Consider the following 115,343-nt stretch of genomic DNA (forward strand, 5'->3'; position numbering starts at 1 on the left):
CTTCCCTACTAGGGAAGCGAGGTTGTAGGTTAGATTTATTTGAGATATATACTACCGTCAGGATCGGATGACGTTAGGTTTAATAGTAATCCCTAGCCCTTCAACGCCTTTCTAAAGTTTCGACGATAAGACTGATTTGTAATAAACAAAGCTGGCCATAGCAAAGATAAACCAATGCGATTAGTCAAACTTGGATTAAAATTAGTCCGTTCAAACCCCTTCCAAAACTTCCAAGCGCCGCCTCCGTAAACTCCTATCAAGCCAATAAAAATTAAGGTACTCATTCCCATCAACTCCGCTAGTAACTGACAGAATTTAAGTTAAGTTTTAGCACACGAGGTAATCACCTCATAAGCAACACCGAGAAGGTATGACAAAACTCCCCAGGTTTTGATATCTAAGTCAGTTAAACACACATTCTCTTATTCCAGTGTAGATTAGCCTCACGCATCCCAGCTAGTTATCAGCGGTGGCAAGCTAGTCAAAGAATGCAAAAGCGTTATTTTTGAGGTGTTTTGGCGACACATTTTGCTTATATAACAATTAAGCCCTTAGTTTTTAAGACAGAACAGCGCTGTAAAATGGCTAAGAAAGCAGGATTAGTTCCTTGCTGTAGCTTTAATGAAATATGTTTTGTTAGCGATAGCCACTGGATAAAACAAGTATTTATGGCGACACATTCAAATGTAAATGCTGATCCTCTATTACAAAAAAGTCTATCCCATATTAAACTACAAAGTTCTGTGGCGCCTTATCCTTATACTTCATCTACCCAATAAAGATAATATCTTTCACTATCCACCCAGCCTCTCTGAAAATCTTTAATCGGAACAATTTTCAAATCATTGCGATTGACATTCAGTTTTTTATTTAAAATCAGCAAAACTTTCTTTCGCTCATCTTGATTTTGAAGTAGAGAATTAATCTGGCTTAATATCTCTACTTGTTGCACTTCTTGACGACCTTTTTTAAATAAAGTAAAGCTTCCCATTTTCCCCACCTCTGGATAGTAAAACTTTCGATTGAGATAACCCGATAAAGGAGCCATATTCGCATCTCGACTGGCAACAATAAACTCATTATCTAACCCAGATTTATGAATATATTGCGCTGTTTCGCGACTAGCAGAAAATGGTATAACTAAATCTCTTGAAAAACTATAAATTCCTCCTCCAAACTGGACATAAAGAATCAGCATCAAAGCGACATAATGCCATTTGTGAATAAATGTAATTGAACGGGGAAGAATATAAACTTTATTAAGTAAAAATATAGACTTTTGATAATAACTTCCCAGCCATAAAGCCGCTATTAAAACTAAATAGAAATGTCCAAAATGCCGCGGCATACCTAGAAATCTCAAGTATGTAAAGGCAAATAATATACAATTACCTATCATGTAGAAAAAGAAAATAACTGGTTTTTCAGATAATTTTATTAAAGTTAAAACTACAATAAATAAAGCAATTGTCGCACAAACAATTAAATCCAGCCATCTTTTATGTGCAGGAATAATTAATAAATAACTACCAAATACTCTGCCGACGCTTCTCAACAGATGACGGATATCTAATTCTCTTAGCCAACCATTATTTAACCCACCGTGAAGATAACTATCTGTCGGAGGAGTAATAATATAAATGGATAAAATAAAAGATAATGTGATAATTACAATACTTAAAACTAAGTCGTACTTTTGGGTTTGACTAAAATACTGCTGCCGATGTTCACGATCAAAACAAAATTCAGCCAGCAAAGTCAATAATAAAGAAAATGATACCAATAAACCATAAGCACTACTATTTGCTAGTAAACCCAATAAAATTGCCAAATAAGCATAAGTTCTTTTTCTAGATGCAAAAACTGTACAGAATGCAAAAACAAATAACATACTAAAGGCATAGTTTCGAGAAATTAAAAGATATTCGGAAAAAGGAAAGAACCCAAACGAAAATAGAAATTTTTGCTGATAGTTAAAAGGGCTATATAGACAAAAAAGTGTAACTGAAACAACAGTAATTGCCAAATGGAAAATTTGCATAATAATAGGATAATCGAGTATTTTTCTCAGAATTGCCAGAGAAAAATACCATAGAACAGGATGACCCTCATAATGAATATTTGCAATTAAATCTCCCAACGATCCACTATCTCTGACAATCAGCCAGGGATTTAGTTCATCTCGCCACATGGAATGGTTAAGAATACCTATTAAACCAAGAAAAGAAAAAATAATGATAATAAACCAAGGAGAATTAAAAGGTAATTTTGAAGTATATTTGCTAATTTTATTGCTTAACATTGTTAGTTTAGAATCCAATTTTTTTGGATCATCAAGATTGCTGTAAATGCTATCATCATCAGATATTCTTCTGATTCTTAAACTACTCAGACGGATAGGTTATGAGTTTTGAATTATTACTCATTTTTACTTATAACTTTCTGGTATACCCACTGGTGATAAACCTGCGATCGCTCGTAAGTTTTGGCAACGAATCAACTCAGTAAAATTCAAACTGGAACGCCCTTCAATTTTGGCTACCGCTTCAATTGCTGATAATAGGTGCTGGGCTGCTTCAACTTCTGAATAACCACGCCGCTGTGCTATTTTAATTGCGGCTGCATCGGCATTTAACTCTGACTCTTGAGATTTATTAGTGCGCCAGATCCGAAAAGCAGCGATCGCACTTAATCCCCCAGCGACAGCAACGCCTACTACATCTGATTGTGCTGCTTCTAAGAATCCGCCTAACAGCCCAGCCAACACCACGCCTTGATAAATATCGGGTTTAAACCACTTTACCCCCGTCAACCAGCTAACCATCTGCAACAGCAGCAAATCTCGTTGCGGCTTTGTCAGGCGACGCCACAAATCAAAATTAATATATATCGGTCGCGCTTGGTTCCAGGGTTGGGGAAAGGAAGCGTCAATTACTTTTGCTTGCTCTGGCTTACTGACGATTTTTGTCGTCATCCGACCAGAAGCAGGCATCACATCTAACAAACGGCGAATTTCAACATTTGGCTCCATAAATTTAATTATTAGCCATAATGTGCATAGTAACTAGGTGTGTAAAAAATAAAGTTTTCATGTTAACCTTTGATTTATAAGATGCTCTCACAGTCTTGAATAAATTCAGATCGAGCTATAAAAATATTTATTCAGCAGTTTGATAGTATGGCGGGATTTTATAGTATTCCTTTGCCGCCAAATTCCAAACCTGAAAGTTTTGGCTTGCCATTAAGACTATATTTGTAACTACATGGACGCTTTTGCTCCCCTCCCACCTGAATGGACGAATAAGGCAATACATGCTTATGATTTTTGCTGTCCTAAATGCCACTCAAGTAGCCTAGAAGCTGAGAAAGTTTGGCTAAATCGGCGATCGCCTGTTCTTACGGAAGACCGTCGTCGCAAATGGCAAGAGTTCTATTACTGTCACTGTGGTTCTGTGTGGTGGGCTTGGAGTAGCGATCGCCCCCCAAAAGATATATCCAATCAGCCAGATTATAATCCTACATAGCTAATTTTTCTTCCTAAACAAAACCCCACTTTTAGGTGGGGTTTTGTTTATCTAATTCTGAGCTTTGCCAATTTTAGAAGGTGAAAGTAGTACGTAGAGTACCTACGTATTCAGTGTCGTTAGCGTCGTTGTGTTCTGGATTGAAGATTACCAACAAACCAGGTGTTACCTGAATATTATCGGAAACCTTGTACTTGTAAAGACCCTCTAAGTGATAAGAAGTACTGTCGTCGAAGGTAGTATTGCCAGCGACTGTTTTGATGCTACCACCAGTAACTTTGGGTGATTGACCAAAGATCACACCTAAAACGTTGCCTTCGCCACCAAAGTCTTTCAAAGCAAGCGCTCCAGCCCAGTACCAAACATCCGCGTCTGCACCTGCATTAGCGCCAGTAAGAGCATCAGCGGTTGTATAACCTCCCCAACCACTAATAGCCAACTTAGGACTAAATTGGAAGGTAGCTTCTACACCGTAGTTGTTGGATTCGGTACGAGTGTTAGCCCCAAAAGGAGTGTTGGCAAAAATACTACCTGTACCTTGGAAAAGGTTATTGGCAGCAGTATCAGTTTGATAAGTGCGAGCGTAAGTTAGACCAATATTAAAGGCTTTGGTGGGTTGGAAAGATAACTGACCAAAGATAGCGCTATCACCATCAAACAACCCATTATTAAGGGTAGGGTCGTTAGCAGTCCTAGCTAAATAAGCACCGCTGAGGCTGATGGCGCCTTTAGGATTGAAGGTAACAGTTACACCAGCGCCACCTTGACCTTGGCGATATATGGGGCTGAAACGTCCATAGCGTGAGAGCGCACCTTTACCAGAGCTTGAAAAGTCAGAGTTGAAGTTATTGACATTTTCCCATAACTCTGCACCAGTGGCATCAACTTTGACACGCACTGCGTCAGTCAAGTTGAAAGCATAGTTGATTTTATCGATTACAACAGCGTTGCCGTTATCTCCATCAAAACCCAAGCGGCTCATGTTGGTACCAGTACCAGTACCCAATGCATCATTACCACGATTGGAGACGATATTGCCAGCATTCAGCCGGATTTGCAACTGGTCTTTACCAGTGAAACTGCTGTACAAGTTCAAACGAACCCGGTCAGAAAAAGTGGTATTGGTATTCAAGTCTTGAGTAGGATCGCCACCACGAGCTGCTCTCGTGTCACCAAAAACATCAGACACGGCGAAAATTGCTTCTCCAACCAACTTGGTGGTAGTGGAGAACTGATTAGCTTCTAATTCAGAAGTGCGGGCTTCTAGTCCATCAACACGGCCGCGCAGAGTTGCTAATTCAGCAGAATATTCTTCTTGTAAGCGCTGTAAAGTAGCTAAATCTTGTTTGCTGACCAAATCGGCAGTAGCTGTAGCAATCAGTTCGTTAACCCGATCTAAACAGGCATTCAAACCTGCGGCAAATTCATAACGAGTTAAAGCACGGTTCCCACGATAGGTACTGTTAGGATAACCTGCAATACAGCCGTAGCGCTCAACTAGAGATTGTAAAGCTTGGAACGCCCAATCTGTAGGCTGCACATCCGAAAACTGAGAAACTGATGTTACCTGACTCATGTCGTTAGACTCTTGAGCTTCAGATAACTCGCCAACATTTGTTACCTGTTCGTTAACTTCAGCAGCTAAGGCACTATTAGCAACGAAAAATGTAGCAGCTAATACAACCGGACTAACCTTAAAAAGATTCCAGAATCGTTTTGTCATGTTTTTACTTTCACTCACACCTACAATAATCCAGTCATGAAAAAATGCTTTAAACACATTTCTTTCGTGGATTTCACACACAATCACAGCGACGATTATACCTTTATTCTCTGATTATTACAAGCAAGTCAGTTAATATACTGCTGAACTATATAATATAGTTTTTGGTAGGCGCAAAATAATGCGGCGTTTGTGACGTAAAACTGTTCCTTCTTCCTCTAACTGCTGTAAGAGTCGGGTAACTGTTACTCGCGTAGTATTTAACACTTCAGCAATATCTTGATGGGTAACATTTAAATCAATTAACTTGCCCTTATCTACGTCACGTCCAAATTTTTCACTTAACCATACTAAAAACTGCCATAAGCGTAGCGAAATTGGTTTTCGATGCACAATTCTTAGTAGATCCTCAGCTTGTTGAATATGAGACAACAAAGCATTAATATCCTGATGCCACAGATGAGGTGGCACAATGCTTACTTCCACGCCCGTGAGACATTCAATCTGGTAGGGCTTGACTCTAGACAAAGGATAGCCAATCAGATCCCCTAGTCCCCAATAACCGAGAGTAATGAATGTTCCATCTTCACTCCATGTTAAGGTACGAACTGCACCGCATTCAATACGCCAAAGCACATCATTTTGAGGTGGAATTACTTCCCTACGGGTAAATATCTGCTGGGGTAATTGTCTGCTGAAAGTACAGCTATTGGACACGGCAGAAGAGTTTGAAGTAGGACTTGTAGAATACATCATTAACCGTAATTACACAATTATCAGGGAATCTCGCTATTCACAATGATTAAGAAACTCTAATAAATTGTATCAAAATTTACCTGTATATCGGAAAGTCTATTCTTCTCAATCAGAGCTAGGGACTAACTCAAAATCTTTTGATGGCAACAACTTTTGCTTAAGGTATTTATCAATGAGATAGAACCAAAATTTTTAGTTGTTTACCCGCTACTTTAATTGTGTAAGTTTAAGAATAGGTAAGCTTTTAGTAAAATATTTAGTTAACTTATTTTTAATTATTTGGTATTTTTTGAAGACTAAGTATGGAGGCGCAAATAATCTATGAAGATAGTAGGGTGGAATGGAGCTTACTAAATCGTTGGATTTAGATCCCCGACTTCTTGCAGATACCTGGAGGGTAGAAGTCGGAGATTTGGGCAGCATATCAATTAGGAGCGTTGACCGGTGACAATATATGCTACCCTTTGACCAATATTTGTCGCATGATCTGCCATGCGTTCCAGACAACGAATTGCCAGTGCCAGCAGTATAATTGGCTCGACTACACCAGGCACATCCCGTTGTTGGGCTAAAGTCTGATAAACGCGATCGTAGGCATCATCTACAGTATCATCCAGATGCTTTAAACGGCGTCCACCGGCTTCATCAAAATCTCCCAAAGCCTTTAAGCTAGTTGCTAGCATCGCCTGCGCGTGAAGGGACATAGCTTCAATGTCGGGCATTGACGTATGAGGCGCGTAAGGAAAAATTTTAATCGCAATTTCAGCTAAATCCTCAGCATAATCGCCAATGCGCTCTAAATCTCGCACCAGCTGCATAAAGGCACTCAAGCAGCGCAAATCGGGAGCCGTAGGCGCTTGTAGCGTCATAATCGCCGTACATTCTGATTCGATTTGTCTATAAAAGCGATCGATCTTTTTATCTAATCGAGGGAGTTCCTCAGCTGCTGTTAAGTTACGAGCAAATAACGCTTGGTGGCTGAGGCGAAATGATTGTTCTACCAAGGCACCCATGCGTAATACATCCCGTTCTAAGCGCCTAATGGCGCGTGCGAGTTGTGGTCTTTGAGGATTGGGAGTATAATCGACGGCTTTCACACTTGTTGTCTCAAAGGTGAAGATATTACTAACTATAGTCTTGGCTTAGGGAGTTTGCCATAACTTCAGGAAATTGGAGTTGCATCCACGCACCACCAGTTTCTGGATGGTTCATCGCTTTGATTGAACCACCGTGGGCAATTAAAATTTGCTCAACGATCGCTAAACCTAATCCATTGCCAACGATCGCTCCTATGGAGTTACTATCTTGGGGGGAATGGGTTCGCGCTTTATCTCCTCGATAAAATCGCTCAAAAACGTGGGGTAAATCTGCCTCAGAAAAGCCGACTCCAGAATCAATAAGATTTATTTCCAGGATTGAGGAAGCAGGCTCATTATCCTTTGTTGATAAGATTTTCGCTTCAACGTAAATGCTTGTACCAGCAGGACTGTACTTAATGCTGTTGTCTAGCAAGTTGAGAAAAACTTGGTAAATCCGGGCTTTATCTGCCTTAATCCACAGATTTTCGGGGCCAGAATAAGAAAAAGACAGATGTTGACGTTGTGCTAAGGGTTCTAGTGTTTCCCAAACAGATGTAATTAGCGATCGCAATTCTACAGCTTTGGCTTGCAATTGCATATTTGGGTTTGCTTCCATTTGGGTAAGGTCTAACCAACTTTGCACCAAGTTAATCAGTCGGTCAACTTCCTGCATCAAACGGTTAACCCAGCGATTTAAAGGTGGTTCCAAACGGATTTGTAAAGTTTCTACAACTAAGCGAATCGAAGTTAGCGGCGTTCTGAGTTCGTGTGCTAGATCGGAAAAAGAGCGATCGCGTATTTGATTTATATCTAATAGGGGTTGACGATTTTCTAAAAATACTCCTACTTGTCCATTGGGTAAAGGCAAGCTAGAAGCCCGCAAAGCCAGAGATTTGATTGTTCCCATCTCTGCCGTATCATCACAAGATGGATGAAATATCCATTCTCCCGTCTGTGGTTTTTGGCGATCGCGAGTTTGCTCAATTAAATGGTCAAGTTCGTAAGACCGTACCAACTCCAATAACAAGCGCACCTGTTCTGGTTGCCACCTTTGCAGATACAAAATTTCCTGCGCCTGTCGATTGCACCACAGCAGTTGATTTTCCTCATCCACCTGCAAATATCCCACTGGTGCAAAATCTAGCAGGTCTTGGTAAGTTTGCAACGACTGCTGCAAATCTTGCCGCTGCTGTTTCACCATCGCTATTTCTTGCCGCAACCCAGGAATCAACATCAGTCCCATCTTGTCAGAATGGGAGGTTAACGGTCGGAGTAATCGCCCCAGGTAGCGGTTAAGTTGAACCTGTTGCCAAATCCAAAACCCAATGCCTACCGCTAAACCCAGAAAAAATCCCAATAAAAGCATTTGAGTTGTTAGTTTTTTGGTGACTACTAAAAACTAACAACTATCGAAACTAATTATCCAAACCTATAGCCAAAACCTCTTACAGTCACAATATATTCGGGGTGACTGGGGTCTTGCTCTAATTTTTCGCGCAACCACCGAATGTGAACATCTACAGTTTTACTATCGCCGACAAAATCTGGCCCCCAAACCTGATCGAGCAATTGTTCCCGTGACCATACCCGGCGGGCGTAACTCATAAACAGTTCCAGCAAGCGGAACTCTTTTGGAGAAAGACTCACTTCTTGACCGCGAACCAACACGCGACATTCTTGAGGATTTAAGGAGACATCCTTAAATTTTAATACTGGTATTGGTGGTAAATTACTTAGGCGTTGGCGGCGGAGTAAAGCGCGACAACGAGCCACTAACTCGCGCATACTAAAGGGTTTGGTCAGGTAGTCATCTGCACCCACCTCTAACCCCAAAACACGGTCAGTTTCACTACCCTTAGCACTGAGCATTAAAATAGGTACAGGGTTGCCTTGATGACGCAGCAAACGGCAAATATCTAGCCCATTGATTTGCGGCAGCATCAAATCAAGAATGACCAGATCGAAGGGAAGTTCCCCTGAATTGGTTTCAAAACTTTTGAGATACTCTATAGCAGACCGCCCATCGGGAGCAGTTATCACCCCGTAACCTTCTTCTTCCAGAGCTACAGCTAGCATTTCCTGGATTAATTCTTCATCTTCTACTACTAGAATACGGCTGGTTTGTCCAATGTCCGTTCTGGCAGAGTATTTGGTCGATTCACTGGTATACATTGATATCACAAAAGTCTAGGACCGTGCTTGTATCAATTAGGATGATTAAGTCTATTATCTCGCCTTACTGCAACCACTCTTCTACTAGGGTTAATTCTTTTAGATTTTCTTTACAAAAAGTAACATATACCACAGCAGTCTCCTAAATCATAAATCACTGTGGCTGCAAGCTTCTAATAGTTTTTAATTAAAGACTTTGAATTTTCGATTCTGTCTTCACAAGATCCAAAGACATTATTGCATGAAGATTATCTTGACAGAGGAGATTAGGTTAGGTATATTCATCTTAGTACAAAAATACTATAAAACCTCAAAAGGAAAACTATACTGAAAAACAGAAGGACATATATGTGGAAAACTCGTACCCACTAAGTCTCAGATGTGGATCATTTCAGTATTTCCACTGCGTTAAAAATATTGATTAAAAGGCTACTCTGATGTCTGCATAGGGTAGTCATTGGTATGGCTTGCTACCCAATAAATCATTTGCCTATTGAAGGGAGTTGGAAGATGACTACAGTTGGAGTCAAAGACAGCAAACAACAACTAATGCAAGCATTTCAACAAATTATTATCCAAAGAAAAAAACTTGAATCTAAAATAGCAACCAAACAAGAGGAAGCAGAAAAGGCAAAAAGTCAAGAAATTCTGCAAGCAGCTTCTGCATATACAGTTGATAGTATTGTCAAAGGTTTAGCTGATTTACAACTGGAGTTTGGCAGTATTCTCAATGGATTATCTGAAAAACTAGCTCAGGAAAATTCTAAGTTAGATGAATTGAACCGAGCTATAGAAATTGAAACTCAACGTCTACAAGAACTGCAACAAATTAGAGTTGTAGCAGATACTTTAGACGTTTTAAGTCAAGAACACCAAGAAAAATTAAAAATTCTCGAACAAGATACTATTAGCAAAAGGGAAGCACTAGAGAAAGAAATTACAATCAGACGGAAAGAATGGCAACAAGAGCAAGCAGAGTATGAAGAAAAACTTCAAGCATATAACGATTTATTAGCCAAATCTCGCCAGCAAGAACAAGAAGAATTTCAGTATAAGTTAGAAACTACTCGCAAACTCAATACAGATAGCTACGAAGGGATAAAGCGCCAACAACAAAGGGAAATACAGGAAAATTCTCAAAAGAAAGGGAAAGATTGGGCAGAACGAGAAAAAATCTTCGCTGAACGCCAACCACTATTTGCAGATTATGAACAAAAGGTAACTACATTTCCTAGCGAACTTGAAGAAGCCGTTAAGAAGGCTAGAGAAGAAGCAATTAAAGAAACAAGCCAAAAAGCTAAAATTGAGGCTGATTTATTTGAAAGAGAATGGGAATCTAACAAACAGAGCTATGAACAAAAAATTCAATCTCTAGAAGAAACAATTAAGAAACAATCAGAGCAAATAGAAGGCATTTCTGCTCAATTGCAAACTGCATTAAAACAAGCACAAGACTTAGCTATGAGGGCTTTTGGTAGTTCTAACCCTAAATAGTTGTGAGTTCGTAGCATCTTAATCATTTTGAATTCCTGAAGAGGAGGTTTGTTGTGGTGGGGAAAAAACCGACTGATAAGAATACTAAAGTAGAAATTCTTCAGGCGTATGAGGAGTTGGCAAAAGAAAAAGCAGCACTGAAATCAGAACTCGATAAAGTTGCCCAAGAAAACCAGTCTGGAACTAAAGAACAGCCTAAGTTAGAACAAAAAACAGCTATGAATCAGCTTTCTAGTGTCCAAGAAAAAATGAACAATACAATTGAAAGCTTGGCAAAAATTCAATTAGGTTTTGGCAGTGCTGCTAATGAATTATCGGAACAGCTAACCACAAAAGCCTCTAAATTAGAAGAAATTAGGCGAACTTTAGAAGAAGAAATTCAACAATTAACACAACTGCATAATTTAGAAGTTTCTGATGATATCTTGGATACTCTCATCCAAGCCTATGAAGATAATACTAAAGCTTATCAGGAAGAATATAGCCGACGTTCGGAAGTGTTATTCCAAGAAATACTAGAGCAAAGAAATACTTGGGGAAAAGAACAAGAGGAACAGCAACGGGCGATAAAAGAACGGAATGAAAACTTGAATAAAACTCGGCAACGCGATGCAGCAGAGTACAAGTATAATCTGGAACTTCAGCGGCAACTGCAAAATGACGAATATGAGCAAGAGCAGAAAGCGCTATATAAGCAACTGGAAGAATTATTACAAGAAACAGAAAAGCAGTGGGCTGAACGGGAGAAAGCAATTTCTGAAAGAGAGAAACAATTTGAAGAGTTAAAAGCTAAGGTAGAGGCTTTTCCGAAAGATAAAGAAGCAGCTATCAAAAAAGCTACAGAAGAAGGCAAAGGCATCGCCTACTACCAAGCTAAAGTAAAATCAGATTTATATTCTAAGGAAGTGGAAGGGCAAAAGCGTTTCTATGAACAAAGACTGCAATCTCTAGAACAAACTATTACTAATCAAGAGACGCGAATTCAAAATCTTTCTAAACAACTTGAATCAGCTCTCAAACAAGTTCAGGATTTGGCAGTTAAAGCTATTGAAGGTACTTCAAATGTTAATTCATATCAGGCAATTAAAGAAATAGCTTTAGAACAGGCAAAGACTCAAGCAAAAAATAAATAAGCTGATTTATTTTTGATGAAAATTGCAGAGACTTAATTGAATTTAAGCCTCTGCAAGTAACTCTAATGCTTTTTATTCAGTTTTCTTTGGTTTTTTGATATCTGAGGGAGGTTGTACTTTCTTCTTCTTTGTTGGGCTAGCCTGCGTTTGCTTTAATGCTTTGTTGGAATTTTGTTCTTGACTAGACATAATACTAAGTTTTAATATTTATGTTACTGGTATTATTGATTACATAAGTATATCACAGGTAATTTAAGTTTTACTAAAAAAGTTAGTAAATAATGTTACCTCTGTAGCAACCTTCACTTTTAACGAGATAAAGACAAATCTTAATAGGTATCTGGTGAAAAAATTATGCTTGAGTTGAGTCTAAAGGCTCAAGTCTACCTCAACCCATACTTTAATGAATCTTTATTTTAATTACGTATTTCTTTAGTAGCATTTCCTCAAAAAATTAAATAAGCTAATAACAAGTTATTCAGAGTTTAAAAAATGGATATCATTCAAAATATTAATGAAGCATCTACCTTTGCAACAATAGGTGCAGTGCTAGGAGTGACTGTGTACCATAGTATTGGAGGTGCAGGCCTAGCAATCGGAGGAACTGCTTACGGAATAGGTTTAGTAGGATTTGCTGGGACTGGTGCAGTTGCTGGATTAGCTATTTACGGGATAAAGAAGTCAGTTTTTGGATAATTAAGTTTGCTTTCAAATTGGTTTTAAATTGAATAATCATGCAAATTAAAAGAATAAATTTAAAACCCCTGTTTTGAAAGAATTTTGGATGGAAAAGTAATGATATTAGATTTATATAGGCTTGGTAAAGAAATCGTCCAAGATGCCAGTAAATTATTCGACAACACACGCCATAGTGGTAAACATTATTTGGGAGAAACAGTTTTATGTGACAGCTATAATCGCGAGTGGAAAATAAAGGTTCGCCGCACAGGTAATCGCGGACGCTACCTTAAAATCTATTCCTATCCAGATTACAAACAAAAGCTGAGAGCATCAGCAGATAAATACAAATCGTATTTACAAATTACTTCTGATGAATGGGAGGTTTTTTATCGGACAGCAGGAGGAGTAAAGGATTCTCGCGCTAAGGCTATTTTAGACAAGTTAGTAGGAATTTAGGACTAAAAACCGGGCTTTTCAGAAAAACCCGGTTTTTAAACACGAGTGTCACAAGAACCCCACCCCCAACCCCCTCCCCGCAAGCGAGGAGGGGACTATGATGTACCTTGTATGATTAGTAAACGTTATAAACNATAGTCCCCTCCCCGCAAGCGAGGAGGGGACTATGATGTACCTTGTATGATTAGTAAACGTTATAAACACATCTTGTTTCAGACGCCGGACTTCCCGAAACTTCTAATCTACAATTACATTTCTCTTCAAAATGTAACTAACAATATTTGTATATAATAAATAAGTCACTTTGTCTATTTTCGCTTTACTGCTTCATCGTACATTTTGATTTGCTCTGGTGTTAAATCGTTTAACGTACCTGAAACTGCCTCTAAAATTAAAATACTATCTATTCTATCTATCAAATCATCATCTTTAATTTCCCTCATTTCTTCTCGTGAGAATTGTCCAAATAGTTCAACTAACATCTGGCTCATTTCCAGTTGATTTAACTTTACTTCATATAAACTATTACCTTTAAATAAATTTTCCACAATTGGCGATATGCGATTGATAAGTTCTTGATGATAGCTAGAAACTTCTTGCATAACTTCCTCCCAATATTTAACTAATACCAATTCAATTAATGATTGCAACACATCCTTGGGTAAAGACGCGATTCATCGCGTCTCTACAAATGGTCTATTTGTCGCATTCTTTTCTCAAATTGGTATAATTACCTCAATTATAAACAATCTCACTCAGCGCCTCTTTACATAAAAAAAGGCAGGCCTTTCAGCCCACCCCAAACTATTTTGAGAATATTCTGTTGCTATTAACCCAACAATTGTTTAGCCTTAGCTAACACATTATCAACGCTAAAACCAAACTTCTCTAAACAAACACCGCCTGGAGCCGAAGCACCAAAGCGATCGATACTAACGCAATCGCCTTCAGTACCCACGTATTTGTGCCAACCGAAACTAGCGGCAGCTTCTACAGACAAACGCTTGGTAACAGCTTTTGGCAGAATGGACTCTTTATAAGCCGCATCCTGTGCTTCAAACAGTTCCCATGAAGGTAGCGAAACAACACGAACTTTCTTGCCTTCAGCCTTAAGTTTTTCGGCGGCGCCAACGGCGAGGCTCAATTCTGAACCAGTACCAATCAGGATGATATCGGGTGTACCTTCGCTATCCACTACGGTGTATCCACCCTTTGCTACGCCCTCAACCGATGTACCAGCCAAGTTGGGAACGTTTTGACGGGTGAACGCCAATAGAGACGGAGCGTTTTGCTTCGCTTTTTCAATCGCTATTTTATAAGCGCCAGAGGTTTCGTTCCCGTCTGCGGGACGAAACACTAATAAATTAGGAATAGCTCGCAAGGAAGCTAGAGTTTCAATGGGTTGGTGTGTGGGGCCATCTTCACCTTGTCCAATGGAATCATGAGTCATCACCCAAATCGAGCCAGCTTGAGAAAGGGCGGATAAGCGGATTGCAGCACGCATGTAATCTGTGAAGATCAAGAAGGTAGCACCGTAGGGGATTAATCCTGAAGTGTGCAGCGCTATACCATTACAGATTGCGCCCATAGCATGTTCCCGCACACCAAAGTGGATGTTGGGGTTTTCATAGTGCCCTTTTTGGAAGTCGCCCTTGCCCTTGATTTCGGTCAAGTTGGAGTGGGTTAAGTCAGCCGAACCACCAATCAATTCAGGTAATACCGCCGCCAGTTTGTTGAGGCAGGTTTCTGAGTGTTTACGGGTGGGTAGTCCTTTGTCTTCGGGGGTGTAGGTGGGTAGTACCTTATCCCAACCGTCGGGTAGCTTGCCGCTTAGGTAACGTTCAAATTCAGCCGCTTCTTGGGCATACTTAGCTTTGTAGTCCGCAAAGGTTTTGTTCCATTCGGTTTCGTAGCCTGCACCGCGCTCAACTGCTTTGCGTGTGTGGTTGAGGGCTTCTTCGGGTATTACGAAAGGTTCGTATTCCCAACCCAAATTTTTCCGAGTCAAGGCAATTTCGTCTCCACCAAGGGCAGCGCCGTGAACGCCAGCAGTGTTTGCTTTATTGGGGGAACCGTAACCAATAATGGTTGTTACTTTGATGAAAGAAGGCTTATCGGTGACAGCTTTAGCCGCTTCAATTGCTTTAGCGATCGCTTCTAAATCGGTATTGCCATCTTCAACGTGGAGAACGTGCCAACCGTAAGCTTCAAACCGCTTGGAAACATCTTCGGTGAATGCCACATCTGTGGAACCGTCGATGGAAATGTGGTTGTCGTCGTACAGAGCGATGAGTTTGCCTAATCCCAAGTGTCCTGCAAAAGAACAAGCTTCACCAGAAATTCCTTCCATGTTGCAACCGTCACCTACAATTACGTAGGTGTAATGGTCAACAATCTTGGTATCGGGTTTGTTAAATTTTGCGGCAAGGTGCGCTTCGGCGATCGCTAAACCGACTCCATTGGCAATTCCTTGACCCAAGGGGCCAGTTGTGACTTCCACGCCTGGGGTCATGAAGTTTTCGGGGTGTCCAGGGGTTTTGGATTCCCATTGACGGAATTGCTTGATATCTTCAATGGTGACGCTATCGTAGCCTGTCAGATACAGTAGGGCGTACTGCAACATCGAGCCATGACCGGCAGATAAGACAAAGCGATCGCGGTTAAACCATTTGGGATTCTTGGGATTAAACTTCAAAAAGCGATCCCAGAGGACAAAAGCCATCGGAGCCGCGCCCATTGGTAGTCCTGGGTGTCCCGATTTTGCCTTTTCTACGGCATCAATAGCCAAGAAGCGGATCGAGTTAATAGCCAGTTCTTCGACGGACAATTCTTTGGCGGATTGGGTTGCAACAGTCATAATCTCTTGTTTTTAACGACGGGTTAGCACTCTTCGTAGCTTCTTTTGCTGGGGTTATTTTAGATTCCCCACAGTATCCTCATCATCCCACTCCCGCTTGTCGATGGACAAGCGGGATCTCCTGAGTTTCTGGTGATAAATCAAGCAGATAATTGGGTCATGCTGAACGCTTAAGTTATGTCGGAATGATATTTCTGATACTTTGGGCATCCCTTCGGCTTCGCTCAGGGCAAGTGGGCATTGGGCAAACGAGCAGAGTCGGATCAAACTACTGAATTCTGAATTCTGAATTCTGCCTCCTGCCTCCTGCCTCCTGCCTCACTTCGACTACGCTCAGTGACCACCTGCCTCCTAACTTCTTTTAAACGTATTTCTTAAACGCCAATGTGACATTATGGCCGCCAAACCCAAAGGAATTGGATATTGCCACCTCGACTTTTTGAGCGCGGCTAGAGTGAGGCACATAATCTAAGTCACACTCTGGATCGGGATTTTCCAGGTTGATTGTCGGTGGAATTTGGTCATTTGCGATCGCTAGTACTGTTGCGACTGCTTCAATACCTCCAGAACCGCCCAATAAATGACCTGTCATCGATTTGGTGGAGCTAATTGCCACCTTATAGGCGTGTTCTCCCAAGGCTTTTTTGATTGCTGAGGTTTCAGTTGAATCATTAGCCGGGGTGCTAGTGCCGTGGGCGTTAATATAGCTAATTTGTTCGGGAGTTATGCCAGCATCTTTAAGAGCTAGTTCGATCGCTCTAGCGGCTCCGAGTCCACCGGGTACGGGGGAGGTGATGTGGTAGGCATCACAGGTCATGCCATAACCGATCATTTCGGCATAAATGTGAGCGCCGCGACTTAGGGCGTGTTGCAGTTCTTCTAGAATTAAAATTCCTGAACCTTCACCCAAAACAAATCCGTTGCGATCGCGGTCAAAGGGACGGCAAGCGTGAGCCGGGTCATCATTGTTAAAAGAGAGTGCTTTGCAAGCGGCGAACCCAGCTATCGACAAGGGTGTGACAGCTGACTCCGTTCCCCCGCAAATCATCGCCTGGGCATATCCCCCTTGAATTAAGCGAAAAGCATCTCCAATGGCGTTGGAACCAGCGGCGCAGGCAGTTACAGGACAAGAGTTTGGCCCTTTAGCACCCGTATGGATTGCCGTTAATCCTGCGGCCATATTGGCGATCATCATCGGAATCATGAATGGACTACAGCGATCGGGGCCACGGTTGAGGTAGATAGTTTGCTGGTCTTCTAATACCTTAATGCCACCAACCCCAGAACCGATCATCACACCTACCTGTTCTGCATTCAGGTCATTGATCGCTAACTCCGAGTTAGTTAGAGCCTGTTTTGCTGCCGCAACCCCAAATTGGGAAAATCGATCCATGCGCTTGGCCTCTTTGCGCTCCAAGTAATCATGCGGATCGAAGTTTTTTACCTCACCAGCAATCCGGCAATCATGGCGAGACGCATCAAATAATGTGATGTAGTCAATGCCATTGCGTCCACTCAATAATCCATTCCAATATTCTGTTGCTGTATTACCTATAGGTGTAATCGCGCCAACACCAGTTACAACAACGCGTTTACGTGTATGATCTGTCATGATTCAGTTAAAAATGGCGAAAAAGCAGCAGGCAAAAAATTTGAGGTTAGCGACTAGGTACTGGTGAGCCAGCGCGGTCTTAAAGGTTTCCTTTACGAGCGACTGGCATCGGATTTGCTGACTTCAAGTGACTGTCGTTAACGTCAGCATTAGCGACATTAGCAGCGTCACGCGAAGAGTGGCTAGATATTAGAGAAAAATCTCCCCAATCCCAATCCCCAATTCCAATCCCCAGTTAAGCTGAGGCGGTAACTTTGTTATTGATGTAATCTACTGCGTCTTGAACGGATGTAATCTGCTCCGCAGCTTCATCGGGAATTTCGATATCAAATTCTTCTTCCAAAGCCATCACCAACTCAACAGTATCGAGAGAATCTGCTCCCAGGTCTTCCATAAACTTGGCTTGTGGTGTGACTTTATCTGGGGGATCAACACTCAGTTGTTCGATAACGATTTTCTTGACCTTTTCAAAAAGTTCCGCTTGGCTCATAAATAAAAGTCCTTAACCACTTGCTACGATCTGCTCTTTAGAGGAGACATTGTTTTGAGCATATACATCTTATCGTCAAGCGCGATCGCCCGCATACTTCCAAGGGTTTTTCTGTTAGAAAACCTCTCCCATTCCTAAAATAAATGGGGTAACTTTTCTGGGAACACTTGAGCAGTAGAGAGTGCTACGCCATCGCCGATACCGTGTAAATGCTTTGGTTTTCCAATTATTGCTAAAATTTTTTACAATGTCTCGACCAGTATTTACAGCCTTGCTAGCAGTTAAGAATATGTAGATGCCGCGACCCTTTAATCTAGACGCTTAAAGAGTCGCTAAACGTCAAACATCAGAACTTTAGTGCTAACAAGGGAATGATAAAACAGTTATTGTTTAGAGCGATCGCTCTAACCCAAACATACTTCTATGCTACCTCAGACACTGAAATACGCTTACTTCCCTGGTTGTGTTGCTCAAGGGGCCTGTCGAGAACTTTACCAATCAACTCAAGCGCTTACCAAAGCATTGGGCATTGAACTAGTTGAACTGAAAAAAGCTGCTTGCTGCGGTTCTGGCACATTTAAAGAAGATTCGCAACTGCTAGAAGATACAGTCAACGCCAGAAATATTGCCCTAGCAGAAGAATTAAATCTGCCCTTACTTACCCATTGCAGCACTTGTCAAGGTGTTATCGGTCACGTCAACGAACACTTGAAAGAATGTAAGACTTCTAACCCTGTTTACATTGAACAGGTTAATGGCTTGCTACATAAAGAAGGCTGTTCGCCTTATCGCGGCAGTACTGACGTTAAACATCTTCTTTACGCCTTAGTAACAGATTACGGTTTAGAGGAAATTACCAAACGTGTTACCCGAAAGTTAACTGGATTAAAATGTGCGGCTTTTTATGGCTGTTATCTCCTCCGCGCCCAAAAATCTATGCCTTATGACGACCCTTTCCAACCGGAAGCGATGGAAAATATGTTTCGGGCGGTGGGTGCAACACCAATTTATTACCGAGGGCGGACACAATGTTGTGGTTGGCCCCTTGCTAGTTATGCCACTACCCAATCTTTTAAGATGGCGGGGATGCATATTCAGGACGCTATCGCATCTGGGGCTGACTGTATAGTTACACCTTGTCCTCTGTGCCACTTAAATTTAGATTCGCGTCAGCCAGAGGTAGAAAAGGTGATTGAACAGAAGTTAGGTTTACCAGTGTTGCATTTACCCCAGTTGATTGCTTTGGCACTTGGGGTTAGTCCAAAAGAACTGGGTTTAGACCGTCACATTGTTTCTACAAAGCCAGTGTTGGAAAAATTAGGATTTTAGCTGAAACAGCAGAAGCCCCACGTCTCACTCTTAGGAGCGTGGGATGAATGCGAGGTAAAAACGAAACATTGTTTTTATTGATTTTCTGCGTAGCAGTAACGAGGTAAAACAAATGAGAACTTCATATCAGTACAAAATCAATCCGAACAAAGAACAAGCAGAAAAAATTGATAACACGCTTGAAATGCTGAGATATCAGTATAATTATCTGCTTGCTCAGAGATTTGACTGGTATGAACAGAATAGATGTCCAATAGATAGATGTCCTTTAATCTGTCACTTGCCACAACTAAAAGACAAGCCTAATTACTACAGCCAAAAAGTATCTTTAACTCAACTTAAAATAGATAAACCTTGGTACAAAAATATTCACTCTCAAGTTCTACAGGAAGTTCCAAAAAAAGTTGAGATAACTTTTGAAAGATGGTTAAAAGGTGATGTAAATGGCAAGAAATCAGGTAAACCAAGATTTAAAGGAGTTGGTCAATACAAAACATTTACGTTTCCTCAGTTCAAACGTCATCACTTCTCTGATAACATAATCACATTATCAAAAATAGGTGATGCAAAAGTAATTGTTCATCGTCAAATACCAGATGGATTTGATATTAAAACTGTATCTGTAACCAGAAAAGCAGATGGGTATTATGTCACCTTAAGTCTTAACGACAAAACAATTCCAATAATTAAACCTGACTTTGACATTGATAATATTGTTGGTATTGATGTTGGGTTGATTGATTTCTTCGTTACTTCTGATAATGAAAGAATCTCAGCACCAAAGTTTTTACGCAAAGCTGAACGTAAATTAAAATCAGCACAAAGGAAAGTTTCTAGAAGAAAGAAAGGTTCTAATCGTCGTAAAAAAGCAATTAAAAAACTAGGTAAACAACATAAAAAAGTTGCAGATACTAGAAAAGATTTTCACTTCAAAACAGCTAAATCACTTCTAGATAAATACGACGTGGTAGCTGTTGAAAAATTGAATATTAAAGGACTTGCCAAATCTAGATTGGCTAAAAGTATTAATGATGCTGGATGGGGACAGTTTGTAACCATACTTTCAAACAAAGCCGAAAATGCTGGTTTGAAGGTAATAACTGTTAATCCAAACGGTACTAGCCAAGAATGTTCTAGTTGTGGTCACAAAGTTAAAAAGCCGCTATCCCAGAGAATACACAATTGCCCTGTTTGTTATACGAGTTTGTGTAGGGATTTAAACGCGGCAATAAACATAAAGAACCGTGGGACGCACGGTCTTAAAGCTCGGTTAATGTCCTCATAGAGGAGTCACTGAGAAGCCCACACTCACCTGAAAGGGAGTGTGTGGAGTACGTCACATAACTTTCAGCTTATTCATTGCTATTTTTGAATTGACGTTGCAATTGTTTTAGCGATTGATACATATCTGGCAGACGACCATAAACAGCACATACCTTGAGATATAGTTTGTAAGGCAGGGCTGGAGTTCCGCAGACAACTTCTCCTGGTGCAACATCGCTGTGAATTCCAGTTTGAGCAGATGTCATCGACCCATCTCCCATCTTCACTTGATTGACTATTCCTGTTTGTCCAGCTAAAATAACGCGATTTCCCAGTTTAACACCTCCGGCCATGCCAACCTGACCTGCGATCGCACAGCCAGAACCGATTTGGCAACCATGACCTATTTGCACTAAGCTATCAATTACTGTATTGCGACCGACCCGTGTTTCTCCCACTGCTGGGCGGTCAATACCAGTGTTACAGCCAACTTCTACACCATCTTCTAAGACTGTATAGCCTGATTGTTCCATTTTGAACCAACCAGTACGGGTGGGAACAAAACCAAAGCCTTCTGCACCAATGACAGCACCACTGTGAATGACGCAATCTGCACCGATACGGGTGCGTTCGTGGATGGTACAGTTGGCGTGTAAGGTGGTGCGATCGCCTATTTTGGCATCTGGATAAATCACTACATTGGGATGAATGATTGCACCATTACCAATTTCTACCCCTTGTTGAATCACAGCATGGGGGCCAATATAAACATCACTACCAACTTTTGCGGTGGAGTGAATCACAGCGGTGGGATGAATTTCTGGGGTAGGGCGATATGGTTGATAAAAAAGTGCGATCGCTTTGGCAAACAATAATCGCGGATCTGGGGTTGCTAGCCAGACAATACCCTTCTCTTGTGCAAGCGCCTGTAATTTTTCGTCCTGGGGCAAAATTAAAGCACTAGCATTGGTATTGCCGACAAAAGATTTAAATTTTGCACTTTCTAGGTAAGCGATCGTACCGTTGGTAGCTTCATCAATGGCTGCTACCCCTGTAATTTCTGGGTCTTGGTCTGGGTTACTAGTCAGGCTATGATTGGTAGCCGCGTCACCAAATTGACGGAGGATTTCGCTGAATTTCATTGTTGGGTGTGTTCAAAATTGATCTACAATCGCAAGATAATTTTCCCTCTTTATGCTCCAATAGAATAATTTTGTAGATGCGTAGTGATAAAACAATCAGACTGTTCCTAGCTTCGCTTCAGGTTGGATTACTTTACTGACATTCTTCGGTTGATGGCTCTCGTGAGCTTACTTTCACTGAATCTTGTCTCAGTAGCGTCTTGAGGCGTTGATTATCTTCTGCGGCGATCGTTTCACCGTAGTGATGAAGTTGAAAAAGCTGGCAATAACGGTTTTGTTTGGCGCAAATCAAGCAGCCATAGGCATGATTACCGTTAGTACCGCATAGCCGATGTCCCATTACCGGGCCGAGAGAAATATTTTGCTCGCTAGCAACAGTGCTGAGAATTGAGCGCACTTTTGACTCGAACTCCAATGACAAGTATTGCTTACGTCCTGGTTGTGTGCGATCCCATTCGGGAACGATTAATTCCTGTTTTAACAGACTCGCTTCAATCTCTTCAGACATCACAAGCCCAGATAGAATAACGTGACGGGAAACATGAGGCAATAATGTCCGTGCTAATTGCCACATTAAGGCTTCATCAAACCACTCTTCAACCAGTGGACGCAGATACCAACAACAGGGAATGCCAAGGTTTACTAAATCTTGTAACAACTGTACCCGACTCTGAATTGAGGCTTGCTCATAGCCTGGTTTCAAGGGTGGTAGACTGACAAAAACAGTGACTCGAAGTGAATGAGGTCGCTCTAGAGTTGTTTTGAGGCGCTCTAGAAAAGATTGACCAGGATGGACTTTGGTGGTGATGTAGACTATATTGGCAGCCTTGCGGTCAATCAGTGCATCCAGAATTGATAGTACGCGTTCTCGATGGGCTGGAATAAAAGGGTCAGAGTAATCGCACAGTGAAATCGGAAAGCCCTTTTGTCCCTCCTGAGTAGCAAAAATGTGGTCTAGCAAAAGATCGAGCAGGTCAACTGGAGATGAGACATCCTGAAAGTTTTGTGGATAATGATGCCATTCACGGTCTTGATGACAGACACAATAGGCACATTCAATCGGGCAACGATTTTGGACATTTGGCAGAAATGGATTGAGGCTGAAGTATTTTACAGCCCGCTCCTCATCAGGAACACCAAGCACTGGAAAGCCATGCAGCATATACTGGCTTCCCTGCAACGTAATTTCAGACGCAGCATTTTTATCAGTATTCATATATTTTTTATGAAAAAAGTGATACACCCGCAAAAATTTGTCTTCTCTAGGGTGGCTGGTGTGAATATAGAGTGGCAAGGTGGGAAATGCTGGAGGATTAGTATTAATTTTGATAAGTAAATATAGTTAAGTAGCGATCGCTTATTCTTAAAGAACTGGTAAATGAGTTTGGGTTAACACGGAGAAAAATCTCCGCGTCTTTGTGTCACTCCAAATCCATAAATTTTGGATCGGCAGACTATTCGTGGCTAATCGCCATTGCTATCCCTGCTAAATACCCGGTTGTCCAAGCACTTTGGAAGTTAAACCCACCGGTAACGCCATCAATATCTAAGATTTCTCCGGCAAAATAAAGGCCAGGAACTAACCGACTTTCCATCGTCTTAAAGTTTACTTCTTTGAGCTTGACGCCGCCACAGGTAACAAATTCTTCTTTGAAGGCTCCTTTACCGTTGATTAAATATTGTCCCTGAGTAAGTTCTTGCACTAGTTGATTTAAGGTTTTACTAGATATTTCTGCCCAACGGTCTTCTGTGGTAATGCCTGCACGGGCAATGATATATTGCCAGAGACGATGGGGTAGATCGACGCCGCGATGCAATGCGATCGCTTTCTTTCCCCATTCATCTTTAACTGCTAAAACTTTTTCTCGCACTTGTTCTTGGTGCAAATTAGGCAGCCAATTAATCAATAATGTGGCTTGATAGTGGCTTTCGTGCAGAACTCTCGCACCCCAAGCAGAAAGCTTCAAAACAGCCGGGCCACTCAAACCCCAGTGAGTAATTAGTAATGGCCCAGTTTGTTGCAATTGGGATTTTCCGCCCGCAGATAACCGCAATTGGGCAGGATTAACGCTAACTCCAGCCAATTCCCGCAATTTTTGATCGACAATGTTGAAGGTAAATAACGAGGGTACTGGCGGTTCAATTTGATGACCTAACTCTCGAACAATTTTATAACCCGCAAGGCTGCTACCAGTTGCTAGAAGTAGGCGATCGCATTTAATTGTCTCTCCCGATTTCAGAAGAATATCAAAACTTCCATCTGCTGCGGTTCTCACCGAAGTTACGTGTGTACCGATACGGAGTTTTACCCCAGATTTCGCCACCGCTTTAATTAGACATTCCACAATGGTTTCTGAAGTATTGGTGACAGGAAACATCCGGCCATCAGCTTCCGTTTTGAGATAGACTCCACCAGCAGCAAACCAAGCTACTGTATCTTGAGGCCCAAACCGAGTCAAAGCACCCCGCAAAGCTTTTGCACCTCTGGGGTAATTTTGCACCAATTCCTCCGGTTCAAAGCAAGCGTGAGTTACGTTGCAGCGTCCGCCACCAGAAATTAGCACTTTCGCTAGGGGTTGACGACTAGCTTCGAGTAAAGTAACTTGGGCATCAGGATTGGCTTTAGCACAAGCGATCGCGCCAAAAAATCCTGCTGCCCCACCCCCAATAACTACAATTTGTAACGGTAACAATTTCAAAAATGTCTCTTTTACAGCACCTACTTTCTAGGCTAGCTGTTATTTTCACTCTTCATCAGGTTCAAAGTCGGCTTTTGTCGCACCGCAAGTTGGACATGACCAATCTTCTGGTATATCTTCAAAGGCTGTTCCCGGTGCTATGTCGCTATCTGGATCGCCTTCTGCTGGGTCATATATATAGCCACAAACAGTACATTTATACTTTGCCATGTTCCTTTTCCCTCGTAAATTGTTGGCATTGCTTCCCTATTAAATACTTTTGGCAGTGGTCAAAATAGGCAAGCTACAATTCTTAAACGAGACTACGGTATGAAAATCAAACCGTTTCGCAAAGTCATTAGTCAAATGACTAAAAACGCCACCATGTCCTTTGGGCGTAACTGATAATTCCGATCGCGATCGCCCCAAGTAGCAGTAGCCAAATAATTCCACCTGGGATAAAAGTGAGAATACCAATACCTCTCAGTACCCAGACGGCAACGCTAATGCCGAGAAGTGTACCAAAAATCTGGATTAATTTACGATTTAAAGAAGATTGACTCACCTAATTTTCCTCTCAACTCAACAGACATTACACTTGATATTGATAATTAAAATATGAAGTTACGATGAAGTTGCAGTTTCATCAGAAATAACACGTAAAAACCGAGAGATACTATCCAAACGTTAAGGTAAGCTACTTGATGTTAGATCGTGTTTGTGCCATTCTAGCTGTTAACAACCCAGTTATTCATCTACAAGTATTACTTTGAGAAAACTCACTGAAGTATTAATTATGTTAATTGTGATAAGAAACACAGTTTTTACAGTAAATTAACTGAAATGATGAGCAAAAAATCATCCTTTCCGGAAAAGATAAGTATTAAACTGGAACTAATTTAATAATGGGTTGGATCTAAATCAAGTTTTATGGCTTGTAGTTTCAACTTTATTTAGGTGGATGAGTTGAGGAGTAACTTAATCATTATGTCTGCGTCTTATATATCAGATTCAATTATTGCAGGTTCAGATATGGCTTGGAGTCAAGACAAGCAAAAGTTGCTGCTACAGGGTGAAATTTTGCTAGAAACGCGATCGCACAAGATGTCGGGTGGCGCGGTGACAGCCTGGATGTATTTGCCGATGGTGCGATCGCACGTTTGGCAGCAATTAACTGATTATCCGCGCTGGGTGCAATATTTTCCCGATATCACCAAGAGTGAGGTAGTACATAAAGGTGAAGTCAAACGTCTGTATCAAGCAGCACAAAAAGCTTTCTTCTTTTTCACAGCTCAAGTAGAAATTTACCTCAATGTTGTAGAAGTGCTGGGGCAGCAAATCCAATTTCGCATGGTAAAAGGGACTTTTGAGGACTTTAACGCCAATTTAGAACTACAAGATTGTGGTAATGGCACAATACTTGCTTATACTGTGCAAGCGACACCTCTAATTCCGATTCCATCTATTTTTATTCAACAAGCGATGAATTTAGAGTTGCCTGCAAATATGCGTAAAATGCGACAAGTTATGTGTAAGACTCAATCAAAAGTTTAGGCATTACTGATTGGATTTTCACTCACTTTACCTATAGATAATTCAAAAACCCGCTCTCTGTCAGAAAACGGGTTTTTGGGTGTGATTTATCAGATGTAATTATCCGGTAAAAACTTCAACTGGTAAACGGCTAAACGACAACCTTTCATTTTGCACATCTACAAAGATGGTGTTGCCGTCGTTGAATTCGCCGCGCAAGATGGATTTAGCAATTTGAGTTTCTAACTCTCGCTGAATCGCCCGCTTCAGTGGACGCGCCCCATATACTGGGTCGTACCCTACTTCTGCTAAAAAGTCAAGGGCAGAATCCGATAGTTTGAGAGATATTTTGCGATCGCTCAATCTTTGCCGCAATCTTTCCACTTGCAGTAGCACAATATGCCGCAATTCCTTCTTATCTAAACCGTGGAAGATGATGATTTCATCAATCCGGTTCAGGAACTCTGGACGGAAGCTATTTCGCATTGCTTCCATGACTCGGCGACGCATTTCATCGTAGTGGCTATTATCCCCAGCGATATCAAGAATGTACTGCGAACCGATGTTGCTAGTCATGATGATAATAGCGTTCTTGAAGTCCACCTTATGACCTTGGGCATCAGTGACGCGACCATCATCGAGAATTTGCAAGAAGATATTGAAGACATCGGGGTGTGCTTTCTCGATTTCGTCGAAGAGAATCACTGAGTAAGGACGGCGACGAATCGCTTCTGTAAGTTGTCCGCCTTCTTCATAACCCACGTATCCTGGAGGCGCACCGATTAAGCGAGAGACGGCGTGTTTTTCCATGTACTCAGACATATCGATTCGCACTAGCGCATCTTCGCTATCGAACATATACGCCGCCAGCGCTTTCGCCAATTCGGTTTTACCCACACCTGTCGGCCCAAGGAAAACAAAGCTAGCAATGGGACGATTAGGATCGGCTAATCCAGCGCGCGATCGCTGAATTGCATCGGCTACAGCTGTGACTGCTTCTTCTTGTCCAACTACGCGGCGGTGCAGTTCATCTTCTAAATGCAGCAGTTTTTCTTTCTCTGATTCCACCAACTTACTGATGGGAATTCCTGTCCATTTAGAAATAATTTCAGCAATATCAGCTTCTGTGACTTCTTCTCGTAATAGTGATTTACCACTCCTTTGAGCGTTTGCCAATTCAGATTCTACTGTTTCCAATTGACGATGCAAACTAGTTAAATTGCCGTATTTCAACTCAGCAGCGCGGTTAAGGTCGTAGTCGCGTTCTGCTTGCTGAATCTCTAAATTAACCCGTTCAATCTCTTTTTTCACAGACTGAATTTTGTCAATGATATCTTTTTCAGACTGCCATTGAGTATTCAGGGTTTTTTGTTCTTCTTTGAGATCGGCAATTTCTTTTTCCAGTCTTCCTAGACGTTCGCGAGAAGCGGCATCGCTTTCCTTTTGTAGCGAAAGCTTCTCCATTTCCAATTGCAGAATCTTGCGGTCAATTTCGTCGAGTTCTTCTGGTTTGGAGGTAATCTCCATTTTTAATCTCGCGGCGGCTTCGTCTACCAAGTCAATTGCCTTATCTGGTAAGAAGCGATCGCTAATATATCGACTCGACAATACGGCTGCTGCAACTAAAGCACTATCAGAAATCTTCACCCCGTGGTGGTTTTCATAACGTTCTCTCAACCCGCGTAAAATCGAAATACTATCTTCTACACTGGGTTGATCGACATAAACTTGCTGGAAGCGTCTTTCTAATGCAGCATCTTTTTCGATATATTTGCGGTATTCATCCAGGGTTGTTGCCCCAATACAGCGCAATTCGCCCCGCGCCAACATCGGTTTTAATAAGTTACCCGCATCCATCGCGCCTTGAGTTGCACCAGCGCCGACAACGGTGTGAATTTCATCAATAAATAAAACAATATTGCCGCCAGATTCAGTAACTTCCTTTAATACTGCTTTTAGGCGTTCTTCAAATTCACCCCGGAATTTTGCCCCTGCAATCAAAGCACCCATATCTAAAGCGATTAGCTTACGGTCTTTCAGGGATTGAGGTACATCACCTGCAATAATCCGCTGTGCTAATCCTTCAGCGATCGCAGTTTTACCAACACCTGGTTCACCAATTAGCACAGGATTATTCTTGGTGCGGCGAGACAGAATTTGGACAGTCCGACGAATCTCATCATCTCGCCCAATCACTGGATCGAGTTGACCTTTACGCGCGGCTTCGGTGAGGTCACGCCCGTATTTTTCCAGTGCTTCGTATTTGCCTTCTGGATTTTGATCGGTCACTTTTTGGCTCCCACGAACTTGTTTAATAATATTTTTGAGTTTGCCTTCGTCTAAAGCAAACTCTTGGAATAAAGCTTTGCCAAAGCGGTCATCTTTAGCGTAAGCCAGCAATAAGTGTTCAATTGAAATATATTCGTCTTGAAACTCTTTGCGATATCCGTCTGCTCGATCTAGAAGTGTATCTAAGCTGCGTCCCAAGTATACAGAACTGCTAGTACCAGATACTTTCGGCTGACGTTGAAAAAATTGCTCAGTGCGATCGCGCAGTTTTTGAAGGTTAACACCCGCTTTTGTGAGAATCCCAGTTGCTAGACCATCTTGTTCTAGCAGCGCTTTCATCAGGTGTTCGCTTTCAATTTGCTGTTGTTGATATTGTTTAACAATATCGGGAGTATGGGCGATCGCTTCCCAGGCTTTTTCTGTAAATTGGTTAGGATTAGTAGGTTGCATAGGCTTTTTCAGGAACGTAAAGGTGTAATGGCTTGTCGCAGGCTACCACCAGAACACCAAGTAAAGAAAATTTCTGCTCTCAATAGATATATAGATATTGTATGAACAGGATAGCGATCGCCTAGATCGGTGTTCACGTCTTGTAAAAGTCGTATTTTCCCGTAGCTCCGATTTTCCTATGTGCGATTCTTTTTCATTGCACAACAACCGGAGTAGGTCATGGAACCCACATTCTATACTTTAAGTTGAAGTGTGGAATGTGGGTTTCAATTACCTGCCTGCGGAATGTCAGTAGATGCACTCTTGTGTGCGATGGCGCAAGCGTCCACGTAGGCGATCGCATTAGTCGGGTTTATTCCAGTGAGCGTTTAGGAGTCGGTACAGAGGTTTTTGGAGTCGCCCTGGAAGCTGAATCGTGCTTACTTGACGGCGCTGAAGGAGAAAGTGTTGCGTGTGCTGAGTTGGAAACTAGCAGCTAATGTAACAAGGGAATAATGCAACAATGCTGGAAATCAATGTTCGTGCCAGTAATCCGAAAACTTTTGCGGTGCTTTGGCGATGTCTACACCCGCAGAAAAATCTAATTTTGAAAATTAAATTGCATATTTGCATATTTAATAAAAAAACTACTGAATATTCCTTTAGATAGAGGTTTTTTCAACGTCTACTTACTTAAAGAGGAAAAATAATGAATCAATTCAAATATTCCAAGAAGATTTTTGGCGTTATTGCTGTTTTATTCGTAATTTGTGCAACTTTCTTTCCTAGAATGGCAATTGCAGATTCACTGACTGCGCCTATAAAGTCAGATTGTACAGTTGTAGGTGAGCTAAGAATAATACCAGATCCAAAAGACCCCAATGAAATCGATGTTCTACCACCGACTGTGATAAGCTATTCCACATTTAAGTTGCAATAGTAATATTACCCTTATTCTTAATTTTTCTTCCCCATTTAATAATTAATTCTCCTTGATTTAACAGCTTATCAAGTAAATTTTTTAGTTCATCGACTGATTTAAATAACCTGTGGGCTACATATTCTTTAGCTGAATGCCATACCAATTCTACTAAATTCATATCTGGGCTATATGCCGGCAGAAAATATAGTTGAATGTTTGGCAACTCTTTCTCAATTGCCTCTATAATTACTTTCTTTTTATGGTAACTAGCGTTATCCAGAATAATTAAAATTACTGGGCCATTCTCGGAAAAATTAGATTCTAGATTTCCTGCTAAAACCCATTCTTTTTTCACAAATTCATTTAATTTTTTTAACTGCGCATAAAAAATTTCACCATTCCCTTTCTCAATGAAATAACACATTCTCTTGCTGTCGTGATATCTTACTCCTCCCATTATATTTACACGCCCGCGACTCCTCTGACCTGTTACTTTTTTACTCGAACCTTTTTTGCTCCAATTTTTACGTCTAATTACCCTGAGACTAAAACCACTCTCATCCCAAAACCAGACTTGTAACCTTTCAGGGCAAGACTTTGAAGCTTCTAGATATCCAAGCAGTTTTTCTTTAAAGACCTCTCTTTTTATCGGATCTTGCTTATCCTCTAGACTGTATTTTGCCCAAAGGTAAGCATACTTTTTTTGCTTTAATATTCTCCTGACTTGTTCTCCGCTTAACTTAATATCAGTTCTTTTGTCTAAATATGTAGCTAATCTTGCTGTTGTCCATCGTCCAAATTCATAGCCTAATTCACTTGGTTCTTTGTCAATAACTTCCATTAATAATTCAATATATTCATTTGTTGCTTTCTGGTAATTTCCTTTTCTCCTGCCATCTTTTAGACTTTCTAAATTGTCTGGATCACCATGAACACACCAATATGCTACACTTCTACATGAACAGCCTAAAAATTCACTTATCTCCTGATAAGTTTTTCCATCATTCATCAGAAGTAACATCAATATTCTCTGTATAAATTGAGAGCGATCGCTATCTTTTAAAGCTTTTTGTAAATTGTCTTTTTGAGATTGAGCTAGAAACCCTTTAGCAGGCATGATAACGCTATAGACACGGATATATCTATTTTACCATTTATGCAATTTAAATGTGGAACAGCTTACCACAAGCTCTGAGGGTTGAAAGAGCTATTATAAAGTTGCCTGAGGGTGTAACTGGGGTTGTTAAAAGCCTTGAGATCAGCAAAGTCGATGATGAAGGCAATAAAACAGTCATTTATGGCTGTTCTAATTTAAAAGTTAAGAATGGTACGGATTTAAATGTATCTTGCGGAGGGCCATCTTACCTACCATCGAACCAGTCCTTGCAATATAATGCAACTATTGCAGACTTTAAGCGAGGGACTAAGTTTGCCATTACGCTGGTAGCATCACAGTCTAAACAACTAGATTTGCAGTAAATATACGCCTGTTACACCAAAAAACCTATTTGGTGTAACAGGTAAAACTGCTTAGTACAAAAATGTTTGCTCCTTCCTAGCCGAAACTAAAAAAGACGGGCGTACCCCCTTAATTTTAAGCGGAGCCAACTGTATGGTATACACTGCCCGTAATTAGCTCTAATATCCCCGGTTGAACAACTGAAGCATTCCAGTCGTGGGTAGAAAACAGTTTAGTTATATGTTTTATCAAGAATCGTATACTTGATTTCGTATACGATTCTTTATTAAGTCAACACGATTAAATGACTAGCTCGCTTACTTAATTTTGATACAACTCCTATTTATTTCTGGCTAAGACTGTAGCTTTCCCCGGAACTCAGTTCTAATAAATTTGGTGTAGCAATAAACCCAAAGTAAATGGCGATCGCAGCAGTAATACCATGAAGCAAAATATCATTGAATTCACAAGCAGCCATCAAAGAAACGCTCAAAGCTTTTTCGATTAATATTGATGACATTCTAGAGATGCTTATTAAACAAAATTATTCATAAGAAATAGATTTAGAGCAGTCCAAATTATATTTAAAAGATGTGAAATGGTCAAGTAGATATTTCATAAGGTCAATTACACTTAATCGCATTGAAAACAGCTTACCCCCGAAAGCTAAAGCTTACTATTTTTTTCTTAGAATGTATGGGTAACTGTCTTAACAATATCTATAGAGACATGGTGATAAACAAAATTACTCCTTCATAAGCAGGAATCTAAATGCGTAAGTAAGCATGACGTATTAAAGTTCTTCTACCTTGCCTCCACTATTTTCCTCCTACCCCACACAGAGTTAACATAATCTCAGGTCGCATAGCGGATGCTGAAAATGATTGACCCCTACGACTTTGAAGATGATGACTTTGATTTGGAGGATGAGGATTTCTTGAAAATAAAACCCATCAGCCAAATGACTGAAGGGGAAAAGCTACAGCGATTTAAGCGGTTCTTCGACAGCAGCAGCCGTGCTATGTTGCAAGACTGTCTATTTCGCATCGTCAATTACGAAGATGGTACAGGCACGTTAGAAATTCTTTGCCCTAATGAAGTTGTAAGACAACGCCTTTCCAAGAAAAAGCGCAAAATTACCAACAACATCAACACTTGCTGGAGCCATATCAGATGGTTTTCGCTATGTGTCCAGCAAGATAATGAGTTGCATTGCCAGAAGTTTACCCGTAATGGCGATTTGGTGACATCTTAATTGGGTATTGGAAATTTGGGATAAAGAAAGTGTTTTCCCAATTACAAGTGACGAATAACAAATGACTAAAAAACAAAAATTTCCTTACCTAGTTGGTTCTAAATGGACAGCACAGCGAAAAGTTGATGGCTGGCGGCACTTCCAAGTTGTCAATCGTAAAAATCAGGCTAAGTGGGTTTACGCCGAAATGGTTGCTTCTTGCGATCCTAAAGTCCGTTTTTGGATAAATGCCAAATTATTACAAGATAACTCCCAGTGGCAAGCTGGCTGGCAAACATTACAAGAAATCCAGGAAATTGAAACTGAGGTGTCCTAATTACCTTCAATACATAGACTGAAATAAATTAGGACTTACGCACACTCTACGTTTCTTATCTTACTCTTAGCCCACGCAGGTGGGCTAAATTTGTATAGCAACAAATCCTATTCGCTCGGCTTAGACTTAGAAAATATTTGCAAAATTAATAATATTTTACAAAATCACAGTCACTCACTCTCAAGCAGCAATTAGATGGTTGTGACTACCGACTGAAAACTGACAATTTATCTGCGATACTTTTCGGTGAGCTACGCTAACGCAAATTCCAGTAGTATTTCCAGCATCAGGCTGCATATACCTCTCTTTCCCCTTGACTCTGTGCCTCAACGCCTTGAAAACACGTTGTAAAAACATCAGCTAATTCTATGAAAAGCATTCAAAAAAGCAGATTTCAGATTTTTGTATTTTGTAACTCTTTTTATAAAAATAAGTAATAAAAATTGTTTAATGGCTCTTTTGAGAGCTTTTAAGGTCTTTAAGGTTCATAAAAATCTAAATAGACATAATTAAGCTTTAATTCATCTGATAAGACCGTTTTACAGATTAGGAGCCACTTTCTTTTCTAGGTAATTTGCCCAATAATGACATCAACAGACCTCACGCATCGCCATCTCAGGAAAGGTGAAGGCAAATGTTTGAGCCACAAGTTTGACAAGAAGCTATAAGAGGGAAACAACAGTGAAACTAGCAGTCTACGGAAAAGGTGGTATCGGTAAATCCACAACTAGCTGTAATATATCCGTCGCCCTAGCTAAACGTGGCAAAAAAGTGCTGCAAATTGGTTGCGACCCTAAACATGACAGTACCTTTACCCTGACTGGGTTTTTGATTCCCACAATTATCGACACCCTCCAAGAAAAGGACTATCACTACGAAGATGTCTGGCCGGAAGATGTAATTTATAAAGGCTACGGCGGTGTGGATTGCGTAGAAGCTGGTGGCCCACCTGCGGGTGCTGGATGCGGTGGATACGTAGTCGGTGAAACCGTAAAATTACTTAAGGAACTCAACGCCTTTGATGAGTACGATGTAATTCTCTTTGACGTTCTGGGTGACGTAGTTTGCGGTGGTTTTGCAGCACCACTCAACTATGCAGATTACTGCCTGATCGTTACAGACAACGGCTTTGATGCTTTATTTGCTGCCAATCGGATCGCTGCTTCAGTCCGCGAAAAAGCAAGAACTCACCCACTGCGTTTAGCAGGGTTAATTGGCAATCGCACCTCCAAGCGCGACTTGATTGAAAAATATATAGAAGCAGTGCCCATGCCAGTTCTAGAAGTTTTACCTTTAATTGAAGATATCCGTGTTTCCCGTGTGAAAGGTAAGACTTTGTTTGAAATGGCAGAGCAAGATCCTTCCCTAGACTACGTTTGCGACTACTATCTCAACATAGCCGACCAAATTCTAGCGCGCCCTGAAGGTGTTGTACCTAATGACACACCAGATCGGGAGTTGTTCTCTTTGTTATCCGATTTTTATCTAAATCCGGGTAAACCCCAGGTTCCTAATTCAGAAGAGGAACTAGACTTGATGATTGTATAAATCACCAAGTTCTCAGGATGGGGGACAATAACATGGCATTCTTTAACAGCTTTACGGATTCAATAAAGCAAAAGTGGTTGCAATTTTTCCAGAATAATCGAGACTGGATTACCCTCCACATGGAAGTGGAATCGGTGTACACCCCTGATGGCGGGAAGCGACCACCTTCCTACCTCATCCTGGGAGTTCTTAACGCCCTAGAGCCAAAACTAGCGCAGTTAATGCTGCCCTTTGCCAAACTCAATCCTGACGCCGATACCCTAATTGAGGTGCTGGATTTGCATTTTGACCCAGATTTAGCTCTCGGTAATCGCTTCGTCATCAACCCAGATGTAGAGAAATACGTAGAAGAAGCAGCATCTGTCATTGATGAAAAGCCTGAAGATGAAACATTGACACACGCTCATACAAATGGCTTTGCAGCGGTGGCGGTAGTTGAAGAGTTCACAATGGTGGATTCTGAAGATGAAAGCCTGGGAATCAGCGAGTTGGAAGAAACGGAAAATGGCTTTGGCGATATTTCCTTAACCAACGGACACAACTCAATAGATGAGTCTTTCCAAAGCTCTAGTTTAGAAGCAGATGAGTTTGGGGAAATTGCCTTCGATACAACAGCTGCAACGGAAGTAAAGCTGGATGAAGACGAAGACGAGGGGCTTGGAGATATTCCGCTAGATGAGAATGCGTTTAAAGACGTGTTATCAGATGTCTGGGGTGATGAAACAGCTTTACAAAAGGCTGAAGAAAATAACGATTTTTTGGGGGAAGAACTGCCAGCAGGCGTTTTTGATGAATCAGAAATTGCCCGCCTCTTCCCCAACGCTTAATTATTGCCGTTCTTCGCAATTTTAAGGTTTAGATTTGGGGTTTTGGATGAGGAATTAGGGAAATTGTCGTTAGACAGCGGATACTTTTGTTGTCCCAGCCTTCAATCCAAAATTATCAATCGTTCGACTGAGCGTTCGCGTAGCGTCTCGGAGAGAAGCCGAAGTCTAAAATCTGAAATTGGTTGAACTGCCATTAAATATCAAGGGGAGAAAAAACCAAAATGACTGTCGCTCAACAACCAGAAGCTTTAAGCTTTGAATGTGAAACCGGAAATTACCATACCTTTTGCCCAATTAGCTGCGTGGCGTGGTTATACCAAAAAATTGAAGATAGCTTCTTTTTGGTGATTGGGACAAAAACTTGTGGCTACTTCCTGCAAAACGCGATGGGGGTGATGATTTTTGCTGAACCCCGCTATGCAATGGCAGAGTTGGAAGAAGGCGATATTTCGGCACAGCTGAGTGATTATGAAGAGTTAAAACGGTTGTGCTTGCAGATTAAACGCGATCGCAATCCTAGTGTAATTGTCTGGATTGGTACTTGCACAACCGAAATTATCAAAACAGATTTAGAAGGTTTGGCACCGAAGCTGGAATCTGAAATCGGGATTCCCATCGTTGTAGCGCGGGCAAATGGTCTAGATTACGCCTTCACCCAAGGGGAAGACACGGTATTGGCAGCAATGGCTAACCGTTGCCCTGACAAGTCTCCGGTGGCGGAAACAGAGAAGAGTGAACGCAATGCGATCGCTAAATTGCTAAACTTCGGTAAGAAGAAAGAAGATGTCGCCCAAGATGAATCTGAATACGTGGATCATCCACCCTTAGTTCTCTTTGGCTCCCTTCCCGACCCCGTAGTTACTCAGTTAACCTTGGAACTGAAGAAACAAGGCATCAAAGTTTCCGGCTGGCTACCCGCGAAGCGCTTCACAGAACTGCCAGTACTGGAAGAAGGGTATTATGTCGCCGGTGTCAACCCCTTCCTCAGCCGCACAGCTACCACCTTAATGCGCCGCCGCAAGTGTAAACTTATTGGCGCACCCTTCCCCATTGGCCCCGATGGCACCCGCGCTTGGATTGAGAAAATCTGCTCAGTGTTCGGTATTACTCCCAAGGGTTTGGATGAACGGGAAGCACAAATCTGGGCAGGTTTGGAAGATTACGTGAAACTGATTCGCGGTAAATCTGTATTCTTCATGGGTGATAACTTGCTGGAAGTTTCCCAAGCAAGATTCTTAATCCGTTGTGGGATGACAGTTCACGAAATCGGCATTCCCTACATGGATAAGCGCTATCAAGCTGCTGAGTTGGCATTGCTGGAGAAAACTTGCCAGGAAATGAATTCACCCCTACCAAGGATTGTGGAGAAGCCGGATAATTACAATCAACTTCAACGGATTTATGCGTTGAAACCAGATTTGGTAATTACTGGTATGGCTCACGCTAATCCGTTGGAAGCACGGGGTATTAATACAAAATGGTCTGTGGAGTTCACTTTTGCTCAAATTCACGGCTTTACGAATGCGCGTGACATGTTAGAGTTGGTGACTCGTCCGTTGCGTCGGAATAATAATTTGAAAGATTTGGGTTGGGATAAGTTGGTGAGAGAAGAAGCGAAGATTTAAGATTTGGGTTTGGATTTAGCAACAGCATAATAGTATGTTAGGGGCGAACTTTTGGGTTCGTCCTTTTTTTTTACGAACCGCAGAGGCGCAGAGAACACAGAGGAATAAAGGATGTTTTAAAAGTGGTTGGCTGTAATTTTAGGCACTTCTAGATCCCCCCTAGCCCCCCTTAAAAAGGGGGGAACCGGAATCAAAGTCCCCCTTTTTAAGGGGGATTTAGGGGGATCTAAAACGTTTTGCTACCGACGAGAGGACTTTTAAAACATCCTCTTAGAGAAAACTGGCAACTGGCAAGACAAAATAATCCCTTAGAAAAAATTCAACCATTAGAGTGAATTATGCTTAAAGACATTATAGAAATTATTCCTCACGATAACTATCAACTCTATTTGAAGTTTGAAGACGGAAAAGAAGGTATTGTTGATGTTAACCAGTTAATCGAATTTACAGGAATTTTTGCACCTTTAAAAGATTTAACCTATTTTAAAACTGTTAAAATTAACGCTGAATGGGGAACAATTCACTGGGATAATGGCGCAGATTTAGACCCAGATGTTCTTTATTCTGTGGTTACTAAGCAACCTATTCCCACATATAGAAACCTGGAAGAATATGAAAAAAGTTGGAGTTAAAACAGAAAAAATTCCAGAAGTCGGTGATTTATTAAAGCCTAGTAAATTTTTTTCCTTAACTAAATTAGATAATGTAGCAGGTTGTTTAAAATATCAAGGAAAACCTAAAACCCTTGAGGATATGGATAATGCAATTCGCCAAGGCGTAGAGGAATCGTGATTTAAAAGTAGAAAACTGGCTCAAACCTGATTAAAAAAGCTAACAAGTTTCTATTCCCTAACTCCAGAACTCAGCATGACTCAAAAAACCTATCAACTCCCCCTAACCTTCGAGCAAATTCTTAATCTTGTCCTACAACTTCCCGCACAAGAACAAGAACAACTTATTCAAGAAATAAAGAAAACCTCTTCAAATAATAAAGATGAAGATTTACTTAGTGTTTTTGACAGAATCGGCAGAAATGCTCAAGCCAAAGGATTAACCGAAGAAACTCTAGAAGAATTACTCGCCGATGAATCATAAACTAATTGTCATTGACACAAATGTTTTACTTAGTGCTGCTCTAAGTCCTAATGGAACAGCCCGTAAAGCTTTAGATAAAGTCTATAAAAAATTCAAAATTGCTCAAAGCGATGAAACTTATCAAGAATTAAACACACGAATTTATAAACGTAAGTTCGATAAATATATCTCAGATGAAGACCGACAAGATTTTTTGGATATAGTTAAAAAATACAGTCAATTTATAGAAATAAAATCTCAAATAAACACCTGTAGAGATCCAGATGAAAACAACTTTTTAGAACTTGCTAAAGATGCCAATGCAAAATTTTTAATCACAGGATATCAAGACCTTTTATCACTCAAGACCCTAGCCGAATATCAAAACCAGATTATTACTCCCAGAGACTTTCTTCACCTTGATTAATTCATCTTTAATCCTGTAATTAGTTCAGATGGAAGACTGTAACTCTAAAGGTTTGGACGGAATTATATACATTAATTCTGCACCGTCTGGTTTAATTTCTGTAGACGGAGTTAATTTAAGCCAGTCATGAAAGCTGATTCCTAATTGGGAAATTGCTTGCAATTCTGTTTGGTAAGATTTAAAACGGCAATGGGTTTCTATCATAGATTCTACCGCTTCTATAACTTTAGGAAGACGTTTATCTGCTTCCTGTTTTAAATCCTTATGATCTGGGCCGAACCAACCTCCTTGAACTTCATCACGAGTTAAAACTGCTGGTGGAAGTGAATCTACCCATTTATATGTAGAATATAACTCTTCTCCCATTTTAAATAAGTTCTCACGTTGCATATCAAAAACTGCATTTTCATCTAAATTGGGGTTACTCCACTGGTAAATTCGTGTTAGCCTACGCAAATCTATCTGACCTTTGTAACAAGGTTGTAAGTATGCTGCTGGGTTAGAAGTGAGTACAATGTCAATATATTTTTTAATACGTGAACGGAGAACTTTTGCTCCTTCTTGAAAGCGGCGAAGTGCTGTATCATGTTCTTCTAATTCTAAATAGCAACGTGCTTCAGCTAGGTAAGCTAAAGATAAAGTTAGCAGATATTCATCAATAATTTGGCTTTTTTGCTCAATTTCGATATCGGTGTATTCAGCATAAATATGCTCTGCTTCTAAAAAACGGTTAATAGCTTGTAGGGCGCTGTTTCTACGATTCTCAGTTTTGGTCATTGTAAAAGCATTATTTGCTAATTCGATTGCAGCACGAAAATTTGCATAGAAACTAAGGTCTATTTTACGATTAATGTTATTTAACACTTTTTGTGCTTGTTGTAAGCGTTGTTCTAATTCCTTAAGTCGTTGTGCTATTACAATAAAGCCTATAACTGAGACACCCAGGTTAAGTATACTGACTGCACTAGTTACCTGCACACTTCGCCCAAGTTCCCCTAACTGATTTACAGTAGAATTATTTGGTATCTGCTCCCGTAACCAGGTAACAATATGTTTGCTTCCTACTTCTCTAATTACACCTCCAACTCGTTCAAGAGTTCCATCTTTTAGTCCTTTGACAATCCAATCAGCAAGCATAAAGGTTACTGTCACTGGTAAACTCATAATCTTTTCCTAATTACTAAAATATTTACACCTTACTCAGTATTCCCACATTGATGTGTTGTCTAACAATTCAGCTAATACTGATGTGAGTTCTATTCTGTCTAATAGCGATCGCTCTTTTTAACCAGAGGATGCAGAGCGATCGCAGATACAATCATAAGTAAAAGGTAAACTTGTAGAAAATGGCTGAAATTGACCGCGCTATCACTGAACTAGCTATCGAGTCATTACCAGATGAGAAGGTTTTGGCTCTGTGCGATATGCAGATGGAAACTCAGCAGCAAGAAGTTTTCAGTGACTTGCTAGCGCGTCACCAAAAGGGACAGCTTAATGATGCAGAAGTTCATCAACTAGATGAACTCATGCAGGTCTATCGACGTGGCTTGGTAAGTAAAGCAAGAGCCTTAAAAGTCGCTGTTGAACGCGGCTTGAAACCAGCCCTTAATTAATAGCAAAATCTGTATATTTACGCACGGATGGCAACTGAAAACCTAAAACAATATCTTCTTTTTGGACACCTAATTCAACCAACTCATTAGCAATACCTACTTCTGTTCCATCTTGCTGAATCCAGATTTTCTCGTTAATAATATCTAGATGGAGAACAGGCCCATATATGCGGTCTTGCTCGCGCCAACCTACATAAACTAATTGATAATGATCGTGTTCTGTATCAAAAATTGTCTGTGCTTGAATGCGATTATCCCAAACAATACTCGCGTGTTGTTGAAGCAAGTCCTTAATATATTGTCGATATTCGTCTAGCTTTGCCATTGGTCTATCGCCTCCTGTTCAATATTATAAATTAGTAAACAGAGCTGATTACTTTGAATGACAGATTGGATAAATGGAAGTATAAAAAACTCGTTGTAAACAGTACTAGGAACCGCTAAATATAAAGTACGATTAGCTTCTTGTTTTTGTAAAGCAATTCGGTAAATGATAAATTGTCCTAATGCAGCATAAAGTTCTGTGATTTTTGACGGACTTAGAAAACTTTTAATTTCAACAGCTATTTTTTGTCCTTGTTTTTCGGCTGCAATAACTTTTTCTGCTCCTAAATCAACATATAATTCAAGGGTTCCTGCCTGGAGAGCATAAGGATCGTGAGTGATTAACCAGCCATCTTTCTCAAGTGCTGTTTTGACAACTGTATGAAAGGCATCTTTAGCAGACACAGGTTTAATTCCAATTTATGGCGGTGCTTGATTTAAGAATTTCCATTTTCTTAATACATTGACAACCTAGCGAAACTTTTTTTAACTAAATTTAATATAGTTCTGTTTCTTCTCGCCTGTCTACTTACTCCAGATGCAGAGGAGAAGAGGATTGAATGAACCGCAGATGAGAGAGCGATCGCACCATCCCCCAATAACTTAGATAAAATCACTATGGTGCTAGTTAACCCTCCCTAAATCTAATGAAAAGCGATTGCCCTTCTTCCCAACTCTCTCTTCAACGTCCTGAACTACTCGCGCCAGCAGGTAATTGGGAATGTGCTAAAGCTGCTGTGGAAAATGGGGCAGATGCGATTTACTTCGGTTTGGATCGGTTTAACGCCAGAATGCGGGCACAAAATTTTACTGAGGCGGACTTACCCCAATTGATGACATTCCTGCACCGTCGGGGCGTAAAGGGTTATGTCACAGTCAACACACTCATATTTCCCAAAGAACTAGCAGAAGCACAGCAATATCTCCGCACAATTATTGCAGCTGGTGTGGATGCAGCGATCGTTCAAGATATTGGTATATGCCGTCTCATCCGTCAACTTTCCCCCGATTTTCCCATCCATGCTTCCACGCAAATGACCATCACCAGTGCAGCTGGGGTGGAATTTGCCAAATCTCTTGGTTGTCAATTGGTGGTGCTGGCGCGTGAATGTTCTCTCAAAGAAATCAATAAAATACAGCAGCAGATTGCCCAACAAGAAACTTCGCTGCCCTTGGAAGTCTTTGTTCACGGTGCTTTGTGCGTAGCGTATTCCGGTCAGTGTTTGACTAGCGAGGCTTTAGGTGGACGTTCTGCTAACCGAGGTGAATGTGCCCAAGCTTGCCGGATGCCCTACGATTTAATCGCCGATGGGGAAGTTGTGAATTTAAAAGAGCGCAAATATTTACTCAGTCCTCAAGACTTAGCAGGGTTAGATGTTCTGCCCGATTTGGTGAAATCAGGAGTAACTTGTCTCAAGATTGAAGGTCGCCTGAAAGCTCCAGAGTATGTTGCTAATGTCACCCGTGTTTATCGGCAAGCTTTGGATAGTGTAATGACGGAATTGGAAAGACCTAACCCCTCTTTGCTTACAAGGGAAGCGGGGAAAGGTCAATCAGACCAAGAACATTACAACCTAGAAATGGCATTTTCTCGCGGACTTTACACAGGCTGGTTTGGCGGGATTAATAATCAGGAACTAGTTCACGCCCGCTTTGGTAAAAAACGTGGGGTTTATTTAGGTGAAGTCAGCCGCATCCACAACGAAGAGGTAACAGTCAAATTGGAAGCGCCTGTCAAACCAGGGGATGGAATTGTATTTGACTGCGGTCATCCAGAGGCGAAGGAAGAAGGCGGCCGAGTTTATGGGGTGGTTTCCAAAGGAAAGGAAAGCGTGCTGACCTTTGGTAGAAATGACTTGAACCTGCGCCGAGTGCATATAGGCGATCGCATTTGGAAAACCAGCGATCCAGAACTCGATAAGCAATTGCGGCAGAGTTTTGCTGGCGAGAACCCACAATTTCAACGTCCGATTGACTTGGAGGTTTATGGAGAAGTTGGTCAGGCGTTGATTGCGATCGCCCGCGATCGACTCGGTAATATTGCCCAAGTCGAGTCTGCAATTTCTCTGGTTGAAGCGCACACCAAACCCTTAGATACTGAGCGTTTACAAGAACAATTCGGTCGTCTTGGTAACACCCCTTTCTGTTTAGGAACACTAACCAACCACCTCAGCGGTGCTATTATGCTACCCGTAAGTGAGTTGAACCGGATGCGGCGGGAAATCGTGGTGCAGTTGGAAGAATTGCGAAGTCAACCCAAACGCTGGCAATTACATTCTGATGTCTCTTTCCAAAATTTACTCCCCTCATCTGCCACCCTGCGGGAAGCTAAAGCTACATCCTCTTCACTCATAGTCTTGGTACGAAATCTCAAGCAACTGCAAGCAGCACTCCAAGCGGGAATCCAAACACTTTACTGTGAATTTGAAGACCCCCGCGCCTATCGAGAAGCCGTGCAACTGGTGCGCCAACAACAGCAACCAAACAAAGCAGAGAATTCTTTACTTTTAACTCCTAACTCCCAACTCCCCACAATTTGGGTTGCACCACCCCGAATTACCAAACCTGGGGAAAATTGGATTTTGCAGCAAGTCCGTGCCTCGGAACCAGATGGCTATCTGATACGGAACTATGACCAATTGCAATTCTTTGCAGCAGACCGTTGTATCGGAGATTTTTCGCTCAACGTTGCTAATCCCTTAACAGCAGACTACTTTCAGCAACACTTTGGTTTAGAACGGCTGACGGCATCTTATGACCTGAATATTACCCAACTACAAGACCTGCTCACCAGTTGTCCACCCCAGTGGTTTGAGGTGACAATCCATCAGCATATACCGATGTTTCACATGGAGCATTGTGTTTTTTGTGCTTTTCTCTCGACGGGTACAGACTATACCAACTGTGGACGACCTTGTGAAAAGCAGGAAGTGAAATTGCGCGATCGCGTTGGTAGCGAACACGTCCTCAAAGCCGATGTAGGTTGTCGCAATACTCTATTTAACGGCACTGCTCAAACCGGAGCCGAGTACGTACAGCGCCTCATAGAACTAGGTTTAGGTAACTTCCGCATCGAATTTGTGAATGAAACACCAGAACAAGTGAGTAAAACAATACATTGCTATCGCCAACTACTGCAAGGCGAGATTACAGGTTCCCAACTATGGCGCGAGTTGAAATTGCAAAATCAATTGGGCGTAACTCGTGGCCCTATGGGAGTGTCTGCATTGCGGTCATAATTGATTTTCTGAACGCCCAGCTTGAAAAATCTGTTCGGCGGTCAAGTTTAATTCTGGGAATGTAGGGGATATGATGCGATCGCTACCTCAAAACAATTGAGGAATTCTTCAAAAGCGATCGTTTTTGGTAAGGCTTGAAACATCACACTTACTCCTGATGATGATTCAGAGTTTAGCAAATTACTTGGTATTACTCACTTTACCCTCAGCCAAAAACCTTAACCTGCGTAGGTTGGGTTGAGGAACGAAACCCAACATCCTCAAGACTTTGTTGGGTTTCGCTGTCGCTCAACCCAACCTACAATTATCCTTAACCCAAGCGTATTGACATGAAACCTTGCTAGATAACGCCAAAACCAGGAATCCAGAAGATTTGACAAAATTTTGTATCTATTTTGGTAACAATGTTAGGTCAGATTGATGAACGTTATAAACTCAACATTGGAATCACAGAAAGATTCCTTAAAGAATTCAAGCATAAATATCTAAACCCAAGTAACTGAAAGGTTATTGAGGCTTCAGCATGAAGAAGAACGCTAAATTTGAGTGTAATTTTTGCTGCTCATTTTCTCAGGTTTCTCGTTATAGTTTAACTGTATTACTGAGTGTGCTTTTTCTGTCTGATGCGGTAGGTGCAACATCGATAAGTAGATGGTTGCAGATAACACAACAGATGCAAGCTGACTTGCAAAAGTCAATTGATGCTGCGGTAGAACAAGGGTATACAGATTCGTTTTCAGAAAAAATAGGGAAAAAAGTCTCTGCTAACGTCAAAATAGCGCAGTCGCCAGATGCAAAACCACAAAATACAAACCCTGCGCCAAGTGAAGCCGAGGCTAAAATTAAGCCACTTTGGGATAAAGCACACCAACTATTAGAAGAAGGAAATCAATTACGGAATCAACCATCAGCAGCAGCAGTACGACAAGCAATTACTAAATACGAAGAAGCGTTGAAAATCTGGAGATTACCAGAAGTGCGTGCAGCAAAACCTCAAGAAGCACCTTTTATCGAGGCTGTTACACTTTCTTTGATTGGTACTATCTACAACACCCCAACAGAAAACACAAAAGCTGTGGGGTATTTGGAGCAAGCATTAGCTATTGTGCAGGAATCACAGGAATCAAAGGCTCGTGAATGGAAAGCTTTAATATTAACATCCCTTGGTGGTGTTTATCGAGATTTAGGGGAAAAGCAAAAAGCGATTGATGCTTATAACCAAGCACAGTCACTATATCATGCTGACAAACAACCCAAAAAAGAGGCTAATGTACTGTTTAGCATTGCTGTAGTTTATAAAGTATTTGACGAACCGAAAAAAGAGCATGAGTTTTTAGAAAGAGCTTTGGCAATTCAAAAGGCAAATAATGATTTACCAGGGCAAGCAAAGACGCTTGGGACTATTGCTGGAAACTACCAACTTTTAGGTGAAACAAATAAAGCCCTTGATTACTATCAGCAAGTACTGAAAATCTACAGCCAAACGAAATATTTATTTGGACAAGCAGAGACATTTATAGATATAGGTTCAGTCTACAGTTTCAAAGGCGATCGCTCTTCAGCCGAGAAATATTTTCAGCAGGGATTAGAGTTACGAAAGACAATCGCAAGACAAATACAGCAAGACCCAAAAAACCCACTTGGTCGTAGAGATTTTTTTGAGAGCCAAATCAGTATTCTCTATTCAATTGCCACTGGCTACTTCTATCTGGGTGATATACAGCAGCAGATTGTCTACTTAAATCAAGCAAGAACTATCGCTCATCAAATAGGTAGTTTCCAGCGGGAAGCAAATTTTATTTTCCTGATTGGTGATGCGTACTCTCTATTAGGTGAGACACAAAAAGCTCTTGAAAATCTCAATCAAGCCTTAAAACTTCAACGTGACATTCATGATTATCAAGGAGAAGCTGAAACACTTGTAAGCATTGCCTATCTTCATACAAAATCAAAAGAATTTCAACAAGCCCTAGATATACTCTTTAACCAAGCACTAGAAGTTTCTAAAAGACAGCAAAATCATCGTATAGAAGCAAAGACTCTCTATCAGATAGCTAATGTGTACGAAAAGTTAGGAGCTTATGACTTAAGCATTGATAAGTATAAGGAAGTTTTGAAGATATCTCAGCAAAGCAATCCGAATTTAATAGTAAATGGTTTTTATAGCATAGGCGGTGTTTATCTACAACTCTGCTTTTCTCAAAAAAAAGCAGAAGATTGCCATCAAGCATTGAAATATTTTGAGGATGCGTCAAAATCTGCCGGTGAAACATACTTGATAAAAAATTATGTTCTTTCTTCTACTAGCTTGGCTTATGAGTTCTTAAAGGAATATCCCAAAGCTATTGCTAAGGCCAAACAAGCTTTAGAACTGTCTCGAAAAAAGAATATCAAAGAAGCTGAAAGGTTAGCCCTTCGTGCTTTAAGCACCGCCTATGAAGGTGCAGGAGATTATCAAAATGCCCTTGATACAAACAAACAACATTTATTGCTATCCCAGCAGCTAGGAGATGTATCATCACAAGCTAACGCCTACCAAATCCGAGGTAAGATTTACACCTCTATGAAGCAGCCACAGCAGGCGATAGAGGCTTACAACCAAGAATTAAAGCTAGGACAGCAAATAGGCGACACATCCGAACAAACTCATCCACTTTATAAAATAGCCATCATTGAGCGCGACAGAGGAAATCTCAACCAAGCCAAGACGCACATAGAAGCAGGCATAAACATTATTGAGAATACGCGCAACAAAGTCAACAGCGATGATTTACGTACTTTCTACTTCGCCACAGTGCAAGATTATTACAAGTTCTACATTGACTTGCTGATGCGGTTGCACAAAAAAGACCCATTAAAAGGATACAACGCATTAGCACTGCACATTAGCGAACGTTCTCGTGCCAGGGTATTAGTTGAACTGTTAAAAGAAGGTAATGTCAATCTCGGTAAAGATGTTGATCCGCAACTATTAGCAGAAGAACGCCGTTTAAATTTTAAATTAAATGCCAAAGATAAGTTTTTATCAGACTTATTCAGTCGAAAGGAACCACCCACCGAACTGATCGCAAAAACCAAACAAGAAATTACAAATATTATCCAAGAATCGCAATCAATTTCTGAAAAAATCAGGGCGACTAACCCAGAACGTGCAGAATTAATTGACCCAAAAGACGTACTGGAATTGTCAGGAATTCAACAACAACTAGATCAAGATACCGTAATGTTGCAATATTCCTTGGGTGAAGAACGCAGTTATCTGTGGGTAGTCACTCCTAACTCTCTACAAAGCTACGAACTTCCCGGACAAGAAAAGATAGCGAAAGCTGCAAAGAAATTTAACAGCCTCTTAAAGCAAAAACTGATTGATAGAGGAACCCCAGAAGACAACGCCCAAACTTTTGCAAATACAGATAAAGCCGCAGACGCACTTAGTCAAATTATCCTCGCACCTGTAGCAGGAAAGTTAGGAAATAAACGTTTAGTCATCGTTGCTGATGGGATTTTGCATCAAGTGCCATTCGCAGCTTTAAACGAACCCAGAAAATCGCCAGCCAGCGCAGAATATCAACCTTTAGTTGTGAATCATGAAATTGTCAACCTCCCTTCAATATCTAGCCTCGCAACTCACAGAAAGAAACTCAAAGGACGCAAGATTGCACCCAAAACCCTAGCTGTTCTCGCTAATCCTGTGTTTGGTGTTGATGATGCGCGGTTGAAGAATGATAAACCTTCAACTGTAGAAAACAACCTCGACCGTTCAGCTTTAGAAACGTCTTTGAGAAACATCAATCAAGACAAATTAGATCCACTCCCAGGTACAAAAGACGAAGGAGAGGCGATTCTTAGCTTGGTGAATTCTCCTGGCGAAAAGCTTTCTGCCTTTGACTTTGATGCCAACTACAACTTTGCAACTAGTAAACAATTGAGCCAATATCGCCTGCTGCTGTTCGCCACTCACGGCATTTTCGACCCTGTGAACCCAGCCTTATCAGGTATCGTGCTGTCTCTCGTAGATAAACAAGGTAAACCCCAAACCAGAGGCTTCCTGCGGCTCAATGATATTTTTAACCTCGACTTACCTGTGGAGTTGATAGTGCTAAGTGCCTGTGAAAGTGGCCTAGGCGATGATGTCCAAGGTGAAGGGCTGGTGGGCTTGACAAGAGGCTTTATGTATGCAGGTGCAGCTAGAGTCACCGTGTCTCTGTGGAACGTGAACGATCAATCTACCAAGGAGTTAATGATTGGATTCTACAAACAAATATTGGCACAAAAAAAATCTCCCGCCGCCGCCCTTAATCTTGCCCAACGCCAAATGTGGCAAGGGAAGGATTTTCAAGGAAACGATTTGAAAAATCCAGAATGGAAACATCCCCGTTATTGGGCGGCTTTCACCCTCCAAGGTGAGTGGCGGTGAATACTTAATTGACTTTCTCCTAAAAGGCTACCGTGTACACACAAGTCTTTTAGAGTGGCTCCACAGACTTTTAATCCCCCCAACCTCTCTTGAAAAGCAAAGCTGTTTCATTCCCTCAAAAGCTCAAAAAAGACTTGTGTTGTAAACAAAAGTCCTTATGTTCTGAACGAAAGTCCTTATGTTCTGAACGAAAGTCCTTATGTTCTGAACAAAAGTCCTTATGTTCTGAACGAAAGTCCTTATGTTCTGAACGAAAGTCCTTATGTTCTGAACGAAAGTCCTTGTGTTCTGAACGAAAGTCCTTGTGTTCTGAACGAAAGTCCTTGTGTTCTGAACGAAAGTCCTTGTGTTCTGAACGAAAGTCCTTGTGTTCTGAACGAAAGTCTTTGTGTGTACACCGTAGCCTACAAGGAGAGAGAACTGGAAGAAAACGCAATTTAAAGCCTATCTCCTCCCAAAAGAGAGGTCTAGGGGACTTCCAAATAAAAACAATATCCCATTATTTCTTGTGGGGTGGGCGACACGAGAGCCCGTAATCAGGGGCGGGCTTTTCGGCCCACCCCACAAATAGTAGCTATTTCTTGGAAATCTCTAATCTCAAATTTTCACTTTTAATTCAGGAGTCAAATCAATGCGTAAACCGTCTATTTACAAACAACTGCTTGCTTTCTTTATCGCCGGAATTGTGGGTTTTACCGCTTTAGGTGGTTGGATATCAGTCCAAGCACAAACAGAATCACCGATATCGCCAAATACAGAACAGCTGAATTTGGTAGGAGATGGTAAACCTTTCAAACCTGATGATCTCGAACAGTCGGAAAAACCTTATGAAGGCGATCGCGGTATCGTTAGAGGTATAGATAACCGTATTCCCATGTTGAGTAGAAATTATCCTTGGTCAACTATCGGACGAGTGCAAGGCACAGCAGCCGATGCTAAAAGCTATTATTGTACAGGCACACTGGTTGCTAGTGATATAGTTTTGACAAACGCCCACTGTGTAATTGACCCTGAGACTCATCAACTCAGTAAAGAACTTCGGTTTATACCCAATGTCATTAATGGCAAACCCCAGAGTCCAGGAGATATGGGCAAAGTACAGAATATTGCAAAAAATGTGCTTTATGGTACAGACTTCAAGAATGGCGGCTTTGATAACGTCCAAAATCAAAGCAATGATTGGGCATTGATCAGAATTAATCAGCCATTGGGTCGTAAATATGGTTATTTAGGATGGCAATCTGTGTCTGCTTCCACTTTGATTAAGCAGAAGCAAGGAAAACTGTTCTTTGTTGGTTACTCTAGTGATTACCCAGACCCCAGCAAAGAAGGCTACGAATTCTTGACTGCTGGCAAAGGCTGGACAGCTGGTTATGAAGATGGTTGTAGCATTGTTGGCGATGAGTCAAACCTTTTTTATCATGATTGCTCTACCGCAAGCGGTTCTTCCGGTGGCCCAATCATTGATGTAATTGATGGTCTGCCATATATTGTTGCCCTGAATAATGGAGAAATTAAAAACCGTCGCACAGGTCAAGATATTATCAACGTTGCAGTGAAAATCGATTTTTTGGATAAATTAGCTGGTAGAAAGTAAACCAGCGATCGCTGTAATTTAATGTAGAGACTAGCAATTGCAACGTCTCTACACACCATAAAACCCTACGCTATGAATAATATTTCAACAAGCAATAATTGGGACACTTCGCTTTACGAAGATAAACACGCCTTTGTCTGGCAATATGGCGAAGACTTACTAAAATTACTTAACCCTCAGCCAGGAGAATCCATTTTGGATCTTGGCTGTGGTACTGGACAACTCACAGAAAAAATTGCCCAAGCTGGGGCTGAAGTAATGGGAGTTGATCATGCATCTGAGATGATTGAGAAGGCAAGACAAAACTATCCCCATATCCGCTTTGATGTTGCTGATGCTAGGAACTTTCAAGTAGATAAGCCATTGGATGCTGTGTTTTCCAACGCTGTATTGCATTGGGTGAAAGAAGCTGATCGGGCGATCGCTTCCATACACCAATCTCTAAAACCCGGAGGGCGTTTTGTTGCAGAATTTGGGGGTAAAGGGAATATAAAGGCGATCGCCACAGCTTTATACAGTGCTTTAGAGTCCATTGGTATCCCTCAAGCACAAGTAGAGAATCCTTGGTATTACCCCAGCATTGGTGAATACGCCAGCCTCCTAGAAAATCAAGGCTTTGATGTCATTTATGCTATCCTGTTTCCTCGCCCAACTCCCCTAGCAGAAGGAGAAGCTGGCATAGCAAACTGGATTAAAATGTTCGCCAGCCCTTTCTTAGCCGGACTTTCACCTGAGCAACAAATACAAATAATTCCCGTCGTCGAGGAATATCTGAAGCCAACACTATATCAACAAGGAACTTGGACAGCAGATTATCGAAGAATTCGTATAGTTGCCATTAAACTTTAGATTGTGCCCTAATTACGAATTATGAATTACGAATTACGAATTAGTATCAGTTATGCATATACCTAAATTGTGCGATCGCCCTACAGCCCTTTGGGCATCCTACGGCAGGCTTTGGCGCAGCCATCGCCAGACATCATTTTCATTACTACTAACTATTACCCTTACAGCTTTACTAGTCCCGCCCTCACTAGCGCAAACTCGTTCAATACCGTCACCTTCTAGTGCGCCTTTAGAACTAGACTTATTAACCAAGCCAAAAGACTATGTAATCACAGCTAACACCATTCATCCAGACCGATTAACCGTTCCCAGTTTATGGTGGGCACAACAAAACTCCGAGAAAAAACTATTGGATAATTGGATAGCATATCCAACTTCTGGCAAAGAACCTGCACGAGTAGACTTGATCGTGAATCAGCAAATTTGGAGTTTACTAGAGTATGTAGAGCGCTACGACTTCGTAAATCGCTTGGGTAGCGCTGCACGAAACTTTGGTTACAACGTCCGGGTATTTAATTATCAAAAAGAACCCTTAGCAACCTACACTTGCAACTTTAGTACAAGTCCAGCTTTATGCAGTATCCAAACCACTATTAAGAACAAGATCGGTTTACAGCGTTTTTTGTAGTGACTGGGGAAGCAGGGCAGCAGTTACAGTAAGTTTTTCCCCTCTGCCCCTCTGCACCTCCCCCTCTTCTGGCCAATGCCCAATTAAACCTTAATTTTGGCGAATAAAGACTCGTATTGTTTTATTGCTGATGGGGGTAAGGGAAGTAAAAATTCGCTTTTATTGAAAATGTTGCGTAGGCGTAGCCCGTCGTAGACATCGCTCTCTAACAAACTCCATAATGGTTCTTGGATATCGGAAGCGGCAATATTTGTAGAAATTGGCGAATTGGTTTTAGTAAGCACCGAAATTTGTTTAGCTGTGCTTGGTTGCCAACAAAAATCAATCCATTGATCTGATAAATTATTCTTAGTAATCCCTGCGGGACGTACCCATAAGTCCGCCCAGATTGCTGTTCCTGACTGGGGGATAACTGCGGCAAGCTGCGGATAACGTCCCAAAACAGGCAATACATCGCTTGACCAACCAACCGCTAGCCAAGTGTCTTCCATAATTAGAGGTTCCAAATAGTTATTGGAACTGTAAAACTTCACCTGTTGGTTTAATATCTGTAATTCCTTTTCCAAGTCTGGTACTTGGTCAAGATTGTCTGTATTATAAGATTTTCCTAGCTTTTTTAAGACCAAACCAATAACTTCTCGTGGTTGATTGAGTAGGGAAATACGCTGCTGCATTCCATCTCGCCACAAATCACTCCAATCTTTGGGCGTCCATCCCAATTTTCGCAACTTGTCACGGTTATAAACAATTACTGTACTACCCCACCTGTAAGGCGCACCCCACACCTTCCCTTGAGTATCCAAAATACCTTGATCGTTACGCGTTACCAGTTGTTTCCACCTTTCATCTAAAGTAGACCACTGCTTTAATTGGTTTCCCTGCACTTCTTGGAGTGGTTGAATCAATTTCTGTTCAATAGCTGCTTGTAGCCAGTAATCTCCCAATGTTACTAGGTCTGCGTCAGCTGCTTTTTGACCTTGCCTAAAGGGTATAAAGCGACTCCATCCCTGCTCATCGCTGGTCTTTGGCTTCTGCTGCCAATTTTGTAATTGTTGAAATAAATCCTGTATATGTTCAACTGGAGCAAACTTTAACTGCGCCGGTTGCTGCAAACTTTTGTGAAACTGATTCACCACCTGACCAGGTATAGAACCTTTTAATAACTGTACTTTTAGTTGAGTCTGCTTGTTTCCACCACAGCCAAAAAGCAGTTGTGAAAGTGCCAGTGTGCTTGTACCTAGTAAAAAAGACCGTCGATCCATTGATTTTGGATTTGAGATTTTTGATTATACCTAATATTAAGCAGAGATTCATCAGTGGCTAACTTAGCTAAAAAGGTGAAGTTGGAGATTTATCAGTATTTTTTCTTGATAATACGGATAATTTTGAAGATTTAGCTCAAATTAGCGATATTTTTGTCAAATTAGTACCTAATGATTAATTTTTCTCCATAAATTTACTTGGTGGTACTTATAGTGAAACCTTACTTGTATTTAAAAGTAATGATTTAAATGTCACATTTCCCGCAAAAATTATCAATACTTAAATAATCCATAAGTATCGTTAAGGTTGGGAGTAAATTGAATAACATAAAGAAAATGTACGGATAAAGGTATTAAATGGAGCTATTACAGCAGCAGATCCTGACTTTAAGCCAAAAGCTGGATGACCTGTGCCAAGTAATTGAGCAGCTTGATAGTAAAGTCACTCAAACTTTCTCAGAGTGTTCTTTAGCGAATACACAAGCAAAGGATAATTATCAACAAAATGGTGCAGCTGGAGGCTACCAGTTTAAAGGACGTAACAATATAAATCCAGAAATGGAACACAAGGATGTCTTGACAGATGGCATTTATCTAGACATGCATCGTCAAGCTGGAGATAATATAACACCAGAAATTCAAATACAACGACTGACAGCGCAGTTAACAGCAGCATACAATCGTATTGCTGCTTTAGAAGAACAATTACTTAGAGAGAGAATTCATTAAATAAGTCGAAAGTCGGAAGTCGGAAGTCGGAAGTACAGTTTTGTAACGGCGATTTAGACCCCGCCACAAAACTTGTCGGTTATAGAACCAGGGGACTTAAACCCATCGAATTTGTTAAATTTAACCTGAGTTAAACGAATTAAAAAAATGGCTGGAGGTAGGTAAGGCAAGCCTTTAGATTCAATGTGAAATCAGGGAGCATCTCACTTTTTTAATTCGCCAACAGTCTCATGGAATTCGCGGCTACACAGACAAAACCCGCCTACGCGGGTTTCCAATTTCTTAAGTCCGCGTAGGCGGACTTAGTTTGTATAGCCGCGATTTCTAATCGCCAGGTATATTTGCAAAACTGAGATGCTCCCTCAAATCATGGCTTTATGTCCATGAACCTATCCCACTATTCTCATAATCCCTACTTCTTTTCGTAAAATGTGCTTGAAAACCTTAATTTTTCGTTTTCAATCTCAATAAGCTTAAGCTTTATAGCGTAAATATTATTAATGGAATAGGTTTATATATTTTAAGTATAAGTAACTAATCCAGCCATAAAATTGATAAAAAACTTAAACACATTATTACATATATTTACGTAAGAGTATGATATATCTACGTTATAGATTTTAGTGAGTACCTCACTATGAAACAAAAAAAAAACCCTAAGACTGGTGTTCTTAGGGTATTGTATGGTTCAAAAACCAAGCTTTTCTTATTAATCTGCGTTTTTATCATTAGTGTTTTTGGCATCTTGTTATCAAATTGGTTGATGATGAGCCAGATAGCTTTAGCTAAGATTGACCTTTTGCAACCTGCTCCTACTCAACCGCCAGGCTATTACGACTATTTCGGCAAACTGCTGAGTCCTCAAGAAGCATCACAACTAGTTGCAAATAAGGGACTCAATCCTAATAACCCCATTTCCTATCAACGGGTGGGGGCAGTTAAAATTAATAAGGAATTAATTGCCCAAGGTGAAGATATATTCTTGAACCGGAAGATTGGCGATACATTTGGTTTGCAAGGGGTATTTGGTTTAGGGCAAGGCTTCACTAAGATATCGAATGAATTAGGTGTAGCGATCGCTAATTTGCGCGGACAATCAACGACAAACCTAAAAATTACTCTCCAGAAGGATTTAACTATAGGTAGTCGAACTTTTCCCAAAGGGACTGTTATTCCTACAGGTTTAAAAATTCCAAAGGGACAGAGTGTTGCAGTAGGAACCACACCTAATGGTGGCAACATTACCTGTGCGCTTTGTCATGCAACCCTTTCTAGTGATGGTAAAACTCTTTCAGGAGTACCTAATGGGGAACTTGCCATCCCTTTGTTCATTGCCTTATCACCAAATACAGCCGCAGGGTTTGCACGGTTAAACTTTAACCCTCTAGACTCACAATACAAAGGCAATGGCAAGACGATTATTGACAGTAAAGGTAATAAAGTAGAATTACCTGATCCTGAAAAGTTTGAAAAAGCCTTCGATGATGCTGTGCTAGATGTACCTTTCGGTCATTTTGAGAGTTCACCGGATGGTATTAGAAACACTACTCAAATCCCCAGTCTCTTCACGTTTAAAAATCATCCTTATGCAGCATCAGGAGAAGGAGCCGTTGGCCCATTTGCTGGACTAAGCGCTCTTAATAATGGTGTTCACTCTTCAGAAATCAATCTGTTGGCAGCTGCTCAACTCAGTGCAGATACTCTTGGTATTGACCCAGAGGTTTATATTGGTACATTTCTTCAAAACGCTGCCGTTAAGAGCCTACGTTTACCAGAAGGAGTGATAGTAAAACCCTCTGAATGGCTGCGGAAGATCGTACCAAATCCCACACAAGCAGAATTAGAAGACCAAATTTCTGTTCCTGGTACAGGAACTTACCCAAACCTACGACCTAGTTTGTTGACTTTTAACGGTTTGGTTTTCAGCCCCAATACTGGAAAGCCAGCTGATATGGCTAGCGGCACTTTCTTATTTGCTAGCAACGCCATGTCTGCTTTTCAAAATAGCTTAGTACCACCTGCTAACCAGACTTCGGAAAACTGGCAAGCGTTGAACAGCAATTCTGTTAAGCGTGGCGCAAAAGTATTTGAGAAAGCTAATTGTGCAACTTGCCATATTCCACCATTCTTCACTGACAACAAAATTCATCCAATTGATGAAATACGTACTAACCCAGCTCGTGCCCAATCTCGCTTGGGGCTGAGTAATTTGTTAGTACCGCCCAAGCTCTACACTTTTAACACTCCAGTTCCCATACCTGCTAAGGCTGAAGTGCTGGATGTACCAACACAGGGTATCTCCGATAGCCCCACAACTCTACCCAAAGGTATATTGCCAAAAGGCGGTTACAAAACTACCTCCTTGCGTGGTCTTTATCTAAGCGCACCATATTTGCATGATGGTGGTGTAGCAGTACGAGCAGGAAGCCTGAAAGTTGACTCAAATGCGATCGCGGTTGTTGACAAGACTGGCTTAGGGCTTTCTGGCACTCTCAGCCGAGGTATACCTGCCGATCCAGCTAGCAGCTTGCGTGCTTTGGTTGATCGTAATCTTCGTGCCTTAGTTGTGAAAGCTAACAAAGCTAACCCTAGTTTAGTGCGTAGTAACCTTGATGGCACTGGTCATTATTTCTATGTAGATAGACAGTCTGGGTTTAATTCCAATCAGCAAACAGACCTGATTAATTTCTTGCTAGCACTTGATGACAATCCTGGAAGTTTTTAATTTTAGTTACAGCTAATATCCTATGTTAATACCAAGTCGTCTAGTGATATATCATAAACGCGACTTGGTATTACTGTAAAAGTAGGATAGCAAGCACATTTTAATGCAATCTAGATCGCAGATGCACTATGAATCTAACAAATAGATATTTTTATGGGGCTTCTTCTGGGAAGCTAGTGCTTGCTTTCGCTTCGTCCACCAGCCAAAACTAAGAGCAACCAATGAACCAGTTACTGTGTAGGGTTCGGGAACAGGACGTGGTACGACACTAAAGCTGCCATAATCTACATCGCTTGAAAGCTCTGAATAACCTTCATTGAAACTACTGTAGAATACGTTAACGTTCCCATTTCCGTCTTCTCCGCTTCCAGAAACCAGGTAAGAAAAACCGTTCTGGGTTAACAGGGGCGTACTCGCATTTAAGAGATTATCATTGATTCCATATGTACCTGGTGAGAGCAACCCGATGATTGTCTCAGTAATTCCTTGGCCTTTCCTTGTGCCACTGATTCCTGTGATTGTGTAATTGTTTTTTATAGGATCTAAATCGGTGGTGGTAAGAATGCCGCTAGCGGAAATCACTGTACTATTTGGTTCATCACTGGGAAAAGAGTACTGAAAACCAAATAGCTGTACAGCTTGTGCCGCAGAAGATGCACCGACACCAGTAATACCGATAACAGCACTAGTGGTAGCAATAGCAAACTTTTTTACTAATTTCATCAGATAATTCTCCTGAAAAACAAGAAGGTAAACAAAGTTGCATAGTTCAAATTGTTAGAAAGACGCTCTTACGCACAGACAAGTCAGGAACTTCTGGCTTCCTGAGATCAAAAGTTCGGGAAACACGCAGATGCAATTTGAATAACGATTAGATTATTAACTGTTGATTTGGCTAAGTAAAGCTTTGCGTAAAATTGTAGCGTTGTTTAAACGTAGAGAGAAGTAGCATCGGAGGAAACCTCCGCCTATAACTTTGGTGGGGCGCAGAGTCTTGCCGAATTTAATTCGCTAAGAATTAATGAGATGCTGTACTTAGCCGTTCAAGTTGGGCTTCAATGGCTGCCAAAAGTTGGTGTTGCTGCCAATCTTGGCTAAGATGGGCGGCTATGCAAGCGGCTCCAGCACCCATACCTTCTTTGACAAAGCCCTGCTCATAAGCTCTTAGTTGGGGATAACGAGAGTCAGCAAAGCTTAGATGAGTTGCAAATAGGGGAGGGGTTCCTCCAGTCGGAGTTAAGCTGTTTTTTCCTAAGTTGAGGGCTAAGTCAACTGTAGCGCCAGTAGGATCTTCAGCCACCCAGCGGGTTGTGCCTACAACTACTGCTTCTGGTTGCCATGATAAGGCGTAAGCTTGAGCGATCGCACTCATCAACGCATAAACAGCCAGCATTTGCGTCCCTCCAGCCAGCATCACACCACAGCTACGGCTAGCAGCGATCGCCATCCCAGCTACCACCACTTGCATCGGATCGCCCACGGCGGCTACCAGTTGTAGGGGATCTACAGAACTTTGGATTTTAGATACTTCGACTTCTCCTAAGGGAGACGCTGCGCGAACGCTCAGTACAAGTTTTGGATTTTGGATTTGAGATTGGAAGTTTATCTCCCCCTGCTCCCCCTGCCTCCCCTGCTCCCTGTTCCCCCTCATCTTCTCCAGTCCAGCTTGCACTAGTGCCCACTTTTGCGCGTGGTTACAAACAGGGTGGCTACTGTTAACTTTTCCGGCAGCATCTATACCTAAACCAGTTAAGATTGCCAGGGCAGTTGTAGTACCTCCGACGACGCACTCACCGACAATCAGATACCCCTGTTGGATATTGGCAGCTAGGCGTTCTCCCCAAAGTAGCCCTTGTTCAAACAAGTGATGTACCGTTGTAATTTCCATAGCAGCACCTCCACTTAAACACTTAGCAGGAGCGCCACCCAAATCAATTACTGGCACAGCAGGAGGCTGGGGTAAACCAGCATTAAATAAATTAATTGGTATCTTTAGTGACTCAAATACAGCGCGAGAAATCAGCACAGGTGAAGCCCCAGCGGACAATGGTGGTAAGGGATATTGGGCTTTATGTTCTGGGCCATAATACAAAAACTCAGCATCGGCACAAGCTGTATATTTCCGATCCTCTGGAGTGCGACCAGCTGCTGAAATCCCTGGAATTAAACCAGTTTCAGTAAATCCTAAAACACAAGCAAATATGGGTAAACAACCACGATACTTCCGTAGCCATTGTTCACCCTGTTCTTTTTGAGTATAAATACTAATTTGGGAATTGGGCATGGGACATTGGTTATTAGTTAGGACTGATCGTTTAACCAATGACAAATGACAAATGACAAATGACAAATGACAAATGACAAATAACTATCCTTCATAATCCATGAGAACTTGTACCCAGTGTGGTGGGCGGGGGATCGGGTTGCCCAGACGGTCAAAAAGCAACCATGCTGCCAGATGTACCACAAAAAGGTAGATAAAGTTGTTGAGTATAATTAAAGCGATCGCTCCCACTTGAATCAAAAATACACTGGGACTCGCCAACAAACTCAAGTTAAAAAATACCCACTCAATGAACTCAGTCACCTGGGTAATCACATAAATCCATAGGTCTTCACCCGATAAAACAGACAACAACCACAGCCGAAAAAAAACTCCCAAAGTACCCAGCAGCGTACCCAAGGTAATAGAAACAATCCAGGGAAGACGACGACGACACCATGTAGCGCCCAAAAGAACGCCCATGAACCCGTAGGGCATGACAAACAGCAAACTGCGGGCTGGCCCCATCAATACCGTCAGCAGTAAGCCACAGGTGAGTGCTGCCATCCATGCCGCACGTTTGCCCCAACGCAGATAGACTAGAGCGATCGGCACTGGAAAAAATATCCGCAAAACTGGGCCCAAAGGAAAGTAAAAATTAATAAACCAAATTAAGCTAGCGGTACTGGCTAAAAATGCCGTTTCCACCATCCTCAAGGGTGCATCAGCTTTGATTTGAGGAGGCATTAACTGCTGTTCTTTATCTAACCAATGATTCTGAGGAGTTGGAGATTCAGAGGATGGATCTTCCTCCGGTTCATCTGGGAGAGAATCTAAAATACTCATATCTGAGAAGTTTTTAAACGATCATTCTTTCTAAGGCTGACAAATCGGGAATACAAATAGTGTCTTGATCCCGTTTAATCAAGCCTTTTTTTTCTAGCCTTGTCAATACTCGTGTCACCGTTTCCCGCGCCAGTCCGCTCAAACTACTCAATTCCCGATGAGGTAAATTGGGGATTTCGGTTCCGGTTTGCCCTTTTTTTCCCTGTCCTTCTGCCAAAAATAACAATGTATCTGCTACCCTTGACTGGCTATCAGATTCCCGCAACCGCAATCGGCGATTGACTTGCCGCAAACGTCGTGCCATGAGTTGCGCCAATCGAACTCCCGCCAATGGTTCTATCTGAAGTAATTTGACAAAATCCTGAGCAGGCATACTACCAATTACCGTTGGGGCCAAGGTAATCACATCCGTGGATCGAGGTGCTTCATCTAGCGCCGCCATTTCACCAAACAATTCACCTTTGCCAATAATATTCAGCGTTACCTCTTTTCCTTCCAGATTGTAGGTGCGAATTTTTACCCATCCGTCCATAATAAAATACACAGAACCACCCCAGTCATTTTCCAGTAGAATCACCTGATTGGCTGGGTGAGTGCGGGTAACGAGATGGGTGAGGGCTGATTCCACAGCAGTTTCTGGCAACCCTTGAAAAAAGGGAGCGGAGGCGATCATCCAGGAATTAGCCTGTGCTTGCAAGCTATATCGATCTTCCATTACGACATCTTTAATTCAAGCTGCTATGTACACACAAAAAACAGGAGCGCCATTTGTAGCCTAAGCTATCATTGCACAGCTCCCTTTCAAAGAAAAAACTAAACTATGCTACACAAGAAAGCGACAAGAAGTTTTTCTAAATAATCTTTACCTATAAGTTTAAACGGGGTAAAAGTTTTGCAAAAAGTAGTTTATAGCCTGCGGTTGGATTGCTTAGGGGCTAGCTGTATTGCAAACTTGATTAGTTATGAATATAGGCAAACAACATTAATGATACTAAAGGGAGTAAATTATTGCTCAGGTATTTTAGCGATTTTAAAAAATAGGCGACCAATGACCTGCAAAATTAAGCTTTTCGAGCAAAGGCTGTCTGAAGAGGACAAGGAGAGGGGGAGACAAGGAGACACGGGGATGGTAGGCAAAGGGGGAAGAGGAGTGTGGGGGGNTGTGGGGGGTAAGACTTCTTCCCCATCCTCCCACACCTCCCACACCCCTTGGATTTCTCACAAGTGAGAAATCCAGGCATAGGGGTACGGTGATTGTAAAGTAATTGTTCACATAAGTTGACATAGATTTATATATAAGGTAGAAAAGTGACTTTTAGTACAGATGAAATTCAAAAGCTGATCGCAGACATTGACAACTTACTTGCCAGTGGTGGCAAGCGCCTGTCTAGATTTCTGTCTGGTCAGGCGCAAGAGCCTAAAGAAGTTTTAGAGCGAATTCGCGACTTCTTGGTGAGGTTACAAGAAAAAGAAGCATCAGAGAGCGGCATCCCAAATCAGTCTTCTGAAGATCCGCCATCGCCTTTGTTAACAAAATTTATCGATCGTGGTAATAACCAGTATCCACTACCGCCGCTCGAACCCAGTCAGGAACAAAGTACTGTTAGCGCAGGACAATTAAATAATGAATTTTCGAGATTGATTCAGCCGTTGCGATCGGAATTAGAATTGCTCTTGCAAGAGCGAGCCACTCTCATACAAGAAATTCGGCAACTAGAACAAAGGCGTTTGCAAAACTACTCCTTAGCGCAGCAGTTGACAAACCAGGAACAAATGATTACCGAGTTTTTACAGGTACTCATGAGTCGCCTTGTGCCAACTTTAACACCACTGATTGGACAAACGAGGGAAAATTTCGCCAGTTCTTCAGGAGGAATTAATTACGCAACCTCTGCAACTCAATCTTTATTAGAATCCTCTAACGATGTGGAGCGCTTAACCCAGCTAGCTAGGGAGTTAGATCAACGCCTATTGTCACTAGATGGAACGGTGAATGTAGTCTTTGAAGCACTACAGCGTAACATTAATACTTATTACGAATCCCTGTCCCAAGCACTGGTAAGAATGCATAGCAAGGGGATGCAAGGCGAACAGCTGATGGCTAGCTTTGTCAACAATTTGACCCAGCATTTGCAACAAGAATCCCCTAGTTCGCAGTCATCTTTGCTGGGAGGAGAATCTGAGACACTAGCATCATTGACTGAACCAGCCGAGATTGCTGCTGGAGTTGCGCCCCAATCCTTGGAGCTTATACAGCCAGAAACTTCATCTCCACTCGCAATTGAGCAACAGGAAACTACCCTTACAGAGGATCTAGATGCAGTGCTGTTGCAGCTTGGCGTAGACTCATCTGAATATTCTCAAACCCCGACCGAATTACCGGAAGATATTTCTGCGGCAATTGGTGATGAAGTAGACCAACTTTACGCCAGTTTGTTTGATGCTGGTGATGTTAATAATCTCAGCCTCGATGTTCCCATCAATGACTTATCTGCTTCTACAGCCTCTCCATCACAGTTGAACATCGCACAAGTCCCACCTGTCTCTCCAATTGTGGATTCTGCGGTTGTAACACCAGATACGGGTCTTTCAATCCAAGAGACTTTAGGCGAAACCACAGATTCCTCAGAGCCACAGGAAGAACTATTTTTTGAAGAAGATACTGACCTAGATTCACCTCTTAGCTTCTCTACTCCACAAATAGACAGCTTGCCACAAATCGGCACTCAACCAGCTAGCGTTGATACAATTAATACCCTAACTGACTTATTACCTGATGCCGATAGTGAACTGCAATTGCTGGAAGTCTCATCTTCTGTGGATAATGCCACAACTACAGCAACTGACCTATTGCCTGATGACGATAGTGAACTGCAACTGCTGGAAGTCTCATCTTTTTTGGATGATGCCACTACCACAGTACCAGTGACTCCAGAAGTAGCAGAAATTTCGTTGGTAGAGCCTACTGTTCCCGAAGCGTCTGTCTACGACACGCTGCCCGATCGCAGAGAAAGTATCACCACATCGGAAGTATTAATTAACAGCGATCGCTCCGAACTGTCTTCAGATAACTACATTGCTGCTTCACCCCAAGAAAACTTACTTTCTATTGAGTCAAACCAGTCTCCAGCCGTACCAGATATTTCTTTAGATGAAGAACAGTTGCAGCAATTAGATCGAGATTTGGCTAATTTCGATCGGCAGCTAAATTCTGAGTCGCAGCCAGATAACAACTTGAGTGTTTTCTCGGAACTACTTGATAGCATTCAAGACACAATCCCCACAACTGCCCTTGAAAATCCCCAAATAGTAGAGAATACATCAGCTGCTGCTTTCTCCAGTTTGGCAGTTCCCCAGGTAGAAACTGAAAAAAAAAAGGAAGTCACAACTCCTGTTCCAGAAAGTTCTTTACCTCCAATTGCCAACTCCATAAATAATCCAGAAGTTTCACCCAATGTTTTAGAATCAGTCTGGTATTTAGGAATTGATTTAGGTACAACAGGAATTTCCGCCGCATTATTAAATCGCTCGACTTTTGTTGTACATCCTATCTACTGGTCAGCAGAAAATCCGCCGGGAACAAGTTCCTTTCAGCAATCGTTTCGTTTACCAACAGAGGTTTATCTGCCTATTGCTTCTGTACCCCACGGTGAAAACGAAACTATCGAGGCACATGAACAGACAGCACCTGCGGCTGTTGCCCAAGATAAAGCGCCCGATCGCTCGGCTACTACTCCTACAACACCAAAATCGACAGCAGATCCGACGAAAAATAATCTGTACTCGGCGCAGTTGAAGCCCTATCTACAAGTAGCCATTCCCTACAAGAGTGAACGACAGAAATGGGAACCGGTTTTGCAATTAAATGAATTTTCGGCAGGGCCTTTGATTTGGGTTGTGCGATCGCTCTCTAAATTACTGTTAACTCTCAAATCCGAAAAAACAAGTACCACCCCTAGTTTAGTGGCTGCCGCTGTTGGGATCGGCGAACAAGATTTTCCCCAGATTATCAATAATATTGCTGGTGTAATTTGTACCTGTCCATCTAGCTGGTCGGAACAATACCGCTTTAACGTGCGGGAAGCTTTACTCACTAGCAAACTTATTCAACATCCGCAGCAAGTATTTTTTGTCGAAGAAGCGATCGCTAGTCTACTCCCGGAACTTGATGCTGTTAATGGTGAGCAAGTAAAACTAAGCGATGCTCAAGGTAATCATCCAGCAAAAACTAGCGAACATCCCATTGTTGGCAACACCCTTGTGATTAACATTGGGACAACTGCCACAGAAATGTTGCTGGTAAATCTACCAGAAAGCTTGCAACAATTGACATACAGTGATTTCATGCTCCACAGTTTTGCTTATGCTGGCAAGGGTATTGAACAAGATATAATTTGTCAGCTGCTATTACCACCGAAATCTCGGCAATCACGAAGAGAAACACCAAGCGATGGCAAAACTACCACAAGTAATCCTTGGCAATGGCAACCGTCAATTCCCGGTTTAGACCAAATGCGTTGGCAGACTTTAGGGTTGGAAGAATTAGAACTACCTAGAGTCGGAGAACCAGATATCACCGCTCGAATTCGTCTCCAGCAGCGTCTAGAAAGTTCTCTACTGGGACAGGCGGTATTAGATGCGGCATTAGCCCTAAAGCTGATTTTGCAACACCAAGACTCTTTTACCCTAGAATTGGCCGATCAGCGGTGGGTTTTGCAGCGACGAGACTTAGAAAGCCAAGTATTTATTCCCTTTGTCCGCCGCCTGAACCGAGAACTTAATAAGTTATTGGTAGCTCATGGTATCCCCACAGAAGCCATTAATCAAGCGATCCTGACTGGGGGAGTGGCTTGTGTCGGGACAGTGAACCGCTGGTTACGGCAAAAACTTCCCAGCACTAAGATTATTCAAGATTTATATCTCGGCGAAAACGGCGCTCCCAATTGCAGTCGGGTGGCTTATGGTTTGGCGATGCTGCCTCTGCATCCCCAGATTTTAGATATACCCAGACAACAATACACTGATTATTTCTTGTTTACAGAATTGTTGCGATTGCTACCAGAACGTCCTTTATCTTTCGGTGAAGTTATCCAGTTATTTGAGGGTCGTGGGATCAATACTCGCATTTGTCAGCAACGGCTGCTGGCTTTTTTGGAAGGTGAACTGCCTTCCGGTTTGATACCTTCAGTCACAGAATCAACTTGGCTTACCCAGAGTTCGCAAGAAAATCCTGACTATCTGGCGATCGCCACAGCACCACTTTTTGAAAAACAAGGAAGTCTCACTTATCGTCCCAATTCTCAACAATTGTTGTCTTTGCGTCGCTATCTAGATGCAATTAAGGCTAGTAATCAGCAATCACTAGAGGAACCATATACGGTGAATTTCGCTTTAGAGGTCGATCGTTGAGACTAGCAGATCGCGCTAGAAAGAAGAATACTACTCAAAATTCCAAATGCTCATAATGTAAGCATTTGGAATTTTGCAAAGTACTATTAGTACTAATACTTCAGGACAGTGATTTTTCGGTGTGTACGATAGTAGTATCTTTGTTATTAGATGGATAAAATACCGTATTTTTACAATCTATCACTTGAATTGAAAGATTCTGTAAATTTTTGGTTTTTGGTTTTTATATCGGCTAAAATTTGTGTATATTAACACTCGGTAGTAACGACAAGAGTAGTAAAAATCGCCCAACAATCATGTCTATGTCTACACTACTAATGTAAAAATTCCTGTTATAAAACTAAGTTAGCCCTTGTGAATAATCTTTCTCTTTATTCAGTTAATTGTTTGCAACAGCCTTCACACCCGTCAACTTTAAGCGTGAGAAAACGATTAATTGACATTGTTGGAGCCATTGTCGGGCTGATTGTTACATTTATGATAGCAATTCCCGTAGCAATTGCTACTTTTATTCATGAGCCAAGTCCAATATTTTATTCCCAAATTCGCTGTGGTTTAAACGGAAAAACTTTCCGCATCTGGAAATTCCGCTCCATGATAGTCGATGCTGATAAACTCAAGCATTTGGTTGAGAACCAAGCCAAAGGTCACATTTTTAAATCTGTTGACGATCCTCGCATTACTCCTGTTGGTAAATTTTTGAGGTGTACTAGCTTGGATGAATTCCCTCAATTTTGGAATGTTTTATTAGGGGACATGAGTTTAGTTGGTACTCGTCCACCTACTCCTGATGAAGTCAGTAATTACGATCCACACCACTGGGATAGATTGCGAGTCAAACCAGGCATTACCGGAGAATGGCAAGCTAATGGGCGTTCCAGCATTACAGACTTTGAAACCATTGTGAAAATGGATATGGATTATCAACGCAAGTGGTCTGTAACTTATGACCTGAGTCTGATTATTAAAACTATCTGGGTGGTATTTAAAAAGACTGGTGCTTATTAGACCTCTTACACGAATACAAAACTAGCCCTCATCCCCCAACCCCTTCTCCCAATTTTGTGAGAAGGGGAGACAATTTCAAAGTCCCTCTCCCAAGCTTGGGAGAGGGATTTAGGGTGAAAGCTCATTGATTCATGCAAGAAGTCTATTGAATTGGGCCTCAACCCTTAACGCCGCTACCTGTTTCTGTGGGTACAATGTAACGTTGTAAAAACAAAAATAGTAATAATACTGGGGCGATCGCAATCACTGAGCCAGCAGCTACCAACCGCCAGTCAAGGGAAAATGTACCTGCTAGCTTTGCAACTCCCAAAGGAAGAGTGTATAAATTTTCGTCTTGGATGACAATTAAAGGCCACAAAAAGTCACTCCAAGCACCAATAAATACAAAAATAGCTAAAGTTACCAGTGCTGGGCGAACTGCCGGTAACATAATATGCCACCACAATCCTAACTCTGAGCTGCCATCCATCCGAGCGGCTTCTTCTATTTCTTTGGGGACACTCATGAAAGCTTGGCGCAACAGAAAAATACCAAAAGCAGAAGCTAAACTCGGAAAAATCATCCCTAAATAAGTATTTCTCAAACCCATCTGGACTGTCAAAATATAGAGGGGAATCATCACAATTTGGAAAGGAATCATAATCGTAGAGACAATCGCTACAAAAATCCAGTCTCGCCCGACAAACGACAATCTGGCCAACGGATAGGCAGCCAAGGCGCAAAACAGTAGATTTAAGCCCACAGTCAGTACTGACACCAAGGTACTGTTATACAGGTATTGTCCAAAAGGTAAAGAGTTCCACACACTAGAGAAGTTATTTAGTGTCGGTTGACTGGGTAGCAACTGTGGCGGCGACTGAAAAATATTTTCCGTAGGCGATTTCAAGGCTGTACTAATTAGCCATAGTAAAGGAAAGAGCATCAACAGTGCGATCGCTCCCAATAGCGCATACATTAGAATCTGCGATCGTGATTTTTTCCAGTTCAGCATTTGATTAATATAGGAAATTATCTTTTTTGAAAATTAAATAATGATCTGCTCAAAATAAAAAGTATTAACTGTTAAAATTTCAGCAGTGTGACATACTGAATTGAGTCAGACATAGCTTTACTTGAGAATTTGATTAACTTTATACTAACCTATCATCAAAAATCTGTTTAAAGCAATTAGCCTAATTCAGTTATTGAATTTATTCACATATCAATATAATTAAGTCTCTTCACTTTATGAACTCCCTAATCCTTCCAGAATATCAAAGAAGTCATTGATTAGTTTTTCGTCATATTCTTTTACATCACTCCATGTTTGACTATTATGAATCATGTCTTGTGCTTCATAATAAGAAATACCCAAAGCCTTCTTAAAAATTTCAATTGATTTGCTTTTTGAATAATTACTCAATCTCAAGAACTTAATGACAGATTCTTGATCTGCGGATTCAGTCAATATATTCTTCAGTTTTTCAGTTAACTCATTATCTTTATTCATAGTTTGTACCCAATTTAGAAAAGGCATTATGTTGCACAAATTAAATATTTATCATATTCTTAAGCCATTATTCTCATAAAAACCATCTATAGCAGTCTTAAAATCACGTGAGTTCGATGAACCTCTCCCTCCCAGCCTCCCTCTCCGAAACGGAAAGGGAGGAGAAACGAAAAATTAAGCTTTTTGCTCCCCTCTCCGCGTCAGAGAGGGGCTGGGGGAGAGGTCAAATAAGACTTGTCGAACTCACGTTAAAATCATTCCTTAAAAACAAGATTCCTGACTTATTTAAAAAGTCGGGAATCTTGGTATTTCAATTCTCACTAATCAGATTTAATTCGTATCAAGTCAGAGTTTTTACACACAGCTTTCAACGGTTCCTCTTGCAGTTTGAAGCCAATTCATAGTAGTTAATCTTCAACCGCTACATAAGGTTGTGGTTCCCGCGAACGTTGGGCAATTTGTTCTCGCCGGTACTTTGCAAGTTCGCTGTAAAGCCTCTTGCGAGAGAGATTCACACTTCCAACAGGCTCATGCTCTAGAAGTGTATGCCAAGGAGAAAACAATATACCCTCATCTAAACGTTTGCGTTCTTCAAAGTCAAACTTCTGACTGGGAATGCGAACAGTTGCAACTTTAATAAACGGTGAATCTGCTTCCTGCCATTCCTGAACGTGGTCTTCAATCGGCGTTTTATCATCATTTACATAAAACTGAATTAAAAAGTCAAAAGACGCTTCTCGACCTTCTTCAGTCAAATATTTTACCAGCGTTTCTCTAAGGTAATTTTCTGATTCTGGAAGTGTTTCTGGTGGTTGTTCAGGCTGTTGAGATTTGACAGATAATTTTACAATCAGCTCACCAAATTTAAACGGAACCATACTCCAATATTGAATCAAAAGTGGATTTCCTACCTTTTTGCTACCAATTTTTTGCAAGATAGCAAAGGCATAATCAAGTTCTTCCAGCCGTTCTGGGCTAAGTTGTCCACTACCTGCTTGGGAAAGATCGGCGTAATCACGAACGTCTTTAGTCAAGAAAATAGGATAATTGTTAAGTATAAAATCTTGGGTTTTTTCTTCATCATCCAGGACTTTTTGCCCCTCCACATTCATCACCTTAATGGCAATACCGCGAACATCAGGCTGGCTATCGGAGTTGAATTTACCACGCTTTTGAGGCGAACCACCGCTAGAGAACCGAATCCACGCAGGATAGGTTTGGGGCGTTTTGAATAAACCTACTCTCAGGTCTTCAGGAAGATTGGGTTCAATAATAAACTCTCCCCAAAGCAGTCCATGACTTTTGCTATGAATTTGACGGAGGTCTGGGCCGTTTTTTTGTTGAGCTTGGAGGCTCGTTGCGATAATATCGTCAATTATTGCTTCTTGCTCAGTGGTAGATGACATTGGGTTAGTCATAAAACATTTTATGAGATGTCTTCATTATCCTGAACGCTTCAACCTTTTCGAGTCAATCCGGTTTCCGTACAAATATGTTGTAATGGTTTATCCCAAAGCTCAATCGGTATTTGGGACAAATAGGCAAAATCAAAGACAATTCCGATAGTCGGCTTTGTCTGCCACTGCGGTAAACTGAGCAAGCGATCGTAATATCCGCCGCCATAACCCAAACGATATCCTTGATAGTCGCAAGCTACACTGGGTACAAGAATCAAATCTACTTTCGCAGCATCTAAGATTGGAGCGTCGGGGTGTGGTTCAATAATGCCATAAGCGCCGCTTTGGATAGAATCGTTAGGTGTCCAAATATGCCAAGACAGGGATTTATTAATGCAGCGAGAAAATCCCCAACGGTATTTGGTGTTGGCAAATAGGGGACTGAGGTCAGGTTCTTGGCGAAAGCTGAAATAAGCGAGTATTGTTTTTGCTTGGGTAAACAAAGTAGAGTTTTGTAAATGAGAGCATAAGCGATCGCTTTTTTCTCTCCATTCTCCAGAGCACATTGATTGACGTGTTTTAAGTAGAGTGCGGCGCAATTCTACTTTATTTAGTTGATGATTAACTTTGTCCATAAAAATAGTCAAAAAAATAAGCTGGGCATCACCCAGCTTGTATTACTCTACATTCACCAGAACAGAACATTGTTATCCAGCGTGTTGACGATACCACTCAATGGTATTCTTTAGCCCTTCTTCAAAGCTTACCTGAGCCGTGAAATTAAAGGCTTGCTTGGCCCGTTCAGTATCTAAACAGCGGCGGGGTTGACCATTAGGCTTGTCAGTTTGCCACACAATTTCACCCTTAAACTCCATCAATTCGCTAATTAGAGTTACTAAATCAAGGATGGAGATTTCATAACCGGTTCCCAAGTTAACTGGTTCCGATTCGTTATAGAATTGAGTCCCCATAACAATCCCCCGCGCTGCATCTTCTGAATAGAGAAACTCACGGGTAGGACTGCCATCACCCCAAACTGCAAGTTGCTTTTCTGCATTAATTTGGGCTTCGTGAACTTTGCGAACTAATGCTGGAATTACGTGGGAACTTCCAGGGTCAAAGTTATCTTCCGGGCCATATAAATTTACTGGCAGTAAATAAACCCCATTAAAACCGTACTGCTGACGGTAAGATTGCAATTGAACTAAAAGTGCTTTTTTGGCAATTCCGTAAGGGGCATTAGTTTCCTCTGGGTAGCCATTCCAAAGATCGTCTTCTTTGAATGGCACTGGAGTGAATTTGGGATAGGCGCAGATTGTGCCAACACAAACAAATTTTTCTACTCCAGCTTGATAGGCAGCATGAATTAACTGGGTTCCCATGATCAAGTTATCGTAGAATAGCTCTGCGGGTTTTTCGCGGTTCAAACCGATGCCACCAACATGAGCTGCTAGATGTATGATTATGTCTTGCTGGTCAACTGCAAGTTGGCTATTTTCCCAAACACGCAAATCTTGATCGCGCGATCGCGGTATTGTAATTTTCTCGCGATCGGCTCCTGCTTTACACAGTTGATCTATCACCTGACGGCCTAGAAACCCCGACCCACCAGTGACTAGAATGCGTTTATTTTTTAGTTCTAAGGCGGTCATATTTTATCCTCTGTAATGCCGAATCAGAAGTGCAAAGCGCCCAGTGTTTGACGAATAGTCGCAATGTCATCTGGAAATTGCGAACCTTTTCCATTGGGTGAAGTATGACCCAATGCTTGTAAGTCTGCTTCTACCATTAGGGAAACTAGTTCTTCAAAGGTTACTGATGGTGCCCAGCCCAAGTTCTGCCGTGCTTTGGTAGAATCGCCAATCAACAACTCTACCTCAGATGGACGGAGGTAACGCTCATCAAACTCTACATAATCTTGCCAATTAAGATTCACATAACTAAATGCCAATTCTAAAAACTCGCGCACCGAGTGGGTTTCACCAGTAGAAATTACATAATCGTCTGGCTGGTCTTTCTGCAACATTAACCACATTGCTTTGACGTAATCCTTTGCATAGCCCCAATCTCGCTTGGCATCTAGATTACCCATGTAAATCTTTTTCTGCTTACCAGCAACAATACCAGCCACGGCTCTAGTAATTTTGCGGGTTACAAAGGTTTCACCCCGCCGTGGTGACTCGTGGTTAAAAAGTATACCGTTACAAGCAAATAAATTATAAGATTCACGATAATTTATAGTTTGCCAGTGAGCGTAAACTTTCGCACAGGCATAGGGACTGCGGGGATAAAAGGGTGTTGTCTCAGTTTGAGGTATTGCTTGTACTAAACCGTACATTTCTGAAGAACCCGCCTGGTAAAATCGCACCTGAATTCCGGTACGATGCTGGTAGTCTCGAATTGCTTCCAACAGACGCAATGTCCCCATTCCTACTGCATCTACTGTGTATTCTGGTGAATCAAAGCTGACTCTGACGTGGGATTGAGCGCCGAGGTTGTAAATTTCTACTGGCTTTACTTCTTCTAAAATACGCCGTAACGTTGTACCATCCGTCAAGTCGCCGTAGTGAAGAAACAACCGTACTCCCTCTTTGTGGGGGTCTTCGTAGATGTGGTCGATACGGTCTGTGTTGAAGGTAGAAGTCCGGCGAATGATGCCGTGAACTTCATAACCTTGTTCCAACAAAAACTCACTTAGATATGAACCATCTTGTCCAGTAATACCAGTAATCAACGCTCGCTTCTGTTGCGTCATACTCAATTATCCCTTATTGTCTTTGATTAAAAATTTACAGCCAATCTGATACAACCTAGCAATTAATTGCTGAATTGCCTAATGGGAAACCTACGAGTTCTTGTGGTTAGGAGACTTTTTCCGTAAATAAATATACTTAACAAAAAGTAATCTAGCACGTAAGTCCAATATTTAGATAGCTCAAGATTATATTATGTATATTTTCTACCAGATAGGTCGAGATTATTTTTATGTATGTTGTTGTTTTTTGTCAAAACTTCATATATCTCTAGTTTTATGAAGACTTAATAAAATAGCCATTTTAAAATTAGACCTCTGGCAAAAGTGCCAAAGATCCACACTTACAGAAGTCTGAATATAAGTAGAAAAGCACAAATTATAGAAACAAAAATGAGCAATCCTTTAGTTTGAGGGGAGAATTGTACTTAGGGGCATTAACTGCCCCACAGAATCCACCCTAAGTAGTTACTCAGTATGCGCCGTTATTTTTGGGTAGAATTACCACATCGACAGTTTTCAAGATGATCCATAAATCAAGCCAGAAGTTTCTAAATTTGACATAATGCAGGTCTATTTGGACTCTCCGAGGGTAGGGAATGTCATTACGCCCAGATACCTGCCACAAACCAGTAATTCCTGGACGGATTGTTAAAATCTCGTCAATGTGACAACCGTATTTTGGCAGTTCCTCTGCTACCAAGGGTCGGGGACCGACTACACTCATATCCCCTTTTAAAACGTTCCAGAACTGGGGAAATTCGTCTAAGCTAGTAATTCGCAAAAATCGACCAATTTTGGTAATACGGGGGTCTTGTTTCAGCTTAAAACTGCTCTCAAATTCTTGCCGCAATTCGGGCGATGTTTCCATCATTTGCATGAGGATTTCGTCCGCATTGCTTACCATTGTTCGGAATTTAATACAACTAAACGCTTTGTAATTTTTCCCTACCCGTTCCTGGACATAAAAAATTGGCCCTTCTGAGCTAAAGGCAATCAGCAAGGTCAAAATTAAGTAGACGGGGAAGAACAAAATTAATACCGACAGCGAAAACACTATATCGAACAGTCGTTTGGCAAACTCTCCGTTTAAACCCTGAAAAGATAAACCTTTGGGCTTAACTTTTGGCGTCTTTGTTTTTTGACCGCGTTTTAAGAAACGCGTAGACGCTCTAGTGTCTTGCCTTACGCCTCGCTTGCCGGAGAGGAGTGAGCTCTGGGCAGTCATCATACTCCTTAATAATCCACACCACACATAGTCCCAATATTAAAGCCAAAATGAGATGCTTCTGGGGGAAATTGCCAAAAGCCTAAAAAAATTAGACGTTAATCAACACCATCATTCCGAAAACGGTGTTTTTCGTTGCACTTGTTTACAAAATTTAGATAACGATCTGCAAAGATTTGCGGTGAAAACAGCGCGGCGTGCGATCGCATATACTCGGAATTGAACGAACCCTCATACATTTCAAACTTTTCTACTGCCTCCACCAAAGCCGCCTCTGTTTGCGTCTTGAAAAATATACCTGTCCCTGTATCCGGATCAGAGCGGATATCTCGCACTGTTTCTAAAGCACCCCCTGCACCATAAGCAATTACTGGCGTGCCGCAGGCTTGTGCTTCCACTAGGGCAATACCAAAATCTTCACAAGCTGCATACACAAACGCCTTAGCCTTAGACATATATTTTTTTACCACATTATCGGGTTGCCAACCGAGTATTTGGATATTTGAGTTTGCCATCTCGCGAATCTTATTCATTTCATCTCCTGTACCAATGACTACTAATGGTCGTTTTAGTTGATTAAAAGCCTTGACAATCAACGATATTTGCTTGTAACTCACTAACCGAGAAACTGTCAGATAAAAGTCCTCTTTCTCAGACAGAAACGGAAATTCCGCAATATTCACTGGTGGGTAAATGACTGTTGCTTCTCGCCGATAGCAACGCCAAATCCGCCGAGCTGTATGCTGCGAGTTGGCAATGAAGTAATCAACACGATTGGCACTCAATACATCCCACTGGCGCAAACGATGTAATAAATATCGCGTCACCCATCCAGGTAAACCATTACCTAGTTTGCTGTGGCGCAGATAATCAAAGGTCAAGTCCCAGGCATAGCGCATAGGGCTGTGACAGTAGCAAATATGCATCTGTTCGGGAGTGGTAAGGATTCCTTTGGCAACAGCATGGGATGAAGACAGAATTACATCATAATGCCGCAAATCAAGTTGTTCAATTGCCAAGGGCCACAAGGGCAAGTATTTTTGTATACCGTTGCGGGCATAGGGAAAGTTCTGAAGAAACGTCTTGCCAATTTGACGCTTATATAAATAACTTTCTCTATTGCTGGATTCAAAATCTATGAGGGCATACAAATCAGCATCAATGTGATTCAGAATTTCTCGTACAACGAGTTCTGAACCACCGGTGGCTTTAGGGGTTAGCCACTCATGAACCAGAGCATATTTCAAGGGCACAGCTAAACAATTCAAAATTCAAAATTCAAAATTGAAGATAGTTTTCTTAGACTCCGACTGAAAAGTTTCTCCTTGTGATTAATTAACGGGGAGCGCCCTAGATTAGCAAATGGGACGCAATCTTTTCCCCAGAGGTTCCAGATAGATGCTGTAACCTGATAACCTCAGATTGGGCATGGGCATTGGGCATTGGGCATTGATTATTCTCATTGTCTCCCTCATCTCCCTCATCTCCCCAGTAGAGACGCGATTAATCGCGTCTCTGCCCACTCCTTAACAACAACTGATATAGAAAGGGTGAATTTATGCGAATTCTGATTATGGGTGGTACTCGGTTCATTGGTGTCTATTTGACTCAGCTACTAGTGGAACAAGGACACGAGGTGGTGCTGTTCAATCGTGGGAATCGGCCAGCACCTTCTTTAGAGGGAGTAGGACAAATTATAGGCGATCGCACTGATGCTACTCAATTAAAAGCAAAGTTATCACAAGAAAATTTTGATGTCATTTTTGACAATAACGGGCGTGAACTTACTGATACTCAACCACTAGCAGAAATTTTTCAAGACCGAGTGCAACATTTTGTGTATATGAGTTCTGCGGGAGTTTATCTCAAATCCGATCAATTACCACACATAGAAGGTGATGCTGTAGATCCCAAAAGTCGCCATAAGGGTAAACATGAAACAGAAGCTTACCTGACTCAATTGGGCTTACCCTTTACTTCTATTCGTCCTACTTATATTTACGGGCCTCGTAATTATAATGAGTTGGAAGGCTGGTTTTTTGACAGAATTGTGCGCGATCGCCCCATTCCTATCCCCGGAAATGGCTTGCATATCACGCAGCTAGGTCATGTAAAAGACTTGGCGCTGGCAATGACTCAGGTTTTGGGCAATAAACAAGCCGTAGGGCAGATTTATAATATCTCTGGCGATCGCTTTGTCACTTTTGATGGTTTAGCCCGTGCTAGTGCTGTTGCGGCTGGCAAATCACCTGATGCTGTCAAAATTGTCCACTACGACCCGAAAAAGTTTGATTTCGGCAAACGCAAAGCTTTTCCCATGCGGGTGCAGCATTTCTTTGCTTCGGTGAATAAAGCGCAAACAGAATTAAACTGGCATCCTGAATATGATTTGATTTCTGGGTTGCAAGATTCTCTGGAAAATGACTATTTGGCTAATGCAAAAGATAAAGCTGATGTTGATTTTTCTGTAGATGAGGAGATTTTACAAGCGTTGTGAGTAGCCAACAGTCTCATAGAATTCGCACGCCAGTTGCTAATGGGGGTTTCCCCCATTAGCAACTGGCTTGGCTACACAGGCAAAGTCCGCCTCTGCGGACTAAAGTCAAATTAAGGGTTTGAAACCCACGGAGGTGGGTTTTGTTTGTGTAGACGCGGTTTCTAACTGCCCGTTTCGCTTAAGTTGACTGATGCTTTTCGCGTTTTCATAACTCATCAGGGTTAACGCCTAACTCGCGCAGTTGTGCTGCTAATCTGTTAGCCCGTTGACTTTCTCGTTCTAGTTTTTCTAGCGGCGTGGGAAGCCAATTCCCGGATGCATCATACCAACGTAGCCACAATCGCTCAATTCCTTGGTAAGAACCTTGCCAAAGTCCTAAGCCCAGTTCCAAACCCGGCATCCACACTCGTGGGGTACTCAAGTCCAATTCGCTGTAACTATCTGCAACTAATTGGAATACTTGGAGTTTGTCAGTGTAGCGGTCAAACACAATGTAGTAAGGAACTCGCAAAATCCGCTCATAAACTTCCCATTTGGTCGGTGGTTGGTTAATCTCCCGCAGAGTTTGTCCTAAGTCTTCTTTTTCAGTGCCAGGAGAAAGCAATTCTACCACTACAAAAGGAGCAACCCCTTCTTGCCAAATGACATAACTCAGACGCAAGTTTTGCTGTTCGTAGAGACGCGAAACTCCCACAGCAGCAAACCAGTCTGGGCGTTTGTACCATAGTGTATGCCGCAGGTCATAGTAAAGGTTTAAGTCAGTGGCAACAAAAACCTCCTCTGCTGGATAGTTAGGTGGAGAGAAGGTTTCGCGCAGAAGTTGGGGTTGAAAAAGGTGAAATTCGTCAGGCAAACCAGAGTCCTCCGGGTATTCACTGGGAAGATCATACATGGTGGGTAGGGTTTCTTTTGCAGGGCGAGGCGGGTCTGTTTGGTACATAACGAGAATCTTGACCGACTAATTTTAAGTTAACGGATCGCGGTAAAGGTTGAGTCAAAATAAAAAATATTTTCTTCTACCTGGGGAAGACGCGATAAATTGGGTCTTTAGTCTTTACTGAAACAGGAATGAAAATTTTCTTTATTAGTCAGGCAAAGGTTTTTTAGAATTGCCTGAAGGCTACTGAAACTAGTTTCTGTAAATACTATTGTTGGTTGATAAAATGAGCCAGGTTTTACAATATCCACTCCAGAATGTATTAGAAGCCCGTGCCCGCTTGGGCGAAGGCCCCGTCTGGGATTCTACCCAAAACCTACTGTACTGGGTCGATATTTACAACCATCGCGTACATCAGTTCAATCCTGCTACGGGGAAAGACTTGTTTTTTAATGTGGGAGATGTCGTAGGTGCGATCGCAATAGCAGGGAAAGATAGATTAATTATGGCACTGCGTCATCACTTGGCATTCCTCAACACCCAAACAGGTGAAGTTACTCCCATTTTGGAAATTGAAGGAAATCTGTCAGATAACCGTCTGAATGATGGCAAATGTGACTCTCAAGGACGTTTTTGGATCGGCTCAATGTGTTCTTTGGAAAAACCCCAGGCTAGCCTCTATCGCTACGATGGTGACGGTTCATTCAATGTGATTGAAACGGGTTTGACTATCTCTAATGGTCTGGGGTGGAGTCCCGATGAAAAAACGTTTTACTTGAGTGATTCTCCTCAACAAAAAATATATGCTTACGACTTTGATTCAGTAACAGGTAGCATAACTAATCGCCGGATTTTTGTTGATTTAACTCATGAATCTTTCTACCCAGATGGTTTGACGATAGATAGTCAAGGAAATATTTGGTCAGCTATGTGGGATGGGTGGTGTGTGATTCGTTTCAACTCTAAGGGTGAAGAGATCTTGCGGATCAATTTACCTGTGCAATTGCCAACCAGTTGCACTTTTGGTGGCGAAGATTTGCAAACACTTTATATCACTACAGCTTCAGTTGGACTCAGCCAAGAGGAGATAGGAAAAAGTTTCTACTCAGGTGATTTATTTGCTCTCAAAACTGATGTTACCGGCTTACCTAGCTATGATTTTGAGAAATAAAGTAGTCCCTGTGTCAAGGTGAGGCGCTAAATTGCCTCCCATATTTGTTCAACTCGACTCTTTATGTGTTTGCGAATCCTAAAAATTCCGAGTTTTGAACTTTTGATCTTGAAGTTCCGAGTTCAAAGGTGTAACTTCCGAGTTCAAAGGTGCAGCTTACGAGTTCAGAGGCTCAACTTCCGAGTTCAAAGGTGCAGCTTCCGAGTTCAGAGGCTCAACTTTCGAGTTCAAAGGTGCAGCTTCCGAGTTCAGAGGCTCAACTTTCGAGTTCAAAGGTGCAACTTCCGAGTTCAAAGGTACAACTTCCGAGTTCAAAGGCTCAACTTCCGAGTTCAAAGGTGCAACTTTGTACTTTTTATCTTCATCAGACCACTGAATTACAATACTATATTGTCGTTTCATTAGTGCTAACTTTTTGCGGCAAAAGATAAATACCCCCAGAGATTAAAGTCAAGGCGACAGAAACCCAAAAAGCAATCAGAGAGGGACTTTGCCATACTTCAGGTAGTGGTGCAATCAGAAGTGCGATCGCAACTATTTGACTAACCGTTTTGAGTTTACCCCAAATGTTCGCCCCGGTAATTGTCGTTTGATTCACCCGCCAACCAGCGATCGCTAATTCTCGCGCTAAAATCAAAAACACTCCCCAAGCCGGCACTTTTCCTAGTTCAATAAAAACCAGCAACGGCGCAAGTACCAGAAATTTATCCACCAAGGGGTCAAGAAACTTACCCAACTCACTAATTTGGTTGAGCTTCCGCGCTAAATAGCCGTCTAACCAATCAGTTAACGCCGCAATGATAAAAATTGCCAAACATATCCACCTCGCTTGTGGTGTGGGATTGTACAAGCCATAAAGCAGAAATGGTACACCTAGAAGGCGAGAGAAGGTAATCCAGTTGGGTAAGGTCATTGAAAATTAAAAATTAACTAGTGTAAAGCAACAAACAGGCAAGCAAATATGCAAAATATATGCAGATTAGTGTATATGAGTGTGCCTGCGTGGGAAAATCTGTTTTCTGTAGCTCTCCTAAAACAATACTATGACTGAACACACAGATTCCCAATTCCGCATCGAACGCGATTCGATGGGCGATCGCCAAATTGCTAGTAGCGTTTATTACGGCATTCAAACGCTACGAGCTATCGAAAACTTTCCCATTAGCGGCATTAAGCCTTTAGCTACTTACGTAGATGCCGGATTAATCATTAAAAAAGCTACAGCAATTGTAAATGGCGAACTAAATTGCATTCCCCAAGATATTAGTCAGGCGATTGTGCAAGCAACTGATGAAATCTTAGCTGGTAAGTTCCGCGATCAATTTGTTGTGGATGTTTATCAGGCTGGTGCTGGAACATCCCACCACATGAATGTCAACGAAGTTTTAGCAAATCGCGCCTTAGAAATTCTTGGTGAAGAAAAGGGCAATTACAAACGTGTTAGTCCCAACGATCACGTTAATTATGGACAGTCTACCAATGATGTGATTCCTACCGCAATTCGGATTGGTGGATTATTGGCATTATCTAAGACATTACACCCAGCTTTAGATGGTGCGATCGCATCCTTAGAAAACAAAGCTGTAGAATTTCAAGATATTGTCAAATCTGGCAGAACCCACTTACAAGACGCTGTACCTGTGCGTTTGGGTGAGAATTTTCGGGCTTGGGCGCAAATTCTAACAGAACACCAAAACCGGATTTACACCGCCTCTGGAGATTTGATGGTACTGGGTTTAGGAGGTAGTGCAGCCGGAACGGGGTTAAATACTCATCCTCTATATCGTGCCCGTGTGGTAGAAGTTCTTTCAGAATTGATTGAAACTCCTTTAGAACCTGCACCGCATCTCATGGCAGCTATGCAAAGTATGGCTCCATTTGTGAATGTTTCCGGTGCTTTACGCAACTTAGCCCAGGATTTAGCCAAAATATCTCATGATTTACGGCTGATGGATTCGGGGCCAAAAACAGGCTTGAAAGAAATTCAACTGCCTCCAGTGCAACCCGGTTCCTCGATTATGCCAGGGAAATACAACCCAGTGATGGCAGAGATGACATCAATGGTGTGTTTTCAGGTGATGGGTTACGACAGTGCGATCGCTTTAGCCGCACAAGCCGGACAATTAGAATTAAATGTGATGATGCCGCTGATTGCCTATAACCTAATTCACAGTATTGAAATTCTCGGTAATACCATCGCCGCACTCACCGAACGCTGCATTGAGGGAATTACAGCTAATAAAGAACGTTGTTTAGCTTATGCCGAAGGCAGTTTAGCTTTAGTAACCGCACTAAATACCCACATCGGTTATTTAAATGCCGCAGCTGTCGCCAAAGAATCTTTAGAAACTGGTAAATCTCTGCGGCAAATTGTTTTAGAACGCGGGTTGATGAGTGAAACAGATTTAGCCACAGTGTTAAATCTAGAACAAATGAGTGGTATCTTACCACTCAAAACAGAATAATAGGTTATGGGGCATTGGGAATGGGAAAGAGGACACGGAGACACGAGGAAATTACTCACCGCGTCACCCCAATCCCCAATCCCCAATCCCCAGTCCCCAATCCCCAATCCCCATACCATGCAGACTCAAAAACCAGCTGTTAGTCTCATTCGGGCTACATCTTACGAACGAGAGGCTTTAAGAGAATCCTTAGTCACGCTGCTGGAACCTTTTGGAGGAATAGCAGCGTTTATAAAAAAAGGCGATCGCGTTTTACTCAAACCAAATCTACTTACAGGATCGCGTCCTGGTAAAGAGTGTATCACCCGTGCCGAACTAGTTTATGAAGTTGCCCAAATGGTAATTGAGGTTGGCGGTAAGCCATTTTTGGGCGATAGTCCTGCTTTTGGTAGTGCCAAGGGCGTAGCAATAGCAAATGGCTATCTGCCTATTCTAGAAGAACTCAATCTTCCCATCATCGATTTTCACGGTCAGCGTTACCAAACCGTCAGTGACAATTTTAACCATCTGCGACTGTCTAAAGAAGCAATGGAAGCAGATGTAGTGATTAACCTACCGAAAGTTAAATCACATGCCCAGTTGACATTAACACTGGGCGTAAAAAACCTGTTTGGTTGTGTCCCCGGCAAAATGAAAGCTTGGTGGCACATGGAAGCGGGAAAAGACGCAAATAGATTTGGTGAAATGTTAGTAGAAACTGCCAGAGCGATTAACCCTGACTTAACCATATTAGATGGCATCATCGGTCATGAAGGTAATGGCCCCAGCAACGGTGAACCTCGCCAACTGGGCATTTTAGCAGCCGCATCAGATATATTTGCCTTAGATCGGGCAATGGTGGAAATCCTCAATGTTTCTCCTGAACAAGTGCCCACAGTTGCAGCTTCTCAAAGGCTAGGAGTTTGTCCAGAACTTGCTGCCATAGAGTTTCCGCATTTAAATCCTGACTTATTAAAAATAGAAGATTGGCGGCTACCAGACAAGTTAATGCCCATTGATTTTGGTATGCCCCGCGTCATTAAGTCTACGTTTAAGCATCTTTACACCCGATTTATCAAGGAACCAATCAGTGTTTATGGAAGAGAGTGAGGAAGAAGCAGGGGAGCAGCATTTCTCTACGAGAGGCTGCGCCAACGGCTACGCTCAGTGACCGAGGAGAAGTTGCAGTAAGTCTTTCCCCTCTGCCCAATCCCCAATCCCGAATTTAGTGCAAACGTCGTTACAGCAATTTTATTTATTAGCAGAGTAATCTGTAATTACCCTCCGATTGCTTAACCAGACCGCCCTATTATATTTAGTGGCGGTTTTTTTAGCTGATTAATTTGTTATACAATTTTTCGTCTTAGATTTAATTTATCCAAAAAGTTATACGGATTTAGGATGTGGAAATTGGGATTGGGTATTTTGTTCAGATATGAGGAAAGTTTGGTAATAACCCACTAAATGTCTATGCCACCTTCTAAAACTTTTTTACTCTACCTTTATATAGATTGACAAAATTGCTGTGATATTACATAGATTACGAAATTTAAATTCTTAAATATTTGTTTAGTGATATTACTGAATCCATTCTGCCTCATACAGTTGATGTATCTGTATTTATTCGGTAGTTATCATTGGTTACAAAAATCATTCCTACCTATTTCTTCTCTGGTGTCAAATATTTTTGAGTATAACTACTATATAACAACCAAAAGCACGGAGAGATATTCAGTGCAATTGCGGTTTTGTGTCCTGTATCACAAATTAGCAATTCCAGTAAAATGACCTTATCAAAGGCTTTATAGGATGTTATAATCATGAAGTATCGGACAAATATGTTTTGCTAATTAATCTTTAATCAGCGAAAAAATGTAACTTATGATGCTGTCAAAGTTTGCTTTGCGTATGCAACCCGTTACACCATACAGGGAAACATCTGAAAATATTAATTACAAAATAAAACATGATTTGTTTACTTGTAACTTTGTATTAAGAAGTCCATGTATAAAAAGGCTATTATGACAGTTGTATAACTGGTTTAGATTGTAGAATGCTACACATTTTACAGTTTAAAAATAGCTAAAATAGCATTAATACTCTCACTCAGAGAGTAAACCTACACAGTGTTACGAAGAACTTCAATTTTGTATGAATTCAAATAGCCAGTCTGCCAATGCCGATACATATTCCCAACGTTTGGCAGACATTGTGGGAACTGCGATCGCTCTGTTGACTCTTACCCTACCCGTATTTGTCATCGCCCACTATTCTTCAACTAATGTTCAAAATAACCAGCAACCTCTGATCCAAAACATACAAGGAAATCAAGATTGATCGAGCTTCCCAGTCGCATTTCCTCATGAGGAGACCTACAAAAAAGCAGAACACTGATTTTGTAGACAATCTCTGTGGATGTGGGTGTAGTTCGTCAAGAATAAGCTAAATCTGGATTGTGTGACTCCAGATTTGAGTTGTCTTAACAAAGTTAGGACAGAAATCTTTCTAACAACAATTAAGGGCGGAGGATATCTATAATACCCTCTTGGAAAAAGCGTTGCGAAGTTTGCTCGTAACGCTTTTTCTATTTTTTGACTAATTCAAGGGATCTGGGGACAAGGTGACAAAAGTTAGAACTTAAAACAAGTTTTTCCCCTTGTCCCCAATTCTCCTTGTCCCCTTGTCCTCTTCCCCATGCCCTCGAATAAATACCTTGGGAAGAGATCCATATTGCCCTAAAATTCTACACGGGGAGCGAAGCTGACTGAGTGCCCCCATGATTCACCGTTATCAGAGGAGTTTTTTGTGGACTTATCTCGTATTCCTGCCCAACCGAAACCGGGTCTAATCAACGTTCTCATTGAAATTACTGGCGGAAGTAAAAATAAATACGAATACGACAAGGAACTAGAAGCTTTTGCTCTAGACCGAGTACTTTATTCCTCAGTACAATATCCTTATGACTATGGCTTTGTACCTAATACTTTGGCTGATGATGGCGATCCCCTAGATGGTATGGTCATAATTGACGAGCCGACCTTTCCCGGTTGTATTATTGCTGCGCGACCAATTGGCTTTTTGGAGATGATTGACGGTGGCGATCGCGATGAAAAAATCCTTTGTGTTCCTGACAAAGATCCGCGCTACACTCAAGTAAAATCCCTGAAAGACGTAGCACCACACCGCTTAGATGAAATTGCTGAATTTTTCCGTAGTTATAAAAATTTGGAAAAAAAGGTGACTGAAATTCTCGGTTGGCAAGATGTGGACAAGGTTGCAGCTTTAGTTGAAAAATCCGTCAAAGCTTATAGAGGATAATAGAGGAGTTAAGAGTTAAGAGTTAAGAGTTAGGAGTTAAGAGTTAAGAGTTATGAATTTTTATTCCTAACTCCTCACTCCTAACTCCTCACTTCACTTTGCTAACTTTCCCTTGTTACGGATTTTAAAATCTGCCACCAACCCCAAACTAGAATGCAGCGTACTCTCCTTTTGGCAAAAATTCATAACTGCACCCTTACAGGGGCGAATATCAACTACGTGGGTAGTATCAGCATTGATGAAATCCTTTTGGAAAAAGCTGGTATCTTACCCTATGAGCAGGTGCAAGTAGTTAATAGTGCCAACGGTCAACGCTTTATTACCTATGCGATCCCCGCTCTAGCTCATTCAGGAATAATTGAGCTAAATGGAGGTGCGGCACGTCTAGGCATTATTGGCGATCGCTTGATTATAATGACTTACGGGCAGTTCACTCCAGAAGAGTTAAAAAGTTACTCTCCTACGGTAGTCATTGTGGACGAAAAAAACAGGTTGTTGGAAGTGCGGCGCTACGATGACCTGCTCACTAAGGTCTAATTTCAAGGAAAATGTCAAATTTTGAGTTGTCGGATTCCCAGAGCTACATAAAAGAAAAGTCATCTACCCTGCCAAGTAGCCCAGCAGGTGAATTTATCGTGCAATTCTGGGGTGTCAGAGGTTTAATTGCCACTCCCAGTAGCAACACCAATCGTTATGGTGGTAATACCGCTTGTGTAGAAATACATGTAGCTGGGAAACGCTTGATTTTTGATGGCGGTACTGGCTTACGCATATTGGGTAAAACTTGGCAAGAACTGCAACAGCCACTAGAAGCCCATTTATTTTTTACCAACTGCCAATCAAACCGAATTCAAGGATTTCCCTTTTTTGCTCCTGCATTTATTGGGGAAAATTGCTTCCATATTTACGGCACAGCTGCCTCAAATGGAGCTTCAATCAAACAATGTCTGTACGATCAAATGCTCCAGCCGCACTTTCCTTACCCTTTACAGGTAATGCAGTCGGAATTGCAGTTTTACAATCTGACTCCAGACAGTGACGTGAAGTTAGATGATGTCACCATTACAACTGCATTAATTAATCAAACTCAGCGCTCAGTTGGCTACCGAGTTACTTGGCAAGAGTATAGTGTTGCCTACATCACGGATTTGCACCAGAATGCCGATCAATTGGAGCGAGAGCGGATTTTAGAGTTTATTAAAGGCGTTGACTTACTGATTGCCAATGCCACTTATACTCCCCCTACATCTCACAACCATGATTCTGCCGATTTACTTTGGCAAGCTGCGGTGAATGCGGGTGTTAGTGCTGGCGTTAAACAGCTAGCCATTTCTCATCATCACCCAGATGACCATGATGATTTTCTTGATCGGGTGCAAGTCGATATTAAATCTGCTTTTCCTCAAGCCATACTAGCCCATGAAGGTCTAGTATTAGCTGTTGGTAAGTGATTTAAACTTGCTCAAAATCACTGAGATGCAGTGCAGGAGATATTTGTTTGCCAAGGGCTATACGGGCTGACGTTAGGTGCTTGAGCCACTAGATGGATGTCTCCATTAGCATCGACAATCCATCCTTGAGCTTCCACAATCTGATTAGTAGATTTGGTAACAGATGTAGTAGATTTTTTATCTGTAATTTCCACAGATAAATTATCCGTTACTCTCTCTGTTGCTTGTGGGGGCAAATCTACCCAACTTGTAATCACTGCTCGTCCCCGCAGAGGCTCGTTAGGACTAAGGGGTAATCCACCGCGTCCTGTGGCGATAAAACGACTAGCGGTTTGTCCTCTTCTGGGAGTGCAACCTTGAGCGATTTGTTGGGATGCATCGACGAGGTTAGAGGGTAGTTGAATTAAGCCACGACTAGGGTCTACATCGGGTGTGTTTAGTTCTACAGTCCCAGCCACCCCACGTTCAGAACTAGCAGTGATATCACTCAGGGAAGTTGGACGTGAGCGAGATTCAATGCCAAAGAGACTTTTGACTGTAATGTCAACATTACCACCCTTACCAGTGAAAGCATTGGCGCTGATGTTGCTATCTTCGCTTGGAACAGCAATAATGAAGGGGGTATTGATAGTAATGTTACCACCATCGCCTCCTGCTTGAGCAGTGCCAGCAGTGGTAGATACTTGACTATTACGGCGTAGTAAGAGCAGGTCTTGCAGGCTGAGGTTAATATCGCCACCTTGATTGCTAGCTGTTTCTGCCGATATTAACCCTTGGTTATCTAAAGTCAAATTTTCTGCTTGAATTTGAATATTGCCACCTTTTCCGCTACCTTGGCTATTTACAGCAATTCTTGCATCGTCTTGAACAGTGACCGTTTTCGAGGCAGTGATATTTCTGGGTTGAATGAAAATATTTCCGCCATTGCCTGTAGAGCCAGGTTCAGTGTTAGCAAACAACCCACTGTCCTTTCCTGTTAAAATCAGATGGTCTTGTATCCTTAAAGAAATGTCTCCGGCTTGGCTATCACTGGAAGTAGATGTGCGTAATTGACCCCTATTGACTACTTCAAGTTTGTCTGCTGTCACCGTTAGACTACCTGCGTCTCCGTTTCCTTCGGTTTCCGCGGTTATTACAGCACCATTTGTTACAGACAGTCTCGCAGTAGTAATGTCCAGCTTACCCCCTTTACCTATACCTGTTGCATCTACTGAGCTAGCAATGAAACTGGCAGAGTTATTAATACTATCTACTCCATCTAAGGAGACTGCTTTCCTGGCTTGAATTGTTAGGTTGCCAGCATTTCCACGTCCAGAAGTAGAAGTGTTTATTTGAGCGCCACGAGTCAGCGAAAGCAATCCTGTGCTGATGTTTATATTACCTCCATCACCGACTGCACTTGGTCCCACTCCATTAGTTATTGCACTACCAAACCTATCGAATGAGATTAGCCCCGAAACCTGAATTGTCACGTTTCCTGCATTTCCCTGGCCCTGAGTGTTAGCTGAGACTCCACCACCATTTGTAAGGTAAAGTGACTCAGCGATGACCGTGACGTTTCCTCCTTGTCCTGAGCCTTGTACTAAGGTGCTGAAGGCACCACTGGGTAATTCATTACTACCTACCCCCTCTATAAACACAGATCCACGGATTTGAATCGTAACGTTGCCTGCTCTCCCTTGTCCAAAGGTACTAGTTGCCAGTTCACCACCATTTGTAAGGTAAAGTGACTCAGCGATGACTGTGACGTTTCCCCCCTGACCTACTCCTCCAGGATTGACTGTACTGAAGACACCACTGGAAAAGTTATTGCTACCTACCCCCTCTATAAACACAGGACCACGGGTTTGAATCATAACGTTGCCTGCTCTCCCCTGACCGTAAATGCTAGCGGCTAATTCGGCACCATTTCTAAGGGAAAGTGACTCAGCTACAATAGTAATATCTCCTCCCTGTCCAATAACTCCAGGTCCTATCAAGCTGCCCACCCCACTGGGAGAACCACTAAGCGGAGAACCGCTTCTGCCCACTCCATCCGCAAAGACAGAACCGCGAGCTTGAATCGATACACTGCCTGCGTCTCCTTGTCCATAGTTGCTCACATTTAGAACACCGCCGTTGGTCAAGGAAAGCAAACCAGTAGTAACTGTGATGTTTCCAGCTTTACCTACGCCTCCTTTACTTACAGAACTGAATACAGCACCTCCATTCAGGGAAACTTGATCGCGCACATTAATTACGACGTTACCCAGATTTCCACGCCCACGATTGTTTAATGCAACAATTAAGGCAGCATCATCAGTGATCGCAAGTGACTCAGCAGTAATACGAATGTTGCCACTGTTGCCAGTGGCTCCAGTCTGGACTAAGTTCTGAATGAGACTACCACTAGCAACAGTTACTGTTCCTGTAGCATTGAGGGTTATATCTCCTGCTTTGTTATCAACTCCTCCCGGTCCTGCGTTTATTCCAGATATGAGAGCACTTCCCTCCAAAATTTCTATATTCCGCGCATTAACTATAATGCTGCCCTCTTTGTCAGCAGGAACAACAACTCCACCACGAGTCAGGGAGACATCTGCCCGTGTTGCTTTTTCTGGAAAGCTTAGACTCAGATTATTGCCATCTACCTGAAGCCCAATTGTTCCTGCTCCTGCTAATCCTCCTAACTCTACTCGCCCACCAAAGGCATACAAACCTGCGCCATTGATTTTAATGTTGCCACCGACGAGTAATAAACTTCGACCATTGGGAACACTCAGACCAAAAACTGATGGGTTTGCTGCTGGTGCGATTGAATTGTTTTGAATCGGCGCAGCAACAATTTGATTAAATAGCAAAGCTGAAGGCTTGACCGTCAACAGTGGAGGAGTATTCGGATTTGAAGCGCTAAAAAAACCTTGATTACCAAACCCAATAGCATTTGCGGTAGTTGCTACAAATGAACCTCCGATATTTAAGCTGGCATTTGGCCCAAAAATTATCCCATTGGGATTCATCAGAAACAAGTTAGCTGTACCATTGGCGCTGATTAATCCATCAATATTCGATACTGATTTACCTGTTACTCGACTAATAATATTCTGAATATTTGAAGCGTTATTAAAGTAAGCCACACTCTTCGTGGGCACAGAAAACTCTTCAAAACTATGGAATAAGTTACTTCCTGCTTGGGTGCCACCTTCAATGATTCTAATGTTGTCCTGCAATGTGACACGAGAATTATTAAGTAGAGTGCTATCGGGGATAATTTGGGCAGAACCACAATTTGCCCAAAAAGCGATCACAATACCCATCCCCACACAAACAGCAGTTGTTGAATCAAGGTTAGTTTGCATAGTGATTGTGGTGATGGGTATTTTAAGCTGTGTCATCGCTTTGGCGTAAGCGTTGCTCGCCGTTCGCGTAGCGTCTCGCAGAGAAGGCATCGCTTCAATGCTTTTGCCTGATTTTATTCTGTTAAGAGTAGTGAAAAGAAATAACTTTTCTTAAGAAATACTTAGATCAAGTCGATATCCAACTATTTCTTGTGGGATGGGCGTCTCGCCACCGGTGTCAGCTTCACGTGAAAGTTACTAAGGGAGAATGCTTTGAGATCATTACCTCGAAAAGAAGTCTCTGACTCTTCATGCCCCTCATTGAGGCTCCACCTCCCTTACTCGAAAAAGAGCCGCAATGACAAGCATTTCCAACCAGAGGCTCTTAACGAGGTTTTAAAAGGGTTTTGGCTTAAGTTGACACCTATGAGCTTTTTATGTGCCCCTACTATTCCACAGAATTAAAATTGGCTATTGCCCCTACGAAGCATTTTGTAACTCAGCTGTGCGTATTGAAAGCTGCTGTGTCTGATTACCTCGTTGCACTTTCACCTGTAATACTTGACCAAGGCGACTGTCTTCCACAACATTCTGCAATTGTTCAGCACTGGTAATTGCTTTACCATCAACTTGCAGAATTACATCCCCGCGCCGGATACCCGCAGATGCGGCTGGAGAATTGGGGACAACTCGCATGACAAAAACACCATTAATTTCTGGTATCTGAATCGGAGAGTTGGGATCGGTGTTATTTTGCTTGGCGAGATCGGGTGTCAAAGTTAGCATTTGCACACCTAAATAGGGGTGAGCAACTTTGCCATCACGTTGCAGTTGCGCGGCGATCGCTTTAGCTTTATCAATAGGAATGGCAAATCCAATTCCCATTGCATCAGGGCGAATGGCTGTGTTAATACCAATTACTTCACCTTGACCATTTAACAGGGGCCCGCCAGAGTTACCAGGGTTAATGGCGGCGTCTGTCTGAATAAAGTCCAAACGTTTGTCACTAATACCGACTTGGGCGCTGGAACGTTTGAGGGTACTGACAATTCCCAAGGTAACGGTGTTATCAAATCCCAAAGGATTACCAACTGCGATCGCCCAGTCTCCTACTTGTACATTAGTGGAAGAACCCAAAGGTGCTACTGGTAAATCATTACCAGCATTAATCTTGACTACTGCCAAATCTGTGACTTCATCAATACCTTGAACTTTCCCTTCAAAGGTGCGGCCATCTTTGAGTCGGACTGTTACTTTATCAGCCTTATCGACCACATGAGCATTAGTCAAAACTAACCCGCTCTTGTCAATAATAAAACCTGAGCCTAAACCGCGTAACTGCTCAGACGGCGGCATTTGTTGGGAGAAACCATCACCAAAAAACCGACGGAAAAAAGGATCTTCCATAAATGGATCGACGCGACGAGTAATTGTTCGCTCAGTATCAATGCGGACAACTGCTGAACCAACACGATTCACTGCTGCTGTGACGAAGCTGGTGGTACCGATCGCAGGGGTGGCTGGTGATTGCTGTTGAGCAATTAGATTTGAAGGATCTCCAGCAGTTATTGTGGGTGCTGGTTCGGCTTGGGACGGTAACACCTGCAATGTGCTAACCGCTAGCACAACTCCTAGCGCGATCGCTAAAACATGAGTAGTGAGTTGACGTAGAGACCGAGATATTTTGGGAAATCGCATAATCACAACCTAATTTATAAGCCTAATTGTTGCTTAGTCGTGACAAATCTATTTACAGTTATTTTTATTTCAGGTTTCGCCTGCTCTTTCCAATACTAGGGTTAGGGCATTTTGCGAACTACCTGTAATCAACTTAATAGAAAATTTAACCCAAAAGCTATTATGGACATTTACCCTTTACAAGTTCGGTTTTTACCCATCAATAAAACTTTTGGATTGCTAACAACACTAGTCCACTCTCTGTTCTAACTCTAGACTATGGATGAACTAACTTTTGTATAAGATTTCATTTCGACTAGCTGCGCCTAGCTGGGGTAAAGTGTTGATGACTGAGTGGGGAGTCAGGGCAATAGGAACAGTGGGAGGTTGTTGTAATTGTTTAACAACATTTTGCAATAGTTGGTCTTGTCCAGTCCGCAAACCCCAAACATTTGTCCCACGGTTGATAATCGCAAACCAAACCAAACCGCGATCGCGTGTGGGCATCACTCCCGCTAAGGCGCTCACATCCCGGAGAGTACCAGTTTTGATCACAGTCGCCAGGGGAATGTGTCTAGTGTGTAGTGTCCCCCGATGATCGAATCCAGACATGGGAAACAAGTCAGCCAGATTCAGTTGATGGGCAGATGCCTCAGCTTGAATAGCCATAAACATGGCACAAACAGCCCTGGGGGAAATGCGATTTTCCGGGCCCAGTCCAGAACCATTGATTAACTGGATTTCCGCTTGTGGCACCCTCGCCAGGTTAGCAGCAGTTGATTGGACTACAGTTGCTCCCCCTACTGAATCTGCCAGCATCTCTGCCATATCGTTGTTACTATAAACGTTCATTTCCTTGAGTAGTTGCTTCAAAGGCAATGAGCGATGACGCAGTAACAAAGTTTGTTGAGGGTTTGGTTGCGCCTCAACTTTCACCCCGCCTGCAATAACAACTTGAGGCTTGGGCGTTCCCTTGGGCATGATTGAGTGTGTATAAATCGCAGGGCGTCCCCAAGTTGCACGATTTAGCGTTTGCTTGAGCATCAGACCGGCTAGCATTGGCTGACGTTGAAAATTCATGGCAAAACTGCCAGTAATAATCAAATTCCCCTTTACTTGCTTGATGCCCATTTTATTGAGAGTATTACCAAGAGCGATCGCTTCTTCCCAAACAAACAAAGGATCGCCACGGCCTGTAACCACTAAATCACCCTGCACAACTCCATTTACCACTGGGCCAGTGACACTCACCAAAGTATCAAATTGGTAATCTGGCCCCCAAGTTTTCAAAGCAACTAGTGAAGTGGCAATTTTAGTTAGAGAAGCAGCCGGCAGAGGCGTCGTACCTTGGTGATTTGCCATCAGCATTGGCCCCGACTGCATCCAAATTCCCTGACTCTCAGCCAAATTTTGCGCTACCACCTTTGAGGTGATGAGCTTTTTCAGATATTCCTGCACCGTAGTCGCACCAGCTGGATTTGGATCGGGTGCAAGAACAAAGCCAGGGCTACTTTGCCAAGTTAGTGCATCTAAGGCATCTAGAGGTTTGATTTGTACCCCAGCCATTTCCAGCCAAAGCGACACCAAACCTGAACCCAATAATTCCAGCATTTTTTATTCCTCTGTTAGGATCTCAAGCGTTGTTTACTGTGCTAATATACAAGCTTTTTTACAATAATCAGTATTGAGTCATAATAACTGGTGTTTTTCTCATCTGTAAGTAGGGTGAATTATATTGTTTTCGTGGCTTGCTTGGACAATGCCAAAATGCCCATTGCTCATGAAGATAGCCGTATGAATATAAAAATATTTTTAATCTGTGGAGATACTACGCCGTTAGCGATATCGACGACGGATTTTGACGCTTGTATTCCTACGGGGAAGACAAGCTTGCGGTAGCGTCTTTGACAGGAGAAGACTCTCTCTAAGCGATCGCATAATCCCAATACGGTTCGGTTAAGGTTTTTTGATGAAAATTCTAGATCGCTAAAGATGCGATAAATCATCACAAAGACGCGATAAATCGCCGTCTCTACAATAATCAGTTTTTTGTAGAGACGGCGATTCATCGCGTCTCTTGCATTAACCGAACCGTATTGCGCGTACTCCTGCAAAGAAGCAAGCTACACGCAGCGTGTCGCAGACAGCCTGATAATAAAAGGCTTTACGCTGCGCGATCGCTCTTGGTAATTCTATAACCTTGAAACAAAAAAAGGGAAAGTATTCAAAATTCCCCCCCTTTTTTCCCTTAATAAACTAATCAACACTCAAGTTGCATAATCAGGGCGGATAAGATGTCCACTCCACAAGATATTGAGAAAATTTTAATATGCAAATTAGGTGTGTTTTAGCTTACCTACTTTCTTTCTGGATGCGCTGCATCCTCTGGTGAAGGAGTACCCATCCGGTTAATTGTGGCAATCATCTGATACAAGCGTCCCAAGTCGCGTTGATTGAAGTACAAAATGAGGCGAGGTAGTCCAACAGTTTCATCTTGTGCTTCTTGAGGTAATGCCTGACTTTTTTCAATTCTTCCTTGAATAATAATGTCGCTAAAATCAGCATTTAGTTGTTCTAACAGAGCGTCTGATATATCTGTCTTCAGGCGGATGACTAACTTCTCGCTTACATAGCGGCTGGAATGATAAACCTGGTAAAAACGGGTGATAGCATCACAAGCCACATCCAGGTTATCTGTCACCGTGTAAAGGCTGGGGTCTTCAGGATTGACAAGACCATTTTGCACTAATTGCTTATCAATATATTCGCTCCAAGAGCGCCAGTAATCACCACCAGGGCGATCGATTAAAACTAAAGGTACTGGCCCAAATTTACCAGTTTGGCTTAATGTCATACATTCAAAAGCTTCATCTTGAGTACCAAAGCCTCCCGGAAATAAGGCTACAGCATCACTTTCTTTGAGGAGAAACAGCTTGCGGGTGAAGAAATATTTGAAGTTAATTAGCTTGGGATCGCCCTCTATAAAAGGGTTTGCTTGCTGTTCAAAGGGTAACTGAATGTTTAATCCAAAGGAATTTTCTCGCCCAGCACCTTCATGACCCGCTTGCATAATTCCACCACCACCACCAGTCATCACCATAAATCCTAATTGAGAAATAGCACGAGCAAACTCAAGAGCCATTTGGTATTCTGGTCTATCTGGCGCTAGACGGGCAGAACCAAAGATGGTGACTTTGCGAACGTGTCGGTAATCATAAAAAAGCTGGAAACCGCGCTCCATATCTGCTAATGCAGCGGATAATATTTTCCAATCGAGACGCTCAATTTCGTTATCAGCTAGACGAACAATAGTAGTAAGTGCTTGCTGAATAAATTGCCGATTTTTTAATGTCGGTAAACGAACGATCAATTCAGCGATATCCGCCTGTAAAGACTCTAATGTGTCAAACGACGCAGATGAGGTCATGAGAACTGCTGCAACAATGGCATTATATTTTACGTGAACTACTCACACTCTAGCAAGCGGGAATAGCCCTTTGATGTGCATTTAGCAAATTAATTCAGAACTGGCAGAACTGGTTTTGAAGCTAAAAATTATAAAATTTTTTTTGATAAGGCTTGTTGTGATACTTCAACTTTTGAAAACCATAGCAAGTTCTCTCGGTCGATCAATTGACATAACTCCCTCACTTAGGTTAATCGTCGTCACAATATACAGCAGATTTCAAGTTGGTGAGGTACACAAGCTAAGTCTGTTGCCCAAATATAAAGCGTCTTTTACTCCTGTTAGCGCAGCGGGGCGTAGCCCATTCGGAATTCTGTATTTTTAATTTTGTAATCTGCTGTATATCAGGGTTTGTGTAAAATGTTATGACTTACATCTATAGCGTATATCAAAAGAAAATTTTGTATCTTATTGCCAGATTTTTTGGGAATTAATGCCCATAATAAAAGCACTCTAACCCTAATCTAAGAAAGTAAAAAAGCTCTCTAGACCACAATACCGTTCAGTTCAACCTAAAATCCTTGGTAGAGGCGCGAAATTGGACTGGGCAACTCTTGGAGACGCGATCGCGAACCTCCTGCCATGCTAACATCCCGCTGCGCTAACGCGTCTTTACAAGTCAAAAATCAGTACCAAAAATCCTTAACCAATGCGTATTGCTCTAAAGGATTGTTGATCGAAAACTGTCTCAATTACACTTCGACACATTAATGCATAATGTGAGCTATTTGTATAGTGCCTAAATCCTAGTAGAATATTTTCGCAAATCTAAGTAGGAAGATAGATGGAAGTTTCTGGACGCATCAATTACCCACTGAATCCTCCTCCCCCTCTTGAAGATTTTCCCGTCCTTCAAACTGAAAAATATACCCTACGGCTGGCTTCAACTGAAGAAGAATTAGAATCAATTTTTCGGTTGCGCTTTGAAGTTTTTAATCTTGAACTAGGCTTAGGATTTTCTGCTTCTAACTTTACCCAGATGGATATAGATAAGTTTGATGCGGTTTGCCATCATTTAATTTTAATCTCCAAACATACAGGTAAAACCATTGGAACTTATCGGATGCAGACCTATATAATGGCTTCTCAAAGACTAGGCTTTGATGCTACCGATATATTTAATCTTAATGGAATTCCAAATTCTGTGCTTCAGGTATCGGTAGAAGTTGGGCGTGCATGTATAGCTAAAGAATATCGCAATAGTCAGACACTTTTATTACTCTGGGAAGGGTTGGCAAACTATCTCATCTGGAGTAAAAACCAATATTTCTTTGGTTGTGCATCATTACTCACACAATGTCCTGTGCAAGCTAGTTGCGCTTATGATTATTTTCGGCAGAATAACTTGATGCATCCAAGTATTTTGGTTTACCCAAATTCACAATTTTGCCTAGAACTGACTCAAAATTGTCCAGATTCATCTAATGTTGAGATTCCGAAAATTTTGCAGGCATACTTGAATATTGGAGCTAAAATATGCAGCCTTCCTGCTATTGATCGGCAGTTTAAAACTATTGATTTTTTAACTATATCTAATATTGCAGACTTTGCCAAATGGCGTTATCCAAATCCTCTCAAAAAAACCTTACCACTGAGGATTTTTCATGATTAATGCTACTGCTGCCAGCTTATTTAAGGGACGCGAGAAAAAATATCCTTGTCCTTAAATGCGGCTACACTTAGTATATTTTACACTCCATTTATATCTCGGTTTCAAAACCGAATCCAGTTTTGCGGGATTTGATACAACCTTGCCCATGTCTTTTTGTAGTTAATAAAGGAGAGGTGTTGATTGCCAATCTTACTAATCAAATTAAAGTCCGGTTGGCGATGTCTACGACGGGCGTCGCTGCGGCACCTCATCCAGCCCACTTAACTAGATGATTTGAGAAAACTTTTTAGGAAACCCACTTATGCACCATCTCAAATTTGCTCCGAGTTGGTTGCGATTTTTAACTATCTTCTTATTGACGATGGGTATATTGTTTCGCTTTTCTAATCTTGATGGTAAAGTTTTCTGGCAAGATGAAGTTTATGCCTCATTGCGAATTTCTGGTTACACAATTAATGAAGCTAAACAGCAACTTTTTAATAATCGTGTGATTGGCAAAGAAAGTTTTGCTCAGTTTCAAGGTGCAAATCCAGACAAAAGCTTAAATGACACAATTATGTCTTTGGCAAAACAAGATTCTCAGCATCCACCGTTGTATTACATAATAGCCAGATTGTGGATGGAAATTTTTGGTAATTCGGTGACGGCGATTAGAAGTTTATCAGCCTGCATCAGTTTGCTGGTTTTCCCTTGTGTTTATTGGCTATGCCGAGAATTATTTAATGTGCCATTATCAGTTCCTGGTGTTGCGATGCCTGCGGCGGGCGTAGCCATCGCACTCATGGCTATCTCTCCAATTCACCTAGTATACGCCCAAGAAGCACAAGAATATATTCTTTGGTTAGTCACCATTTTACTATCCAGTGCGTCTCTGCTGCGAGCCATACGGCTAGAAGATGAGCTAGCAAAGGAACGACAAAAACCCGATTTATTCGCTATCTGGAGCATTTATGCAGTCACTTTAGCGATGAGTCTTTATACATTTATTTGGAGTGCATTTGTCGCAGTTGCTCATGGAATTTATGTGATGATAACTGCCAAATTTAAGTTTACTGAAACTGTGAGAACTTATCTGCTAGCATCACTAGTCGGTTTTTTAGCTTTCATGCCTTGGATAACAGTTGTAATTGGTGAATTTTTTCAATTTTTGATTTCAGCAGATAAAACAACAGCGCAGTCAGATTTAATACCTATCTTTCCATTTTTATTGATGCAGTTAAGCCGGATTTTTTTTGATATAGACCTTAGCTCAGAAAATTCTCTAGGCTATTTAATTGCACTAGCTTTTTTAACTTTGGTAGGATATTCAATTTATTTTATTTGTCAATCAACTAACTATAAAGTTTGGTCTTTTATCATCACGTTAATTGTAGTACCAGCATTACCCCTAATACTACCAGATTTAATTGTTGGGAGTATACGATCGTCTACCGAAGCATATTTAATCCCATCTTATTTAGGAATCCAATTAGCTGTTGCCTATTTACTAACTACGCAACTATATAATGGGAGCGGATCGCGTCGGACCTTTTGGCGCATAATCATGACATTAGTGATTATTTGTGGTTTGATTTCTTCTAAGGTGAGTTCACAGGCAGAAACTTGGTGGAATAAGGGTATGAATTATGGCAATCCCCAAGTTGCCCAAATCATTAATCAGAGTAATCGTCCACTTTTGATTAGTGGTGCTTTTAGCAATAATTATGGTAATGTATTTTCTTTAAGCTATCTTTTGGAACCAAAAGTGCGATTTCTGTTGGTGAACAATCAAAAAATTCCTAAAATTCCTGATGGATTTACTGATGTATTTTTACTTAATCCTTCAGAGACTTGGGGCCAAACAATAGAAAAAAAGTATAAATTCAAGACAGATATTGTTTATCGTGATAACTATTATTCAATCTGGAAATTGGCTAAAACTCGTAATTTGCGCCGACGTAATATTTCGCCTAATAATCAATGATCTGCCGAGCTATTAACTAGATAAACAATTCTTCCATAGCTGACAACTCTTGATAAGTTCTTTATTAGAGGTTGTTTGAAAAGTGATTAACTGTGATTTTAATTGCGTTGTCACCCCCCTTAATCCCCCCTTGTAAAGGGGGGAAACAAGAAAAATCCGGTTCCCTCCCCAATACATACGGGGAAGGTTAGGGAGGGGTAAAAAAATATTTTATACCTCAATTATGACTTTTCAAACATCCTCTTAGACCTCTTGCAAAAGTCCCTAACACCCCACCCCCAACCCCTCCCTGCTCTTCGGGAGGGGAGACAAAGCGTAGCTTTGGCGGGGTNGGGGTTCTTTCTTATTTTTGATTTATGCAAGAGGTCTATTGCACAGATCAGTCTGGGTGAACCAAATTAAATGAGTAATGAGTAATGAGTGGATCAGAAATGGGTATTTACTCATTACTTATTACTTATTACCCCAGAATCCCCACCCTTCAAGGCTGGGAAGTATGTCAACCTGATGATTTGCTTTGAGCGATCGCCTCTATACTACGTCTATTTGGTTAGACATTTTTAATAAGTTGTTTCGTTAAAGTAGATAATTGTTGTACAAGTTATTGTGAAATTTAGTTATGCGGCATCTCCAACTTGCTCCCAATAGGTTGCGGTTTCTCATTGTAGTTTTGTTAATGGTGGGTATATTTTTTCGTTTTTTTAACCTCGATCGCAAAGTTTACTGGCACGATGAGACTTTCACTTCATTGCGGATTTCTGGTTATACGTCAAATGAAGCCAAGCAGCAAATATTTAATGGTCGCATAATTAATAAGGAAAGTTTTGCCAAATTCCAAAGTCCCAATATGGAGAAAGGCTTACGTGACACCATTATATCTTTGGAAGTAGACGATCCACAGCATCCACCACTGTATTATATACTCGCTCGGTTTTGGGTCGGAATCTTTGGCAATTCGGTGACGGTAATTAGAAGTTTATCTGCCTTTATCAGCTTGTTGATTTTTCCGAGTATTTATTGGCTGTGTCGAGAATTATTTAAAGCATCGGCATGGGTATCGGAGGTTGCGATCGCACTCCTGGCAATCTCCCCTATTCACTTAGTATACGCCCAAGAAGCACGAGAATACATTCTCTGGATAGTGACTATATTAGTATGCAGCGCTTCATTACTACGAGCATTACGATTGGAATCAAAAGATCGAGTACTACGCATATTAAATTGGGGAATGTATGCAGTCACTTTGGCGCTTAGTCTATATACATTTTTGTTCAGTGGATTTGTCGTAGTTGCTCATGGTATTTATGTAATTGCCATTGCAAAATTTAGATTTACTAAAACAGTAAAAGCTTATCTATTAGCATCTTTAGCAGGGTTTTTAGCTTTTACATATTGGATAATGGTTTTAATAGTTAACTTATTGCAAGTAAAAAGTTCAACCGCCTGGACAAAAACACATTTACCCTTAGATGGTTTAATTAAATCTTGGCTTTTACAGTTAAATCGGATCTTTCTTGATTTAGACTTAGGCTTTGAAAATCCGTTTACCTATGTAATTACGCCATTTTTTTTAGTTCTTGTTGGATATTCTATTTATTTTATTTGTCGAAAAACTAACTATAAAATCTGGTTGTTTATCGTCACACTGATTATGATTCCTGCATTACCTTTAATGCTACCAGACTTACTTTTTGGGGGTATACGCTCACTTGCCGAACGTTATTTATTGATTTCTTATTTAGGAATTCAACTAGCTGTTAGTTACCTACTAGCTACGCAGCTACATAATAAAAATTTTGTACGCCGGAGAATCTGGCAAACCATCATGGGACTAGTGATTATTTGTGGGCTAGTTTCTTATGGAGTGAGTTCTCAGGCTGAAACTTGGTGGAGTAAGGTTATTAGCTATGGTAATCCACAAGTTGCAAAAATTATTAATCAGGCTACTCATCCACTTTTGATTAGTAATGATTCTGGTATTAATTATGGGAATGTCTTTTCTCTCAGCTATCTTTTAGAGCCAAAAGTGCAGTTTCAATTAGTAAAAGACCGTTCTATACCTAATATTCCTGATGAGTTCACTGATATTTTTTTACTAAATCCTTCAGATACCTGGCGTAAGCAAATAGAAAAAACTTATAATTATAAAACAGTTGTTGTATACGGTGACAAGAATTACTTGCTCTGGAAAATAGAAAATCCACGTAGCGACGTATTTTTTGAAAAAATTAGGACTTAAGCAAAACTAGACGCTGTAGTTATAGGCAATTCATATAAATGAATTCGCGTTAGGTAGAGAAGAAACTTAATTGCCCCTACCTGGAAATCATTCTCTTAGACTATTGTTTGCGTAACTTTATATTAAAAAATACTTCCATATATCTTTTGATATATGGAAATATTTGCTAGAGCAATCATCTTTTATAAGATATTTAAATAGTTTCTTGATTAAAATCAGCTAAAAACAACAAAAATAAATATTAAACAAATTCTCATCTGAAATTAATTTAAGTAATGGTAGGATGCTTTAAATTATCCTTTGTGATGAATTCAATGATTCATTGAAAGGTGTTCTATGCAAATAACAGATTTTCTTAGTCTTTTACATCCAGCGATCGCAATTATATTTGTGTTTCCCCTCATCGGTACAGTAGTTAATTTTGCTTGGCAAACACGCCAACGCAGATTGCAAAGTTTAGCGGGGAGTAAGAGTAAAATTCCTCCAGTGGTGGGTGCAGAACATAAGCAGTTAGGTGAAAGGCTCACAAGTGCAGTTGTGGGATTAACTTTAATCGGATTAAGCTATCCTATTGGCAAAAATATTATCAAAAATCAATTATGGAATCAAACACCTTTTCAAGTTATTTTTATACTGCTAATATTTGCTGCCACCATCGCCTCATTAGTATTTCTTTATCGGGCAAAACAGCGGGTGTGGCGGGCAGTTTTTGCAACTTTAACTGGTGCAGGTTTAGTAATTCTAGGCTGTCAAGATGGAGTCTATCGCCGCACCAATGAGTGGTATTGGTCACATTATTATATTGGCATTACCGCAGCACTGCTGATGATTTTTTCATTAGCAATTGTTCAAGATATTTATCAAGATAAGTCCAATCGCTGGCGTCTTGTCCATACGATTTTAAATTGCATTGCTTTGTTGCTATTTATTGGACAAGGTATGACAGGAACGCGAGACTTGTTAGAAATTCCCCTGAGTTGGCAAGAACCCTATATTTATCAGTGTGATTTTGCTAATAAAACTTGCCCAACGCCAAATCCCCAAGCACCAAAATAAGCAAGCGAGAATAACCTTCAGGAGTGCTGAGTGGAGAATCTCATTTATTTACTCAGAACTCGGAACGGGCTAAACCTTAGCTATCCGCTAACGTAACTGTTTTGCCCAATACCTAATCATTGTAGTGGCAGAGTAACAATTACTGTTGTACCAACACCCTGCTCACTTTCTAATTGAATATGACCTCCATGCAACTCCACACATTTTTTAACTATAGTGAGTCCTAGTCCTGTTCCTTGAATTACACCCACATTGCTGGCGCGATAGAAGGTTTGAAATAGATGAGTTTGGTCTTTGAGAGGAATTCCCATCCCCCGATCTTTGATCTGGAAAATGGCGAGGCGATTTTTGCAAATCAAATCAAACCAAATAGTGTCATTCTCAGGGGAATATTTGATGGCATTGGAAATCAAGTTGGTTAAGATACAATTTAGTAGGTCTTCATCTATTTGGGCTTGGATCGATTCACCTTGAAAAGTAAAAATAATGCTGTGCTTACTACCTGCATTTAGTTGAAGAATATCTGTGAGTTCGCTACAGAAATTTTCTAAATTTAAAAGTGTAGGTTTGTATTCGAGTTTAGCTGCTTCCGTTTTACTCAAGAATAATATCTCATCTAAGAGATTAAGCATCTGGTTGATAGCATTTTGTATTCGCTCGAAATATTTAGTTCTCCGGGCATCAGTTAGTTTATTGCTGTTGTATTCAAGGATATCTACAGCCGTCCGAATCGTAGTCATAGGGGTGCGGAACTCGTGAGAAACCATTGCTACAAAGTTTGACTTTAACTCGTTGAGTTCCTGTTCTTTTGCCAGCGCTTGACGGGTGCATTCTTCACTTTCGCGTAGTTGGTTGAGAATTTCGCTTCTTTCAATGGCATAGCGAATGGCACGCACTAACCGTTGTATAGTTATTTTATCTTTAACTAGATAGTCTTGCGCTCCTTCTGCCAATGCTTGTAGTGCTAAATCTTCATCATCAATACCTGTTAATACCACAACTGGGATATCAGGTACTGCTGCCCTAAATTCTTTTAATGTGTCCAGTCCAATAGAGTCTGCAAGGCTGAGGTCTAACAAAACTAGGTCGAATCTGCGTTGCTTTCTACCCCCTATCTGAGAATTATCAAGGGTGGACGCAGAGTTTTCCCTGCTAGCTTCTATTGCCTCAGATAACCGTTCAACATGTAACATCTGCCATTGTTCTTGATCTGTATTTCTAAATATCCGGTGTAGCAAATGAGCATCACTTGCACTATCTTCTACTAATAGAATGTGAATTGTGAGCTTTTCCATAGTACAGGGTTATATCAATTTGTTAGATAATCACCTGATTTCCTATTTTTTAGATAGGGATAGAAATCATGCGTTTATTAGAAGGTTACTAGGCGGTTATTAAATATATATTTAAAGATACCTTAATTTGCGTTGAGAGTAAAATAAAATAGTGTTCCTACGCCCGTCCCAGTTCTGACTCAGCCTCAATGCGACCACCATACTGTTCTCGACGAGTATGAAGACGGCCGAAAACCTCAGAAATTCGCTCAAGATATTGAGACCATTATCCTGAGCGATCGCTATATGTAAATTACTAAGAGCTAGACTGAGGACAGTATCACAGTCAACGAGAAAAAATTTCTGACCGCAAGTACCCACACAAAAATAAACATAGCTGCGGTAAGCTACGCTAACGCACCAACGTAGAGACAATGCAATTTTTGACACAAAAAACAAGTGAAGATGTAGTGTAACACCACATCTCCACTCTAAATTTACTGTATTAGGGTTACAACAAAAGACCCCACCATCTGATTAAAACTTGGGAAAGTTCAAATTAATTAACGTGACTCAGTTCCTTGATTGGGGCTACCTACTACACCATCGTTTTCTGGTGCTTCTGGAGTAGCAGTGGATTTAGCATCACTCTTTTCCGCATTACCAGTTTTGCGGATACTTTCGTTGATAGGGGTTTCGCCGTCAGGAGAAGCGGTAGACGCAGGTTGTTCATTATTAGATTTTTGTTGTTCAGCCATGATTACATTCCTAATTATTTATCCTTGGGATCATCTTAAAAAATTAGGAGTATGAGTGCATCTATCTAGAATATAGTTATGGTTGATTCCTCCCTCTATCATAAGTATTGTTTTGTAGTACTCATCTCTGCTGACAAAAATCCATAAATATAGAAGTTGTTAACCTTAGAACCCTTGCTATCGTTAATGGAGAACCTAGAAGGGGTTTTATCTCCGAGATGCTTTTAAAATTGCTTTATTGATAGTTGCCAGGAAATAGCAAGCGATCTGAGTCTGGCTAGGCAAATAATATGGTGTGATGATTGTGATACAAACTATCAAAGTCTAATTAATGAACCAGAACAATCTATCGTTACCATCTGGATGTGTCCTTCGCAAGGCAACCTCTGGGGATCAGTGGTCGATTCGATTGCTGGTATTTTCAGCGAAACTCGACCCAACCCAATTAAATTGGCAGCAATTTTGGGTAATTGAATACAATCAAAATCTGATAGCTTGTGGACAGCTGCGTAATTTTTCAGGGGCACAAGAACTTGGTAGCTTGGTCGTTGCATCAGCTTGGAGAGGTCGCGGTTTGGGTAGTTTGCTAACGCAGCATTTGATTAATAGAGCAACGCAACCACTTTATCTGGAATGCTTAGGTAAACGGCTGGTGCAGTTTTACAGTCGCTTTGACTTTGTACCAATATCTTTTGAAGACTTGCCACAATTTCCCAAGACAATAGGCTTATCTACGCTCAAGGATAAATTTAGATTCTCACAGTTAGCTAAAAGGCTGCTCAAAGTTCCTGTGGTATTTATGGAATATCGAGGTCAGACTAATTCGTAATTTGTAATTTAGGATATCCACAACAAGGCTTGATACAAGATGTTTCCAGCCCTTTACTCTCCCCATTTCCTATTTCAACTTAGAGGTTTAGCAAAAATTGTCAGTAAGACAGGCCCTAGTAAATAATGATGATTTAAACACAATAGCCCAGCAGAGGAGCCAAGAAGTTGACGTTGATTAGGGCTGTAGAGTCTAATTCCACGGGGAGAGACTGGCAATAATTGAGGTTCTGTCTCTTTTTGAGAAGTAATGTCAACCAAATAAAAGCGTCCACCGGGAGAAAGTACCCGTGCTATCTCACTAACCACCTGTTTTGGTTCCAAATAGTGCAAGAAGCTGATAGTGCTGAAAACGGCATCAAATTGGCCATCAGCAAAGGGAAGAGACTCAGCTTTGCCCTCAATATAAATTAAGCGTGGACGGTGGCGGTTGCTCTGTCTTGCTACCCGCAACATATTAGCAGATAAATCCAATCCGGTAGCTCGCAAATCGGGAAACTGAGTAGCAAGGCGCTCAAGTAAGCGTCCAGTACCACAACCTATATCAAGTACATTTGCTGGCTCTGGTAAATCGACGTACTCCAGCAACCGTTGGTGAACGGCTCGATAAAACACTGAAGGAAAGAACCAATCGTAACTTGATGCCCATAGATCAAAAAGTAGCTTTTTGTTATTGAAAAAGTTATCAGTCATTAGTTTTCGCAGCTTTACGATATTTTCGCTTGCATAAATTATGTTAATGTGATAACTCACATCAGTAATTGCACTTAAAAATCTTTACTTATGTTAGCTTGATATTAAATTTATCAACAAATACGTAGACTAAATAGAAACATAAAGTACTGCCAGTAACCTGAAAAATTTTGCATCGTTAAGGGATTGAGCCAAAATGTTTGTCAAATAGTGCCAATTTGCTGAAAAGCCTGTCCCGTCTACATTTTTACCTTGAAAATCGAGCTTTCCTACTAGGTAAAGGTTAGGGGGTTAGGTTTTGGATGGGTTTTTCAATATGAACTGAAAAGTCAGGACAAATTATCGGGAACTGTAGTACTTGAATGTGTAGTTAACATTACTCCTTCTATCTCTGTAGAGAACCAAAGAAAAAGTAATAAGTGCATAAAACTACAAAACCGAACTGTATTTATTTATAGAGGTTCAAATACAAAAAACTTAATCTAGTTTGAAATTATCAAGGTGAAAAATTATGACAAGCTTTATGCAAGTTCACTTACACAACGATCTACTACACCCAGTCCGCGAGTGGCTGGAAACGATAGAAATTCATAACTCCAAATTGGCTCATTTCCTATGCAAAGCTATTCCTGCTCAATGTCCCTTTGAGCGAGACATCACACTGCTTGGCCGGAAGCTATTTCATATTCCACCTATGTGTAAATTAAATCCTCTATACGAGGAAGTGGTTGGTTTGCGTTTTAGAGCGCTCTGTTATCTTGCCGATGAATGTGGTGAAGATATCACAGCTTATTGCTGATAGCCAGTTGGATTGTTGTTTGATCGAGCAGCGATCGCTAATTGCAGATTTACGGTTGTTACTTACTCAGGTTTATACTAAGCTAACGTACACCTAATTAGATGTTTGGCTATTAAGTAGCTGGCACTATTGTTGCTTCCCGTATCCTGCTGAAATTATTAAGATCATCATGACGCACATCTTACTGATTGAAGATGAGGTCAAACTGGCACGATTTATCGAATTGGAATTGAATTATGAAGGCTATCAAGTCAGTATTGCCTACGATGGATTAACTGCACTCACCGCAGCCAGGGAGTTGCATCTGGATTTAGTAATTTTAGACTGGATGTTGCCTGGGTTATCGGGTTTGGAAATTTGCAGCCGCTTGCGGAGTATAGCCGAGAAAGTGCCGATAATCTTATTAACCGTCAAAGATGAAGTGAGCGATCGCATTGCAGGTTTAGACGCTGGTGCTGATGATTACCTCGTTAAACCCTTCAGCGTTGATGAATTATTAGCCAGAGTCAGCGCTCACCTACGAAGAAGCAACCAAGCAGAGTACGCAGATGTTTTAGAATTTGAAGACCTAAGTTTAAATCGTTGCACGCGGGAAGTGTACCGAGATCGGCGGTTAATTGAGTTAACTGCGAAGGAATTTGATTTACTAGAATATTTACTGGCCCATCCGCGACAGATAATTAGCTGCGATCGCATTTTAGAGGAAGTCTGGGGTTATGACTTCATGGGCGATGCCAACATCATTGAACCTTACATTAACTACCTGCGCCTGAAACTTGAAGCCAATAACGAAAAGTGCCTCATTCAAACTGTGATCGGTGTTGGCTACACATTGCATGATTGAATTGGGGATTGGGGATTGGGGATTGGGGNGGATTGGGGGGAGGCAAGCAAAAGACTTTTCAATAATTCTTCCTTATTCCCTCAGTGCCTATTGCCCAAAAGCAAAAGGCTTCACCATAGCAAACTTTGGCGTTTTTGGCAATCTCTACAACAACTCATCCAACTTAGAGTTAATTATATTAGGATGCACAAAGCTATCATCATCCAAAATCCAAAACTCAAAGTGGCATGACCTATCTAGAAACAGCAGCGCAGTTCTACCGCGAAGTTGCCCAAACCCCGCAAGTTGGACTTTGTTGTGTACAAAGTACGCCCCTGCAACTACCAGGATTGAAAATTCCTTTGCCAATGCAGGAAATGAATTATGGTTGTGGCACCACTGTTCACCCCACCGAACTAGGAAACCAACCTACAGTGCTGTACGTTGGCGTTGGTGGCGGCTTAGAAGCGTTGCAATTCGCTTATTTTTCCCGTTATGCAAGTGCTGTAATTGCCGTTGAACCAGTTGGGGCCATGCAAGAAGCAGCTGCACGTAATTTGGAAATTGCTGCTCAAGAAAACCCCTGGTTTAACACCAGCTTTGTCGAAATCCGCGAAGGTGATGCTTTTAATTTACCTGTTGCTGATGCTAGCGTCGATATCGTGGCACAAAATTGCCTTTTCAACATCTTTGAACCAGAAGATTTAACTCGTGCTTTAAAAGAAGCATATCGGGTGTTAAAACCAGGTGGACGCTTGCAGATGAGCGATCCAATTGCTACTCGTCCCATTCCAGCACATCTTCAACAAGATGAGCGACTCAGAGCCATGTGTTTATCAGGCGCACTCACATATCAAGAGTATACTGAAAGAATTATAAATGCTGGTTTTGGTCAAGTTGAAATTCGTGCCCGTCGTCCCTATCGCCTACTAGATTCCCAGACTTATAGTTTAGAAGAAAACCTACTTTTAGAAAGTCTGGATTCTGTCTCATTTAAAGTTGCAATTCCAGAGGATGGTGCTTGCATTTTCACTGGAAAAACAGCAATTTATGCTGGTACTGAACCCTTCTTTGACGATTTGGCAGGTCATTTACTTCAGCTAGGTATTCCGGCTGCGGTGTGTGATAAAACTGCTGCTAAACTTGCTGCTAGCAAGCCAGCAGAAATAATTGTTACCGATTCAACCTGGCACTATAGCGGTGGTGGCTGCTGTTAATTTATTCAGAAGGAATTCAGGTGTCAGGAGTCAGAATTTAGAATGGTTCCTGTGCGACACTTCTCTACGAGACGCTCCGCGTAGCTTGCTTCCCCGGAGGGGTACGACAAGCTCAGTGCATCGCTGGGTAATGAATGCACAATTTGAATATTTCACTAATTACATTCTGGATTCTGAATTCTGACTTTTTTCTTCTTTATAAACTCCAAGATGTTGTTAATTAGTCTGTTTTTAGCTACGCTTTTTTTAGCATATTCAAATGGAGCAAATGATAATTTTAAAGGTGTAGCGACGCTGTTTGGTAGCCGAACTAGCAGTTATCAAACAGCAATTTTGTGGGCAACTTTTACAACTTTTGCTGGTGCAATAACTGCGACTTTTTTAGCAGGAGCATTAATTAAAAACTTCTCTGGAAAAGGACTATTACCTGATGCGATCGCTAATGCCCCAGAGTTTCATCTTGCAGTCGCGATCGCGACTGGATTGACTGTACTCATTGCCACCCTCATGGGGTTTCCCATTTCCACAACTCACAGTTTAACAGGTGCGCTGGTTGGCGCTGGATTAGTTGCGATCGGACTACAAGTTAATTTTGCAGCTTTAGGAACTTCCTTTATTTTGCCTTTATTACTTAGTCCAATCATTGCTATTCCCTTGGGAGCAGGAATTTACAGCTTATCTGGCTATATTAATTCAAAATGGCATCTACCAGTCAACCAAAAAATGATTGATGGTTGCCATTTTTTCAGCGCTGGAATTGTCAGTTTTACTAGAGGATTAAATGATACTCCTAAGATTGTTTCACTCATCCTAATTATTGAGTATTTCTCGATTCAGGGAGGAATGATCACGATAGCGATCGCAATGGCACTTGGCGGTTTACTCAACTCCCAAAAAGTTGCAATAACCATGAGTGAAAAGATTACCTCAATGAATCATACTCAAGGCTTATCAGCAAATATAGTAACTGGTATTCTGGTCATTGCAGCTAGTAAGTTTGGGCTTCCAGTTTCTACCACTTACGCTTCAGTTGGTTCTATTTTTGGTGTAGGATTAATTAGCAAAAAATCTAAATCTAATTCTCGTGTTTTTTATCAGATTCTACTATCGTGGATTTTAACTTTACCAACTGCTGCAATTATTAGTGCAATAACCTACAGATTATTGCAAGGTTAGAAAAAATAAATATATTTGTGTAATTTTTCAGGAGTAGTAACTAATGCAAACTCAACCAAAAATTCTACTAGATACAGCAGTAACAGCCTTTAAAAACAAACTCAGTTCACCTTTGACAAAAAAAGGAATCACTGTTTTACAAGTTAATCTAGGTAAGCTTTGTAATCTTGCTTGTACACACTGTCATGTCGAAGCCGGGCCAAAACGTACAGAAGAACTTTCTCCCGAAATTTGCGAACAATTGATTTCACTAATCCATAAATTTCCCGAAATTAAAATTGTGGATTTGACTGGTGGCGCACCCGAAATGAATTATGGATTTAAACCACTGGTAGAAGCAGCAAAAGCAACTGGTAAACAAGTAATTGTCCGGTCTAATTTGACTATTTATTTTGAAGATGGATTTGGTGATTTACCAGAATACTTTGCTAAACACCAAGTAAGAGTTGTAGCTTCTCTACCCTGTTACCTAGCAGATAATGTTGATAAAATGCGCGGTACTGGTGTTTTTGATAGTTCAGTCAAAGCTTTGCAGTGGCTTAACCAACTCGGCTATGGTAAAGACCAAAACTTAATTTTGGACTTGGTTTTTAATCCTCAGTTGCCTACCAATGAAAAATTTTCTTTAGCTCCCGAACAGAGTAATCTAGAACGAGATTACAAAATGTTCTTACAAGAACATTTTAATATTGTGTTTAATAACCTCTTCACCTTTACCAATCTACCAGTTGGTAGAACCAAAATGCATTTAGAACGGAGAAAACTATACGCTAGCTATTTGCAGTTTTTAGAGTCGCATTTTAATCCCAGCACAGTTGAACATTTAATGTGTCGCGATGAACTTTCAATTGACTATCTGGGCAATGTATATGATTGTGACTTTAACCAAATGATGAATTTGCCTGCAAAAAGTCGCAATGGTGAAACTTTGACAGTTGGTAAATTGTTAAAAGCTGGCAATTTAGACCTGATTAGTGAGGTACAAACTGCTACTTATTGCTATGGTTGTACCGCTGGGTGTGGTTCTAGTTGTGGTGGCGCTTTGCTCTAAGAACTAGAGCATTTACTTTTCTGGCCCGACATCTCTCAGCAAGAGTCAGCATTTGTACATCGCTTTGCAGTTCGACACTGCTGGCTTGGGCTGTTGAACACGCATAAACACTTAGTAAACGTTATCGTCTAGATTGCGATGATTCGCCTCCGCGCCTGAGAGTAGTATATGAAGGCTTTGGTTTCCGTCATCACAGCCAGAGACAAGTTGGTGCTTATTTCGTCTCTTGCTATGAATATCAAATACCTCCACAAATTATCTAAATTGATATGTCTTTTATCGATGAAATTAATCCTGTCAATGCTTTGATTGTGGGAGCCAGCCAAGGTATTGGTTTGGGTTGTGTGAAAAAATTGCTACAAGATCGCAGAATAGCTAAAATTTATGCAACTTCTCGTCAACCGAAATCGGCCTCAGAGTTAATAGCTCTTGCAGACGAATGTCCTGAGCGATTAATTTGTTTGGAGATGGATATTACTGACGAGTTACAGATTATTGAAGCTGTTCAAAAAATACATACTCAAGTTGACAAACTGCATTTGGTAGTCAACTGTGTAGGACTGTTACATGAAGATACTTTGCAACCTGAAAAAAGCTTAAGACAGATCAATTCAGAAAATTTGCTGCGCTACTTTCAGATAAATAGTATTGGTGCTGTCTTACTGGCTAAACATTTATTGCCTCTGTTTCGTCATGGAGAACGCAGCGTGTTCGCCACTATTTCTGCTAAATTGGGCAGTATTGGCGATAACCAACTTGGTGGATGGTATGGCTATCGGGCTTCTAAAGCAGCACTCAATATGTTGATGCGAACTGCGGCAATTGAGTATAAAAGAAGTTGTCCAAAAGCATTAATAGTAACATTGCATCCTGGTACAACTGATACCCGCCTTTCTCGTCCTTTCCAGGGAAATGTACCTGCAAAAAAATTATTTTCAGTGGAACGTACTGTTACCCAATTATTGGCTGTCATCGAACAGCTTCAAGAAGGTGATAGTGGACAGTTTTTCTCATGGGATGGGAGCAGATTGCCTTGGTAATTGCGTTACGCTTGTGCTAGTGAAACTCATGTTATTCGTAACCAAAGCCTATGAAGTTTTTTGTGCCAGCAGCCAAGGATAATATCAAAGCGGAGAAGCTATGACTAACATTCAGATTTCCTTACCTGAGTCGATGAAAGTCTTTGTCGAAGAACAAGTAGCTAAAGGCGGTTATAGTTCAGCCAGTGAATATCTTCAAGAGCTAATCTTTCAAGATCAACAGCGCAAAAGTCAAGAAGGAAAATGCGCTCAATTGATGGCGAAGCTTCACACACACAGGGTCAACTGAACGATGAGGAGTTTGAAGTAGTTGCAGATAAGTTAGCTGATGAATTTGCAGCATACTTTGGGTCAAATATACCTGTGCTGTCAGATTATGCTGTGACTCGTGAAAGTATTTATGAGGATCATCCTTAGCAGTGGTATACCTCATAGACACTAACATCCTACTGCGTTTTGTAGATCGACTTTCGTAATAAATTTTATAGTACAAAAATACTTAAACAGATAAAGGTGCGTTACTCTGGTGCTAATGTACCTTGCTTGATAGTAAATTAAAGCTAAAAATGGGAAGTATCTATAATCAAGATTTCTTTAATAATTTAGTTTTGAATCCATCTGAAAGTTTATCTGTAGAGATTAAAAGATGGATCGATCCTCAATCTAAAGAGGGTATGGCGAAGATAGCCAAGGCTTGCATTGCCCTCAGAAATAATGATGGAGGTATATTTTTGATTGGTTTCAACAATGATGGTTCTCCTGATATTCAGGGAGCGCATCAAAATCCAAGAGAAAGTTTTCATGCTGATGTTATTCAGTCTATTGCCAGTAAATTTTGCAGTCAATCTTTTGAAGTAAAAATTCACTATCTTAAAACAGATGGTCAAGAGTATCCAGCATTAGAGATTCCTTCTGGATTTATAACACCTGTAGCAGCAAAGGCTGGCTTAAAGGATGAACAAAGTAAGGATATAATTAAAGCTCATAGTGTTTATGTGCGAAGTCTGAATACAAATAATACTGTTAGCAGTTCAGAACCTCGCTGTAATGACTGGGAACGCATCATGAATTTATGCTTCGAGAATCGTGAAGCAGATATTGGTCGTTTTTTACGCCGCCATCTTGGTAGTGTCACGCCTTCTCTGTTCCGTGAATTGGCTTCCACAATTGCACAAGGAATACAACCAGAGGAATCAATTGAAGATATACTGCGATGTTATCTTCAAGAAAGTGAAGAAAGATTTAACACCGTAGTTAAAGAACGTAGTATTACTTTACCGGAGCATGGTACTTCGCAGGTAGCATTAATAATTATTGGAGAAGTACCTCGACACTCTGCAAATGAGCAATTCTTTAATATCTTGAGTTTTAATAATCCTAAATATACTGGTTGGCCTGTGTGGCTAGATAGTCGAGGTTTCGTTGACAAAGACCAACCTTATGTTTATAACGGAGCTTGGGAAGCACTTATTGTTAGTCTGGATTCTGGTTGGAGCAGGGACATTGACTTTATGCGGTTCGATCCAAAGGGTAAATTTTATCTGAGGCGAGCATTAGAAGATGATATGTCAGTCAAGAATTACGCACCCCCCCCCTATGACAGTTCTTGATTTTGCTCTACCTGTAATTAGAACGGCTGAAGCTATAGCAGTTGGTATTGAGTTTGCAAAGGCAATGGGTTGTGAGCCAGAAAAAACGCAATTAGCTTTTGCATTTAAATGGACTGGCTTGCGGGGACGTAGACTTAGTTCTTGGGCAAATCAAGAGCGTTCTATTTATTTACAAGGTTCAGCATATCAAGATGAAGTTTTGGCGTTCATTAATCTACCGCTTGAAACACCTCGCTCGGCGTTAGCACAGTACGTTAATCAGGCTGTTAGCCCTTTGTTTACGATTTTTAATGGATATCAACTGAGTATAGATGTAATCGAAGATTTAACTCGACGGTTGATAGAAAGAAAGTTGTAGTCAGAATACTAAAAACTGGGAAACTCTAACTCAGCACTTCCCCGTCCTAACTGTGCTGTCTCAGATGGTAGGTGTCGCTCTAACCAATCTTCCAAATCAGCCATTACCTCTCGATAATTGAGGTCACGCTGAATTTCGTGATAGGCTTCTGGATACTCAATTCTCAGCTTATCTGTATACTTTACCCGTTGATAAAAGATGTCGCTTCCCACAGGTAAAGCAACTCGGTCTGCACCACCGTGGAGAATCAACAATGGTAATTGCCAATCACCTGCTTTAGCATTAATCCAATCAACTGTTGCAAAGAATTCTGTAGCTAGACGGGCAGTAGCAAGGGTATGTCGCAGTGTATCCTGAGCGATCGCAGCTAAAACTTGCGGATCTCGTGAACCAGCACTGATATCAATGCCTGTATTCAGGGTGAAACGCGGCCACACCCGTGAGAGCATTTTTCCTAAAAGTACCCGAATCGGTGAAACCCCAACTTTCCCCAAGGTTGGCGCAAGAGCGATCGCACCCTGCAATAATGATGCTTGTTGGGGATAGCGCAGAATGTAATCTAAGACAATCACCGCGCCTAAACTGTGACCCAAGAGAAAAACTGGACATCCAGGATTTTGAGTCTGAATTAACTGTAAAAAGGCTTGCAGGTCTTCACGAAACTCACTCCAAGCGTTGATATAGCCTTGCTGACCTGGTGAGCGTCCATGACCGCGCAAATCTAAGGCGTAAACAGCGTATTGCTTGGGTATCAAATGCTCAATCACATTACTGTAGCGATCGCTATGCCCTCCGAGTCCATGCACAATGGCTAATATTGCCCGAACTTTACCCTCTGGATGCCAGCTTTGATAATACAGTTCAATTCCTCCAACACCTTGGAATCTGCCTTCTTTACGAGAAGCTAGGCGATCGCTATGGTCAATCATAGAGTTAATTTTTTACGTATTTTCCCAACAAGCTACTAAAAAGTCAACATCTAATAGAGTAATTACAGTTAATTGAGTTACCCTCATGTAGTTAAAATATCCTGAAAATAATTCCACAACTTCTAACCCTGGGTTGGTTAATAATATGACCTCAAGAATTACGATTATTTTATGAATTCAAAGAGGGTATTATCAAAAGTTCTTCTAGGGAATCTGTTCGGCAAGACCTAGCTGATGGGGTAACTTCCAATTCAAAATCTAGCCATCAGCAGGAAGATAATACACAATCAGAAACTTTGCCACCCTTGAGTGCTGCCGCAATCAAGCGAGTAAAAGAGGGTGTAGCTGCGGCTAGCGATCGCGCTGTTCGCCAGATTATCGAAAAAACTCTCAATCGCCTGGAAGCTATTAGTCAAGGGCATTCCGAACCTAGAGCCAACTCTGGGTTACGTCGCTTTGTGATGCGATCGCTCATCCATTCCTTTTTCAAAATAAGGGTTGAACACCTTGAAAGGATACCTCAGAAAGCTGCAATTCTAGCAGTCAACCATCTCCACCACATCGATCCCTTACTCCTCCTAGCTGAACTCCCCACTCAACCTTACTATTACATCCTGGGCGATGCCCGTACCCTCTATAACAAGTGGTGGAAGCGCTTTATCCTGGATTTAGCAGGGGGCGTGATTCCTTTGGAACGGGTGTGGAAAGAAGAAATTGCTGTCATAGAAGCGGCTAAAGCAGGAAGGCAAGATTTAGTTGACCTCGCCGCAGTAATTAAACAGACAGTACCCACAGGGGAAGACATGCATACACTGCGACAAATAGACCGGATTATTCTGGCAATTTTGACTCGTGGAGATGGGATGATTCTCTTTCCCGAAGGAAGGCTAGGAACTGCTGAGACTCAATTGCATCTCCCTTTGAAGCGCGGGACTGTAATTTATGCCTTGCGGGCTGGTGTACCGATTATTCCAGTTGGGCTGATTGGAACTCATGACCTTTATTTGGGAAAAGAGTTAACAATTCGGGTAGGCGAACCGTTACACTTTCCCCAAACAACCAGACCAAATCGCCAGGAAGTAGACATCGCTTTAGAAAAATTGCAAAGTGCGATGCTGGCTCTTTTGCCAACTGATTACCCTGAACCAACAGGATTAAAGCTGTTAGGTTATTTACTCAATCATATATTGTGGTGAGAGATTATTATTCTAAAAAGTTTGTAACTTTGAAATTTGATGTTCCCTCCCAACAGTGGTTTAAAAATGCGTTTACCTGAGCATCTGCTGAATCAGCCGATTCTCTAGATGCATTAAATTGCACTGCTGTCACAATGTATTCAAAGATAATTACAAACTGCTTTTGGGGTGAAATTCTTTCGACTACAATTGTTTCACCTAGCTTCGGGATTTGAGGTAAATTTACCACAAACGTCTCAATTTTCGGTTTATCTAATGGATTTTTGAAATTGAAGTATTTACAGTAAACAATAACTTTCACTTAGACAACCACCAATAACATTATAGATAATCAAAATTATCCTTGAATTGAAAAATTGTAAATACAGTAGGGGCACAACATTTTGTGCCCCTACTGTACCTTAAATTTACCTGAAATATGCTGTATAATAGCTTCTTAAAAAATATCTGCCAGATGATACCAATTCTCCAACATAAGACTACAGATATAGAAACCAAAATTAAATCTGATAAGTATTAATTACGAATTACGAATTACGAATTACGAATTACGAATTACGAATTAGTATTATTTCCCCTGCCATAGCTGCCGCAACGACTGAAAAATCTTTACAAATCTCTCTTCTAGCCAGACCATAACATAATCAAGCCATTCCAGAAGTTGCTCTAAGGGGTGCTTTTCATAGCCAGTTGAAGTTGCTGTAGTTTCTATCCAGTCTGGCTGTGCCTCAACTTGACTGCTTTGGTGAAATTGCTGTTGTAAAATTTCCCCTTTACGACTCTCGCTTTTAGTTTGGGAAATGCGGGTTTGAATTTGTTTTACAGAGGCGACTTTTCCAGATGTTTTTTGACTTGAGGTAAGATTACGACTTGGTTGTTTTCTTTGTACCAAACCAGATCCGACTTTAGGTTGTTTTACACTCAAATTCTTTTGTGGAAAATGCCTTATTGATAAACTTGGGGCTAAAGCAGAATTTATCTTCCCAGAAACTGTAACTGGCTTTTCAGCAACGGTTTCGGTGTCACCAAATAAATCATTCCATGTTAACCAAGGATCGTCTGCTAAATCCTGCTTCTCTCCCAGAGAGCTTTTAGACAAGGCTTTTCTAAGGGGTGACGAGAAGAGTTTACCTGGCAATCTTTCATTACTGGTTGTTGTCTCAAGTGTTTTTCTATTACCAACACCAAAAAAGTAATTAAGTGCCGCCTCAATCAAAGCCTGAAAATCCTGTGAATGAGTTTCTAAACCATCACCTTTGGGCGCAATTTCTCCTTTGGCAGCTAATTGCTCTTTGCCATAAAGAAATATGTTTAACTGAGTTTGGGCAACTTGGACAATTTCCTGGCTACGTTCTTGCACTGGGACTAAAGCATTAGATTCCAATTTAGCAATGGCTATATCTAGAAATGCTAATAATTTATCTGTATTAAGTAAATCTTTTGGTATACCCTCGGCTAAAACTGGAATTTGGGCTGGATTTACGTCAGTGAGTTTTGCTAATAATCGGTCAATTTGTGGTAATAACTGTGTCTCTTTTTTAGCGACAATCAAACGCCAATACTGCCAGTAATTAGCAACTTCGTTAATAATTCGGTCTTCTAATTTTGCCTGTTGTTCCGGTGTTAAGATATCTAGAATTTCATTGTCGGCAGTAACAAGTACTAAATTTCGACTCATCAAATTTGTGGCAATTCCTCGCACTATTGGAAGACGCTGTTGAAGGGCATTGTCTAATTGTGAAGTGTTGAAACTGACAGCTTGATTATCTGTAATATTTGATGATTGAGTAAGATTAGAGTTATTTTCAACAGATTTCAGCCGAAAAACTCCCAATAAAGCCAAGGGATTAAAATATTCAGATGCTTTCGTAGAGGTCGAGGCGGGTTCATCTGATGACAGATAATTGACTGCTTCTAGTACATTTTGAATGGGACTATCAGCATTGGGTAGAGTTTCGGGCTGGAAATCGGTATCATTTGGTTGTAACTTTAATCTAGTTTGTGGTTCTTTAGTATGTAGCGTTTTCCCAGATGATTCAGATGACTGAAACAGTAGATACACTGGGTAAAGTAGTACCTCGACACCCCACTTAGTAGCGACTTGCAAATGCCGGAAGGTGTGTTCCCACTGTTGTGTCACCCGCCGAGATTGCTGGTGGACAAAGTTAAATAGTCTGCTTTGATAACGACCAGAGGAACCAGAAGACATAGTAGTAATTTTTTAGTTCAAGTCTTGTTAAGTTGTGAGACTCGCGCCAAACAATAAAAACGACCAACACCTCATATTAGCGAATATATGACCCCGACTGTCTCTCAATCCCAGACCAAATTTATCTCACAAGCAATTGAGCAACTGCGCTCTTTTTGTCAAGTTAATCTTCAGTCTACGTGGCTGTATCAGGAATCTGACCTAGTTATTACTGATGTTGTAGCTGCTGATTTGTCTCATTGGCAACCTGCCCAGTTGAATGCTAAAGAACATATTGCTTGGACGGGCGGGAAAAAAGTGCTATGGCTAGTGCAAAGATTGGTGATTCCCCAAGATTTACACGGTTATCCCTTAGTGGGGTTATCTTTGCGGCTGGCGCTGGTTTGGTGGGCGGATTCTGCTGAGATTTATGTAAATGGCGAGTTA

The 115,343-nt window shown here is 41.3% G+C and carries 104 protein-coding genes and 2 pseudogenes (1 of these 106 running past the window's edge); 54 read left to right on the forward strand and 52 right to left on the reverse strand.

All coding sequences use genetic code 11. The features are described 5' to 3' along the window. Nucleotides 1-92: 92 nt before the first annotated feature. The 3 genes from CDG76_RS11610 to CDG76_RS11620 all read right to left on the reverse strand — a co-directional run bounded on the left by CDG76_RS11610 (nt 93) and on the right by CDG76_RS11620 (nt 3,031). On the reverse strand, nt 93-284 hold the full coding sequence (locus CDG76_RS11610; protein ID WP_094349159.1) for a hypothetical protein: 192 nt from the start codon (nt 282-284) through the stop codon (nt 93-95). Between the two features lie 473 nt (nt 285-757). Further along, nucleotides 758-2,320 (reverse strand): hypothetical protein, encoded by a 1,563-nt coding sequence (locus CDG76_RS11615; RefSeq protein ID WP_223265214.1) that lies wholly within the window; start codon nt 2,318-2,320, stop codon nt 758-760. Between the two features lie 108 nt (nt 2,321-2,428). Next, nucleotides 2,429-3,031 carry a DUF3318 domain-containing protein gene (locus CDG76_RS11620; protein WP_094349161.1) on the reverse strand — a complete coding sequence of 201 codons (603 nt, stop codon included), beginning with the start codon at nt 3,029-3,031 and terminating at the stop codon, nt 2,429-2,431. Between the two features lie 232 nt (nt 3,032-3,263). Between CDG76_RS11620 and CDG76_RS11625 the strand changes: the two genes are divergently transcribed. Further along, nucleotides 3,264-3,524 carry a hypothetical protein gene (locus tag CDG76_RS11625; protein ID WP_094349162.1) on the forward strand — a complete coding sequence of 87 codons (261 nt, stop codon included), beginning with the start codon at nt 3,264-3,266 and terminating at the stop codon, nt 3,522-3,524. Between the two features lie 73 nt (nt 3,525-3,597). Here the strand turns inward: CDG76_RS11625 and CDG76_RS11630 are convergent, their stop codons facing one another. The 5 genes from CDG76_RS11630 to CDG76_RS11650 all read right to left on the reverse strand — a co-directional run bounded on the left by CDG76_RS11630 (nt 3,598) and on the right by CDG76_RS11650 (nt 9,254). Next, nucleotides 3,598-5,247: an iron uptake porin gene (locus CDG76_RS11630; protein ID WP_094349405.1), complete on the reverse strand. Its 1,650-nt coding sequence runs from the start codon at nt 5,245-5,247 to the stop codon at nt 3,598-3,600. Nucleotides 5,248-5,379: 132 nt separating this feature from the next. Beyond that, nucleotides 5,380-6,003 (reverse strand): Crp/Fnr family transcriptional regulator, encoded by a 624-nt coding sequence (locus CDG76_RS11635; protein ID WP_094349163.1) that lies wholly within the window; start codon nt 6,001-6,003, stop codon nt 5,380-5,382. A 428-nt stretch (nt 6,004-6,431) separates the two neighbouring features. Next, nucleotides 6,432-7,100, reverse strand: coding sequence for a phosphate signaling complex protein PhoU (gene phoU / locus CDG76_RS11640; protein WP_094349164.1), 669 nt, complete (start codon nt 7,098-7,100; stop codon nt 6,432-6,434). A 28-nt stretch (nt 7,101-7,128) separates the two neighbouring features. Further along, nucleotides 7,129-8,448, reverse strand: coding sequence for a sensor histidine kinase (locus CDG76_RS11645; protein WP_094349165.1), 1,320 nt, complete (start codon nt 8,446-8,448; stop codon nt 7,129-7,131). 53 nt (nt 8,449-8,501) lie between these two features. Next, the gene (locus CDG76_RS11650; RefSeq protein WP_094349166.1) at nt 8,502-9,254 is read right to left on the reverse strand and encodes a winged helix-turn-helix domain-containing protein; all 753 of its coding nucleotides are present in this window, start codon (nt 9,252-9,254) and stop codon (nt 8,502-8,504) included. A 510-nt stretch (nt 9,255-9,764) separates the two neighbouring features. Here CDG76_RS11650 and CDG76_RS11655 point away from each other — a divergent pair. The 4 genes from CDG76_RS11655 (at nt 9,765) to CDG76_RS11670 (ending at nt 13,018) form a co-directional block, all read left to right on the forward strand. Then, nucleotides 9,765-10,748, forward strand: a complete 984-nt coding sequence (locus CDG76_RS11655) for a hypothetical protein (protein WP_094349167.1) — start codon at nt 9,765-9,767, stop codon at nt 10,746-10,748. 53 nt (nt 10,749-10,801) lie between these two features. Next, nucleotides 10,802-11,881, forward strand: a complete 1,080-nt coding sequence (locus CDG76_RS11660) for a hypothetical protein (RefSeq protein ID WP_094349168.1) — start codon at nt 10,802-10,804, stop codon at nt 11,879-11,881. A gap of 492 nt (nt 11,882-12,373) precedes the next feature. Further along, complete coding sequence (locus tag CDG76_RS11665; RefSeq protein ID WP_094349169.1) at nt 12,374-12,577, forward strand: hypothetical protein; 204 nt, start codon at nt 12,374-12,376, stop codon at nt 12,575-12,577. A 99-nt stretch (nt 12,578-12,676) separates the two neighbouring features. Further along, the gene (locus CDG76_RS11670) at nt 12,677-13,018 is read left to right on the forward strand and encodes a hypothetical protein (protein ID WP_094349170.1); all 342 of its coding nucleotides are present in this window, start codon (nt 12,677-12,679) and stop codon (nt 13,016-13,018) included. Nucleotides 13,019-13,326: 308 nt separating this feature from the next. Here the strand turns inward: CDG76_RS11670 and CDG76_RS11675 are convergent, their stop codons facing one another. The 4 genes from CDG76_RS11675 to acpP form a co-directional block, all read right to left on the reverse strand. Beyond that, a complete protein-coding gene (locus CDG76_RS11675) occupies nt 13,327-13,620 on the reverse strand; it encodes a hypothetical protein (RefSeq protein WP_094349406.1) in 294 nt (97 codons plus the stop codon). A 227-nt stretch (nt 13,621-13,847) separates the two neighbouring features. Next, nucleotides 13,848-15,875 carry a transketolase gene (tkt, locus tag CDG76_RS11680; RefSeq protein WP_094349171.1) on the reverse strand — a complete coding sequence of 676 codons (2,028 nt, stop codon included), beginning with the start codon at nt 15,873-15,875 and terminating at the stop codon, nt 13,848-13,850. A 361-nt stretch (nt 15,876-16,236) separates the two neighbouring features. Continuing rightward, on the reverse strand, nt 16,237-17,487 hold the full coding sequence (fabF, locus tag CDG76_RS11685) for a beta-ketoacyl-ACP synthase II (protein WP_094349172.1): 1,251 nt from the start codon (nt 17,485-17,487) through the stop codon (nt 16,237-16,239). Between the two features lie 235 nt (nt 17,488-17,722). Then, nucleotides 17,723-17,977, reverse strand: coding sequence for an acyl carrier protein (gene acpP, locus CDG76_RS11690; RefSeq protein WP_094349173.1), 255 nt, complete (start codon nt 17,975-17,977; stop codon nt 17,723-17,725). Between the two features lie 423 nt (nt 17,978-18,400). On the opposite strand from acpP, the gene CDG76_RS11695 reads away from it, so the two are divergent. Continuing rightward, entirely contained in the window at nt 18,401-19,306 is a 906-nt protein-coding gene (locus CDG76_RS11695; protein ID WP_094349174.1) for a CoB--CoM heterodisulfide reductase iron-sulfur subunit B family protein, read from the forward strand. A gap of 112 nt (nt 19,307-19,418) precedes the next feature. After that, entirely contained in the window at nt 19,419-20,591 is a 1,173-nt protein-coding gene (locus tag CDG76_RS11700; protein WP_094349175.1) for an RNA-guided endonuclease InsQ/TnpB family protein, read from the forward strand. Nucleotides 20,592-20,658: 67 nt separating this feature from the next. Here the strand turns inward: CDG76_RS11700 and lpxD are convergent, their stop codons facing one another. The 5 genes from lpxD to CDG76_RS11725 all read right to left on the reverse strand — a co-directional run bounded on the left by lpxD (nt 20,659) and on the right by CDG76_RS11725 (nt 24,954). Then, nucleotides 20,659-21,711, reverse strand: a complete 1,053-nt coding sequence (gene lpxD / locus CDG76_RS11705) for a UDP-3-O-(3-hydroxymyristoyl)glucosamine N-acyltransferase (RefSeq protein WP_094349176.1) — start codon at nt 21,709-21,711, stop codon at nt 20,659-20,661. A 133-nt stretch (nt 21,712-21,844) separates the two neighbouring features. Further along, a complete protein-coding gene (locus CDG76_RS11710; protein ID WP_094349177.1) occupies nt 21,845-22,927 on the reverse strand; it encodes a hypothetical protein in 1,083 nt (360 codons plus the stop codon). A gap of 238 nt (nt 22,928-23,165) precedes the next feature. Further along, nucleotides 23,166-24,404, reverse strand: a complete 1,239-nt coding sequence (locus CDG76_RS11715; RefSeq protein ID WP_094349407.1) for an NAD(P)/FAD-dependent oxidoreductase — start codon at nt 24,402-24,404, stop codon at nt 23,166-23,168. Between the two features lie 51 nt (nt 24,405-24,455). Continuing rightward, entirely contained in the window at nt 24,456-24,620 is a 165-nt protein-coding gene (gene rd, locus CDG76_RS11720) for a rubredoxin (protein WP_094349178.1), read from the reverse strand. 139 nt (nt 24,621-24,759) lie between these two features. Beyond that, nucleotides 24,760-24,954 (reverse strand): hypothetical protein, encoded by a 195-nt coding sequence (locus CDG76_RS11725; RefSeq protein WP_094349179.1) that lies wholly within the window; start codon nt 24,952-24,954, stop codon nt 24,760-24,762. A 422-nt stretch (nt 24,955-25,376) separates the two neighbouring features. On the opposite strand from CDG76_RS11725, the gene CDG76_RS11730 reads away from it, so the two are divergent. Then, complete coding sequence (locus CDG76_RS11730) at nt 25,377-25,943, forward strand: SRPBCC family protein (protein ID WP_094349180.1); 567 nt, start codon at nt 25,377-25,379, stop codon at nt 25,941-25,943. Nucleotides 25,944-26,042: 99 nt separating this feature from the next. On the opposite strand, the gene clpB is transcribed toward CDG76_RS11730, so the two are convergent. Both clpB and CDG76_RS39055 read right to left on the reverse strand, forming a co-directional pair. After that, on the reverse strand, nt 26,043-28,661 hold the full coding sequence (gene clpB / locus CDG76_RS11735; RefSeq protein WP_094349181.1) for an ATP-dependent chaperone ClpB: 2,619 nt from the start codon (nt 28,659-28,661) through the stop codon (nt 26,043-26,045). Nucleotides 28,662-28,669: 8 nt separating this feature from the next. After that, complete coding sequence (locus tag CDG76_RS39055) at nt 28,670-28,798, reverse strand: hypothetical protein (RefSeq protein ID WP_262984322.1); 129 nt, start codon at nt 28,796-28,798, stop codon at nt 28,670-28,672. Between the two features lie 120 nt (nt 28,799-28,918). On the opposite strand from CDG76_RS39055, the gene CDG76_RS11740 reads away from it, so the two are divergent. Together CDG76_RS11740 and CDG76_RS11745 are read left to right on the forward strand one after the other, a co-directional pair. Continuing rightward, entirely contained in the window at nt 28,919-29,140 is a 222-nt protein-coding gene (locus CDG76_RS11740) for a hypothetical protein (RefSeq protein WP_094349182.1), read from the forward strand. A 209-nt stretch (nt 29,141-29,349) separates the two neighbouring features. Further along, nucleotides 29,350-29,580 (forward strand): hypothetical protein, encoded by a 231-nt coding sequence (locus tag CDG76_RS11745; RefSeq protein ID WP_094349183.1) that lies wholly within the window; start codon nt 29,350-29,352, stop codon nt 29,578-29,580. Here the strand turns inward: CDG76_RS11745 and CDG76_RS11750 are convergent. Further along, on the reverse strand, nt 29,567-30,679 hold the full coding sequence (locus tag CDG76_RS11750; protein ID WP_094347467.1) for an IS630 family transposase: 1,113 nt from the start codon (nt 30,677-30,679) through the stop codon (nt 29,567-29,569). The genes CDG76_RS11745 and CDG76_RS11750 overlap by 14 nt on opposite strands. A gap of 50 nt (nt 30,680-30,729) precedes the next feature. Here CDG76_RS11750 and CDG76_RS11755 point away from each other — a divergent pair, with 50 nt between their 5' ends. Continuing rightward, nucleotides 30,730-31,041: a hypothetical protein gene (locus CDG76_RS11755; RefSeq protein ID WP_094349184.1), complete on the forward strand. Its 312-nt coding sequence runs from the start codon at nt 30,730-30,732 to the stop codon at nt 31,039-31,041. A gap of 323 nt (nt 31,042-31,364) precedes the next feature. On the opposite strand, the gene CDG76_RS37260 is transcribed toward CDG76_RS11755, so the two are convergent. Continuing rightward, complete coding sequence (locus tag CDG76_RS37260; protein WP_190240824.1) at nt 31,365-31,541, reverse strand: hypothetical protein; 177 nt, start codon at nt 31,539-31,541, stop codon at nt 31,365-31,367. 351 nt (nt 31,542-31,892) lie between these two features. Here CDG76_RS37260 and CDG76_RS11760 point away from each other — a divergent pair, with 351 nt between their 5' ends. The 9 genes and pseudogenes from CDG76_RS11760 (at nt 31,893) to CDG76_RS11800 (ending at nt 38,093) form a co-directional block, all read left to right on the forward strand. Further along, a complete protein-coding gene (locus CDG76_RS11760; protein WP_223265215.1) occupies nt 31,893-32,276 on the forward strand; it encodes a hypothetical protein in 384 nt (127 codons plus the stop codon). Between the two features lie 61 nt (nt 32,277-32,337). Next, nucleotides 32,338-32,592 (forward strand): TIGR02450 family Trp-rich protein, encoded by a 255-nt coding sequence (locus CDG76_RS11765; RefSeq protein WP_012410754.1) that lies wholly within the window; start codon nt 32,338-32,340, stop codon nt 32,590-32,592. A 681-nt stretch (nt 32,593-33,273) separates the two neighbouring features. Beyond that, nucleotides 33,274-34,140, forward strand: a complete 867-nt coding sequence (bchL, locus tag CDG76_RS11770; RefSeq protein WP_012410753.1) for a ferredoxin:protochlorophyllide reductase (ATP-dependent) iron-sulfur ATP-binding protein — start codon at nt 33,274-33,276, stop codon at nt 34,138-34,140. A 32-nt stretch (nt 34,141-34,172) separates the two neighbouring features. Continuing rightward, the gene (locus CDG76_RS11775; protein WP_094349186.1) at nt 34,173-34,967 is read left to right on the forward strand and encodes a DUF5331 domain-containing protein; all 795 of its coding nucleotides are present in this window, start codon (nt 34,173-34,175) and stop codon (nt 34,965-34,967) included. Nucleotides 34,968-35,188: 221 nt separating this feature from the next. After that, a complete protein-coding gene (locus CDG76_RS11780) occupies nt 35,189-36,592 on the forward strand; it encodes a ferredoxin:protochlorophyllide reductase (ATP-dependent) subunit N (protein WP_094349187.1) in 1,404 nt (467 codons plus the stop codon). Between the two features lie 338 nt (nt 36,593-36,930). Further along, on the forward strand, nt 36,931-37,224 hold the full coding sequence (locus CDG76_RS11785; protein WP_094349188.1) for a DUF2442 domain-containing protein: 294 nt from the start codon (nt 36,931-36,933) through the stop codon (nt 37,222-37,224). A 22-nt stretch (nt 37,225-37,246) separates the two neighbouring features. Next, nucleotides 37,247-37,384, forward strand: a pseudogene (locus tag CDG76_RS11790) (AbrB/MazE/SpoVT family DNA-binding domain-containing protein); the annotation flags it as partial. Between the two features lie 75 nt (nt 37,385-37,459). Then, the gene (locus tag CDG76_RS11795) at nt 37,460-37,687 is read left to right on the forward strand and encodes a hypothetical protein (protein ID WP_094328416.1); all 228 of its coding nucleotides are present in this window, start codon (nt 37,460-37,462) and stop codon (nt 37,685-37,687) included. Further along, nucleotides 37,677-38,093, forward strand: a complete 417-nt coding sequence (locus CDG76_RS11800) for a putative toxin-antitoxin system toxin component, PIN family (RefSeq protein ID WP_094349189.1) — start codon at nt 37,677-37,679, stop codon at nt 38,091-38,093. The genes CDG76_RS11795 and CDG76_RS11800 overlap by 11 nt, the downstream gene beginning before the upstream one ends. Nucleotides 38,094-38,117: 24 nt before the next feature. Here the strand turns inward: CDG76_RS11800 and CDG76_RS11805 are convergent, their stop codons facing one another. Then, nucleotides 38,118-39,257 (reverse strand): hypothetical protein, encoded by a 1,140-nt coding sequence (locus CDG76_RS11805; protein ID WP_094349190.1) that lies wholly within the window; start codon nt 39,255-39,257, stop codon nt 38,118-38,120. Nucleotides 39,258-39,439: 182 nt separating this feature from the next. On the opposite strand from CDG76_RS11805, the gene CDG76_RS11810 reads away from it, so the two are divergent. Then, entirely contained in the window at nt 39,440-39,706 is a 267-nt protein-coding gene (locus CDG76_RS11810; protein WP_223265216.1) for a hypothetical protein, read from the forward strand. On the opposite strand, the gene CDG76_RS11815 is transcribed toward CDG76_RS11810, so the two are convergent. Together CDG76_RS11815 and CDG76_RS11820 are read right to left on the reverse strand one after the other, a co-directional pair. After that, nucleotides 39,699-40,031: a XisI protein gene (locus CDG76_RS11815; RefSeq protein WP_094349191.1), complete on the reverse strand. Its 333-nt coding sequence runs from the start codon at nt 40,029-40,031 to the stop codon at nt 39,699-39,701. The genes CDG76_RS11810 and CDG76_RS11815 overlap by 8 nt on opposite strands. Next, nucleotides 40,019-40,435: an element excision factor XisH family protein gene (locus tag CDG76_RS11820; RefSeq protein ID WP_094349192.1), complete on the reverse strand. Its 417-nt coding sequence runs from the start codon at nt 40,433-40,435 to the stop codon at nt 40,019-40,021. The genes CDG76_RS11815 and CDG76_RS11820 overlap by 13 nt, the downstream gene beginning before the upstream one ends. A gap of 242 nt (nt 40,436-40,677) precedes the next feature. Between CDG76_RS11820 and CDG76_RS11825 the strand changes: the two genes are divergently transcribed. After that, on the forward strand, nt 40,678-43,269 hold the full coding sequence (locus CDG76_RS11825) for a U32 family peptidase (RefSeq protein WP_094349193.1): 2,592 nt from the start codon (nt 40,678-40,680) through the stop codon (nt 43,267-43,269). Here CDG76_RS11825 and CDG76_RS39600 read toward each other — a convergent pair. Further along, nucleotides 43,264-43,356 (reverse strand): annotated as a pseudogene (locus tag CDG76_RS39600) (Uma2 family endonuclease); the annotation flags it as partial. The gene CDG76_RS11825 and the pseudogene CDG76_RS39600 overlap by 6 nt on opposite strands. A gap of 436 nt (nt 43,357-43,792) precedes the next feature. Here CDG76_RS39600 and CDG76_RS11830 point away from each other — a divergent pair. From CDG76_RS11830 to CDG76_RS11850, 4 genes are all read left to right on the forward strand, one after another. Beyond that, the gene (locus CDG76_RS11830; protein WP_094349194.1) at nt 43,793-47,686 is read left to right on the forward strand and encodes a CHAT domain-containing tetratricopeptide repeat protein; all 3,894 of its coding nucleotides are present in this window, start codon (nt 43,793-43,795) and stop codon (nt 47,684-47,686) included. A 631-nt stretch (nt 47,687-48,317) separates the two neighbouring features. Beyond that, on the forward strand, nt 48,318-49,283 hold the full coding sequence (locus tag CDG76_RS11840) for a trypsin-like serine peptidase (RefSeq protein ID WP_094349195.1): 966 nt from the start codon (nt 48,318-48,320) through the stop codon (nt 49,281-49,283). 72 nt (nt 49,284-49,355) lie between these two features. Beyond that, nucleotides 49,356-50,132 (forward strand): class I SAM-dependent methyltransferase, encoded by a 777-nt coding sequence (locus CDG76_RS11845; protein ID WP_094349196.1) that lies wholly within the window; start codon nt 49,356-49,358, stop codon nt 50,130-50,132. 52 nt (nt 50,133-50,184) lie between these two features. Then, nucleotides 50,185-50,760 (forward strand): hypothetical protein, encoded by a 576-nt coding sequence (locus CDG76_RS11850; protein ID WP_223265217.1) that lies wholly within the window; start codon nt 50,185-50,187, stop codon nt 50,758-50,760. Nucleotides 50,761-50,843: 83 nt separating this feature from the next. On the opposite strand, the gene CDG76_RS11855 is transcribed toward CDG76_RS11850, so the two are convergent. Then, nucleotides 50,844-52,022 carry an extracellular solute-binding protein gene (locus CDG76_RS11855; RefSeq protein WP_190240825.1) on the reverse strand — a complete coding sequence of 393 codons (1,179 nt, stop codon included), beginning with the start codon at nt 52,020-52,022 and terminating at the stop codon, nt 50,844-50,846. Between the two features lie 357 nt (nt 52,023-52,379). Here CDG76_RS11855 and CDG76_RS11860 point away from each other — a divergent pair, with 357 nt between their 5' ends. Both CDG76_RS11860 and CDG76_RS11865 read left to right on the forward strand, forming a co-directional pair. Continuing rightward, on the forward strand, nt 52,380-52,751 hold the full coding sequence (locus tag CDG76_RS11860) for a hypothetical protein (RefSeq protein ID WP_094349198.1): 372 nt from the start codon (nt 52,380-52,382) through the stop codon (nt 52,749-52,751). Nucleotides 52,752-53,388: 637 nt separating this feature from the next. After that, entirely contained in the window at nt 53,389-55,476 is a 2,088-nt protein-coding gene (locus tag CDG76_RS11865; protein ID WP_094349199.1) for a di-heme oxidoredictase family protein, read from the forward strand. Nucleotides 55,477-55,602: 126 nt separating this feature from the next. Here CDG76_RS11865 and CDG76_RS11870 read toward each other — a convergent pair whose 3' ends face one another. The 4 genes from CDG76_RS11870 to CDG76_RS11885 all read right to left on the reverse strand — a co-directional run bounded on the left by CDG76_RS11870 (nt 55,603) and on the right by CDG76_RS11885 (nt 59,300). Continuing rightward, entirely contained in the window at nt 55,603-56,199 is a 597-nt protein-coding gene (locus tag CDG76_RS11870; protein WP_094349200.1) for a PEP-CTERM sorting domain-containing protein, read from the reverse strand. Nucleotides 56,200-56,494: 295 nt separating this feature from the next. Continuing rightward, entirely contained in the window at nt 56,495-57,760 is a 1,266-nt protein-coding gene (locus CDG76_RS11875; RefSeq protein ID WP_094349201.1) for a nicotinate-nucleotide--dimethylbenzimidazole phosphoribosyltransferase, read from the reverse strand. Between the two features lie 84 nt (nt 57,761-57,844). Continuing rightward, a complete protein-coding gene (locus tag CDG76_RS11880) occupies nt 57,845-58,585 on the reverse strand; it encodes a DUF2232 domain-containing protein (RefSeq protein ID WP_094349202.1) in 741 nt (246 codons plus the stop codon). 13 nt (nt 58,586-58,598) lie between these two features. Continuing rightward, on the reverse strand, nt 58,599-59,300 hold the full coding sequence (locus tag CDG76_RS11885; protein ID WP_094349203.1) for a Crp/Fnr family transcriptional regulator: 702 nt from the start codon (nt 59,298-59,300) through the stop codon (nt 58,599-58,601). A 593-nt stretch (nt 59,301-59,893) separates the two neighbouring features. Between CDG76_RS11885 and CDG76_RS11895 the strand changes: the two genes are divergently transcribed. Next, entirely contained in the window at nt 59,894-63,994 is a 4,101-nt protein-coding gene (locus CDG76_RS11895; protein WP_094349205.1) for a hypothetical protein, read from the forward strand. 354 nt (nt 63,995-64,348) lie between these two features. Beyond that, a complete protein-coding gene (locus tag CDG76_RS11900) occupies nt 64,349-65,002 on the forward strand; it encodes a sugar transferase (RefSeq protein ID WP_094349206.1) in 654 nt (217 codons plus the stop codon). A gap of 157 nt (nt 65,003-65,159) precedes the next feature. On the opposite strand, the gene CDG76_RS11905 is transcribed toward CDG76_RS11900, so the two are convergent. The 8 genes from CDG76_RS11905 to CDG76_RS11945 all read right to left on the reverse strand — a co-directional run bounded on the left by CDG76_RS11905 (nt 65,160) and on the right by CDG76_RS11945 (nt 73,121). Beyond that, complete coding sequence (locus CDG76_RS11905; RefSeq protein ID WP_094349207.1) at nt 65,160-65,993, reverse strand: carbohydrate ABC transporter permease; 834 nt, start codon at nt 65,991-65,993, stop codon at nt 65,160-65,162. A gap of 234 nt (nt 65,994-66,227) precedes the next feature. Next, nucleotides 66,228-66,491, reverse strand: a complete 264-nt coding sequence (locus tag CDG76_RS11910) for a hypothetical protein (RefSeq protein ID WP_143854074.1) — start codon at nt 66,489-66,491, stop codon at nt 66,228-66,230. 407 nt (nt 66,492-66,898) lie between these two features. Further along, on the reverse strand, nt 66,899-67,909 hold the full coding sequence (locus CDG76_RS11920) for a catalase family protein (RefSeq protein WP_094349210.1): 1,011 nt from the start codon (nt 67,907-67,909) through the stop codon (nt 66,899-66,901). A gap of 38 nt (nt 67,910-67,947) precedes the next feature. Next, complete coding sequence (locus CDG76_RS11925; protein ID WP_094349211.1) at nt 67,948-68,523, reverse strand: 5-formyltetrahydrofolate cyclo-ligase; 576 nt, start codon at nt 68,521-68,523, stop codon at nt 67,948-67,950. Between the two features lie 72 nt (nt 68,524-68,595). Further along, nucleotides 68,596-69,540, reverse strand: coding sequence for a GDP-L-fucose synthase family protein (locus tag CDG76_RS11930; protein WP_094349212.1), 945 nt, complete (start codon nt 69,538-69,540; stop codon nt 68,596-68,598). 23 nt (nt 69,541-69,563) lie between these two features. Further along, nucleotides 69,564-70,643, reverse strand: a complete 1,080-nt coding sequence (gene gmd / locus CDG76_RS11935; RefSeq protein WP_094349213.1) for a GDP-mannose 4,6-dehydratase — start codon at nt 70,641-70,643, stop codon at nt 69,564-69,566. A gap of 469 nt (nt 70,644-71,112) precedes the next feature. Beyond that, a complete protein-coding gene (locus CDG76_RS11940; protein ID WP_094349214.1) occupies nt 71,113-71,868 on the reverse strand; it encodes a sugar transferase in 756 nt (251 codons plus the stop codon). Between the two features lie 98 nt (nt 71,869-71,966). Then, nucleotides 71,967-73,121: a glycosyltransferase gene (locus CDG76_RS11945; protein ID WP_094349410.1), complete on the reverse strand. Its 1,155-nt coding sequence runs from the start codon at nt 73,119-73,121 to the stop codon at nt 71,967-71,969. Nucleotides 73,122-73,426: 305 nt separating this feature from the next. Here CDG76_RS11945 and CDG76_RS11950 point away from each other — a divergent pair, with 305 nt between their 5' ends. Further along, entirely contained in the window at nt 73,427-74,365 is a 939-nt protein-coding gene (locus CDG76_RS11950; RefSeq protein WP_094349215.1) for an NAD-dependent epimerase/dehydratase family protein, read from the forward strand. A gap of 205 nt (nt 74,366-74,570) precedes the next feature. Here the strand turns inward: CDG76_RS11950 and CDG76_RS11955 are convergent, their stop codons facing one another. Further along, nucleotides 74,571-75,305, reverse strand: a complete 735-nt coding sequence (locus tag CDG76_RS11955) for a Uma2 family endonuclease (protein ID WP_094349216.1) — start codon at nt 75,303-75,305, stop codon at nt 74,571-74,573. Nucleotides 75,306-75,528: 223 nt separating this feature from the next. On the opposite strand from CDG76_RS11955, the gene CDG76_RS11960 reads away from it, so the two are divergent. Next, the gene (locus CDG76_RS11960; RefSeq protein ID WP_094349217.1) at nt 75,529-76,413 is read left to right on the forward strand and encodes an SMP-30/gluconolactonase/LRE family protein; all 885 of its coding nucleotides are present in this window, start codon (nt 75,529-75,531) and stop codon (nt 76,411-76,413) included. A gap of 156 nt (nt 76,414-76,569) precedes the next feature. Here CDG76_RS11960 and CDG76_RS11965 read toward each other — a convergent pair whose 3' ends face one another. Both CDG76_RS11965 and pgsA read right to left on the reverse strand, forming a co-directional pair. Next, nucleotides 76,570-76,815 carry a hypothetical protein gene (locus CDG76_RS11965; RefSeq protein WP_094349218.1) on the reverse strand — a complete coding sequence of 82 codons (246 nt, stop codon included), beginning with the start codon at nt 76,813-76,815 and terminating at the stop codon, nt 76,570-76,572. Continuing rightward, on the reverse strand, nt 76,799-77,326 hold the full coding sequence (pgsA, locus tag CDG76_RS11970) for a CDP-diacylglycerol--glycerol-3-phosphate 3-phosphatidyltransferase (protein WP_094349219.1): 528 nt from the start codon (nt 77,324-77,326) through the stop codon (nt 76,799-76,801). The genes CDG76_RS11965 and pgsA overlap by 17 nt, the downstream gene beginning before the upstream one ends. Nucleotides 77,327-77,456: 130 nt before the next feature. On the opposite strand from pgsA, the gene CDG76_RS11975 reads away from it, so the two are divergent. From CDG76_RS11975 to CDG76_RS12000, 6 genes are all read left to right on the forward strand, one after another. Continuing rightward, on the forward strand, nt 77,457-78,878 hold the full coding sequence (locus CDG76_RS11975) for an aspartate ammonia-lyase (RefSeq protein ID WP_094349220.1): 1,422 nt from the start codon (nt 77,457-77,459) through the stop codon (nt 78,876-78,878). Between the two features lie 117 nt (nt 78,879-78,995). Then, nucleotides 78,996-79,967, forward strand: coding sequence for a DUF362 domain-containing protein (locus tag CDG76_RS11980; RefSeq protein WP_094349411.1), 972 nt, complete (start codon nt 78,996-78,998; stop codon nt 79,965-79,967). Between the two features lie 1,041 nt (nt 79,968-81,008). Continuing rightward, nucleotides 81,009-81,194 carry a hypothetical protein gene (locus CDG76_RS11985; RefSeq protein ID WP_094349221.1) on the forward strand — a complete coding sequence of 62 codons (186 nt, stop codon included), beginning with the start codon at nt 81,009-81,011 and terminating at the stop codon, nt 81,192-81,194. A 468-nt stretch (nt 81,195-81,662) separates the two neighbouring features. After that, complete coding sequence (locus tag CDG76_RS11990; protein ID WP_094349222.1) at nt 81,663-82,175, forward strand: inorganic diphosphatase; 513 nt, start codon at nt 81,663-81,665, stop codon at nt 82,173-82,175. Nucleotides 82,176-82,328: 153 nt separating this feature from the next. Then, nucleotides 82,329-82,712: an aspartate 1-decarboxylase gene (gene panD / locus CDG76_RS11995; RefSeq protein ID WP_094349223.1), complete on the forward strand. Its 384-nt coding sequence runs from the start codon at nt 82,329-82,331 to the stop codon at nt 82,710-82,712. Between the two features lie 11 nt (nt 82,713-82,723). Beyond that, on the forward strand, nt 82,724-83,626 hold the full coding sequence (locus tag CDG76_RS12000; protein ID WP_094349224.1) for an MBL fold metallo-hydrolase: 903 nt from the start codon (nt 82,724-82,726) through the stop codon (nt 83,624-83,626). A 17-nt stretch (nt 83,627-83,643) separates the two neighbouring features. Here the strand turns inward: CDG76_RS12000 and CDG76_RS12005 are convergent, their stop codons facing one another. The 5 genes from CDG76_RS12005 to CDG76_RS12020 form a co-directional block, all read right to left on the reverse strand. Further along, nucleotides 83,644-87,054 carry a two-partner secretion domain-containing protein gene (locus CDG76_RS12005; RefSeq protein ID WP_094349225.1) on the reverse strand — a complete coding sequence of 1,137 codons (3,411 nt, stop codon included), beginning with the start codon at nt 87,052-87,054 and terminating at the stop codon, nt 83,644-83,646. A gap of 369 nt (nt 87,055-87,423) precedes the next feature. Further along, nucleotides 87,424-88,641: an HhoA/HhoB/HtrA family serine endopeptidase gene (locus CDG76_RS12010; protein WP_094349226.1), complete on the reverse strand. Its 1,218-nt coding sequence runs from the start codon at nt 88,639-88,641 to the stop codon at nt 87,424-87,426. A gap of 267 nt (nt 88,642-88,908) precedes the next feature. Further along, nucleotides 88,909-90,231, reverse strand: coding sequence for a D-alanyl-D-alanine carboxypeptidase (locus CDG76_RS12015; RefSeq protein ID WP_094349227.1), 1,323 nt, complete (start codon nt 90,229-90,231; stop codon nt 88,909-88,911). Between the two features lie 167 nt (nt 90,232-90,398). Beyond that, a complete protein-coding gene (locus CDG76_RS36095) occupies nt 90,399-90,689 on the reverse strand; it encodes a hypothetical protein (protein ID WP_143854075.1) in 291 nt (96 codons plus the stop codon). 287 nt (nt 90,690-90,976) lie between these two features. Next, the gene (locus tag CDG76_RS12020; RefSeq protein WP_094349228.1) at nt 90,977-92,047 is read right to left on the reverse strand and encodes an LOG family protein; all 1,071 of its coding nucleotides are present in this window, start codon (nt 92,045-92,047) and stop codon (nt 90,977-90,979) included. An 823-nt stretch (nt 92,048-92,870) separates the two neighbouring features. Here CDG76_RS12020 and CDG76_RS12025 point away from each other — a divergent pair. The 4 genes from CDG76_RS12025 to CDG76_RS12040 all read left to right on the forward strand — a co-directional run bounded on the left by CDG76_RS12025 (nt 92,871) and on the right by CDG76_RS12040 (nt 98,956). Then, on the forward strand, nt 92,871-93,698 hold the full coding sequence (locus tag CDG76_RS12025; protein WP_094349229.1) for a GNAT family N-acetyltransferase: 828 nt from the start codon (nt 92,871-92,873) through the stop codon (nt 93,696-93,698). Between the two features lie 301 nt (nt 93,699-93,999). Further along, on the forward strand, nt 94,000-95,661 hold the full coding sequence (locus CDG76_RS12030; RefSeq protein ID WP_094349230.1) for a glycosyltransferase family 39 protein: 1,662 nt from the start codon (nt 94,000-94,002) through the stop codon (nt 95,659-95,661). Nucleotides 95,662-96,280: 619 nt separating this feature from the next. Continuing rightward, nucleotides 96,281-97,900 (forward strand): glycosyltransferase family 39 protein, encoded by a 1,620-nt coding sequence (locus CDG76_RS12035; protein ID WP_094349231.1) that lies wholly within the window; start codon nt 96,281-96,283, stop codon nt 97,898-97,900. Nucleotides 97,901-98,236: 336 nt separating this feature from the next. Then, nucleotides 98,237-98,956 carry a DUF4079 domain-containing protein gene (locus tag CDG76_RS12040; protein ID WP_094349232.1) on the forward strand — a complete coding sequence of 240 codons (720 nt, stop codon included), beginning with the start codon at nt 98,237-98,239 and terminating at the stop codon, nt 98,954-98,956. 116 nt (nt 98,957-99,072) lie between these two features. Here CDG76_RS12040 and CDG76_RS12045 read toward each other — a convergent pair whose 3' ends face one another. Then, complete coding sequence (locus CDG76_RS12045; protein WP_094349233.1) at nt 99,073-100,251, reverse strand: hybrid sensor histidine kinase/response regulator; 1,179 nt, start codon at nt 100,249-100,251, stop codon at nt 99,073-99,075. A 542-nt stretch (nt 100,252-100,793) separates the two neighbouring features. Further along, nucleotides 100,794-100,988, reverse strand: a complete 195-nt coding sequence (locus CDG76_RS12050) for a hypothetical protein (RefSeq protein WP_094349234.1) — start codon at nt 100,986-100,988, stop codon at nt 100,794-100,796. A 331-nt stretch (nt 100,989-101,319) separates the two neighbouring features. Here CDG76_RS12050 and CDG76_RS12055 point away from each other — a divergent pair, with 331 nt between their 5' ends. Further along, nucleotides 101,320-101,817 carry a GNAT family N-acetyltransferase gene (locus CDG76_RS12055; RefSeq protein ID WP_094349235.1) on the forward strand — a complete coding sequence of 166 codons (498 nt, stop codon included), beginning with the start codon at nt 101,320-101,322 and terminating at the stop codon, nt 101,815-101,817. Nucleotides 101,818-101,891: 74 nt separating this feature from the next. Here the strand turns inward: CDG76_RS12055 and CDG76_RS12060 are convergent, their stop codons facing one another. Further along, nucleotides 101,892-102,509: a class I SAM-dependent methyltransferase gene (locus CDG76_RS12060; protein WP_094349236.1), complete on the reverse strand. Its 618-nt coding sequence runs from the start codon at nt 102,507-102,509 to the stop codon at nt 101,892-101,894. Nucleotides 102,510-103,020: 511 nt separating this feature from the next. Between CDG76_RS12060 and CDG76_RS12065 the strand changes: the two genes are divergently transcribed. The 9 genes from CDG76_RS12065 to CDG76_RS12105 all read left to right on the forward strand — a co-directional run bounded on the left by CDG76_RS12065 (nt 103,021) and on the right by CDG76_RS12105 (nt 110,583). Beyond that, nucleotides 103,021-103,308: a Mo-dependent nitrogenase C-terminal domain-containing protein gene (locus CDG76_RS12065; protein WP_094349237.1), complete on the forward strand. Its 288-nt coding sequence runs from the start codon at nt 103,021-103,023 to the stop codon at nt 103,306-103,308. A gap of 169 nt (nt 103,309-103,477) precedes the next feature. Beyond that, on the forward strand, nt 103,478-104,152 hold the full coding sequence (locus CDG76_RS12070; protein ID WP_094349238.1) for a response regulator transcription factor: 675 nt from the start codon (nt 103,478-103,480) through the stop codon (nt 104,150-104,152). A 227-nt stretch (nt 104,153-104,379) separates the two neighbouring features. Next, nucleotides 104,380-105,348, forward strand: a complete 969-nt coding sequence (arsM, locus tag CDG76_RS12075; RefSeq protein ID WP_094349239.1) for an arsenosugar biosynthesis arsenite methyltransferase ArsM — start codon at nt 104,380-104,382, stop codon at nt 105,346-105,348. Nucleotides 105,349-105,558: 210 nt separating this feature from the next. Next, a complete protein-coding gene (locus CDG76_RS12080) occupies nt 105,559-106,524 on the forward strand; it encodes an inorganic phosphate transporter (protein WP_094349240.1) in 966 nt (321 codons plus the stop codon). A gap of 43 nt (nt 106,525-106,567) precedes the next feature. Further along, on the forward strand, nt 106,568-107,575 hold the full coding sequence (gene arsS, locus CDG76_RS12085; RefSeq protein ID WP_094349241.1) for an arsenosugar biosynthesis radical SAM (seleno)protein ArsS: 1,008 nt from the start codon (nt 106,568-106,570) through the stop codon (nt 107,573-107,575). Nucleotides 107,576-107,844: 269 nt separating this feature from the next. Continuing rightward, entirely contained in the window at nt 107,845-108,615 is a 771-nt protein-coding gene (locus CDG76_RS12090; protein ID WP_094349242.1) for an SDR family NAD(P)-dependent oxidoreductase, read from the forward strand. A gap of 100 nt (nt 108,616-108,715) precedes the next feature. After that, on the forward strand, nt 108,716-108,904 hold the full coding sequence (locus CDG76_RS38265; protein ID WP_223265218.1) for a ribbon-helix-helix domain-containing protein: 189 nt from the start codon (nt 108,716-108,718) through the stop codon (nt 108,902-108,904). Between the two features lie 277 nt (nt 108,905-109,181). Further along, nucleotides 109,182-110,225, forward strand: a complete 1,044-nt coding sequence (locus tag CDG76_RS12100) for an AlbA family DNA-binding domain-containing protein (RefSeq protein WP_094349243.1) — start codon at nt 109,182-109,184, stop codon at nt 110,223-110,225. Then, complete coding sequence (locus CDG76_RS12105; protein ID WP_094349244.1) at nt 110,212-110,583, forward strand: hypothetical protein; 372 nt, start codon at nt 110,212-110,214, stop codon at nt 110,581-110,583. The genes CDG76_RS12100 and CDG76_RS12105 overlap by 14 nt, the downstream gene beginning before the upstream one ends. 8 nt (nt 110,584-110,591) lie before the next feature. Here CDG76_RS12105 and CDG76_RS12110 read toward each other — a convergent pair whose 3' ends face one another. Next, the gene (locus tag CDG76_RS12110) at nt 110,592-111,512 is read right to left on the reverse strand and encodes an alpha/beta hydrolase (protein ID WP_094349245.1); all 921 of its coding nucleotides are present in this window, start codon (nt 111,510-111,512) and stop codon (nt 110,592-110,594) included. A 305-nt stretch (nt 111,513-111,817) separates the two neighbouring features. Here CDG76_RS12110 and CDG76_RS12115 point away from each other — a divergent pair, with 305 nt between their 5' ends. Next, on the forward strand, nt 111,818-112,708 hold the full coding sequence (locus tag CDG76_RS12115; protein ID WP_094349412.1) for a lysophospholipid acyltransferase family protein: 891 nt from the start codon (nt 111,818-111,820) through the stop codon (nt 112,706-112,708). Nucleotides 112,709-112,715: 7 nt separating this feature from the next. Here the strand turns inward: CDG76_RS12115 and CDG76_RS12120 are convergent, their stop codons facing one another. Then, a complete protein-coding gene (locus tag CDG76_RS12120) occupies nt 112,716-113,009 on the reverse strand; it encodes a hypothetical protein (RefSeq protein WP_094349246.1) in 294 nt (97 codons plus the stop codon). 267 nt (nt 113,010-113,276) lie between these two features. Beyond that, nucleotides 113,277-114,917, reverse strand: coding sequence for a hypothetical protein (locus tag CDG76_RS12125; RefSeq protein WP_094349247.1), 1,641 nt, complete (start codon nt 114,915-114,917; stop codon nt 113,277-113,279). Between the two features lie 87 nt (nt 114,918-115,004). Here CDG76_RS12125 and CDG76_RS12130 point away from each other — a divergent pair, with 87 nt between their 5' ends. Beyond that, nucleotides 115,005-115,343 carry the beginning of an alpha-mannosidase gene (locus CDG76_RS12130; protein ID WP_094349248.1) on the forward strand. The gene runs 3,024 nt beyond the window's last position, so only the first 339 of its 3,363 coding nucleotides appear in the window; the start codon lies at nt 115,005-115,007; its stop codon lies off the right edge, out of view.

Source organism: Nostoc sp. 'Peltigera membranacea cyanobiont' 210A, from assembly GCF_002246015.1.
Classification (GTDB): domain Bacteria; phylum Cyanobacteriota; class Cyanobacteriia; order Cyanobacteriales; family Nostocaceae; genus Nostoc.

Bases quoted from the DNA above. Each gene is read 5' to 3' on its own strand.
- CDG76_RS11610 (WP_094349159.1), bottom strand. From the start codon at position 284: ATGAGTACCTTAATTTTTATTGGCTTGATAGGAGTTTACGGAGGCGGC.
- CDG76_RS11620 (WP_094349161.1), bottom strand. From the start codon at position 3,031: ATGGAGCCAAATGTTGAAATTCGCCGTTTGTTAGATGTGATGCCTGCT.
- CDG76_RS11625 (WP_094349162.1), top strand. From the start codon at position 3,264: ATGGACGCTTTTGCTCCCCTCCCACCTGAATGGACGAATAAGGCAATA.
- CDG76_RS11630 (WP_094349405.1), bottom strand. From the start codon at position 5,247: ATGACAAAACGATTCTGGAATCTTTTTAAGGTTAGTCCGGTTGTATTA.
- CDG76_RS11635 (WP_094349163.1), bottom strand. From the start codon at position 6,003: ATGATGTATTCTACAAGTCCTACTTCAAACTCTTCTGCCGTGTCCAAT.
- CDG76_RS11645 (WP_094349165.1), bottom strand. From the start codon at position 8,448: ATGCTTTTATTGGGATTTTTTCTGGGTTTAGCGGTAGGCATTGGGTTT.
- CDG76_RS11650 (WP_094349166.1), bottom strand. From the start codon at position 9,254: ATGTATACCAGTGAATCGACCAAATACTCTGCCAGAACGGACATTGGA.
- CDG76_RS11655 (WP_094349167.1), top strand. From the start codon at position 9,765: ATGACTACAGTTGGAGTCAAAGACAGCAAACAACAACTAATGCAAGCA.
- CDG76_RS11665 (WP_094349169.1), top strand. From the start codon at position 12,374: ATGGATATCATTCAAAATATTAATGAAGCATCTACCTTTGCAACAATA.
- CDG76_RS11670 (WP_094349170.1), top strand. From the start codon at position 12,677: ATGATATTAGATTTATATAGGCTTGGTAAAGAAATCGTCCAAGATGCC.
- CDG76_RS11675 (WP_094349406.1), bottom strand. From the start codon at position 13,620: ATGCAAGAAGTTTCTAGCTATCATCAAGAACTTATCAATCGCATATCG.
- tkt (WP_094349171.1), bottom strand. From the start codon at position 15,875: ATGACTGTTGCAACCCAATCCGCCAAAGAATTGTCCGTCGAAGAACTG.
- fabF (WP_094349172.1), bottom strand. From the start codon at position 17,487: ATGACAGATCATACACGTAAACGCGTTGTTGTAACTGGTGTTGGCGCG.
- acpP (WP_094349173.1), bottom strand. From the start codon at position 17,977: ATGAGCCAAGCGGAACTTTTTGAAAAGGTCAAGAAAATCGTTATCGAA.
- CDG76_RS11695 (WP_094349174.1), top strand. From the start codon at position 18,401: ATGCTACCTCAGACACTGAAATACGCTTACTTCCCTGGTTGTGTTGCT.
- CDG76_RS11700 (WP_094349175.1), top strand. From the start codon at position 19,419: ATGAGAACTTCATATCAGTACAAAATCAATCCGAACAAAGAACAAGCA.
- lpxD (WP_094349176.1), bottom strand. From the start codon at position 21,711: ATGAAATTCAGCGAAATCCTCCGTCAATTTGGTGACGCGGCTACCAAT.
- CDG76_RS11710 (WP_094349177.1), bottom strand. From the start codon at position 22,927: ATGAATACTGATAAAAATGCTGCGTCTGAAATTACGTTGCAGGGAAGC.
- rd (WP_094349178.1), bottom strand. From the start codon at position 24,620: ATGGCAAAGTATAAATGTACTGTTTGTGGCTATATATATGACCCAGCA.
- CDG76_RS11730 (WP_094349180.1), top strand. From the start codon at position 25,377: ATGTCTGCGTCTTATATATCAGATTCAATTATTGCAGGTTCAGATATG.
- clpB (WP_094349181.1), bottom strand. From the start codon at position 28,661: ATGCAACCTACTAATCCTAACCAATTTACAGAAAAAGCCTGGGAAGCG.
- CDG76_RS11740 (WP_094349182.1), top strand. From the start codon at position 28,919: ATGTGGGTTTCAATTACCTGCCTGCGGAATGTCAGTAGATGCACTCTT.
- CDG76_RS11745 (WP_094349183.1), top strand. From the start codon at position 29,350: ATGAATCAATTCAAATATTCCAAGAAGATTTTTGGCGTTATTGCTGTT.
- CDG76_RS11750 (WP_094347467.1), bottom strand. From the start codon at position 30,679: ATGCCTGCTAAAGGGTTTCTAGCTCAATCTCAAAAAGACAATTTACAA.
- CDG76_RS11755 (WP_094349184.1), top strand. From the start codon at position 30,730: ATGTGGAACAGCTTACCACAAGCTCTGAGGGTTGAAAGAGCTATTATA.
- CDG76_RS37260 (WP_190240824.1), bottom strand. From the start codon at position 31,541: ATGTCATCAATATTAATCGAAAAAGCTTTGAGCGTTTCTTTGATGGCT.
- CDG76_RS11760 (WP_223265215.1), top strand. From the start codon at position 31,893: ATGCTGAAAATGATTGACCCCTACGACTTTGAAGATGATGACTTTGAT.
- CDG76_RS11765 (WP_012410754.1), top strand. From the start codon at position 32,338: ATGACTAAAAAACAAAAATTTCCTTACCTAGTTGGTTCTAAATGGACA.
- CDG76_RS11775 (WP_094349186.1), top strand. From the start codon at position 34,173: ATGGCATTCTTTAACAGCTTTACGGATTCAATAAAGCAAAAGTGGTTG.
- CDG76_RS11780 (WP_094349187.1), top strand. From the start codon at position 35,189: ATGACTGTCGCTCAACAACCAGAAGCTTTAAGCTTTGAATGTGAAACC.
- CDG76_RS11785 (WP_094349188.1), top strand. From the start codon at position 36,931: ATGCTTAAAGACATTATAGAAATTATTCCTCACGATAACTATCAACTC.
- CDG76_RS11795 (WP_094328416.1), top strand. From the start codon at position 37,460: ATGACTCAAAAAACCTATCAACTCCCCCTAACCTTCGAGCAAATTCTT.
- CDG76_RS11800 (WP_094349189.1), top strand. From the start codon at position 37,677: ATGAATCATAAACTAATTGTCATTGACACAAATGTTTTACTTAGTGCT.
- CDG76_RS11805 (WP_094349190.1), bottom strand. From the start codon at position 39,257: ATGAGTTTACCAGTGACAGTAACCTTTATGCTTGCTGATTGGATTGTC.
- CDG76_RS11810 (WP_223265216.1), top strand. From the start codon at position 39,440: ATGGCTGAAATTGACCGCGCTATCACTGAACTAGCTATCGAGTCATTA.
- CDG76_RS11815 (WP_094349191.1), bottom strand. From the start codon at position 40,031: ATGGCAAAGCTAGACGAATATCGACAATATATTAAGGACTTGCTTCAA.
- CDG76_RS11825 (WP_094349193.1), top strand. From the start codon at position 40,678: ATGAAAAGCGATTGCCCTTCTTCCCAACTCTCTCTTCAACGTCCTGAA.
- CDG76_RS11830 (WP_094349194.1), top strand. From the start codon at position 43,793: ATGAAGAAGAACGCTAAATTTGAGTGTAATTTTTGCTGCTCATTTTCT.
- CDG76_RS11840 (WP_094349195.1), top strand. From the start codon at position 48,318: ATGCGTAAACCGTCTATTTACAAACAACTGCTTGCTTTCTTTATCGCC.
- CDG76_RS11845 (WP_094349196.1), top strand. From the start codon at position 49,356: ATGAATAATATTTCAACAAGCAATAATTGGGACACTTCGCTTTACGAA.
- CDG76_RS11850 (WP_223265217.1), top strand. From the start codon at position 50,185: ATGCATATACCTAAATTGTGCGATCGCCCTACAGCCCTTTGGGCATCC.
- CDG76_RS11855 (WP_190240825.1), bottom strand. From the start codon at position 52,022: ATGGATCGACGGTCTTTTTTACTAGGTACAAGCACACTGGCACTTTCA.
- CDG76_RS11860 (WP_094349198.1), top strand. From the start codon at position 52,380: ATGGAGCTATTACAGCAGCAGATCCTGACTTTAAGCCAAAAGCTGGAT.
- CDG76_RS11865 (WP_094349199.1), top strand. From the start codon at position 53,389: ATGAAACAAAAAAAAAACCCTAAGACTGGTGTTCTTAGGGTATTGTAT.
- CDG76_RS11870 (WP_094349200.1), bottom strand. From the start codon at position 56,199: ATGAAATTAGTAAAAAAGTTTGCTATTGCTACCACTAGTGCTGTTATC.
- CDG76_RS11875 (WP_094349201.1), bottom strand. From the start codon at position 57,760: ATGCCCAATTCCCAAATTAGTATTTATACTCAAAAAGAACAGGGTGAA.
- CDG76_RS11880 (WP_094349202.1), bottom strand. From the start codon at position 58,585: ATGAGTATTTTAGATTCTCTCCCAGATGAACCGGAGGAAGATCCATCC.
- CDG76_RS11885 (WP_094349203.1), bottom strand. From the start codon at position 59,300: ATGGAAGATCGATATAGCTTGCAAGCACAGGCTAATTCCTGGATGATC.
- CDG76_RS11905 (WP_094349207.1), bottom strand. From the start codon at position 65,993: ATGCTGAACTGGAAAAAATCACGATCGCAGATTCTAATGTATGCGCTA.
- CDG76_RS11910 (WP_143854074.1), bottom strand. From the start codon at position 66,491: ATGAATAAAGATAATGAGTTAACTGAAAAACTGAAGAATATATTGACT.
- CDG76_RS11920 (WP_094349210.1), bottom strand. From the start codon at position 67,909: ATGACTAACCCAATGTCATCTACCACTGAGCAAGAAGCAATAATTGAC.
- CDG76_RS11925 (WP_094349211.1), bottom strand. From the start codon at position 68,523: ATGGACAAAGTTAATCATCAACTAAATAAAGTAGAATTGCGCCGCACT.
- CDG76_RS11930 (WP_094349212.1), bottom strand. From the start codon at position 69,540: ATGACCGCCTTAGAACTAAAAAATAAACGCATTCTAGTCACTGGTGGG.
- gmd (WP_094349213.1), bottom strand. From the start codon at position 70,643: ATGACGCAACAGAAGCGAGCGTTGATTACTGGTATTACTGGACAAGAT.
- CDG76_RS11940 (WP_094349214.1), bottom strand. From the start codon at position 71,868: ATGACTGCCCAGAGCTCACTCCTCTCCGGCAAGCGAGGCGTAAGGCAA.
- CDG76_RS11950 (WP_094349215.1), top strand. From the start codon at position 73,427: ATGCGAATTCTGATTATGGGTGGTACTCGGTTCATTGGTGTCTATTTG.
- CDG76_RS11955 (WP_094349216.1), bottom strand. From the start codon at position 75,305: ATGTACCAAACAGACCCGCCTCGCCCTGCAAAAGAAACCCTACCCACC.
- CDG76_RS11960 (WP_094349217.1), top strand. From the start codon at position 75,529: ATGAGCCAGGTTTTACAATATCCACTCCAGAATGTATTAGAAGCCCGT.
- CDG76_RS11965 (WP_094349218.1), bottom strand. From the start codon at position 76,815: ATGAAACGACAATATAGTATTGTAATTCAGTGGTCTGATGAAGATAAA.
- pgsA (WP_094349219.1), bottom strand. From the start codon at position 77,326: ATGACCTTACCCAACTGGATTACCTTCTCTCGCCTTCTAGGTGTACCA.
- CDG76_RS11975 (WP_094349220.1), top strand. From the start codon at position 77,457: ATGACTGAACACACAGATTCCCAATTCCGCATCGAACGCGATTCGATG.
- CDG76_RS11980 (WP_094349411.1), top strand. From the start codon at position 78,996: ATGCAGACTCAAAAACCAGCTGTTAGTCTCATTCGGGCTACATCTTAC.
- CDG76_RS11985 (WP_094349221.1), top strand. From the start codon at position 81,009: ATGAATTCAAATAGCCAGTCTGCCAATGCCGATACATATTCCCAACGT.
- panD (WP_094349223.1), top strand. From the start codon at position 82,329: ATGCAGCGTACTCTCCTTTTGGCAAAAATTCATAACTGCACCCTTACA.
- CDG76_RS12000 (WP_094349224.1), top strand. From the start codon at position 82,724: ATGTCAAATTTTGAGTTGTCGGATTCCCAGAGCTACATAAAAGAAAAG.
- CDG76_RS12005 (WP_094349225.1), bottom strand. From the start codon at position 87,054: ATGCCTTCTCTGCGAGACGCTACGCGAACGGCGAGCAACGCTTACGCC.
- CDG76_RS12010 (WP_094349226.1), bottom strand. From the start codon at position 88,641: ATGCGATTTCCCAAAATATCTCGGTCTCTACGTCAACTCACTACTCAT.
- CDG76_RS12015 (WP_094349227.1), bottom strand. From the start codon at position 90,231: ATGCTGGAATTATTGGGTTCAGGTTTGGTGTCGCTTTGGCTGGAAATG.
- CDG76_RS36095 (WP_143854075.1), bottom strand. From the start codon at position 90,689: ATGAATCGCCGTCTCTACAAAAAACTGATTATTGTAGAGACGGCGATT.
- CDG76_RS12020 (WP_094349228.1), bottom strand. From the start codon at position 92,047: ATGACCTCATCTGCGTCGTTTGACACATTAGAGTCTTTACAGGCGGAT.
- CDG76_RS12025 (WP_094349229.1), top strand. From the start codon at position 92,871: ATGGAAGTTTCTGGACGCATCAATTACCCACTGAATCCTCCTCCCCCT.
- CDG76_RS12030 (WP_094349230.1), top strand. From the start codon at position 94,000: ATGCACCATCTCAAATTTGCTCCGAGTTGGTTGCGATTTTTAACTATC.
- CDG76_RS12035 (WP_094349231.1), top strand. From the start codon at position 96,281: ATGCGGCATCTCCAACTTGCTCCCAATAGGTTGCGGTTTCTCATTGTA.
- CDG76_RS12040 (WP_094349232.1), top strand. From the start codon at position 98,237: ATGCAAATAACAGATTTTCTTAGTCTTTTACATCCAGCGATCGCAATT.
- CDG76_RS12045 (WP_094349233.1), bottom strand. From the start codon at position 100,251: ATGGAAAAGCTCACAATTCACATTCTATTAGTAGAAGATAGTGCAAGT.
- CDG76_RS12050 (WP_094349234.1), bottom strand. From the start codon at position 100,988: ATGGCTGAACAACAAAAATCTAATAATGAACAACCTGCGTCTACCGCT.
- CDG76_RS12055 (WP_094349235.1), top strand. From the start codon at position 101,320: ATGAACCAGAACAATCTATCGTTACCATCTGGATGTGTCCTTCGCAAG.
- CDG76_RS12060 (WP_094349236.1), bottom strand. From the start codon at position 102,509: ATGACTGATAACTTTTTCAATAACAAAAAGCTACTTTTTGATCTATGG.
- CDG76_RS12065 (WP_094349237.1), top strand. From the start codon at position 103,021: ATGACAAGCTTTATGCAAGTTCACTTACACAACGATCTACTACACCCA.
- CDG76_RS12070 (WP_094349238.1), top strand. From the start codon at position 103,478: ATGACGCACATCTTACTGATTGAAGATGAGGTCAAACTGGCACGATTT.
- arsM (WP_094349239.1), top strand. From the start codon at position 104,380: ATGACCTATCTAGAAACAGCAGCGCAGTTCTACCGCGAAGTTGCCCAA.
- CDG76_RS12080 (WP_094349240.1), top strand. From the start codon at position 105,559: ATGTTGTTAATTAGTCTGTTTTTAGCTACGCTTTTTTTAGCATATTCA.
- arsS (WP_094349241.1), top strand. From the start codon at position 106,568: ATGCAAACTCAACCAAAAATTCTACTAGATACAGCAGTAACAGCCTTT.
- CDG76_RS12090 (WP_094349242.1), top strand. From the start codon at position 107,845: ATGTCTTTTATCGATGAAATTAATCCTGTCAATGCTTTGATTGTGGGA.
- CDG76_RS38265 (WP_223265218.1), top strand. From the start codon at position 108,716: ATGACTAACATTCAGATTTCCTTACCTGAGTCGATGAAAGTCTTTGTC.
- CDG76_RS12100 (WP_094349243.1), top strand. From the start codon at position 109,182: ATGGGAAGTATCTATAATCAAGATTTCTTTAATAATTTAGTTTTGAAT.
- CDG76_RS12105 (WP_094349244.1), top strand. From the start codon at position 110,212: ATGACAGTTCTTGATTTTGCTCTACCTGTAATTAGAACGGCTGAAGCT.
- CDG76_RS12110 (WP_094349245.1), bottom strand. From the start codon at position 111,512: ATGATTGACCATAGCGATCGCCTAGCTTCTCGTAAAGAAGGCAGATTC.
- CDG76_RS12125 (WP_094349247.1), bottom strand. From the start codon at position 114,917: ATGTCTTCTGGTTCCTCTGGTCGTTATCAAAGCAGACTATTTAACTTT.